Raw genomic sequence first — 115343 nt, forward strand, 5'->3', positions numbered from 1 at the left:
GTCCGCGACCAACAGATCGCTTTTGGTAAAAATCAGCAGCGCGTCCAGCCCCGATTTCTCGATATGGACGAGAAACTTGTCCAATAGCTGCAGATTGAGCGTTGGTTCGGCAACGGCAAAAACGAGCGCCGCCAGCCTCACATTGGCGATCGGCGGCCGGATCAGCTCGGAGAAGCGCGGCTTGATTTCCGTGACCGTGCCTTCTCCGTTTTCCGTCAGCTCGAATTGCACATCGTCGCCGACCAGCGGCGTGATGCCTTTCTTTTTAAACACCCCGCGGGCCCGGCATTGAACAAGCCCGCCGTCCTGCAGTCGCTGCCCTTCGGGCAGCACGTAATAATATCCGCTAAGCGCTTTAACGATGCTACCTTGAGGCATTAATTTGCGCCTCCGCCTGTCGTTTTACCCGGTCCGCCGCCGGGACCTGCCGGAGCGTTGCCGCCTGCGGGAATGGCCCCATCCGACTTGCCGCCCGGCTTAGGCGTCGGGCTCGCAGACGATTCATTCTCTACGGCCGTCTTGCCGTTCTTTTGATCCAGATAATCCTGATACGTCCGCGTAATCGAATTGACGAGCTGATCGCCTTCCTTGACGAGAATGACGGCTTTTTTGTCCGGCGCGACAATCACCTTGACGTCGACGGTTTCGTCCTTGCTCACCGTTTCCGACTTGTAATCGAAGTTATCGTATTGCGCGTCGCTGACCACGATTTTGAAATCCGACGCTTTGCCGTCCGCAGACGGATGAAGCGGCACGCTGACGATCAGCTCGCCCGCCTCTTCCGGCAAGCCGTCACTGATAATCAGGCTGACCTCTGCCCCCGGCGAAACCTCGTCATTGTATTCATAAGGGAATTGCTTGATGACCTTGCCTTTCGGCTGCTTGTAGCTCTTCTCACGGGTAATGCCGCTGGCCGGCAGCTTGAGGCTCAGCACGCCGAGCTTGGCTTTGGCTTCCGCTTCGGTCAGACCGACGAGGTCCGGCATTTTGAACGTCTCCCGCCCCTTGCTGACATTGAAGCTGATGCTGGCTGTCTCCAGCTCGAACTCTTCGCCTGCCTCCGGCTTTTGCTGCAAAATCGTATCCGGCGCCTCGTCGGTAAACATTTGCTTGATCGAAATTTGCTCATCCTTCAGACCCAACGCCTGAAGCTTGAGCTTGACGTCCTTGAGCGACATGCCGACGTAATCGTCCATTTTCAGCTTGGCCGGCCCTTTGCTGACATACAACGTCACCTTCGTGCCGACATTCAGCTTCATTGCGGTCGGGTCCTGACGAATGACCGTGTCTTTGTCCAGCTTGCTGTCCTCGGGCACAACCGTTGAATCCAGCTTGACCGCACGCAGCTTTTCCTGCGCCGCATCCAGCGGCATATTGACGACATTCGGCACGTCAACCGTTTCAATAATCAGCTTCTGCTTGACAAAGCCGACAGCATACCACATGCCGCCCAGCACGATCAGCAAAGCGACAATCCACACGGTCGGCTTGATCCAGCCATTTTTCTTAGGCGGCTCGCCGCGCCAGACCGGCTTTTCGTCCTCTTCGAACGATTCGCCGAGCTGATTCGGCCGAATTGCCGGCATGACCAGCGTCCGCTCATCGTCCATGCCGTCGGCGTCCCAGAACGTCACCTTCGCCTCGTTGCGGCGGCCCGGGGTCAGACAGGTATCCAAATCCTCCATCATCTGCTTGGCCGATTGGTAGCGCTCCTCGGGCTTTTTGCGCATCGCCTTCAAAATAATATTTTCCACGCTTTGCGGAATGAGCGGATTGACCTTGCGCGGCTCCTCAACATCCTCCTGCAGATGCTTGAGCGCAACGCTGATCGGGCTTTCGCCGAGAAACGGCAGCCGCGCGGTCAGCATCTGGTACATGACGATGCCCAGCGAATACAAATCGGATTTTTGGCCCGTATTCGTGCCTTTGGCATGCTCTGGCGAAAAATAATGCACCGAACCGACCACCGAGCCGGTTTGTGTAATCGTCGAAGACGTGGCAGCGCGGGCGATGCCGAAATCGGTCACCTTGACCCGGCCGTTTTTGCCGATCAGGATGTTGTGCGGCTTGATGTCGCGGTGAATGATTTCATTATGGTGCGCATGATCGAGCGCGTCGGCGATCTGGCTGGCGTAATGGACAGCCTCTTCCACCTGCAGCGGAGCCCGTTCCTTGATCAAATCGTTAAGCGTCGTGCCCTCCACATATTCCATGACAATGTAATGCACGTCGCCCTCTTGGCCGACATCGTAAATGCTGACGACGTTCGGGTGCGACAGCGAAGCGGCCGCTTGCGCCTCCCTGCGGAAACGCCGGATGAATTCTTCGTCGTGCACGTATTGCTGGCGCAGCACCTTGACCGCCACCTTGCGGTTGAGCAGCACATCGTGCCCTTTATAGACCAAGGCCATGCCGCCGCCGCCGATTCGCTCCAGGATTTCATACCTGCCGCCGAGTTTTCTGCCGATCAAAGCTCATCACCCCTTCCGTTGTCCGCATCCCGTTTGTGCGCAAATAAAATGACCGTGACATTGTCGTCGCCGCCCGCGTCCAGCGCGCTGTCAATCAGCGCCTGCGCCGCCTGCTCCATATCCGGATGGGCGCGAACAATCTCGCCGATCCGCTGCGCATCGACCAGCCCGCTCAAGCCGTCTGTACATAACAGAATCGTATCGCCCTTCTGCCAGGCGTATTCATGCAGATCGACCTCGACGCCCGGCTCGGTGCCTAGCGCCCGCGTCAGCACATTGCGCCGCGGGTGATGCTCCGCTTCCTCTGCGGTAATCTGGCCGTTTTTGACCAGCTCGTTGACGAGCGAATGGTCCTCGGTTAGCTGCAGCACGCCGCCGGCGTTAATTTTGTAAGCACGGCTGTCGCCGATATGGCCAATCATCAGCAGCTCACGGGACGCCAGCGCCACGACGACCGTCGTGCCCATGCCGTAGTAATTTTCGCGTTGCGATGCAAATTCGTAGATGTTTTCGTTCGCCCGTTCGATTGCAGCGCGCACGGCCTCCTTGCAATCGCTGACCGGCATGTTGCCATGAATCGACTGCAGCTCGGCCTGTATGGTTTCTACCGCCATCTGGCTGGCCAAATCGCCGGCTTGATGACCGCCCATGCCGTCCGCGACGATTGCCAGCCCCAAACCGTTTAGCTCCGGCTGCACCGCGGCGCGGTCTTCATTCACCAAGCGCACTTTGCCGATATCGGTACGGCTCACCATCTTCATCCGACTTCACCCCACTTGCTTACTTGCGATCCATATGCTTGGCCCTAAGCTGCCCGCAGGCGGCCGCGATATCGCTGCCCTGCTCGCGGCGAATGGTCGCGTTGATTTTGCCCTTTTCCAAAATGCGCTGAAACGTAAAAATATCGTCGCGCGGCGTCCGCTTGAAATCGCGCTCGGCCACGAAATTGACCGGAATGAGGTTCACGTGGCTCAGCGGCAGCTCGCGCAGCACCGCGGCCAGCTCCTCCGCATGCTCGGGCTGATCGTTGACCTCGCCCATAAGGGCGTATTCGAACGTGATCCGCCGGCCCGTTTTGGCCGTGTAGTATTTGCAGGCTTCGATCAGGTCGGCAAAAGGAAACCGGCGGTTGACCGGCATCAGCTTCGAGCGCAACGCGTCGTTCGGCGCATGAATCGAAATGGCCAGATTAACCTGCAAATTCTCATCGGCGAACTTGTAAATATTCGGCACAATTCCGCTCGTCGACACCGTAATATGACGCTGCCCGATGTTCAACCCCTTAGGATGAATCATCAGCCGCAGGAAATTCATCGTCGCCTCGTAATTCTCGAACGGCTCGCCGATGCCCATAATGACGATGGAGCTGATTCTCTCATTCGCCTGATCCAGCAAACGCTGCGCCCAGACCACCTGGGCGACGATTTCGCCGGCCCGCAGATCGCGCTTCAAACCGCCGAGCGTCGAGGCGCAAAACGTACAGCCGACGCGGCAGCCGACCTGTGTCGTCACGCAAATGCTGTTGCCGTAATTGTGCTTCATGACCACGGTTTCAATCGCGTTTTTATCGGCAAGCTCGAACAGGAACTTCACCGTACCGTCCTGCGATTCGTATTTGGCGATTTCCGTCAGGGTCACAAATTCAAACTGCGCCGTCAGCTTCTCGCGCAGCGCTTTCGGCAGGTTGGACATCTCCTCGAAGCTGGCCACGCGCTTGACGTACAGCCAGTCGAAAATTTGCCCGGCGCGGAAGCCCGCTTCGCCGTTCTCCTTGACCCATTCCTGCCATTGTTCCCAATTTAAATCATAAACAAAAGGTTTCATCGTTTATCCCAACCCGTACGTATGGATGTTTTTGCTAATCTGCCAATCTTGTCTATTTTAGCACAAACGGCGCGCGAACACACTTTCCGCGCAATAGGCGGAGCAGCGACGTTTACGCCCGCTTGCGCAATCTGGCGATAAAAAATCCGTCGGAGCCGAACTGCTGCGGCAAAATGCTGACCATGCCCGAAGCGGCCTGCTCGCCCAGAGCCGCGAACGCAGCGGCAGGCAGCGGCTCCAGCGCAAAATCGTCGTGCGCCTCAAGAAAACGCCGCACCTGCTCTTCGTTTTCGGCGCTTTCCAGCGTGCAGGTGCTGTAGACGAGCACGCCGCCCGGCGCCAGCAAGCTTTGCACGCTGCTGAGCAGCTCGCGCTGCAGCTCGGCGATGCCGGCAATGTCCGCTTCCTGCTTGGCCCATTTCAGGTCCGGCTTGCGGCGGATCACGCCAAAGCCGGAGCATGGAGAGTCGAGCAGGATGCGGTCAAACGAGCCGGGCTCGAAATGTCCGGCCAGCTTGACGGCGTCCAATGTCAGCGTGCGGATCGATTGCAGGCCCAGCCGCTGCGCCTGCTCCTCGATCAGCTGGCGCTTGTGCTCGTGCAGATCGCACGCCCAGATTTCACCGCGATTGGCCATCTTCTCGGCGATATGCGCCGTCTTGCCGCCGGGCGCGGCGCAGCAGTCGAGCACGCGCATGCCCGGCAAAGGCTCCAGCGCCTCGGCGACCAGCATCGAGCTTTCGTCCTGGATCGAATACAGGCCGGCGCGAAAGCGCGGGTCAAGCGCCATATTGCCCGCGCCCATCACGCGCACGCCGCTGGGCGCGAGCGCGGACGGCTCCGCGCGCACGCCGTCGGCGGCCAGCGCGTCAACCAATTGCGCGCGGCTGCCCCGCAAGACGTTCGCGCGCAAGCTGACCGGCGGCGGCTCATTGTTCGCCGCGCAGATCGCTTCGGCCGTGGCTGCGCCAAACTGCCGCACCCAGCGCTGCACGAGCCATTCGGGGTGGGACTCAGCCAGCGCGATGCGCGCCGTGTCCCCGAGCCCCGCCGGCAGCGTAAGCTCGGCTTTGCTGCGCACAACGCTGCGCAGCACGCCGTTGACCATCCCCGAAATACCGGCATGTCCGCGACGCTTGGCGATGTTCACCGCCTCGCTGACGGCCGCATGGTCGGGGATGCGCTGCAAATACACAAGCTGATACACGCTGAGCCGCAGCAGACAGCGGACCCAAGGCTCCAGCTTGTGCAGGCCCTTGGCGACGAAGCGCGTCAAATAATAATCGAGCGTGTTCTGACGCCCGATTGTGCCGTAGACGAGCTCCGTCGCCAGCGCCGCGTCGGCGCGCGGCAAAGCGGCCCGCTGCAGCGTCTGATGCAGCAGCAGGTTGCTGTACGCCGACTGCTCCTCGACGCGAACCAGCACGTCGAGCGCGGCCTCGCGCGCAGAACGCAAAGGAGCGCCGCTGTTCGTGGCGCTTGTGGTCCGTTTTTTTCGTTGTGCGCCCGGCGGCGTGGCCGTCCCGGGCTTCCCGCGTTGCGGGCGATTATCGGATTGTGCTGCCAATGCGAATACCTCGTCTTTATGTAGAATAAGCGCCGGACGCCCCGCTCGCCTCATCAGATCAGCGGGGCCGGCGCAAGGATGATCAGGAGCCAAGCACCGTGCCGGGAGCCAGCGTCTTGCCGCGCGCCAGCTCGGCGGCGTCCATCGCCTTTTTGCCGGCAGGCTGCACGCTGGTCAGCCAAAGCGTGCCGTCGCCGGTCATCACCTCAATACCCGAGGCGCCGCCCTGCAGCACCGTGCCCGGACGTTTGGCGTCCTCCTGCCGTGACGCCGCGACGCCGGAAGATGTCCCTTGCGGCTTGGCGCAGGCCCAAATTTTGAACACTTCGCCATTCCATAACGTATATGCGCCCGGAAACGGATTTAAACCGCGCACCTGATTAAAAATCGTCAGCGCCGGCGCCGACCAATCGATCAGCTCATCCTCGCGCTTGATATTTGGCGAATACACCGCTTCCGCTTCATTTTGCGGCACCGCCTCCAGCCGACCGGCCAGCAAATCCGGCAGCGTCCGCTTGAGCAGACCGGCCCCGGCCTCGCTCAGCTTGACGAACATCGAGCCCGTCGTATCGTCGTCGCCAATCGGCACCTCGACCCTGCTCAGCATATCACCCGTATCCAGCCCTTCAGCCATATACATGATCGTGACACCCGTTACCGCTTCACCGCGCATCACCGCATAATGAATCGGCGCACCGCCCCGGTATTTGGGCAGGAGCGAGGCGTGAATATTGATGCAGCCGAGCTTGGGCAGCTCCAGCACCGATTTGGGCAAAATTTGCCCGTATGCCGCCGTGACGATCAGGTCGGGCGCAAGCTGCCGCAGCGCTTCGACCGCATCGGGGTGGCGCAGCTTCTCCGGCTGCAGCACGGGAATGCCGTGCCGCTCCGCTTCCAGCTTGACTGGCGGCGGTGTCAGCACGCGCTTGCGTCCCTTGGGCCGGTCGGGCTGCGTGACGACAGCCGCAACGTCGTAGCCTTCGACGAGCAACGCCTGCAGCGACGGGACGGCAAACTCCGGCGTACCCATAAAAACAATCTTCACGCTTCTTCTTCCTCTTCCGCTTCCTGAACGTCGTATACGCGCAAAGCGAGATCGGTATACAGCACACCGTTCAAATGATCGATTTCGTGCATGATGCAGCGGGCCAGCAGCTCGGTCCCTTCCACGAAAACCTCATTGCCGTTGCGGTCCTGCCCCTTCGCCTTTACGTACATCGGACGCGTCACGTCGCCCTGCAGGCCGGGAATGCTCAGGCATCCTTCCGGGCCGGTCTGCTCGCCGTTTTTCTCGACAACCTCCGGATTGACCAGCTCGATCAGCCCCAGCTCGTTGCCGACGTCCATCACAATCACCCTTTTCAGAATACCAATCTGCGGAGCGGCCAGACCAACGCCGTTTGCGTCGTACATCGTCTCGGCCATATCGTCCAGCAGCTTGTGGAGATTGGAGTTAAACTTGGTGACCGTAATCGCTTCCTCCCGCAGCACCGGGTCCGGGTCCTTTACGATAATGCGAATTGCCATGCTCGTGCACCTGCCTCTTGGTTTGTATATAAAAATGAACCGTTACATCAAATATTGCGGATCAACGTCCACGCTGATTTGCAGCTTTTCTTTCGCCGATTGCTCCTCGAACAGCGTCATGGCCTGGGCCACAAGCTCGGGAGCCGGAACGTCCCCCCGATATTTTACCACGCATTGGAACCGATATCTATCCTTGATTCGCGACAAGGGCGATGCGACAGGCCCCAGAACCGTCAACCCCTCCGGCATGTCCGCCATCCGGTTGCCGGCTCCCGCTCCTGCCCGCTGGCCGCCGGCTCCCGCACCCGCTCCGTGTCCGGTAGCTCTCTGGCCGTCGGCTTCCGTCATCGCCCGCGCCAGCTCCCGCAGTCGCAGCGCAAACGCCTCGGCCAAGCGAATGAGCATCGGCACCTGCTCATGGGAAAACGTGATCAGAATGAGCCGCTGAAACGGCGGATAGCCTTGCTGCGCGCGAATGGCCAGCTCCTGCACGGCAAAATCGCCATAATCGTGGCGGCTGGCGCACAACACGCTGTAATGCTCCGGCGTATACGTCTGCACGAATACTTCACCCGGCTTGTCGTGGCGGCCTGCGCGCCCGGCGACCTGCGTCAATAGCTGGAACGTCCGCTCTGCGGAGCGGAAATCGGGCAGATTCAGCACCGTATCGGCAGCAATGACTCCAACCAGCGTCACATCGGGAAAATCGAGCCCCTTGGCGACCATTTGCGTGCCCAGCAGCACATCCGCCTGCTTGTTGGCAAACATCGTCAGCCACTTTTCGTGCGAGCCTTTTTCCGTCGTCGTATCCACGTCCATTCGAATGACGCGGATGCCGGGAAACAGCCGGCTCAGCTCCTCCTCGACCCGCTGCGTCCCTGTGCCGAAATGACGGATATGCTCCGAAGCGCAGCTCGGGCATTCGTGAACCTCACGCTCGGCATACCCGCAGTAATGACAGCGCAGCATCCGCGTGCTTTGATGATAGGTCAGCGAAATGTCGCAATGCGGGCACGTTGCTACGAAGCCGCAGGTTCGGCACATGACAAAGGTCGCATAGCCCCGGCGATTCAGCAGTAAAACGGTCTGTTCCTTCTTGTGTAACCGTTCTTCAATCGCTTTATACAGCGGGCGGCTGAACATCGAGCGGTTGCCGCCCTTCAGCTCTTCGCGCATGTCCACAATGCGGACCGGCGGCAAAGGCCGGCCGGCCACGCGCTCGCGCATCGTCAACAGCCGGTACGGGGCTTCGCCCGGCTCCGGCGCGGTTCGCGTCCGCTGCAAGCTTTCCAGCGACGGCGTCGCCGAGCCGAGCACAACGGCCGCTGCATGATGCCGGGCGCGGCGTACCGCAATTTCCCGCGCATGATATTTAGGGCTTTCCTCCTGCTTGTAGGAGGATTCATGCTCTTCATCGATAATGATCAGGCCGATCCGCGTAAAAGGCGCAAAAATCGCCGAGCGCGCGCCGATGACGACCTTGACCATCCGCCGCATAATCTTGCGCCACTCGTCGTAGCGCTCGCCCTGCGACAGCCGACTGTGCAGCACGGCCACTTGATCGCCGAAACGGCCTTTAAACCGCTCGACCATCTGCGGCGTCAGGGAAATTTCCGGCACAAGCACGATCGCTTCGCGCCCTTGATCAAGCGCCTGCTGAATCGATTGCAGGTACACCTCGGTTTTACCGCTGCCCGTGACGCCGTGGAGCAGGAACACCTCATGCCGCTGCTCGGCAACGGCGCTTTGAATCGCAGCGAACACGCCCGTTTGCTCGGGGGTCAGCGGCAGCGCCGAGGTGCGGGCGAATGAACGCCCGGCATACGGATCGCGCAGCACCTCGGTTTCGCGCACCGCCAGCGCTCCGCTGGCCGCCAGGCTTTTGACCGTGCTGGCTCCGACCAGCGCGCGCTCCATCAGCTCGGTCAGCCGCACGGGAGCGGGATTGGCCAGCAAATACGCTAGCACTTCCTTTTGCTTGTGCGAACGGCCGGGCAGCGTTGCCAACACCTGCTCCATTCGCACAGGGTCTGCGGGGAACACCGTCAGCACTTTTTTGGCGCTCATCCGATCCTTGACCACCTGTACCTCGGTCAGCATACCGCCGGCGATCAGCTCCTTGACCAGCGAGCCCTCCTGCGGAAAACGCTCCATCAGCGCTTCGAACGGCACCGCTTCCCGGCTGCGGACAAAATCGATAATCGCCCCCTGCTCGCCGAGAATCAGCTCCTCCTGCCCGCTGCTGTTGTCTTGCTCGCTCCCCAATCCGATCATCCGCTCGTATTTCGCTTTAAGCGCGCCTGGCAGCATCGCCTGCAAAGCGCTGATTTCATGGCACAAATACGTCCGGCTGATCCAGCGGGCCAGCTCCACCAGCTCGGGCGTCAGCGGAGGGACCGGGTCCAGCACGCTTTGAATCGGCTTCACGCGCGCGCCGTCCAGCTCGCTCGTTTCGCTAACGCCGACGACAAAGCCCTGAAGCGTCCGGGGACCGAACGGCACGCCAACCCGGCAGCCGACCTCGACCCAGCGGCGCAGCTGAAGCGGCACCTTGTAATCAAAGGGGCGATTCGTTTGCTTGGACGGAATATCTACGATGACTTTGGCAAACATTACAGCTCCCCTTCTGGCTCCGCAGCGGCACCGACGGCCGCCATGCGGCTTGCTGCCAGCTCCAGCAGCCGGCGTGCCACTTCCTTTTTGCTTTGGATTGGCAGCGCCTCGACCATGCCGCTGCGGTCAAATATGCGCACAATGTTCGTATCGACGCCAAACCCGGCTCCAGCCTGCGAAACGTCGTTGGCCACCAGCAAATCGCAATTTTTGCGCTGAAGCTTGTCCATTGCATGTTGGTCGACGTCGTTCGTTTCCGCAGCAAAGCCGATGACGAACTGTCCGGTCTTGCATTCTCCGATTTCCTGCAAAATATCGGGATTTTTGACCAGCTCCAGCGTCATGGTTTCGCTTTGCTTTTTGAGCTTGCGCTCTGCCGCTGTCGCCGGCCGGTAGTCGGCCACGGCCGCTGCCTTGACGACCAGGTCGCTGTGCGGCAGCCGCTCCAGCACGGCTTCGCGCATGTCGAGCGCCGATTGCACCGGCACCAGCCGCACCCCCGGCGGGCAGGGCAGCGCGGTCGGCGCGGAAACCAGCGTCACGGTCGCGCCCATCCGCGCCGCTTCCTCGGCGATGGCATAGCCCATTTTTCCCGAGGAATCGTTGCTAATGTAGCGAACCGGATCGATCCGCTCGACTGTGCCGCCGGCTGTCACCAGCACGTGGCGTCCGGCCAGACAGCCCGCACCGGCAAAAAAGCGCTCGATCACTGCAGCGATCTCCTCCGGCTCGGCCAAACGTCCCTTGCCGACATACCCGCAGGCCAGCTGCCCTTCCCCCGGCTCGATGAAGTGCACACCGCGCCCGGCCAGCGTCTGCATATTGAGCTGAACGGCCGGATGGGCGTACATATGCACGTTCATCGCCGGAGCGACCCAGACGGGAGCTTCCGTGGCCAGCAGCGTCGTGCTCAGCATATCATCGGCCAGCCCCAGCGCCAGCTTGGCGATCATGTTGGCGGTAGCCGGAGCTACAACGATCAGGTCAGCGCTGTCGGCCAAATCGATATGCGACACGACCGCTGCGTCTCTTTCATCAAACGTATCTACAAATACCGGATTCCGCGAAAGCGTCTGGAACGTCAGCGGTGCAACGAATTGGACCGCCGATTCGGTCATGATGACGCGTACGTCGGCTCCGGCCTGCGTCAGCTTGCTTGTCAGCGCCGCAGCCTTGTAAGCGGCAATGCCGCCGCACACGCCGAGCACAATCGTTTTCCCCTGCAGCTTCCCCATGTTCATCCTCCTTCAAGCGTCTGGCTCCCGGCTGCGGCCATGTACCTGCATACGGATTCGGCCGGAAAAAAATAACAACCGCTAAGGGTTGTCAGTAAGGTTTATTTCACGATTTCCTGATACTGAATTTTCTCGTAGGAGATGTAGTCTCCGTAAAGCTCTTCCAGCGCTACGCCTACGTATTTGTGCGCTTTCGGCGCGCGCAGGTCGGATTTGGCTCCGTCGCGCAGCAGTCGCGCTCTTTTGGCTGCAGCAACCACCAGCGAATATTTGCTGTCGACTTTGTCGAGCAGCTTGTCGATTGAAGGATACAGCATGTTTAGTTCACCCCATCTATCCATTGTGTGATTTTCGGAAATACGCGTTCGCGGCGGCAGTGCTCGGCCGTGAGAATCGCCTGGATCTTGGCGCACGCTGTCTCTACGCGGTCGTTGACAATCGCATAGTCGTAATGCTCCATCAGCTTGATTTCATCGACGGCCACCGACATCCGGCTGCGAATGATTTCATCGGTTTCGGTGCCGCGCGTCACAATCCGGTTTTGCAGCTCGTCAAGCGACGGCGGCAGCAGGAAGATAAATACGCCTTCGGCGAATGACTGCTTCACCTTGAGCGCGCCCTGCACCTCAATTTCCAGGATGACGTCATGACCGGCGCGAAGCGTTTCTTCAACGAACCGGCGCGGCGTGCCGTAAAAATTACCGACGTATTCGGCCCACTCCAGCATTTCATCGGCTTCGATCAACTGCTGGAATTGTTCCCGTGATTTGAAAAAATAATTCACGCCTTCCACTTCGCCCTGGCGCGGACTGCGCGTCGTGGCGGAAACCGAGTACACGATATCGGGCGACATCTTGCGCAGCGCCGCGCAAACCGTCCCTTTCCCCACGCCGGAGGGTCCGGATAGCACGATCAGAATGCCTCGTTCGCGTTCCAAAGTGTTCGTATTACTCGTCATGATCATCGTCCTTGTTGGAGAGTCGATGCGCTACCGTCTCTGGCTGTACAGCCGACAAAATCACGTGGTCGCTGTCAGTGATAATGACGGCCCGGGTTCTGCGGCCATACGTGGCATCGATCAGCATGTGCCGGTCGCGTGCTTCCTGAATGATCCGCTTGATCGGCGCCGATTCAGGGCTCACGATTGAAATAATGCGGTTCGCTGATACGATGTTGCCGAACCCGATATTGATTAATTTGATAGCCATTCAACTTCCTCCTCGTGAAAAGGGCGCGCCGTCTCACTCGATATTCTGAATTTGTTCTCGCATCTTTTCCAGCTCGGCCTTCAGCTCGATCACTCGCGCTGTCAGCTCTGCGTGGTTCGACTTCGAGCCAATCGTATTCGCTTCGCGGTTCATTTCCTGAATGAGAAAATCAAGCTTGCGCCCGACCGGCTCCTCATCTGCGAGCAAGCCCGCTAACTGCGCGAAGTGGCTGGACAGCCGGGTCAGCTCTTCGTCCACGTTGGAGCGGTCGGCGAGCAGCGCCACTTCGGCTGCGAGCCGCTGAGGGTCCAGCGCGCCCGGCTCGCGCAGCAGCGACTGCACGCGCGCTTCCAGCCGGGCCGCCAGCTCGGTTACGACCTGCGGCGCAAGCTCTGCCAGCTCTCCGTGCAAGCGTTCCAGCGCAGCCAGCCGCTGGCGCAAATCGCCGGCCAGGTATTCGCCCTCGCGCCGTCGCATGGCCGATAAGCCATCCAGCGCGCCGGCCAGACATGACCCGAGCTCTTGGGCCAGCATCTCCTCGTCGGCGTCGGTCCGCTCTTCGCTTTGCACGATGAGATTCGGCAGCGCAAGCAGGTCCTGCAAACTTGGCGTCTGTCCGAAGCCGTAGCGCTCCCTGAGCTGCCCGGCCGCTTGCATGTAGCCCTCGGCAAGCGCCCAGTCAACGCTGACGCTCTTTGATGAAAGGATGTCGCGCTCCACGGTCACGAACACGTCCACCCGGCCGCGCTTCACCGTCTTCAACACGGCTTTGCGCAAACCGTCCTCCAGTCCGGCCCATTCGCGGGGCATTCTGAAGCTCACTTCGCTGTAGCGGTGATTGACCGACTTGATGTCGATAAACACCTTGTATCCGGCGAAGGAACGGCTTGCCTGTCCGAAGCCCGTCATGCTGCATAGCATCCTGATCACATCCGTTAGTCTATTTTAATTCATTTTGAAAGTGGGGACAAGTGGAAATCGCGGCGATTCGACTTTTCCCATACGTAGTTCGTCAAGGTCACGCTCATTTCATAGAACAAAAACGGCGTCATCAGATAGATGCCGTTAAAGCGGCGCATGGCTGCGTCCAGCAGCTCTCTGGCGATCTCTACGCCCATTGCCCGTCCCGCTGCCCCTTCCAGACCGGACATGCGCGCGCGCACTTCGTCGGAAAGCTGAATGCCCGGAACCTCATTGTGCAAATATTCGGCGTTGCGGCCACTCGCCAGCGGCATGATACCGATAAAGATCGGCACGTTCAGATGCCGGGTCGCTTCATAGATATTCTCGATCAGCTCCGGATCGTATACCGGCTGGGTCATGATGTAATCGGCCCCGGCTTCGATCTTGCGCTCCAGCCGCTTGACCGCTTTGTCCAGATGCTTGACGTTCGGATTGAACGCCGCGCCGACGACGAAATTCGCCTTGCGCTTGAGCGGCTTGCCGGAAAAGGCGATGCCCTCGTTAAGCTGCTTGATCATGCGGATGATCTCAAACGAGGTCAAATCGTATACCGAGCTCGCTCCCGGCAGGTCGCCGAACTTGGCGGGATCCCCGGTAACGGCCAGCACATGGTCGATGCCCAGCGCGTGAAGGCCCATAAGATGCGACTGCGTGCCGATCATGTTGCGATCACGGCAAGCGATATGAATGAGCGGGCGCGCCCCGAGCCGGTCCTGCACGAGATGGCCGAGCGCCAGATTGCTCATGCGCGTGACGGCAAGCGAATTATCGGCCATCGTGATTGCGTCGACGTGAGCGTCCTGCAACGCCTTCGAGCCGAGCATAAACTTCTCGATGTCGAGGTCCCGTGGCGGGTCCAGCTCGACGATCACGGTCGGACGCCGGCGCACGAGCTCGACGAGCGACGGCGTCCCCGCCGGCGGCGCCGCGTCGGCCGGCGCCGGTTCAGGCGCCCGCACGACGACGGGCGCAGCGGCTGCGGAGGCTGGCGCAACGGCTTGCGGGGCATCGCTGGCTGCGATCCCCGCCCCGCCTGCGCCCGCGCCGGCCTCCGGCGGCACATAGCCGCTGAGCGCTCGCGCGACAGCGGCGATATGCTCCGGCGTCGTGCCGCAGCAGCCGCCGATCAGGCGCGCGCCGATACCGGCGAGGCGCAGCGCGCTCTCGGCGAAGTATTCGGGCGTCGCCGCAAAGGTGATCTTCCCGTCCACGTAGTCGGGAAGACCGGCGTTCGGGAACGCCGAGAACGGCACGCCTGGCAGCGACAGCTTCTCCATCGTGCGTAAAATGCCGTTCGGACCGACCCGGCAGTTGAAGCCGATGACGTCGGCGCCAAGCCCTTGCAGCCGCTCGAACGCTTCCTGGAGCGGCACGCCGTCCTGCGTGCTGCCCGTGCCCTCGGTGGCGAACTGGCAAATGACCGGCAGGTCGCTCAGCCCGCGAATAATTCCCAGCGCCAGCTGCAGCTCCTCCAGATCGTAGAACGTCTCCAGCAGCAAGCCGTCGACGGGCGAGTCCAGCAAAATGCCGATTTGCTCGCGCAGCGATTTCTCGACCTCGGACGTGCGCACGTTTTTGCGCTTGCCTGCGCGGATCGAGCCGATCGCGCCGACGACGTAGGCGTCGCCGCCCACCGCTTTGCGGGCCAGCTCCACACCGGCGCGATTAATCGCCTCGACGTCGTTTTCGAGCCCGAATTTCGACAGCTTTTCACGATTGGCCGAAAAGGTATTCGTTTCAATAAGACGAGCACCGGCCTCATAATAACGGCGGTGCACGTCGGCAACCTGATCAGGCTGCAGCAAATTCAATTCCTCATATGAAATGCCGACGGGAAATCCCATCTGATATAAATAAGTCCCCATAGCGCCGTCGCCGGTAAGCACCTGACGCTGCAACGCCTCACGAAGATCCGGTTTCATCGTATAACTCCCCACCTTGAAAATTAGTACATCTACTTTAACACAAATCGGGAGCTACCACTATCGTACATCTATCAAACTTACTTATAAATTACAGCGTTCCTTTGAATACTTCCGTCGCAGGACCTGTCATGTAGACATGATTGTCGGCTTCGTTCCATTCAATATGCAGATCGCCGCCCTTGAGCGATACGGTTGCGGTGCGGTCGGTGAAGCCGTTCAGCACGGAAGCGACAACGGTTGCACAAGCGCCTGTGCCGCAAGCGAGCGTCGGTCCTGCGCCGCGCTCCCAAACGCGCATATCGGCATAGTCGCGGCTTTTCACGGTCACGAATTCCACGTTGATTTTGCGCGGGAACAGCGGATGCACCTCCAGCTTCGGCCCCCATACATTCAAATCGAAATTCACAGCGTCGTCCACGTAAATTACGCAATGCGGGTTGCCCATCGACACAGCCGTGAACTGGAACTGGCGTCCGTCCACTTCCACCGGATGGTTCAAAACCGGATTTTGATCAATCGTCGTCGGCACCTGCAGCCCGTTCAGCACCGGCTGCCCCATATCGACGCGCACCTTGACGGCTTTGCCGTTGTCGGTCGTAATTTGCACCTTTTGCGCGCCGGCGCCGATCGTTTCAATCGTAATTTCCTCTTTGTCGGTCATGCCGTGGTCGTACACGTATTTGGCTACGCAGCGGATCGCGTTGCCGCATTGCTCGGCTTCCGAGCCGTCGGAATTGATAATGCGCATCATAAAATCGGCTTTCTCCGAAGGCAGAATGTAGACCAGTCCGTCCGCGCCGATGCCGAAATAGCGGTGACACAGCTTGATCGCCAGCTCGTCGACGCCGGCCGGCAGCTCCTTTTCCCCAGCAAATACGATAAAGTCATTGCCCAAACCATGCATTTTTGTAAAGTTCATATGCGATCAGATCTCCTATTTTTTATACTTTTAGCCCCTATCATAACGTAAAATACGCGGAATGCCTAGAGCAACTTCCCATGAAACCGCCGGAACACCGGGAAGCCGGGAGTCGGGACACGTGAATGGGAATCGGGATTCGGGATTCTGGATGCCGGGGGAACTGGCGGGCAAATGCCGAACGGCAAAAAAAAGACCGCCGCCGGAACGCTGAGCAAGCGTCCGCAAACGACAGTCTTCTATATGACGCTTCAGCGCATGCTTGGACGCGCCTTGTAGGAAGCCTGACGCTTTGTGCGTTTCGGCGACAGTACGCTGCCAAGCCCCATCAGGAACGTTGGAATGCCCGCCGCAATCAGCGCAAGCACCCATTCCTTCCAGCCGAGCGGCACCGTCTTGAAAATCGGCTGCAACGGCTCAATGTACATGACTGCCAGCATCAAGGCGAGCGACGAAAGCACAGCCAGTACAAGATAGCGGTTCTGCAGCGGATTGCGGTGAAAAATCGAACGCGAGCTGCGGCAGTCGAACACGTGGATCAGCTGTGCCATGACCAGCGTGGTGAAGGCGACGCTTTGCGCCTTGAGCAGTTGGCCGGCGTCGTCCGGCGCCACGCGCAGCACGAGCCAGAACGCGCCGAGCGTGCAGATGCCGATCAGAATGCCCCGGCTGATGATTTTCCAGCCCAGACGGCGGGCGAAAATATTTTCCTTCGCCGAGCGCGGCTTCATTTGCATCAGATCTTTTTCCGCCTGATCGACCCCCAACGCCATCGCCGGCAAGCCGTCGGTGACCAGATTGACCCACAGGATCTGAATCGGCACCAGCGGCAGCGGCAGACCGGCCATCATCGCGATGAACATCGTCATGATTTCGCCGACGTTGGAGGCGAGCAAATAACGGATGAATTTGCGGATATTTTCATAAATGCCCCGGCCCTCTTCAATAGCAGCCACAATGGTGGAAAAATTGTCGTCGCTGAGCACGAGCGCCGACGCCTCCTTGGACACGTCCGTGCCGGTAATGCCCATGGCGATGCCGATGTCGGACGCCTTGATCGCCGGCGCGTCGTTCACCCCGTCGCCGGTCATCGCCACGACATGCCCCCGGCGCTGCAGCGATTTGACGATGCGCAGCTTGTGCTCCGGCGACACGCGGGCATAGACGCTCGTTTCTTCCACTTTGGCGTCAAGCTCCTCGTCGGAAAGCAGCGCCAGCTGCTGGCCGCTCAAGCTGCCGCCGCCGGCCTGCAGCATGCCCAGCTGCCGCGCGATCGCTTCGGCCGTCGTCAGGTGGTCGCCGGTGATCATCACCGTCTTGATTCCGGCCTTGCGGCATTTGGAGATCGCTTCGCGAACCTCCTTGCGCGGCGGATCGATCATGCCGGTCAAGCCGACGAACACCAGGCTGTGCTCGGCCTCGTCATGCTCGCGGCAAGCCTCGCTTGGCTTGAGCTCGCGGTACGCCAGTCCGAGCACGCGCAGCGCCGAGCGGGCCATGCCCTCGTTGGCGGCCATCACCTTGGCTTTGAGCGTCGCTGTGAACGGAATCGGCTTGCCGTCCCACAGCACGTAGCTGCAATGCTCCAGCAGCACGTCGGGAGCTCCCTTGGCGCAGACGAGTCGCCCGCCTTCGTGCTCGACGATCACCGACATCCGCTTGCGCTCGGAATCGAACGGAAACTCGGCGATGCGCGCAAACGAACCGGCCAGCGCCTCCTGCGTCATACCGCCCTTGGCGCCAAGCACCACCAGCGCGCCTTCTGTCGGGTCGCCCTTGATCGACCAGACGGCTTGTGCCTCGTCCTTGCTTTTCTTGCGCTTGGTCTCCATTTTCTCTTCATGCAGCGAAGCGTTGTTGCACAGGACCGATACCTGCAGCAGCCTGCTGACTATCGGGTGGCGGCGCGGATCGGTCGGCCGCCCGTCGAGCAGCAGCTCGCCTTGCGGCGTATAGCCGTCGCCGGATACCTCCAGCAAGTCGCCGCCGGCCCAAATATGCGTGACGGTCATTTTATTTTGCGTCAGCGTACCCGTTTTGTCCGAGCAGATGACCGATGCGCAGCCGAGCGTCTCCACCGAAGGCAGCTTGCGCACAATCGCCTTGCGTTTGATCATACGCTGCACGCCGAGCGCCAGCGCAATCGTGACGATGGCCGGCAGCCCTTCGGGAATCGCGGCAACGGCCAGGCTGACACCGGCGAGGAACATCGCGTAAGGCGGCTGCCCGTGCATGATACCGGCGACAACGACGAGAATGGTCAACGCAATCGCTACGATAATCAATACCTTGCCAAGCTGCTCCAGCCGATGCTGCAACGGTGTCTCCATCGATTCCGTATTCTGAATCAGATCGGCGATTTTGCCCATTTCCGTACTCATGCCGGTGCGTACCACAACAGCTCTGGCCGTGCCGCGGGCGACCATCGTGCCCATAAAGCCAAGATTGCGCTGATCGCCAAGCGGCACCTCGCCGTAGGCGAGCCCTTCAATCAGCTTGCCGACTGGCACCGATTCGCCGGTAAGCGCCGACTCCTCGACATACAAGCCGTTCGTTTCCAGAAAACGCACGTCTGCCGGCACGCGGTCTCCGCTCTCCAGCAGCACGATATCGCCAGGCACCAGGTCTCTGGCCGGAATTTGATGTACCGCCCCTTCCCTTACCACCCGCGCATTAGGCGCAGACAGCTCCTTGAGCGCCCGCAGCGAACGCTCGGCGCGAAACTCCTGCACGAAGCCCAGAATGCCGTTCATCACGATGATCGCGATAATCGTAATCGCATCGAGATATTCGCCCAGCAAGCCGGAAATCAGAGTCGCCCCCAATAACACCAGCACCATGAAATCCTTGAATTGATTCAAAAGCAATGTGATTGGCGATATGCGCTCGCCTTCTGCCAGCTCGTTGCGGCCGGCTTCCTCCTGACGCTGCAGCGCCGCGTCCCAGGGCAAGCCTGTCTGCGCGCTCACCTGCTGAGCCTGCAGCGCTTCCTCCGCCGTCATCTGGTACCATTCTTTCTGACTCATCCGCCCTTCTCCCTCCCGCTTTCCACGCGAATCTTGCCCTGCACACTCATCGTAAATGTATTCAGACAAGCCGGAAAATATCCCTGTAATCGTTTCTCCCCGGCAAAGCCGCTTAATTTTTGCCGGAAAATATGGCATGATAGAGGATAGCACTTTTCTACGTGAAATGGAGTTGAAAGCTATGGCCTTGGACGGACTGGTCCTCCGCGCTATCGTGCACGAGCTGCAAAGCTGTGCCGGCGCGCGTATCAATAAAATTCATCAACCAAGCGAACACGATATTGTGATGCAATTACGGGCTCAGGGCCGCAATGTGCGGCTGCTGCTGTCGGCCAACCCGACATACCCGCGGATGCATATGACCGAACAGGCTTTTATGAACCCGATGGAAGCGCCGATGTTCTGCATGCTGCTGCGCAAGCATTGCGAGGGCGGCATCCTGGAAGCTGTCGAGCAGGTCGGCATGGAGCGGATCGTCCGCTTGTCCGTGCGGCAACGCGACGAGCTTGGCGACATCAGCGTCAAGACGCTGGTGATGGAAATCATGGGCCGGCACAGCAATATCATCCTGACTGACCCGGCTACCCAAACGATCATTGACGGCATTCATCACGTCACACCGGCAATCAGCTCGTACCGGATCGTCATGCCCGGCAGCGCCTACACAGCGCCGCCCGAGCAGCACAAGCTGGACCCGCTTGCCGTCAACGAAGCCGACTTCGCAGCAGCGCTGGCCGCACAAGCGGAGCAGCCGCTCAAATCGGCGCTGGTCGGCGCGTTCAGCGGGCTGAGCCCGCTGATTGCTTCGGAAATCGCCTTCCGCAGCGGCCTGCCGGCTGATGCGGAAGCGAAGACGCATGCCAACGCGGTATGGCCGGCGTTTGCCGGCTTGATGGACGACGCGCGCGCACACCGTTACACGCCGGTTATCGTTGAAGCCGACAGCAGCGGCAAAACGTCGTTTTCCGTGACCGCGCTTACCCATCTGGGCGGCACCTTGCGCAGCTTCGCTTCGCCTTCCGCTTGTCTTGAAGCGTTTTACGGCGATAAAGCCGAGCGGGATACCGTCAAGCAACGCGTCGCGGACTTGCTGCGTTTTTTGCAAAACGAAAAAAACAAAAATGAAAAAAAACTCAACAAGCTGCAGGAAACGCTTGACGAGTCCAAGGACGCCGACAAGGTGCGCATTCTGGGCGAGCTGCTGACCGCTTCGCTGCACACGGTGCAAAAAGGCGATAAAGAGCTGGAAACCGTCGATTATTACGACGAAAATTTGCCGCTGATCCGCATTCCGCTCGATCCGCTGCTTTCTCCGTCAGACAACGCGCAGCGGTATTTTAAAAAGTATACCAAAATGAAAAACAGCGCCGTCGTCGTTGAAGAGCAAATGACTCAAACGCATGCGGAAATCGCTTATTTAAGCACGCTTTTGCAGCAGCTAGGCTCCGCAACGCTCCTCGATATCGAAGAAATTCGCGACGAATTGATGGAACAGGGCTACATTCGCGACCGGCAAAAGAAGCAGCGCAAAAAGAAAAAGCTGACCAAGCCATCGCTTGCCTGCTATACGTCCAGTGAAGGCGTGCCGATCTACGTCGGCAAAAACAATACGCAAAATGAATATTTGACCAATCGACTGGCGGCTGCATCCGACACCTGGCTGCATACGAAGGATATTCCCGGCTCGCACGTGGTCATCCGCGGCGACAGCTTTTCCGAACAAACGCTGCTGGAGGCGGCACAGTTGGCCGCTTATTTCAGTCAGGCCAAGGAATCGAGCCAGGTTCCGGTCGACTACACGCTCATCCGTCATGTGCACAAGCCAAGCGGCGCTAAGCCGGGCTTCGTCATTTATGTCAATCAGAAAACGCTGTTCGTCACTCCCGAGGAGCAGCAGATCAAGCAGATGCCCGTGACGGTCAAATAAACCGCGATATCAGCCAGACGCTACCATCGCCCACGCAAACAAAGCGTCTTCAAGGCTGCTTTAATCAGCCAGAAGCCGCTTCATCTTGGCAATCGCCGCCTGCGCCGTGCCGCTTAGCAAATACACAAAACGCGTGCCGGGCATAATGCTGTCATCGACAATCGCGCTGCCGCCAATGAACACTTTGGTGTGCAGCCCGAGCTGCTCGATCCCCTTATCCAGCTCGCGGTAAAATCCCGCGGACTCTTCCAGCCCTTCCCTTGACGAGCTGCTGAAAGCAAACGCCAACGGGCGCTGCTGCTCCAGACATTCAAAAATCCCCTTCTCCGAAGGAGAAGTCCCCAAATATGCGATTTGAAAGCCCGCTTGCAGCGCAAAATAGCCGAGAAACAAAATGCCCAGCTCATGACGCTCGCCCGGCGAGCAGGCTGTAACCAACAGCGGACTGCCGCTTTGGGCCATATAGACGTTCTTCATCGACAACAGCCGTTCCCGCACAAAATGACTGCCGAAATGCTCCTGGTATTCGGAAATTTCGCCCCGCTCCCAGCGCTCGCCCAACTCGATCAGCGCAGGCTCCAGCACCTGCATCAGCACGAAATTGGTATGATGCAGCGCCAGCAGCTGATCCAGAAATTGCTGCGCGCCCGGCTGATCAAGCCGCAGGAAAAATTCAATCAACATATTGCTGTAGGCCTTCATCCCCGGCGGCTGCTTCGGCAGCGGCTGCCACTGCGCGGCCGGCTCGTCGGCGGGTACTTCGGTCCGCTTGTGCTCCTTCGCGGCAATACCGATCGGCACGCCTTCGTCTACCTTTGTTTTCAGCCAAATTAGCGTCTCGATATCCGGCTTCGTATAGCCGCGGTAACCGTTCGAGAAGCGGGTCGGCGTCACCGCCTCGTAACGTTCCTCCCACTTACGTATCAACTGTGTGCTCAACCCTGTGCGCTGAGCCACTTCCCTGATTGTATAAAGCCTTGTCATCTTTGTGAGACCCCCGAAGCACCATTCATGCTTCCATTATAAGCCATTCACAAAGCTTATACAACGAAACTCTCATGGAAAAACCTTACACAACCTATAGAAGCATGCCAATATCCGCGCCAATGGACAGCCCGGTTCACCTGCAAAGGCTTTATGCGAAGCCGCCCGCCCTGCCAAGCTTACGCACGTAAGCGGGCTGCAAGCGGGCTGCAAGCGGGCTGCAAGCGGGCTGCAAGCGGGCTGCAAGTACGCCAAAAAAGCGCCTGCCCCGCAAGGGTCAAGCGCTTTTTTGGCGTACTCGTGATGCTGTCGGCATTGAGAGCGGACTGCTACCGCTCCCATTTGCGAACGAGATCGGTCAAATAAGCTTTTACATGCTCCTGCAAATCCTCCCGCTCGAGCGCGATTTCGATGGTAGCTTCAATGTATCCGAATTTATCGCCAACATCGTAGCGTTTGGCTTTCATCAAATATGCAGCCATTTGCTGAATTTCGTTCAGCTTGCGCAACGCGTCGGTCAACTGAATCTCTCCGCCGCGTCCCGGCTCCTGCCGCTCCAAAATGCCGAAAATTTCCGGCATAATGATATAACGGCCGATGACGGCAAGGTTCGAAGGCGCTTGCGACCGTTCCGGCTTTTCCACCAGATCCTGAATCATCCGGTAGCCCTCGTGAGCTTCTGCCGGAGATACGATACCGTACTTGTCCACGTCTTCCCAATCGACTTCTTGCACGGCAATGACCGAGGTGTTCGTCTGTTCGTACAAATCGATCATCTGCTTGAGCCCGGGCGGCGTGGATTGCAGGATGTCGTCGCCGAGCAGAACGGCAAACGGCTCGTCCCCGATAAACTTGCGCGCGCACAATATCGCATGTCCGAGCCCCAGCGGCTGCTTCTGACGAATGTAGTGGACATCGGCCAGATTGGATACCGACTGCACAATGTTCAGCAGCTTGTGACTGCCTTTTTCCTCCAGCATCGTTTCCAGCTCCGCCGATTTGTCGAAATGGTCCTCAATCGCCCGCTTGTTGCGGCCGGTCACGATAATGATGTCTTCAATACCGGATTGAATCGCTTCTTCTACAATATATTGAATGGCAGGTTTATCGACAATTGGCAGCATTTCCTTTGGCTGCGCTTTCGTTGCAGGCAAAAACCGCGTGCCCAATCCGGCTGCGGGAATAATCGCTTTGCGAATTTTTTTCATATTATAAGTTCGACCCCTTCCTTTGTCGTAAAGACGCCAGCACGTCCAGCGTTACTTGACGGGAGCCAAGCGGAGCATGGAACACAACGCCCCCTCGCTCTCCATGAAAATCCGAGCCCGCCGTCGCCACCAAATTGTAGCGCTCGGCAAGCTGCGCATATTTCTGTTCATCCTCGGAAGTATGATCGGCATGAAAAACCTCGATGCCGTCGACGCCGCCCTCCAGAATCGACTCGACCAACGAATCGTCGTCGTACAATCCCGGATGGGCAAGCACCGCAACGCCGCCCGCTTCGCGAATCCAGGCAATCGCCGTTGCCGGGGCAATGCGCGGCGGATTGACGTATGCAGCCGCACCGCTGGCCAAATAGCGGTCGAACGCCTCCTGAATTGAAGCGACGTACCCCTTGCGCAGCAGCACAGCGGCAATATGCGGCCGGCCCACGGTATCGCCGCGGCGTTTGTCGCCTGCGGCTTCCTTGAGCACCTCGTTCATCGTCACGGCCACGCCCAGTTGCTGCAGACGGGCCAGAATCAGTTCATTGCGCTGATCGCGCGTTTCGCGCAGCGACGCCAGCCGGCTCAAAAATAGCGGCTGCTCGATATCGACATAATAACCCAGAACATGGATGTCCTGATTGTCGGCTACCGTACTGATTTCCACGCCCGGCACGACCTCGATGCCGAGCCGTGTTCCTTCAGCCAGCGCTTCGGCTACGCCTGATACCGTATCGTGATCGGTAATGGCTACAGCCCCAAGTCCAGCCTCCCAAGCAAGCCGAACGTTCGCGGCCGGCGGCATCGTTCCGTCAGAGGCCGTCGTGTGCGTGTGCAAATCCGCTGCGCTTCGTATGGACATCAACACATCCCCTTTCTCTCTCGTCTACCTACCGATGGTTCACGCACCTCAATCGATGCGCTCTCCTCGGTAAATTCTACAACCAACGGCTCAAGTCCTCCTCCCGCAAAAAAGTCATAAAGCTGACCGCGGAAATCGGCAGCAGCGTCGAATTCAAATAAATCGCGTAAAAGCTGCGCTCGAACCTGACGTTTTCCAACGTTTTTACCTTGAACAGCCCTAACGTCACCTCATGCTTGACCGATGACTGCGAAAGGATGGAAATGCCGAGCCCCGCTTCGACCGCGGATTTAATCGCTCCCGTACTGCCCAACTCCATGACGATCTTCATCCCGCTATAGTCAATCCCTTGGCGGGCCAGCTCCTCTTCCATCACCCGTCGCGTTCCGGAGCCCATCTCCCGCAGCACGAACGGGTATTCCAGCGCGTCTTCAAAGGTCACCGCCTCCAGCTCGGCGAGCGGGTGCCCGGCAGGCACGATCAGCTTGAGCTCATCGCTGAGAATCGGCTCGGTATGCATGTCCGGATGGCTGATCGGCGCCTCCACCAGTCCAAAATTGAGCTGATGGTGCAGCACCTCGTCCAAAATTTGCGTCGTATTCATCACCTTCATGGACACCGAAATCTTCGGATACGCCTTGCTAAAGGGACCGAGCAGACGCGGTAAAATATATTCGCCCATCGTCAGACTCGCGCCAAGCTGCAGCCGTCCTTCGATCATAGTCGTAAATTTGGACATCGCCACGTCGGTTTCGCGAATCAGCTCAATGCTGCGGCGGGCGAACGGCAGCAGCGCGCGGCCGGCCTCAGACAGCTCGATGCGCTTGGTGCTGCGGTGAAACAGCTTGACGCTCAAATAATCCTCTAACGCCTGCACCTGCATGGTCACGGCCGGTTGAGTCATATGCAAAGCCTGCGCGGCATGCGAGAAGCTGCCTTTTTCAGCGACTGTGAAGAAAATATGCAATTGATGAAAGTTCAGTGCCATTCAGTCATCGCCTCTCTTTGTTTCCATTATAGGAGAATCCGGCCGCAAAAAGAAAGAGCACGCAGGCCCGAACCTGCATGCTCTATACTGCGAAATCTTGAATTTACTTGCGTTTTCGGCTGTTTTTGATCAAAGTCATGCGCCGCGAGTGACGCAGCCACGAGTAATACGTTTTCAGATCGCGCAGCTCAATCGTCTCCGACATGCGACCGAGAAACGTCACGATGATCATTTTATGCAGCGGATTGCCGGCAATGTCGGTTTCGTGCTCCAAACGGGTAAATTCAGCAACGACGACCAGATCGTCGTCAACCAGATAGACGTCCTGTTCGTTTTTATAGTAGGGAGCGATTTTGCCGTTTTTCAGCTTGCTCCACAGAAAAGCGCAGATTTCTTCGAAACTGGCTTTCTGACCGGAAACGCGATCGGTCCAACGGAGACGCGCGTGATTGGTGATCACGATATCTGCGATTTTGTTCTCTCCCAGCTGCACAAAAAAAGGCTCGTAGGTGCTCCATCTTCCCATTACCTTGTCTTTCATGATCCACAACCCCTCTCCTTTTAAAATTGGGCCGGATTGCCTATTGCACACCGGTTAGTCAGCTTTATTTTACTCTGTTTATTCCTTGATCGCTATGGTCAAATTTATGAATTTATTAATCATTATTCACGAATTTCTGAAAATATGCACAGTTTCAAAAATTCGCGCAAAAGAAAAAGCTTCTATACGAAGCTTTTCGGAAGTCTGGCCTCATAGCGTGTAAAATCGCGTTTTGTCTGGTATATTACTACTGTACTCCGTCTTGATTTCGTTGCGGTACGAGCGCTCGATTTTTTTGACATAAGGCAGCCGTTGGATGCTTTTCATCGTTTCGTCCAGCTTGCTTGTGTGCACGTACAAAACGGCATAATTCATTTTTTTGGATATATAGTGAAGAGAACCATAGCGGTCCAAATTTTTGGCCGCTTTGGTGTCATTGACCCAGATGATCAATCCGCTGCGCTCGACAAACATGCTCTCAACCTCTTTCACAAAATGCATAATGGGGGAATTCGGATGCTCACACAACCACGCGAAATTGTGGTGCGCGTTTGCCGCGGGCCGCTGACCGAAAGCGTACATCGCGGCCATATGGCCGTAATCGGCGCCGACGGACGGCTGGTTGCCGAAGCCGGAGACGCGCGGCTCGTTACCTTCGCACGCTCGGCTGCCAAGCCGCTGCAGGCGCTGCCTGTGATTGAAGCCGGCGCAGCCGATGCGTACGGCTTCACGGCCGCCGAGCTGGCCTTGCTCTCGTCCTCGCACAGCGGCGAAGCCGAGCACGTCGAAGCGGCTGCCGCGCTGCTGGGTAAGCTCGGCCTGTCGGCTGCGCAGCTGCAGTGCGGCGTGCACGAGCCGTTCGACGCAGCGGCTGCACATCGACTGCGCGAGCTGGGCGAGCTGCCGACAAGCTTGCACAATAACTGCTCAGGCAAGCATGCCGGTATGCTCGCGCTCGCTCTGCAGCTTGGCGCGCCCACGGCAGGCTACATGGATGCCGCACATCCTGTGCAGCTGCTGATGCGCAGCGCCGTCGCGGCGATGTGCGGCTTGTCCGAAGCCGCGCTGCACATCGGCGTGGACGGCTGCGGCGTCCCGGTCTTCGGCATGGCGCTCGACCGGCTGGCTTACGCCTATGCCCGGCTCGGCACGCCCGAAGACCTGCCCGCCGAACGCGCCGCTGCCTGCGCCCGCGTCGTCGCCGCGCTGCGGACCCATCCGCGGCTGCTTGCCGGCAGCGGCCGCTTTGATACGCGGCTGATTGAAGCGACAAACGGCCGCCTGATCGGCAAGATGGGCGCTGAAGGCGTCTTTGCCGTTTGCATGCCCGGGCAAGGGCTCGGCATGGCGCTTAAAATCGCCGACGGCCAGCAGCGCGCTTTATACCCGGCCGTATCCGAAGCGCTGCGTCAGCTCGGCTGGCTGCAACCCGGCGAGCTGCTCAAGCTGGCGGAATTTCATGAGCCCGTGCAGCGCAACTGGCAAGGAACCAAGGTCGGCCGCATCCTCCCGGAGGTCCGGCTCTAGCCGCAGCCGCAGCTGCCGCCCGACCCGCAGCCCTTGCCGGTGTTGGGCAGCGGATTGTTGCTCGGCACCTTGATCGAATCGGAAACGGCATGAGCAATTGTAGCGGACACTGTATACAACAAGTCATCCAGCTTCCGCTCTGCCTCTTTAAAACGGCTCACCGCTTCGACCTGCTCCAGCCGATCCTGCGCTGCTTGTACCGCGTCCAGCGCCTCGTGGTAATTCGGATGATAATGACCGAACCGTTCGCATTCGGCAAAGCGCTCTTTGGCCTTGGCAAACTCCCGTTGCAGCAAGCTTACCTCTTCGCTGCTCTCGACAATCGCCTTCCAATATAAATAATCCGCCACTTCGGCAGAGGAATTAATCATATCTCCCATATCGTAGGCGTGCAGCAAGACCGCCGACATGTCCAACGTATCCATTTCCGCCATACTTACACTCATAAACGAACAACCCTCCTTCTCAATAGCCCGGATTCACGCACAACACGCGTCCAAACCGGATTATCCCTATCATATCACAGTTTGCGCCGACTTTCTTCTTTTTCTTCGCTTATGCAGCGTTTTCCAGCCCGTCGAGCACGGAGCTTTTCCCACCGCCCGCAGGGCGGGATGCGCTACTCCCCGCCGTCTCCTTCTCCATCGCCTTCGGCGTCATTCACCGCAGCCTGCGCAGGCGCCGTGCCTGCGGCTGCAGTGGCGGCTGCGGCTTCGCCAGCGTCCTCTCCCTTGGCGTCCTCCCCCTTGGCGTCCGCTTGTCCTTGCGCGGCCTGCATCTGCTTTATAAGCGACATCGTCAAGAGAATGGTCATCTGATCAAACTCAGCGCTATCGCCTTCCACATCGGCTTCAGCACCGTCCGCTTCCTCGTCGGTTCTTGCCGCCGCCGCAGGCACGGCTGCAGCCGTTGCGCCCGAGCTTGAGCCCGAACCGGAGCCTGGCCCCGCACCGGCTCCGGCCGCGGCTCCGGTGGCTGCGGCCGACGCGGCAACAGGCGCGTCCGCTTCGCTGGCAGCGATCTCTTGCTCAAGATCGTCTGTATCCGTTACCTTTTTCACATCGATGATCCGATACAACTGATTCCACAGCTTGGAGAAATACGGAATCAGCCCCATGTCCTCAGCTTTCTTGATCGCGCGTCCGTCTTCCTCTACCGGCTCCAGCGTCCGCAGTTCCAGAACGGCTTGCTTGTATTCATCGTGGCCTTTTTCATCGGCAACCGTTCGCGCCCCCATCGAGCTGGCCGCGTTCGTTACGTCGCCGCGTGACATCAAATCCTTGCGTTGCTTGCTTTGAGTCACCTTCTCAAATTCCGTTGTATATACCGTGGCTACTTCCGCCATCAGCAGCTTTAGCTTTGCGCCGTCTCCCTTGGCCAAGTCCTTGGCTAACGCCTCGGCATCCGCCCGACTCGGCAAATCATTCTTGCCCAGCGCAACGACCGCCGGAGTAGAAGCTGCCGAGAGCTTGGTTTTGTCGACCTTATCAAGCTTCAGCCGCTGACCTAGCGAAATAGCCAAATCGCCAGCGATATCAGCTTTATCATTGTCATTTAACACAAAAGCTTGCGGCCTGCTGATCGAATCCAGCCAATGGCCGTAAGTAGGTCCCTTCCCCCCGTCAAATCCACGCAGGAATACCGGCTTTGCGCCTTCAGCCGCCTTTTCGGCCACGGCCCATTGCTTGAACAATTCCTGCTCAGCCGGCGATAACTGCCCGTACATGGAATGAAAATCGGTTCTCGCCATCAACGGAAAAGCCGATTTGGGATACGACTTGCCGTCGAACAGCTGCCCCTGCCGGAAGTAAGTTGTTACCAGAGAAGCAAGGCCCTTGGCTTCGCCCGATAATTTGTCAACCTTCTTGAGCGTTTTGCCCACTTCCTCAGCTTCGAGGACGTTCAGCGCCAAGGTGTTGAGCGTGGTATTTTTCGACAAGGCGGCAATCAGTGCCGGGAGCTGATCGAGACCAACGCCGGCGGTTAACTGCGGCTGGAACGACATCAAGCGTGGTCGATCCTGCACCCTGCGCAGCATCGGCTTGAGCTTGGCGCCTGCTTCAAGTCGCTCGACCTTTACTTCTCCGTCCTTTACTTCGCTTTCAAACTTTTCGACGGCCTGCTCCAGCGGCGCATTTTGCGCGCCCGCCCTCGTCACGTGATTGACAGCCGCCATCATCCGCTGCGCCATTTCAATATCTTGCATAAAAGCGCTTTTTTCGCTTTTGGGCGGGGTCACGAATTCCAGCACGCTTGTGCTGATCTTTTTCGCAGCGCCTGCCTTCGCATCCGGCTCTTCATAATCCCCGAAATCCGTTTCCACCGAAAAAAATGGCTCGCCCGCTTCGGATTTGCCATCTGTACGGGATACATGGACCAGCTGAGTTTGATAATCATAATTGGCATTTCTGGCGTCGCGCACGGGCATATCCGTTTGCATTTCTACGCCTGCCATACGCCGGATGACGGAACTGCTTGCGCCCGCCGTCAGCATCGCCGCCACGGAACGATTGCCGACGGAACGCTGGAGCTGCATGATTTGTGAATAGGACAACGCAGATGAAGAGGTAAGCTCGGACTCGGATGACGGTATAGCCTCCGGAGCTGACGAGACCGTATGACGGTCCCCGGAAGCGGATTTGGATTGAAGCGGACGCTGGCGAGCCATGTGGATCACTCCTGACGGTCGTGTTTCTTTCTTAAATATCATTTCCACATTATGGGCAAAATTCCTTCATGCGGCCAGCTGTCGCACGTTCGCGCGCCGACTATCGCCAATTCCCCCGCTCCCCGCCGCGCAGCTCAGCCAACGGCCGCCAAAGCCCCGTCCAGCTTTCAGGCAAATCGCCTGCTTCATCCAGATAAACCGCTGTCAGCTGCCGACCGATTTGGGGCACCTCGCCTACGATGAGCACTTCGCGAATTTCTGCCGCCTTAACCGGAACCAGACTGTTGAGCTCATGCCGAAACCGGCGCAGCGGCAGGAACATGGCCGGGCTTTTGCGATATCCGCAGAGGTGGGGAAAACGCGGAGCGCTGCCCGAATCGTATTTGCTCAGCCTGACCGCATCGGGCTGCCGCGTCAGCAAGCTATAGGCGTCAAACTCCAGAACAGCGAACCGCTCGCCGGGCTCGCGTTTTTCGTAGGTGTTCAGCATGCTGCGGCAATCCCGGCGAGTCGGCCAAAAAAATACGTGCGCATCCAGTGTTGCCCGGAACTGCTCCTGTGTCGTGGCGGGATCGAGCATACCGTCCGGTATCCGCAGATGGGCATTCAATACAACCTCATAGCCGGAGGCGCGTACAGCCGCTGCGCGGGCGCGACGCTCTCCGATGCCGTCCGGGCACAGCCGGCTACTGCTGAGAAGCCGATCCAGTGCGGCTACAGCCGGCACATTCACCAGTCTTGTAAAATGATAAAGCGACTTGCGGGAACGGCCGCTAACCGCCCATACCGCTTCCTGCATAACGCCCTCCCCAGGTTATAGTTAACAAACGACAGCTTACCTGTTGGCGAGTGGCAAAACGCCGTGTTCTCCATCGCGCAAGTCCATATGCTTCGCAAGCGATCAGAAGACGTGGCATAAGCTGCGCCATATAAAAGCCGCAACAGGCTCCTGAAGCCATACGCCCTCAGACGAACGATTGGACGCCTGAATCGTTTCACCATCGAAGACGGAAACCCGATGAGCCGTAACGCCCCAGTGATCCTCTAGCTCCAGGGCGCAAGCAGCGGATGCCTGCCCGGCTCCATGCTTTCGTTAATCCCCGGCAGCACCAGCTGCAGCTCGGACCATTCCTCGCCGTTCAGCCTCACCTCGCCGTCGCAGGAGCCGCCCACAAGTAACCACCCCTCCCGGCTCTCTAGCAAAGCACGCGGCGTAATGAGCCGTTCTTCCCCCGCTCGGCGCACCTTGAGCCAGCTCTGCCATTCAATCGCCCGGCGAATCAGCTCCTTGCGGGTCGATCCGTGATAGCTGCGGGATTCCTTCAGCCAGCTCACCGGAATATCCGGCAGCTGCGGGTACAGATCGGCAGGCCCATCGAATTGTCCATCCACCTCGTAAAGCGCAGCGGCGTCTCGACCGTATACCCAGCCGTCCAGCAGCTCCGCTTCCATCGACTTCTCCTCGTCCATCGCTTGTGCCGATGGCGGCGGAGAGGCCGCTCCCGGCGTCCACCCCATCAACCGCAGCTGCTTGTGCAAAGCGGGCAACGCCGTTCGGCTGACGATAAAATGCCGCTCACCCACCGCTTCGTCCAAGTACGGCCGGCAGCGCTCGCTTGCCGCCAGCGCCGTGGCCATTTCCGGCGAATCGCAGACGAGCAGCGTCACTTCTTGGAACCGCACCTTGCCGTACTGCTCGCCCCATTCCCGCAACGCGCGTTCCACCGCTTCGGGCAGCGCTTGTCCTGCCCGATTCCAGCGCGCCAGCAAGGCCAGCGCGGCTTCCGCGCTGCCGCCGCGCTCGCAGGCGCGATGGAACGCCTCTTGCGTCAGCCGGTAGACACGCAGCTCGTCGGAATGCTGCAGCTCAGCCATAGCAGCAATTTGCCATTCAACGGACAGCGGCACGCCAGGCGGCAGAAGCAGTTCAAAATCCGGCTGCACATACAATCGGCAGGCCGCATCCGCAGGAATGTCCGCTGCGTCGGCAGCCGTTGCGGCGAAATCAAAAGCGCTGGAAAGCGGACTGTCAAGGTCTGACAGTGCGGGCTGGAGCGGCTTTGGAACCGCAGAGGACGGCTCCTGTCCGATCTTCCAGCGGTACCACAGTGCACCGGCGCTATCCTGCGCCAGCTCCAGCCAGCCGAGCGCGTGCAGCGGCGTCAGCCAGCGCTCGCGCACCCCGCGGACGAGCTCCGCTTCGTCCGCGCCAGGCTCGGCGGCGTAGGCCGCCAGCCAGCCGCCGAGCGCCGCGGCTGGCTGCCAGCCCGCGCCGCCGGCGCGCTCCAGCAGCGCGATCGCGTGCTGCTGCCAAACCGGCTGCGGCGCCTGCACCGCGCGCCACAGCCCATACAGGCGGCCCATTTGCTCCGCATAGGGCCGCGACAGCCATGCGCCCAGCGCCGCGGGGCGCAGTACGAGTCGGCCTGCCGCCCGGCCGAGCAGGCCCAGCCGCATCGCCGCGTCGAGCAGCACGGCGAGGCCAAGCCCGCACGCGTCGGAAAACGCGTGCGACAGTCCACAGCCGGCCAGCGGCTCGGCCGGCAGCGCGTGGCGCTCGGCGAGCCGGGCGAGCGCCTTTTTATGCGGCGCGCCCTTGGCCGTCAGCGGCACATCGAGCCGGTCGAATTCCGCCAGCAGGTGGAATAGCTGCTGGGCCATGCCGCGCGGATTCGCGCCGGCCGGCAGCTCCAGCAGCTCCAGCTCGGACTCCGGCACTACGTCCGGCACCGGCCCATGCTCTCGTCCTCGCTGCTCCTGCGCTCGCCCTAATCCCGGATCCGGCTCCCAGCCCCGCTCCTGACCTTGCCCTCGCTCTAATCCCGCCCCCGGCTCCCAGCCCCGCTCCTGCCCTTGCCCTCGCTCTAATCCCGGCCCTGGCTCCCGGCCCTGCCCTTGCCCTCGCTCTAATCCCAGACCCGGCTCTCGTCCAGGTTCCTGCCCTTGCCCTCGCTCTAATCCCAGCCCCTGCTTCCCTCTCTGCTCTCGCCTCCGACCTTCCCCTCGCTCCTGTTCCCACCATCGCTCCTGCTCCTGCTCCTGCCCTTGACCTAATTCCTGCCCTCGCCCTTCCCCCCAGCTTCCCGCAAGCGGCAACGAGGGCAGCAGCAGCGCCTGCCAGACGGCGAAGCCGTCCTCGGGCAGCGCGTACAGCCTTTCGCCCCATGTTTTGCGAAAGGCAACGATAACGCCACGGGCCCGCAGGCCGGCCAGCCCGACGCGCACAGCCGCTCCCGCCGTCGCGCCGTCAAGCTGCCGTTCCAGCGCAGCGGGCGCAAACGGTTCGCTGCCCATGCGGCGAACGATCAGCGCCAACGTGCAGCGCTCGGCCTGCGACAGCTGAGACAGCAACCGGGCCAGCTCAGCGGCTTCTGTCAGCGCCTCCTGCAGCGACAAGCCGCGACTTCGCGCCTCCTCCACCCAAGGCTGCTGCTCCAGAAGCTGCCGCACCGCCACGGGGGTTTTTGCCAAAACCTGCTCGTATCTCATACAAAGCCCCCTTCCGCCTCACCCGTTTGATGCGCGGAATCCCTCGCTGCCAAGCGCTCTGCCGCAGTCACCGTTCCTGCGGCCTTCACCAACGACCAGCCGCTCACAGGCTCACTTTGCGCCCAAAACGATTTGCGGACTGCAACCCCCGTACCCGACGATTCGTCACTGGCTGCATATGCTTCCCAGTCCTCGACGGCGTATCGATAGCCCTGCTCGACCAGAAACAACTGGCGCTTGAGCGCAAACTCCTGCTCCTTTGTGCCCTTGCTGATCAGCGAATAAAAAACCGCGCTATTGCCGCCACGCTTGGGCCGCAGCACCCGTCCGAGCCGCTGCGCCTCCTCCTGGCGCGAGCCGAAGCTGCCCGATACTTGAATCGCCACGGACGCGTCCGGCAGATCGACGGCAAAGTTGGCTACTTTGGAAACAATCAGCACGCGCAAGCGGCCCGCCTTAAAGTCGGCGTATAGCTGCTCGCGCCGTTCATGCGGCATCTCGCCGCTGATCAGCGGCGCCCCGGTCCGCTCAGCAATTCGCGTCAGCTGCTCAATATATTGGCCGATCACGAGCGTCGGCTCGCCCCGATGCTGCTGCAGCAGCGCATCGACTGCAGCCAGCTTGGCCGCATTCTCGCCAGCCAGACGGATTTGCCGCCGCGCCCCCGCTTCCCGGTAATCCGCCGCGCAGCCGTCCGCAAGCGGCACGCGAATTTCCCGGCACGCGACCGCAGCCAGCCAGCCCCGCGCCTCCAGCTCCTTCCAGCCCAGCTCAAAGCGCTTGGGACCGACCAGCGAAAAGACGTCGTCTTCCCGCCCGTCCTCGCGCACAAGCGTCGCCGTCAATCCCAGACGGCGCGCCGTCTGAAGCTCGGCGGTGGCCCGGAAGACCGGAGCCGGCAGCAGATGGACCTCGTCATAAATAATCAGCCCCCATTCCCGCTCGTGAAACAGCGCCATATGCCGGAACAGCTCCTGCTTGCCGGACCGATGCGTCAGCATCTGGTATGTGGCAATGGTGACCGGCCGCGTCTCCTTGCGAACGCCCGCATATTCGCCCACCTGCTCGTCCGTCAAAAAGGTTTTGTCGACAATTTCGCGCTTCCACTGCTTGACCGACGTGACATTTGTCGTGAGAATGAGCGTCGCGCTCTGAAATCGGCTCATCGCCGCAATGCCGACGACGGTTTTACCCGCCCCGCACGGCAGCACAAGCACGCCGCTGCCGCCGTCCGCGCCATCGCCGTTCACAAAGGCGTCCACGGCCTGACGTTGGTAATCGCGCAGCGCAAAGCCGTCTTCTTTGCGCAATTGAATATCCACAAATTCTCCCTGTGCATAACCTGCGCGATCGGCAACCGGATAGCCGAGCCGCACCAGCTCGCGCTTGAGCGGACCACGCGCACCGACTGCCACAGCAACGGCGCGTTCACCCCGCCAATCGGCCAAATAATCGCGCACCGACGGCGTAGCCGCCAGTTCCTTGAGCACAACCGTATCGTCGCTGACCAGCTGCAACTCGCCGCTGACCTTTTCCAGCCGCAGCAAGCCGTACCGCTTCATATATTTGCGCAAGCCGCTCTGCACCGCCGCCGGCACGCCAAATTGCGCCCGTTCCTGCAAAAAACGCGCGATTTCCTCCAGCGTCAGCCCCGCTGCAGCGGCATTCCACAACGACAGCGGCGTCATCCGGTACGTATGCAGCCCTTGCGGACTTTTCACCAGCTCGGCAAAGCGCGCCAGTCCCAAGCGCGTTTCCTCCACGCCTTCGCGATCGGCTTCCAGCAGGATTGAGAAATCGTTTTGCACAATAAGCGGACCGTTCGGATTCATCGGACATGCCTCCCCTTTTTTCCTAGTATGAAAAATTAAGGGTTGAATTAAACATCTTGAACATGCTAATCTCGTTGCTAGATTCGAAAGTGACCGGATCGAAAGGAGCCCCGCATATGAAAACCCATCACCGATCCCGAGCGGCCGGCAGCATCAGCGACCCCGCAATAATGAAACGTCTGCTCAGGATGCTGCCGGCCATGCTGACCCTGCTGACGGCTGCCGCTTTGCTGCTCGCACTCGCTGCTGCCTGCTCCGCACGGCCGGAGCCGTCCGCCGCACACGAAATGTTCCGCATCGAACGCGTTATTGACGGCGATACCGTGCAAATCCGGCTGGACGGCCGCAAGGAATCGGTCCGGCTGATCGGCATCGACACGCCCGAGACGAAAAAGCCGGATACGCCCGTGCGCTTCTACGGCCCTGAAGCCAGCGAATTTACTACGCAAAAATTGCAAGGCGCAACCGTCGGTCTGGAATGGGACATCGAGCGGCGTGATCGCTATGGGCGGCTGCTCGCCTATGTGTGGCTTGGAGACGAGCTGTTCAATCGGACGCTGGTCCAACGGGGCTACGCCCGCATCGCCACGTTTCCCCCGAACGTCAAATACGTGGATGCGCTGAAAAAAGATCAAGAAAAAGCCCGCAGCCAAGGGCTCGGACTTTGGCAAAGCTATGAGGATGCATTTCCCACAGAGGGGCGTCGTTAATTCGGGCTCCTCTAATTTTACGCTACGTATCCATGCGAACGGCCTTCATCTGGGCGATCAGACACAGCTCCGCCGCTTTGAAGGCGTGCTCCTGCGTCATCGCCAGCTCCGTGCGATGCAAGCAGTCGAGAATCAGCCTTCCGAAATACGGATAGCCGACCTGGCCGCTCAGGCTGAAATGCTTTTCGCCGCTGCCGTTGACCAGATACAGCTGATCTCCCTGCGGATCGCGGGCAATATCGATATATTTGCGCAGCTCCATGTATCCTTCCGTGCCCAGGATGATCGTCCGCCCGTCGCCCCACGTCCCGAGCCCGTCCGGAGTCAGCCAGTCCACGCGAAAATAGTTCGTCGCCCCGTTATCGCCAACGAGCGTCGCATCGCCGTAATCCTCCAGCTCGGGGAAAGCCTTGTTGGCATAATTCGCCACCTTGCTGCTGGTCACGACCGCGTCTTTGCACCCGGCAAAATACAGAAACTGCTCGATCTGATGGCTTCCGATATCGCACAAAATGCCCCCGTATAACGAGCGGTCAAAAAACCACGGCGGCCGCGATGCTGCATTCAAGCGATGCGGACCGAGGCCCAGCACCTGCACAACGCGCCCGATCGCGCCTTCTTCAATCAACTGCCCGGCAAACACCGCGCTCTCCACGTGCAGCCGCTCGCTGTAGTATACGGCATATTTAAGCCCGGTTTCCGCCGTTTTCGCTTTGGCCTGCGCCAACTGCTCCAGCGTCGTAAACGGCGTTTTATCGGTAAAATAATCTTTGCCGTGACTCATCGCTCTCAGCCCGAGCGCACAGCGCTCCGCCGGCACGGCTGCACCGGCAATCAAGCGGACTTCCCGGTCCTGCATAATCTCCTGCTCCGATCGGGCAATGCGCACCTCGGGATACACGGCGCAAAATGCGGCAACCTTGGCCGGATCGGAATCGTATACCCATTTGAGCGTAGCGCCCGCTTCCCGCAAGCCGTTGCACATGCCGTAAATATGACCGTGATCCAGCCCGATGGCGGCAAAAATAAATTCGCCAGGCGTTACGACCGGATTCGGTTTACCGGCAGGCGCATAATTCATTCCGTCATGTTTTTGCAAGCTGCTTCTCCCCTTCTCCCGGCAACCTAGCGGACCTCAAGCTTGGATTTCTGGATCCGCTCCTGCAGATGATGCTCGAACAGCTCCTCGTCGATTGGCAAGTCGACCCAGTTGTCCGTCCACGTCGACAGCAGCATGGCATTGGACAGCGTCAGACCGCGAATGCCTTCTTCGCCGGGCGCAATCAGCGGCGCGCCGTGCAGCACGGCGTCGACCCAATTTTGCATGATGCCCTTGTGTCCGCTTTCCTCGCCTTCGATGGGCACCTCGCATTTCCAGCATTCCGGCTGGCCGAACAAGCCGGTGTACGAGCGGTTGAATTCCGGCTCCGGGACGCGCAGCCGCCAGAACGACAGCTTGCCGTCTTCAACGACGATTTTGCCGCGGTCGCCAACCAGCTCCAGACGATTCGTACCCGGCGCTTCGCCCGTCGAAGTTACGAACAAGCCTGTCGCCCCGTTGCCATATTCCACGTAAGCGGTTACGTCATCTTCCACTTCGATTTGATGATATTTGCCAAAGTGGCAAAATGCCCGCACCTTGGTCGGCATCATCCCGATTGTCCACTGCCACAGATCAATTTGATGCGGAGCCTGATTGATCAGCACGCCTCCGCCCTCGCCGGCCCAAGTCGCCCGCCAGCCGCCGGAATTGTAATAGCTCTGCGCGCGATACCAATTGGTAATGATCCAGTTGGTTCGGCGAATGGCCCCGAGCTCTCCAGCCGCGACCAGATCCTTCACCTTGGCGTACAGCGGATTCGTCCGCTGGTTGTAGACCATGCTGAACACCGTGCCTGCTGCTTGCGCCGCTTCGTTCATCTGCCGCACCTGGCGCGTCGCCACGCCCGCCGGCTTCTCGCACAGCACATGCAGCCCTCTGGCAAACGCCATCTGGGCGGTTATCGGATGATCGTAATGCGGTGTCGCAATCACAACGCCGTCAACCAGTCCGGAGTCAAGCAGCGCTTGCGGTTCGGCAAATATCGCCACCTCGCTGCCCAACTGCTCCTTGGCCCAAGCGGCACGCTCAACGCGCGGGTCACAAACCGCCGTGAGCCGACCGCCGGCAACCTCGCCAGCCGCCAAGTAACGCGCATGTCCCGCCCCCATGTTACCTAATCCAATAATGCCTATTCTCATCGCCTTGTCCGTCATCGATTCAACCTCACCTTTCCTGCCGCCAGTTGTTATCAGGTTCACGATTTCAATGTAACACATGCGGTGCCTGCGATTCCTGTCGGCAATTGACCTCGTTGTTGCGTGAGTTGACCGATGATCGAGCAAACGTTTTGATTTCCTTATTTTTCCTTTATAGGAAAAGATGTTGTTTCAATCTTACTTTGGACGGGTATGTAAGCATATAAAGCCTCGACCACTATCCATGCTGAAAGGAGACCTATTGCATGACAACCCAATACGCCAAATTTGCCAAGATTCAGGTCAACTCCCCCGGACGGGGCATGCAGACGTCCCTGACGCTGCCTTCCTCTTATACGATTGGTTCTTCGGGCGGCTACATCCATTTTTATGTTGGCTTGGGCGATTACGAATGCGGGATTTCCACCGATTACGGTACGTCAGGCTGGCGCTGGTTCGCGAGCAGCGGCGCTGTTACCGGAACCGATGCCGGCGGCACGGTCGGCGAGTTCGCCCAACGCGACACGGTCAATATTAAGCTGACACTCGACGATACAGACAACAAAGCCAAATTTTATGTCAATGGCGCGCTCAAGCATACCTTTTCGCCGTCCTATACGTCCAGTACCGCTTTTGACAATTGCAGGCTGATTCTGGGAGCGTTGACGACCACATTTTCCACTGTTCCCGATCCGCTCCCGGCCTGGCAGGTGTTCCATGATCAAGTTACAGCCAGCGGTCTGATGTACAAAAACGCCAACCGGGCTTGGCTCAATATCAAAGCTGCAAATGCTACGCCAACCGTCTTTCATACCCCCGGCAGCAAAACGCCGAATCCGCAGAATTACAGCTTCGACTCGTCCCAGCTGTCCAGCTCGCGCGTATACGGCTCGATCCAATCGTATTAGCCTGACGAAAAAGCACCTGACTCTCAGCGTGAGAGCAGGTGCTTGCGCTTGCAGCTTACCTGGTTCCGACAGGCGTTTTGTCGACGGAAATGCGGCTCAAGGCTTGTCCGGCCTCGTCTTCAAAAATGTTGCGCACGGCAAGGTCACCGATGGCGACGACGCCGATCAGTTGGCCGTTTTCCACGACCGGCAAGCGTCGCACTTGCTCCTTAGCCATGATTTTGGCCGCTTCGTCAACCGTTGTGCTCGCTTCAATCGTTGCGATGCCTTCGGTCATTACTTCCTGCACCGCTGTCGAGCCGGATTTCTTCTCGGCATAGCCGCGAATGACAAGGTCGCGGTCAGTAACCACGCCGAGCAGCTTCTTATTTTCTACGACGGGAATAAAGCCGATATCGTGCTGCTTCATTTTTAATGCAATCTCAAATACGTTGTCTTGCAGCGTCACGCTCACGCAATCCTTAGCCATAATTTCTTTGACTGTCTTTGCCATGTTCGTTTTCCCCCTTCGCATGATCGCGCAGGCAAGTCCAAGCGCAAAACGTTTGATCAGCCTGCTGCATGCTTATCGTCTGTCGAAAGGGTAGAAATGATTCATGCCATATAATCCAATGCCATTGACAAAAGCAGCTGCCCGGCCTGCAGCATCGAGCGTTCGTCAAGGTCAAATTTCGGATGGTGATGCGGATGGACGATGCCGGCGTCAGCATTGCCTGCACCAACGAACATATAGCAGCCCGGACGGTGCTGCAAATAATAGGCAAAATCCTCACCCGCCATAATCAGCGGCGCGCGGTGCGTCCGTTCTTCACCGGCCAATTGCCCGCCGACCCGGATAAATCGCGCCGCCTCGGCTTCATCATTAACAACCGGCGGATAGCCTGGGCGGTAATCGACCTCTCCTTGCGCGCCAAACATCGCACACGTCGCTGCCGTGATGCTTTCGATGCGCTCGCGAATCATGTCCCGCAGCGTCGTCTCGTACGTACGAACGGTGCCGCGCAGCGTGCAGCTTTCCGCAAGCACGTTGAAGCTACTTCCGGCCTGAAAGGAACCAACGCTAACGACGCGCGGCTCGACCGGATCGGTCTGGCGGCTTACGATCGATTGCAAATTGACGACCAGATGCGAGCCGACCACGACGCTGTCAATCGCCTGATGCGGCAACCCGGCATGCCCGCCTTTGCCTTGCAGACGGATCGTGAATTCGTCCGGAGCCGCCATCATCGGGCCTTCGCGGCAGTAGATGTGGCCGACCGGGAACGGCGTCCACAAATGAACGCCATACACGGCGTCGACGCCGTCCAACGCACCGGCTGCGATCATCGCCGCGGCGCCGCCCGGCGTCGTTTCCTCGGCATGCTGGAACACAAACACCAGCGTTCCCGGCAGCCGGCCCTGCAGCAAGCTTGCCGTCTTGGCGACGCCAAGCAGCGTCGATGTGTGCGCATCATGTCCGCAGGCATGCATCACGCCGGGTACCGTGGAGGCGTATTCGCAATTTTTTTCGTCTTGAATCGGCAGCGCGTCCATATCGGCGCGAAGCGCTACGGTCGGCCCGGGCAGCGCGCCCCGCAGCGTTCCGACAACGCCTGTACCGCCTACGCCGGTGCGTACCTCCAGCCCCCAGTCCTGCAGCTGCCGGGCGACAAATTCCGCCGTCTTATGTTCCTGAAAGCTTAGCTCGGGATGCCGGTGCAAATACCGGCGCCAGCCGACCATTTCCTCGTACAGCCCGGCAAAGCCGCTCAGCCATTCGTTCATTCGGCAAGCCCCCTTTCGCCCGTCTAACGGTTTGTTCCTTATTTTATCAAATATCGGATTTCGTTTCACCTACAAAAAGCGCCATCAAATATTAGAAATTAAGCCTTGCAATCGACTTGCGCAAGCTGGGGAAACATACTATCATGAATAAAGAATGCATACGTACAATGATGGAGGCGTTAAAACGTGATTATTGAAGCAAACGGCTTGAAAGGCCTGACCAGCGATCTGGCCCACCTCGACGACGTAACGACGAAACTCGGTTTCGTGCGTTGGCAATGGGAATACTATCGCGCAACCTACGACCTGAAAATTGAAGATAAAAAGAGCGAATACTTTCTGCGCATCAACGCGCGCGCAACCGAAGGCAAGCTCGAATCCCCTTATGCCGTTCTGGCGCTGGAAGAAGCGTACATCGGCGAGGTTTCCTTCCCGCACGGTCTTGACTACAATACGCCGATTCCCGACGCTGTAATGAAAGTCGCTCAGCAGAAGATCAACGAGCTGCAGCACGCGCTGGCTGAATAAGCAGGGCCTGAGGATGACGCCGCCGCGCAGAGGAACGCCTGATTTTTTGCTGCTTTTTTTGACGTTTCTGCTCGTTTGCTTTGGACTTGCTATGGTATTCAGCTCCAGCTCGATGACGACGGCCTATACAAAGGGAGATCCCTGGTTTTTCACCAAAAGGCAGCTGATGGCGGTTGCACTCGGCACTGTCTTTATGCTGTTTTGCATGAACATCCATTTTACGAAACTCAAGAAGCTGGTGCTGCCAGCTTTTCTCGTTATTTTGGGCATGCTTGTGCTCGTGCCGTTTATCGGTACCGTAACGAAGGGCGCGCGCAGCTGGTTTTATTTCGGTTCGTTCGGCCTGCAGCCGACGGAGTTCGCCAAGCTGGCCATCATCTTGTATCTGGCCTCGCTGATCAGTAACAAGGACGAGAAATTCCGCGATTTCAAAAAAGGGCTGCTGCCCGCTTTGCTTGTCGTCGGCTTCGTCTGCTTCCTGATCATGCTCCAGCCGGATCTGGGCTCCTGTATGATCGTGATGGCCTGCGCTGCGATCGTCATTCTCGTCGGCGGCGCCAATCTCAAGCATTTGTTTTATCTGGGCACCGGCTTTTCCGCCATTGGCGCAATGGGTGTCATCTTGTATTTGCTGCGCGGCTCCTCGGGCCAACAAAACTACCGGGTGGAGCGGCTGACCTCATTTATGGACCCGTGGGCGCATCAGCTTGACGAGGGGTATCAGATTGTGCAATCGCTGTTCGCGTTTGGTCACGGAGGTTTGACGGGCGCCGGCTTTGGACAAGGCATCCAGAAGCTTCATTATTTGCCGGAAGCGCATAACGACTTTATTTTTTCCATCATCGGCGAAGAGCTGGGCTTTATCGGCGGCGCGTTGTTTTTGCTGATTTACCTGCTGTTCATTTGGCGCGGTATTCTCGTTGCCGTCCGCTGCCCGGACAGCTTTGGCATGCTGACCGGCGTCGGCATTATGGGCATGCTGGGCGCGCAAGCCATCATTAACATCGGCGGTGTCACCAGCACCATTCCGCTGACCGGCGTTACCCTGCCGCTCATCAGCTACGGCGGCTCCTCGATGATGGCTTCGTTAATCAGCATGGGCATTTTACTCAGCATTTCCCGCGAGCAAAACCGGCTATCGCCTTCGGCAGCATCAAAAAGAACCTGATCCCGGCAAAGGGACAGGTTCTTCGTTTGTTTACGTAGTTATTTTACGCGGTGCGCTTCTTCAATTTCCTCTTCCTTAAAAGCCACGCCTTCCACCTTGACATTGACTTCCACTACGTTCAGGCCGGTCATATTCTCGACCGCTTCTCTGACATTTTCCTGCAATTCGCGACAAACGTCCTGAATGCGGGAACCGTAGTTGACAATGACGCGCAGATCAATCGCCGCTTCCACTTGTCCGACCTCGACGGAAACGCCTTTTTGCACGTTTTTGCCGCTCAGTCGTTTCGCGAGTCCTTCCGAAATTCCCCCGGACATGCCGGCAATGCCTGGAGTTTCCAAAGCGGCGAGTCCGGCAATGGTCGCTACTACGTCATCGGATATGCGAATTAAGCCGGTTTGAAGTTCTTCGGACATACGGATCAACTCCCTGTTCTATAATAAGTCTATTGTAATAAGAACGCTTCCCGAAAGCAAGAAGCGCGGCCGATTCGGCAAAATCCGATTTACTTTACCCGCAAAAATGGGTATAGTAAAAAAAGCTTTATTACATAGAAATATCCAAAATCAGGGGACTCGGAGGGTTACGCGTTGAAAGGGAAATTGTTTAACATTGGATTGATTGGTACGTTTGTACTGAGCGCGGCCGCACATTATCTGCACATGGATTCGACGCTGCAATTTGTGATTTCTGCAATCACCATCATTTTTGTCGCCGGCTTTCTAGGCAAAGCGACAGAAAGCGTCGCCCACTACGCGGGCGAACGGATGGGCGGCTTCCTGAATGCGACATTCGGCAACGCCGCCGAGCTGATCATCGCGATCTTCCTCGTCAAAGACGGCTTGTTTGAAGTGGTCAAGGCAAGTCTGACCGGCTCGATTATCGGCAATCTGCTGCTCGTGCTCGGCTTGAGCGTTCTGGCAGGCGGCTTGAAATTCAAGGAGCAGAAATTCAACATCAAGCTGGCTTCGCACAATGCCTCGCTCATGCTGCTTGGCGTCATTGCGCTGTTCATTCCGGCCGTCTTCGCCGGCAGCCTGACCAAGCACGAGACAACAGGCATGAGTCTTGTCGTGGCGGGCGTACTGATTGTCGCTTACGCACTGTGGCTCGTATTCTCAATGGTGACGCATAAAAACGAACTGTCCGAAGAATCGATTGAGCACGGCGAAGCGACCTGGTCAAAAGGCAAATCGATTCTGTACCTCGTCATCGCCACCGTCATGGTTGCCTTCACCAGCGAATGGCTTGTCGGCACACTGGAAGAAGTATCGCATAAATTCGGATTGTCCGACCTGTTCGTCGGTGCGTTTCTGGTTGCGATCATCGGCAACGCTGCCGAGCACAGCGCAGCCGTAATGATGGCGCTCAAAAACAAAATGGGCGCTGCTGTAGAAATCGCAGTCGGCAGCTCGCTGCAAATTGCCTTGTTCGTTGCTCCGGTTCTGATTGTGATCAGCTTCCTGATGGGCAACACAATGAACATTGTGTTCACGACCTATGAGCTGGCCGCTATTGCCGTCGCCGTCCTCATCACCAAATCGATCTCCCAGGACGGCTCGACCAACTGGTACGAAGGCGTGCTGCTGCTTGCTGTATACGGTATTCTTGGCGTTGTTTTCTTTCTCGTCTAAGGTTCGCTCTGCCGCTATATAACCACAAAAAAAGTGACCCGACTGAGGGTCACTTTTTGCTGTTGAGCGCTTCATAAAGCTGAGCCAAATTCCGCTCCAGCTTGCTTAAAATTTGCTTTCCGGCCGTTTCCGTAATCAAGCCGGCGCGAATCGCAAAATCGATTTCTCTGGAAAGTCCGTACATTTGCGTGTCCAGCACTTCTTCATAGAGCGGACATTGACGGGTCGTCAGGTTCTCCATCTGAACCTCGATCAGCTTTTCGATTTTATTGGCATCTTCTTGCAGAAGGGTGAGCGCTTTATGATTCAAGTTCAACAATAGATCAGATGAAGACATTATGGCTTCCTCCCTGTACGGCTAGTCATCCGTCCTTATATGATCTATATTAAGCGAAATCGAGCCAATATACAAGAGAAGGTATCCCGGCTCAACGGCCGAAATACCTTCTCATTGGTGAACTACGCTTCCGTGATCGAAAGACCGTGTTTCTCGAATACTTCCTTCATAGCCGCCTTGGCTTCGTCTTCATCGGGGCCGTGAACGTGCAGGGCGTATTGGCCGTTGTTCAGCAATGTCGTGAACAGACCGAGAATGCTTTTGACATCGATATACTTATTATCATACTGCAGTACGATGGAAGAGCGGAATTTGTTAGCGGTTTGCGAGATCTCAACGATGGCTGCATTATTCGACATAGGGCATTCCTCCAATTTCTCATTTGACTTTCTCTATGATAACGTGTAAAGCGCTGCGAACGCAACAACTTTTTCCAAGTCGCGCGGAAAACGGGCATAACGCCCTAGGCCCGGGTACAAGCCGTTTTTTACGCTTTGCTCGACAGCTTCGTCTTCATCCAGCTCCCCAGCATGATCAGCCCGACAAACACCAGCAGCAAGAGCAGCAGGCGATTCTTGTAATGGCGAATATGCAGCAAATCGTGAGCGATCACCGATTCGAGAAAAATCATCGGCAACTTGCCGAGCAGCGTCGCCGCAATAAATGTGCCGGTTGAAATTCGCGTCAGCCCCGCTCCCAAATTGATGACGGACGAAGGAAAAATCGGAATGAGCCTGCCAATGAATACATAAAAAAATCCCTGACGCTCCATTCGCTCGCTGAACTGCTGAATCGCCGCAAAGCGGTGCAGCCGCTTCGCCACCCAATCGTGGGCAAAATAGCGGGAGATCAAAAAGCAAGCGACCGCTCCAAGACAAGACATCGTGTAATTAACGACAAATCCCGTTTTGATGCCAAAAATGGCGACATTCGCGCTGGCAACAACGACAAACGGAATAAAGGGAAATACGGTTTGCAAAAAGACGAGCGCCATGCCCATCAGCTTGCCGTAAATTCCCATCGCCTTCAAATGTGCGCTAAGCTGATACATGTGGCTATGTGTCAGTTTCACTCCGGTTTTCGTATGAAACAACAAGTAGGCCAGCGCCCCCAAGAGCACGAGCGGCAGCAGCAGCTTGATGATATGTTTTCTTTTAAACAAGGGCAAAATCGGACCATCCTTCCTGTTGTCCCTATTGTATCACGGGTTGGTCTATTCAGGAAGTGCTGCCTGTTGCGGCTGTGTCCGCTGCGTTGTCCGCTCGCCGGAACTGATAGGCCGCCACGCTCGTCTCCCGATGCTCGGCACCGCTCAGCCGATAGCTGATCGCCGTTGTGACCTCCAGCCGGCCGGGCAAGCCGCCGCCGGGACTAATCCACAAGCGATAGGTCGCCTTGGCGTCGAGCGCAGCGAGCATCTCCTCGAGCTGCGCGGCCGAGCGCTGGGCCAGAGCCGCCAGCGCGACCGCTTCCGCCGGGCCGGCCGCGGCTTGACGGCGGCCAAGCGCGGCGGCCAGCGCCTGCCCCTGCTCGCGGTATTGCAGCGCCAGCCGGCGGCGTAGCTCCTCCGGAGCCGCCTCCGCCTCCAGCACGCGCTGCCCGCCCTTCGCGAGCTCGGGGCTCCAGCGCACGGCGGCGGGCGGCTGCGCCGTCAGCGCCTCCAGCTGGCGCAGCGGATCGCGCAGCGCCAGCGCAGCGGCTTCCGGCGGCGGCGGCGACGCGTCCCCGACGCCGCCGGAAGCCGCCCCCGCGCCGCCCGTTTCCGCACGGGCGGCGGAGGGGTCCACGGCCGCGGCAACGCCGACGCGGCCGCTGCTTGCGGCCGTCGCTTGCGACGACGGCCGGAGCGTCACCGCCGCGCCTGCGCGCGCGGCGCCGGCAAAGGCGAACGGCGGCAGCGACAGGCCGCCGTCCGCCTGCACTTCGACGCTGCCCTGGAACGCGAGGCTTGGCTCCTGAGCCAAAGCCGTCAGCGCTGCTTGCAGCGTCTCCTGCTCCCGGCCAACGCCTGCGCAGCCGGCCGGGCCTATTGCCGCCAGCGCGCACAGCGCGGCCAGCGTCCATTTCGATCGTCGGTTCAGTGTCATCCCCGCCCTTCTCCAGCTTCGGTCTTGCTCCCAGTGTGTCCCCCCGCTCCGGCAAATATGTACGGCCGCGCCGCCAGAAGCCGACTTGCACTTGCCGCACAGCATTGCCGTCGTCAGCGCATAGCAAAAACGCCTGCCCACAGGCAAGCGTTCTCGCTCGGACTACCCGACCTTGATCTGGTTGCGTCCGCTATTTTTGGCTTCGTAAAGCGCCATATCCGCTTTGTAAAACAGCGATTCGACGCTGATTTTATCCTCTTCCCAGTTCCAGTCCGACACGCCGCAGGACACGGTTACCTGCGGGTTCGTCTCCTGCATCACCCGCAGCCGGATACGCTCGGCGATCCGCACCGTTTGCTCCTTGGCCACCTGCGGCAAATACACGGCCAGCTCCTCGCCGCCCCAGCGCGCCGCAATATCGGTATCGCGAATGCTCGACTTGATGATGCCGCTGACCTGAATCAAAATTTTGTCGCCGACCTGATGGCCGTACGTATCGTTGACGCGCTTGAAATAGTCGATATCGACCACGATCAGCGAGCCGCAGAAGTCTTTCTTTTGCATCAGATTCGCCTGCTCGTCGAGATAATGGCGCACATAAAGCCCGGTCAGGTTATCGGTAATGACCATCCGCCGAACCTCCGCATGCAGCGAAGCGTTCGTCATCGCCAGCCCGATATGGCCGGACAACACCTGCAGCAGCTTGTAGTTCTCGTAGGAGAAAAAGTTCGGCTTGCTGTGCACGACGAGAATGACGCCTTCCACCTCGCCGTTGACGAGAATCGGGGAGCCGATCAGGGAACGCGACTGCGTAACCTCCATCAGCTTCGATTTGATCTTCGTATTCATCGAATAATCGGAAATAATGACCGGTTCCTTGGTGGCGTATACAACACCGGAAAATCCTTCATCCAGCGTAAAATTCTCCTGAAACATGCTCGGCAAATTGCTCGCCTGCACGATCAGCTTTTCCCGCTGCTTGTCGGTTTGCAAAATACAACTGAAGTCCGCTCCAAAAATATTCAGCAGCTCGCTCGACGCAAACTCAAAAATTTCGTTCAGCCGCAAGCTTTGATTCAGACGTTTCGTAATTTCATTGATCAAGCGCAGCTCGTTGATCAGGAAATTGGACTGCTCATACAGCTTTGCATTCTCAAAGGCCGAACCGGCCGTATCCGCCAGCACCGAAATGAACTGCAGGTCGGAAGAGGACATCGGCGTCTGCTCCGCGTGCAGATGAAGCACGCCGTATACGCCCTGCTTGCCCGACAGCGGCACCGCAATATTGCCCGTGCTCGTGCCGTCTCCGTCCGACGTGGACTCGAACACGAGCTGACCTTCCATGAAAGCCCGCGTGCAAATATCGTCCTCCAGCGCCAAAAAGTTCAGCGGCTTCACCGGCAGGCTCGTGCTGTGACTGTCCTGCGAGAGCAGCAGATCGACCTGGATGGCCGGGTAGACGTTGTGCAAGTTGTCCAGCACCTCGGTCAGCACCGCATCAACGTCGATCTTGGCATGCAGCTTCTTCGACGCCTCGAACAGCACGTCGCGCTTGAGCGCTTCCCGCTCATGCAGCTGGTTTTGCAGCGTCAGCTGCTCGGCACGCCGGCGCTCCGCGACAAGCGGCAAGCAGCTTTGCCAGAGCAAAGCCGCTGTGTAAAGCGCTTGCGTAAGCGAATCAAAAGCGGCTGGCGCACAGCAAACAAGACCGAGCGCGCCGACAACGTCGCCCTGAGCGTTCTTCACCGGAACGGCCACGGAAGAAGCGCCTGCCCCGGCCAAAGCCGGCTCGCCGGACGCCTGCGCAAGCGTCCCCGCGGCGAGACAGCGCTCCAGCGGATTGGCCCCTGCGGAAGCGGCGCTCCATGACGCAGACGGCGCCAGCAGCGCCTTCAGCTTGGCGGCAGCCTCGTCGTCCGCGCAGGCTCCCAAGACCTTCCCTTCCCGGTCCGTCAGCACAAAAGCTGTCTTGGGCGGAAGCATCGCAGCGCCGAATTGCTTCGTCCAGAGCGCAAAAGCTTCAGGCAACATCCATCTATTCGAATCATGCAGAACAACCTCGGCCGGCACAACAAGACCTTGTCGAAGATAAGCTTCGAAATGCTTGCCCTGCGCCTTGCTATCCTGAAGATCGGAACCTCGAAGATGATCGCTCATGGGGCTTCTCCTTTAACGACAGACTAAATTCCCGTTACCTACAACATATACACTGTTTATCATACTATTTTTCTGTGAGTATTGCACTAGTTTTTCACAGGAAAACGAAACAACGTCGCTTGACAGAAGGAAATCTTTTTAATAAAATTAATAGTCGAGTACTACCATGATTCGGTGAATGTCCTTTGTGATCACCCTCACTGATTTTGCTGCTGGCAGGACTGCGGCTGAACTTTTCTCGCCAGGGAATCCGTTGATGATTCGCAAGCAAAATCGGGCACATAACTTCACCCCGCATCCTAGAGCTCCACTAACTACTATATGTGAAAAAGAAGGAGTTTTTCCTAACATGGCACGCTATACAGGTCCTAAATTTAAATTGAGCCGTCGTCTGGGCATTTCCCTGAGCGGCAGCGGCAAAGAATTGAAACGTCCTTTCCCTCCAGGCCAGCACGGCCCGAACCAACGCAAAAAGCTGAGCGGCTACGGCGTACAGCTTCAAGAAAAACAAAAGCTGCGTCACATGTACGGCTTGAACGAAAAGCAATTCCGCAATCTGTTTGACAAAGCGTCCAAACAGCAAGGTATTGCCGGCGAGAACTTCATGTTCCTGCTGGAAAGCCGTCTGGACAACCTGATCTACCGTCTGGGTCTGTCCAACTCCCGTGCAGGCGCGCGTCAACTCGTCGCTCACGGTCACGTAACTGTTAACGGCAAAAAAGTGGACATTCCTTCCTACCTTGTATCGACAGGCGACGTTCTTGGTCTTCGCGAAAGAAGCCGCAACCTGTCCGCGGTAAAAGAAGCACTGGCTAACCGCAACTACCTGCCTGCTTACCTCGAATTCAGCGAGCAAGCTATGGAAGGTAAATATGTTCGTCTGCCAGAGCGCGGCGAGCTGGCTCAAGAAATCGACGAAAAACAAATCGTCGAGTTTTACAGCCGTTAATCGATTTTTGCAGCGATCAAAGCTGCTTCCGCTATTGGGCGGGAGCGGCTTTTTTTCATGCCCGTGCCCCTTTCGCAAAAAGCTGGCCGCATGCAAAAAGCGCAGCCTCTCCGCCTGAGAGAAACTGCGCCTTTTTTCATTAACATATTTGACCGACTACGCGAAGCGGACGAGGTAGTAATTTTTTTTACCGCGGCGAATGATCAGGTACGAGCCGCCAAGCGTGCCGAGCTCATTGGCTTTCGCTTCGAGCTGGGTCGTGCGGACGCCGTTGACGGAAACCGCGCCGCTTTCAATGTCGGTTCTCGCCTGGCGCTTGGAAGGCGCGGCCTTGACCGCCACCAGCAGATCGATCAGCGGCAGATCGGCTTGCTCCAGCACCGTCGACGGCGCATCCTTGAACGCTTCTTCGATTTCCTGCTGCGTCAGCTCGGCAATGTTGCCGCTAAACAGCGCCTGCGTAATGTTGAGCGCGCTCTGCAGCGCAGCTTCGCCGTGCACCAGTCGCGTAACCTCGCGGGCCAGCAGCTTTTGCGCCTCGCGTTTTTCCGGCTGCTCCTTCACTTCCAGCTCCAGACGTTCGATTTCCTCGCGGCTGACGAAGGTGAAGTATTTCAGGAAGCGGATGACGTCATTGTCGTCGGTGTTGACCCAGAACTGGTAGAATTGGTACGGCGAGGTTTTGGCTGCGTCGAGCCAGATCGCCCCGCCTTCGGTTTTGCCGAACTTCTGGCCGTCGCTTTTGGTAACGAGCGGCAGCGTCATGCCGTAAGCGCGGTTGTCTGTCGTTTTGCCGATCAGCTCCAGCCCGGCCGTAATGTTGCCCCACTGGTCGCTCCCGCCGATTTGCAGCGAGCAGTTTTTCGTCTGATTCAGCTTGAGGAAATCATACGATTGCAAAATCATGTAGCTGAACTCGGTGAACGAGATGCCCTTCGAAATGCGCGAATCGACCGAATCCTTGGCCAGCATGTAGTTCACCGTGAAATTTTTACCGATATCGCGCAAAAACTCGATCACGTTCAGCGGTCCGAGCCAATCGTAGTTGTTGACCAGCTCCGCCGGATTCTCCACAATTTCGCTAAAATCAAGGAAGCGCGAAAGTTGCGACTTAATGCTTTGCGACCATGTATCGACGACGTCGGCCGAATTGAGCGTGCGCTCGGATGCTTTGCCGCTCGGATCGCCAATCAGACCCGTACCGCCGCCAACCAGCGCCAGCGGAAGGTGTCCGGCCTGCTGGAACCGGCGCAGCGTCAGAATCGGCAGCAGGCTGCCGATATGCAGGCTGTCCGCTGTAGGGTCAAAGCCGCAGTACAGCACGACGCGCTCGGAAGCCAGCTTTTTCTCCAGCCCTTCCCTGTCTGTAATTTGATGAAGCAAACCACGAAATTCCAAATCCTCCAAAATGTTCATGCCAACACGTCCTTTCTGAAAATAAAAAAAAGCCTTCTCTTCCACAAAGGGACGAGAAGACTTGGCTCGCGGTACCACCCTCATTAAAACGGCCGCATCCGAAACACGCAGACGCCGCTTTCACTTCATTTCCGATAACGGCGGACTCCCCGGCGCAGGCTACTGGCAGACTGGCTGCATGTTCCCCTGCACGGCTCCGGAACGTAATTCACCTGAATGCACGTACCGGTTCGCACCCTCCACCGGCTCTCTGTGAGCGTCTGCAAGCAAGCTACTGCTGATCCTTCAAAGCGTTTATTGTTCCTTTTATATCATACCGTCTGCGGCTTGTCAAACCTTTCCCGTCGGTTGGTGTCGACAGATTACCGGATGCAGTCTAATTATGGTATAATACAAGGGTTCATGTAAGGAGGCTAATCGAACTTATGCGCAAATTTTTTGCCAAATGGAACAAGCCCTGGGTGCGCACCACGCTGAAGATCAGCTGGTTCACGCTCAAATGGACGGTCATTTCCATATTTCTGGCCGGACTTCTCGGCGGCTCGGCCGCTTTCGGCTACGTCAGCGCGCTGGTCAAAAACGATCCGGTCCGCAGCGAAGCCCAGATTCGCGAGCAAATTCAGCAAAATGCAGTGACCGGCTTCGCCTATTTCAACGACGATTCCGTGATCGGCCAGCTGCGAACCGAAGAGGACCGCAGGCTTGTCGCTCTCGCCGACATTCCGCAGGTCGTGCTGGACGCCGTGCTGTCGATTGAGGACAAGGATTTCTACAACCATCGCGGCGTGGATGTGCGCGGCTTATACCGGGCCGTCACGCAGAAGCTTTTAAATGAAGACGTACAAACCGGAGGCAGCACGATTACGCAGCAGCTGGCGCGCCGGGTATTCCTGACGCTGGATCGCGACGACGGCCGCAAGGCAAGAGAAATCCTGCTTGCGCTGCGCATGGAGCGGCTGATGTCCAAGGATGAAATTTTACTCGCTTATCTGAATAAAATTCCTTACGGCAACGGCTATACCGGCTATAATTTGTACGGGATCAAGGCAGCTGCCAAGGGGCTGTTCAACATTAACGATTTGAAGGAGCTGAACATCGCGCAAGCAGCCTATCTGGCCGGCCTGCCGCAGCTGCCTTCGCAATATTCGGCGTTCACCAGCAAGCCGGAATTCGACGAGGACAACTTCAAGCGGGCGATTACGCGCCAGCAGCTGGTGCTCAAGCGCATGCTGGAGGAGGACAAAATCACGCAGCAGCAATACGCCGACGCGCTCAATTTCGATATCCGGGCATCGATGCCGGCACCATCGCAGAAGGCGTATACGACGTATCCGTACTTGATGATCGAAGCGGAGAAGCAGGCTGCGGAAATTTTGCTCAAGCAGCAAAATCCCGACATCGATCCCAAAACCAACGCAGCGGCTTACAACGAAGCGCTCAAAAACGCGCAAGCCCAACTGCTGCGCGGCGGTTACCAGGTCTACACGACCATTGACAAATCGATCTACGGCTCGATGCAGGGAATTGCAACTAATGCCAAAAATTTCCTTCCCGACGATCCCAAAAAAGGCACCGAGCAGGTCGGCGCCATCATGATCGACAGCACCGGAGCGATCCTCGGCATGATCGAAGGCCGCGACTTTTTCAAGGAGCAGCTGAATCACGCTACGCAGGCGTACCGCCAGCCGGGCTCGACGATGAAGCCGATTGCCGCTTACATTCCGGCGCTGGAGAAAGGCGCGATTCAGCCGGCCAGCGTGATTGACGACGTGCCGATTATTTTGAAGGACGGCGTCAAAGGCTTCCATATTCCCGAGAACTGGGACCACAAGTTCCACGGCCTGATCACGGCGCGAACGGCGCTGAACCTGTCGTACAACATTCCGGCCATCAAGCTGTTTCTCGATAAGGTCGGCATTGAGGAAGCGTGGAATTTTGCCCGCGAGCTCGGCATCACCTCGTTGCAGAAGGAAGACAATTATGCCCAGACCGGCGTCATCGGCGGCTTGAGCAAGGGCGTCTCCGTCAAGGAGCTGACTGCCGCTTACGCTTCGATCCCGAACAAGGGCGTTTTCAACGAATCGTTTATGATCCGCAAGATCACGGATGCAAACGGCAAGATCGTATACGAGCATGAACAACAGCCCAAGGCAGTCTTTTCGGAGCAAACCTCGTATCTCATTACTGATATGATGAAAACCGTTATCAGCCAAGGTACGGCGACCGATTTGATGAAGAAATACAAAAGCTACGGCAAAATCGAAATTTCCGGCAAAACGGGTTCGACGCAAGACGATGCCGACGCCTGGTTCATGGGCTTCACCCCGGACATTACGGTTGGGGTCTGGATCGGCTATGACCAGCCGGTCAACAAGCTGACGTCCAAAACCGGACAAACCAATCATGCCAAGGACATTTGGGCGCTGATCATGAACAGCACGATTGAAAGCAAGCCGGAGCTGTTCCCGAACAAGAAATTCGCCAAGCCGGACGGCATCGTCTCCGCCACCGTTTCCAACTTGTCGGGCAAGCTGCCCAATGAGCTGACGAGCGCTTCCGGCCACTCGGTAACCGACATCTTCAACAGAAAATATGTGCCGACACAAGAAGACGACGTCATGGTAAACATGAAGATCGTATCGTACAACGGCTTGAACTACATCGCGCAGGACGCGACGCCGGCCGATTTTGTCGAGGAGAAAACGGTCATCAAGCGCGAGAAATCGCTGAACACACTGATGAAAGAGCTGGAGGACGCGCTCAGCAAGCTGCCGGCCGCGAATCGCAAGCCGTTGGACAGCTACAAGCCGCTCGATTTCGCCAACGACGCTCCTTCCGAGACGGACCCGCGGACCGACGACGGTCTGGCACCAGCAGCGCCAACCACGGTTGTGGCTACGAAATCGGGCGACACCGCCGTCATCACGTTTCAGGCAAGTCCGAATCCGGACATTGTCGGTTACCGGATATACCGCTCGGAGAACCACGGACCGTTCCAACTGCTCGGCGGACGGGTCGTGCTGGCGGGAGCGGAAACGAAATTCACCGATCAGGTGCCTGCTTCGAGCCTGGAAGGCTACTACATTACGGCCGTTGACGTCGCCGGCAAGGAATCGCCGCCAAGCCGCGGCTCCTATACAGACGGCAGCTCCCTGGACACGTTGTTCGTACCGCCTTCCGACGGCAGTCAGGTGCCGGGCGGACCGAATGCCGGCGGCCTGACTCCCGAGCCTGGAGGAAACGGAGGCAATGGCGGCAGCAGCGCAACGCCGGGTGACGAGCCGGTCTCCAAGCAGCCTCCCTCCGCTCCTTCCGGTCTGAAAGCAAAAGCAGACGGCGCCAGTCTGGTGCTGAGCTGGAGCGCCAATCCGGCCAAGGACAAGGTGACCGGCTATCAGGTCTACTACAGCGACAAGGAAAAAGGACCGTTCCACAAGCTCGCTACCGTTCAAGGCGCAGCAGAATTCCATTACTACGCCGCTGCTTACACCGGCTATTACCGGGTTACAGCCATGAACGATATCGGTGAATCGAAGCCTTCGCCTACGCTGATTTATAAGTAAAAACAAAAAGCTCGCTTTTTCGGCAACTATGCCGGAAGCGAGCTTTTTGATTGCTTCTTCGCGCGATGAAACGGCTTGCGGTTAGACTGCCGCCGCTGCCGGGAAGGCGCTCGCTTAGGGGCACGTTGCTGGAGCGGGACGCTACGGCGTTGCGCAAGCAACGCTGCGGCTGCGGGCCGGTGACGGGCAGCAACGCTTGGATGCGTGTTCTGTCCGCACGACGCTGTCATACGTGCAAGCTACGCTGCTATCGTCTGTGGGTCGGCAACGCTGGGGCGGGCCTGAGAGACGCGGCTGCAAGCGATCCGCAGGTATAAGGCGCACCCTGGGCGCGCACGCAGCAAAGCCCGACTGGCGCAGCTTGTTTCGCCGCTTACCTGCCGGGCTTTTTTGGAACAGCGCTTTATGTCATTTTCGACTAATCCTCAATCGTCGACAAATCGCCGGTCGGGAGGTTCAGCTCCCAGGCCTTGAGCACGCGACGCATAATTTTGCCGCTGCGTGTTTTTGGCAGCTTATCCTTGAATTCGATTTCACGAGGCGAAGCGTGCGCCGACAAGCCTTCTTTGACGAACTTGGCGATATCGGCCTTCAGCTCGTCGGAAGGAGCGAAGCCTTCGCGCAGCGAGATGAACGCTTTGATGATTTCCCCGCGCATCGGATCAGGCTTGCCAATAACGCCCGCTTCGGCAACAGCCGGGTGCTCGACCAGCTTGCTTTCGACCTCGAACGGTCCTACCCGCTCGCCCGCTGTGTTGATCACGTCGTCGACGCGGCCTTGGAACCAGAAATAGCCGTCTTCATCGCGATACGCGGAGTCGCCCGAAATGTACCAGCCAGGAATGCGGAAATATTCCTCGAATTTGGCCGGATTGTTCCAGATTTTGCGCATCATGGACGGCCAAGGCGTTTTGATCGCCAGATTGCCCATGCGCAGCGGCGGCAGCTCGTTGCCGGCATCGTCGAGAATGGCCGCTTCTACGCCGGGAATCGGCCGGCCCATCGAACCGGGCTTGATCGTCATCGCCGGATAGTTACAGATCAGGTGCCCGCCTGTTTCCGTCATCCACCACGTATCGTGAATACGCTGGCCGTACACCTTCATCCCCCAGCGGACTACTTCAGGGTTCAACGGCTCACCAACGCTCAGCACATGACGCAGCGAGCTGAGATCGAACTGCTTCACCGTATCGTCGCCTGCTCCCATTAGCATGCGGAATGCCGTTGGCGCGCTGTACCACACGGTCACTTTGTATTTGGCGATCGTTTGATACCAGTCCTGCGGACTGAAGCGTCCTCCGCGAATGACGTTGGTAGCGCCGTTCAGCCAAGGAGCAAAAATGCCATAAGACGTACCCGTTACCCAGCCGGGATCGGCCGTACACCAGTAGACATCGTTTTCCTGCAAATCAAGCACAATGCGGCCGGTATAGGCATGCTGGAGCATCGCATTATGCACATGGAATACACCTTTAGGCTTGCCCGTCGAGCCCGACGTATAGTGAATGATCAAGCCGTCCTCGCGATCGACCCACTCCAGCTCAAGGTCCTCGGACGCCGTTTCCATTTCTTTATAAAAATCAACCTGGCCCTCGGCAAGCGTAATGTCTTCACCGACGAGAATCACGTGCTTCAGATGCGGCAAATCGCCAACGGGGACGCGCGGCAGCAGCGCAGGCGTCGTTACAATCGCTACCGCTTCGCTATCAGACAGACGGTCGCGGACAGCGGTTTCCATAAACGCCTCAAACAGCGGCCCGACAACCCCGCCGACCTTGATGATGCCAAGCAGCGCATAATACAGCTCCGGCGTGCGCGGCATGAAAATGAACACCCGCTCGCCTTTGCCGATGCCCAGCTTGCGCAGCACGTTGCCGAAGCGGTTCGAGCGCTCCTTCATTTTCTGAAAGCTGATCGCTTCATCACGCGAAGCGTCGCTGTAATATAAAGCAATTTTGTCTTTTCTGGAGGATTCGGCATGCCGGTCAATTGCTTCATAAGCCATGTTTACTTTTCCGGTTGTGTGCCATGAAAAGCTTTGCTCCACCTCGGTCCAGTCAAATCCGGCGCGGGTTGCTTCGTAGCTGGTCATATTCGGATTCGGAGATACCGGTTCGATCAGTTCTTCATTCGTGTGATCCATTACGTAAAGCCCTCCTCACAATTAAAAACGCTTCCAAACAACGTGATTATTATAGCACAATGACCAAATTTCGCCTATGCCCGACAGGTCTTTTCTTTATGCATCAAATTTGCTATAAGTGAAGTAGGAAGAAAAGGAGAGCTGGCGCCCATGCAGCATATCAAACGCTATCAAAAGCTTTGCCTGCACCCGTCTGCAGAACATCCCGAGCTTGTCGTGGAAGGTCCTGTAGAGCCCGCACAGCTGCGCGACCTGCGCTTGCACTCGCAGCTCGACGCCTTCCGCCGCCCCGCGGAGCAACACGAAGCTTTGGTGGAAATCGCCGGACTGCCGGAGGGCCGCATCGTGCTCGCACGCGAAGGCGATGTGATCGTCGGCTACGTGACCTTCCACTACCCGGACGACATCGAGCGCTGGTCCGAGGGCCACATGCCCGACTTGATCGAGCTGGGGGCGATTGAAGTCGCCGACGATTACCGCGGGCTCGGAGTGGCCAAACGGCTTGTGCAATTGGCTTTTGCCGACGGACAGCTGGAGAACGTCATTTGCTTTACAACGGAATATTATTGGCACTGGGATTTGGAAAAAAGCGGATTGAACGTCTGGGAATACCGGCAAATGATGGAGAAGCTGATGAAAAGCGTCGACATGATCTGGTTTGCTACCGACGATCCGGAAATTTGCTCCCATCCGGCCAACTGTCTGATGGTCCGTATCGGCAAGGATGTACCGCTATCCTCGGTCGAGCAATTTGACCGCGTGCGGTTCCGGCAGCGGTTTATGTACTGAGGCCGGATGCCACTCCGATACGCGGCGTGGTTCGCGCCGGCGGCTTCGGTTGCCGCTGCTTTCGTGCGTGGTTGCTGCGCGTGGCGCGTAGTGCGTGGCATCCCTTGCGAGGGTGACAAGCCGGTGCAGCGACCGACCGCGGACCGGCGCTCTTGCAGATCGCCTCGCACGGGTGAATCATTACGCGGACCGTGGAAAAGGGCGAAGCGCTCGAGCTTTGCTGCTTGCTGCGGCCCAAGCAAGTTTCGAAAGAAAGGAACGTCCCCTTATGACGCACGACGTCCGTATGCCCGCTTTTATTTACGACGAGCGGGAAATCGCTTACAAATTTAATGATACGCACCCGTTTAATCAGCAGCGGCTGGCGCTGACCGTCGACTTGCTGCGCAAGGCTGGCGCGCTGCCGCCAGCCGCGCTCCGGGCGCCGCGGCCGGCTACTGACGCGGAGCTGCTGCGCGTGCATACGCCGGCGTATGTCGAGGCCGTGAAGACGCTAAGCGCTTCCGCGCCGGACCCCGAGTCGGTACGGACGGCCGGACGCTTTGGGCTGGATACGGACGATACGCCGTTTTTCCCCGGGATGCACGACATCACGGCGACGGTAGTCGGCGGCTCGATTGAAGCGGCCGAGCTGGTCATGTCGGGCGTCGCGCCGCACGCGCTGCATCTGGGCGGCGGGCTGCATCACGCCATGCCTGGCAAGGGCGCCGGCTTTTGCGTTTATAACGACGCGTCGGCTGCCATCGCTCATATTCAGGCCGCATACGGCGCCAAGGTGCTGTACGTCGATACAGACGTGCATCACGGCGACGGCGTGCAATGGAGCTTTTACAGCGACCCGCGCGTCTGTACGCTGTCGATTCACGAGACGGGTAAATATTTATTCCCCGGTACGGGCGGCGTCCATGAGCGCGGCGACGGGGAAGCGTTCGGCACGTCGCTGAACGTGCCTGTTGAGCCGTACACCGAAGACGAATCGTGGCTGGAATGCTTTGGCGAGGTACTAAGCGCCGCCATCGCCCGCTTCCAGCCGGACGTCATCGTCTCCCAGCATGGCTGCGACGCCCATGCTTACGATCCGCTCGCCCACGTGCATTGCTCGATGCGCGTGTATCAGGCTATGCCGGAGCTGATCCATCAGCTGGCGCACCAATGGTGCGGCGGACGCTGGATCGCGCTCGGCGGCGGCGGGTACGACATCTGGCGAGTCGTACCGCGCGCTTGGAGCCTGCTCTGGCTCGTGATGAGCCAGCAGGCTCCCGCCCTGCAGCTGGGCGCAGAGCCCCAGCTGGAGCTGCCCCAGGCGTGGCTCGACGCCTGGCAAGGGTCGAGCCCCGTCCCGCTGCCGCGGACGTGGCTCGACGATGTGCGCGGCTGGGCACCGATGCCGCGGCGACAAGCGATTGCCGAGAAAAATCGGCAATCGAAGGAGCTGGCGCTCCTCTACCTGCGGTAGCGCCCGCCCCCAACAATAAAGCCCAAGCGCGCCGCTCCTCCGCTCGCAAGCGGAAGGCATTGGCGCCTTGGGCTTTTATACTTACAAATGCCGGATCATATCTTCGACGATCCGGTACGAATGCGTCGAGGCCTGCACCGTAAACTCGGCAAAATTCACATGCGCTGAGCCATCGGCCTTATCGGACATCGAACGAATGACCACGTAAGGCACGCCGTTCATCGCGCATACCTGTGCGACAGCCGCGCCTTCCATTTCCGTACACGTGCCCCCCAGCTCCTCGTGAAGCTGGCGGACGAGCTCGCGGCTGGCTACGAACTGGTCGCCGGACAATACGCGGCCAACCTTGACCTTGCCAGGGAACAGCTTTTCGCCCGAAGCGGCGGCCAACTCGCGCAAGCGCTCGTCAGCAGCAAACACCGACAGCTCCGCAAACGGAATGACACCGCGCGGGAAGCCCAGCGCCGTCACGTCCATATCGTGCTGCATACATTCGGCCGAGACGACCAGGTCGCCGATATTCAGCTCCGGGTCCAGCGCGCCCGCTACCCCGGTGAAAATAATCGCTTCCGCGGCAAAGCGGTCAATCAGCAGCTGCGTCGTTACTGCTGCGTTCACTTTGCCGACGCCGGATTTGCAGACCACGACGCGCTGTCCGTAAAACATCCCCGTACGGAACGTAATGCCCGCTTTTACCGTCTCCTCGACCTGCTCCATATGGGCCAGCAGCAGTTCAATCTCTTCATTCATTGCGCCAATCAGCGCAATCGTCGAATACGTTGTCATCAGCTATCCTCTTTCTTTCGCTTCAAATAGAAAGATGGCTCAGGATTGAGCCACCGAATGGCGATAAATAATTTCATGCGGCAGTGTCACCTGCGTGTAATCCATCGCTTCCTTATTCATCAGTTTGGTCAAGAGACGCATCGAAACCGCACCGATATCGTACATCGGCTGCGCAACCGTCGTCAGCGTCGGACGAACCATCGAAGCCATGCGAATGTTATCTACACTGATCACAGCGACATCCTCCGGCACCTTGAAGCCGGAATCCTGGATCGTGTGAATCGCGCCAATCGCCATTTCGTCATTCGCCGAAAAAATAGCCGTCGGCCGTGGGTCAAGCTCCAGAAAATATTTCGTCGATTCAATGCCGGACTCATAACGGTAATTCCCGATACGCACATATTCGTCGCGCACAGGGATGCCTGCCGCTTCCAACGCCTTGCGATAACCCTGATAGCGGGCAAAGCCGTTAGCCGGATCCTGCAGCGTGCCCGAAATCATCGCGATGTGACGATGCCCGCCGGCAATCAGCACATTCACCGCATCAAACGCCGCTTTCTCATGATCGATATCGACCGAAGGCATGGCTTGATGCTCGTCCTTCGTGCCGCACAGCACAACCGGAACCGACGACGTGCGGAACGCCTGAATGTGGTCTTCGGTCACAACGCCGCCCATGAACAAAAGCCCGTCTACCTGCTTCTCCAGCAGCGTATTGATGACGCGGATTTCCTTCTCTTTCTTCTTGTCGGCATTACATAAGATGATGTTGTAGTGATACATGTTGGCAATATCTTCGATACCGCGAGCGACTTCCGCAAAAATCGAGTTGGAAATATCGGGAATAACAACGCCGACCGTCGTGGTTTTCTTGCTCGCGAGACCTCTGGCCACCGCATTGGGACGGTAGCCTAGCCGTTCGATGGCTTCAAACACCTTCTTGCGGGTTTGCGGCTTCACGTTCGGATTGTTGTTAACGACCCTGGAAACGGTCGCCATCGATACGCCTGCTTCTCGGGCTACATCATAAATGGTTACGGTCACGGCTGCTCTCTCCATCTTTAAAAGTATTCTACGATCCTATCATATTAACGTTATGATACGACAAAATGTTCCATCTTGCAATCGCATTCCCTCTCTACATGCTATTGTACCCTACCTTGCTAATCGTTTTCAATACGACATCTTTTCGCGCAAACAGCCAATCTCTGAGGAGGTTGGCTGTTTGCGTCTTGCTTATGTCGTGATCGTATTTTGCGTGATTTGCGAAAGCCTTTTGCGCGTGTCTTCCATCCATGCCGCATCGCCCAGCGATTGGGCCAGCAGCAGGATGTCGAGCAGCTCGTTGATCCGCTCCTGAACAATCTGTTCCATCGAATCGTTCATATGCTCTTTCTCGGTGACCTTGAGCAGCAAATAAGCGATTTCCGACAGCTCGTGGAAATACAGCTGCTGCTTGCCGGGTTTGCTGCCGAGCTTGCCAATCAGTCCGGTCAGCTCCGGCTTGACATGCGGCACCACCTCGCTGCGGCCGCAGCCTTCGCAGGAATAAATAGGCACATTTTCGATATCGACTTTATTTTGATAGATCACGGTTCGCAGACGAAGGTTCATCGTGCGTCCGCACTTGCAATACTTTTGCATCCGATACACTCCTTCATGGCAGAAACCCTGTGCACTTTTCGGTTCTTGACTAAAGATATTCGATCTTTCGCCGCGAACTCCTGCCAATCTGGAGGATGTAGTTTTTTCCACTTTTAGCCGATAAATCCGGTTAACGCATCAACAAACGCCTTCGAAAAAGCCGGCAAATCCGGCGGTCTGCGGCCGGAGATGATGTTGCGGTCGACCACAACCTCCTGATCCACCCATACAGCCCCCGCATTCTCCAAATCATCGCGGATGCCCGGCGTCGACGTCATCGTGTAGCCGCTGACGATTTTGGCCGAAATCAGCACCCAGCCTGCATGACAGATCTGCGCAATCGGCTTTGCCGCAGCGTGAAACTCCTGTGTCAGCCGCAGCACGTCCGCATAACGGCGCAGCTTGTCGGGCGCCCAGCCGCCCGGCACGTATAGCCCGATGTAATCCTCGGAGCGCACATCGCCAAACGCATAATCGGTTGTCAGCGGCACGCCGTATTTACCGTGGTAGACGGTCGCTGCTTTCGGGCCGACGATATGTACGGTTGCTCCCGCTTCCCGCAGCCGCAGCACCGGATACCACATCTCCAAATCCTCAAATTCCTCGTCGACGAACGCGAGTACTTGCTTACCTGCCAATTCCATTCGTATTCCCTCCCGCTACTGCTTCCGCCTGTTCGATTTGATCAAGCAGGGCATTGATTTCCGCGCTAGTCTTGCATGTCAGAATATGTTCCAGCAGCGCGCGGCACTGACCGGAATCGCTTCGCAGCAGCCGATGCTTGACGTGAAGCAGCGACTGAACCGAAATACTCAGTTCTTCAATACCCAAGCCCAGCCAGATCGGCAACGCCCGGATATCGCCGGCCAGCTCGCCGCAGACGCTGACCGGAATGCCGACGCGCCTTGCTGCATCAATAATCGTCTTGAGCAGCCGGATGACGGCCGGATGGAACGGATCGTACATATGGGCAATCGTTTCGTTCATCCGGTCAACAGCGAGCACGTATTGCACCAGATCGTTGGTGCCGATGCTCAGAAAATCGACCTCGCTGGCCAGCATATCGGCAATCACCGCTGCAGCCGGCACCTCGATGGTAATCCCGACCTCAATATTGGCCTTGTAAGGCAATCCGGCAGCCGCCAGCTCGCGCTTGGCCTCTTCCAGCAGCTCATTGGCTCTGCGCACTTCGCCTACTGTCGTAATCATCGGGTACATCAGCTTGACGTTTCCGTGCACGGCAGCCCGCAAAATGGCCTTGAGCTGTGTCTTGAACAGGTCCTTGCGGTCCAAGGAAATACGGATCGCCCGGTAACCGAGAAACGGATTGTCCTCTTTGGGGAACGGCAAATAATCGAGCTTCTTGTCCCCACCGATATCCAGCGTGCGAATGATCAGCGGCTTGCCGCCAAGACGCGCCGCGGCGTGCTGATACACCGCAAATTGCTCCTCCTCGCTGGGCAGCGAATCCCGGTCCATGTACAAATATTCGGTGCGGAACAAGCCGACGCCAACTGCGCCGCTTTTGAGCACCTGATCCAATTCCTTGATCGAGTTCATGTTGGCATGCAGCTTGATAACTGTACGGTCGACGGTTGCTGAAGGCACATCGGCAATCTCCTGCAAGCTGTCGGTAAATTCCTGCCAGTTGCGCTTGCGCGCCAGATAACGCTCGATCGTGCTTTCGTCCGGATTGATGTATAAAGTGCCTTCCTGACCGTCAATGATCAGGAAATCCCCGTTCTGAATCGGACGCAGCAGCTTACCTTCCAGCCCGACGATGTACGGCGTCGACATCGCTCTGGCCATAATCGCCACGTGGGAGTGCGTACCGCCAAGCATCGTCACCAGACCCAGCAATCGGCCCGGATCCAGATGCGCCAGCTGCGACGGCGTCAGCTCCTTGGCAACCAGAATATACGGATGATCCTGCGGCGGCGGCGCCGTCTCTTCGATGTCGCCAAGCAAATGCTTGAGCAGCCGGTTGCCGACATCCTTGATATCAAGCGCCCGCTCCTTCATATATTCGTCATCGATGACGTCAAACATCCCGACAAACTTATCGATGACTTCCTTGACCGCAACCTCGGCGGCTTTGTATTGCCGTTCGATGATCTCCTGAATTTCATTCATGAAAATCGGGTCTTCCAGAATCGCCAAATGCGCATCGAAAATGTAGGCTTGATCCTGACCAACAACCTCTTTGATCTCCTGCTTGATCAGCTCCAGCTCATCCTTGGACGAACGGATGCCGTCATAAAGCCGCTCATATTCATAGGCCAGATCCGAAACCTCGACCATTTTCTCGGGGAAATCCCATTCCCAGGCCGGAACGACATACGCTTTGCCCATGGCGATTCCCGCCGATGCCCCAATCCCTCTGATCATCCGTTCGACCCTCCCGCTGTTGTGGCAGACTTTAAGACGACGGACATCACGGAAGCCTGGCCTTTTTTGACTGTTTTAAACGGTGCAAAGCTCCATGATTTGATCACGCCCGGATTGGTTATGATCATCGGTGTCGCCAGAGACGTTGCCAATTTTTTCACCTTCTGCAAATTGAACTTGACGAGCATTTGGCCGGGTTCGACCCAATCTCCTTCCTTGACGACCGCGTTAAAGCATTTGCCCGGCAGGCTGGCCGTATCGATGCCGATGTGCAGCAGCACCTCAAGCCCCTCCTCCGTTTCGATGCCCAGCGCGTGCATGGACGGATACACATGAACGATTTTGCCGGCAACCGGCGAGACAAGCTCTCCTTTGTCCGGATAAAACGCAACGCCGTTGCCGACCAGCTTGGAGGCAAAAATCTGATCGGGCACCTCTTCAATCGGCACCATCCGGCCTTGCATCGGCGAATGAAACAACACGATCTGAATATCCTTGCGCAGCAGCTTGACGATTTCTTCGCGGATCAGCTCGGAGAACGTGCCGAATACCACTTGAACGTTGCCGCCGCCCAAATGGATCACCCCCGCCGCTCCGAGGTGACGCAGTGCGGTAATATCCATCATTTTGTCGTTGACGAGCGTCAGGCGCAGCCGCGTAATGCACGCTTCGATTTTTTTGATGTTGTCCTTGCCGCCTAACGCCTGCAAAATCAGCGGAGAACGGTACGGAATGTCGCCTGCCCACTCCTCCAGCGAGGAGCCTTCCTCGCGGCCCGGCGTCGGGATGCGGAAACGGCGGATCGCCCAACGGAACATAAAATAATAAAGCAAACCGTAGACAAGGCCAAGCGGCAGCAGCAGCCAGCCGTTATGCGCCAGATGCTCATTGATCACAAAATCGATGGCCCCGGCTGAATACGAAAAGCCGTGATGAATGTTCAGCTCATACGAAATCCACATCGCTGCGCCGGACAAAACCGCATGCACAACGAACAAATACGGAGCAACAAACAGGAAAGCGAATTCAATCGGCTCGGTCACGCCGGTCAAAAAGGACGCAAGCGCTGCAGTAAGAAACGTCGCTTTAATATGCGGCTTCAAATCCTCGCGCGCCTCGTGGATGATGGCAAACGCAATCGCCGGAAGCGCAAACATCATAATCGGGTACAATCCGGCCATATAAATACCCGCCGAAGGATCGCCGGCAAAAAAGCGGGGCAAATCCCCGTATACCCGATCGCCTGCGTCGGTTTGATAGGAGCCGAGCTGGAACCAGAAAAAATTGTTCAGAATATGATGCAGCCCCGACGGAACGAGCAGCCGGTGCACGATGCCGTACAAAAACGCGCCAAAGCCGCCCATGCCAAGCAGCCAGTTGGAAAGCTTGTTCATGCCCGTCTCCAAATACGGGCCGACGGCAATCATTACATAGGAAAGCAAAAACGTCGCCAGCCCCATACAGATCGGCACAATACGCGGTCCGCCGAAAAACTGGATGTACTCCGGCAGCTTCAAATTTTTGAAACGGTGATAAATAATCGCTGCCAGCAGTCCGATCAGAATGCCGCCGGAAACGCCAAGCTGAAAATTCATGCCCAGCTCCTGCTCGACAAGCCGCGTAAACATGAAATAACCGAGCAGCGCCGACAGTCCTGCTGTTCCTGCGCTTTCGGTCAGCCCCAAAGCAACTCCGACTGCAAAAATAAGCGGAATATAATGAAAGATCGTTTGTCCGGCAAGCAGCAGCATCTCGCCGAATTTGGGGGCATGCATCGCCTCCCAGGGCAAGTCGCCCAAGCGAAGCAGCACGGCCGCCACCGGAAGCACAATGGTCGGCAGCATCAAGGAGCGTCCGAGCTGCTGTAAATTTCCCATCCAGTTCAAATCGAATGCGCCCCCCTCTCTATTCAAATCCTAAAGCTTGTCGACGTTTTTGTCAAAACAAAATAAGCAGGCCCGGATGGGCCTGCCGTGTGGCTGTTCCGCAATTTGCAGCCGATGGCCAGCAAGCGCCGGCAGCGGATTAGTATGCGGAGTTATAGCCGAATTGTTGACCTACATTGTTGATGCCTGTGCTGTAGGAAGGCACGCTTTGCGTGTTGTAGCCGGCTTGGAAGCCGCCGATTTGCTGTTGAGCCGGCGTCATCGAGTCGGAACGCAGGTAGTTGTCATGGCCGAGCTGATTGCCGCGGTAGTTCGCTGTGTGATAAGCGTCCGGGGAAATGGCTTGACCGTATTGCTGGTTGGCCGTTACCGATTTACCGGCAAATTGATTCATGCCGAATTGTTGTTGCTGTTGTTGCTGCTGGTTGCGGAAGCCAAACTGCGACTGGTTGATGCCGAATTGGCTTGCCGTGTTGTTGATGCCTGTGTTCATGCCGTAAGTGGAGAAGCCGGTTTGGAAGCCGCCCACTTGTTGCTGCGCCGGCGTCATCGAGTCGGAACGCAGGTAGTTGTCATGGCCCAGTTGGTTGCCACGGTAGTTCGCTGTGTGGTAAGCATCCGGGGAAATGGCTTGTCCATACGGCTGATTAGCAGTTACCGCGCTTTGGCCGTAGAAGGATTGCACATAACCTACCGGCTGGTATGGTTTTTGAAAACCTTGGTACTGGGAAACGCCTTGGGAAGCTGTACCGTAGGAAGAAGAACCGAAGTTGTTGCTGAAGTTGTTGTACATGCTTGTAAATCCTCCTTTAATATCATCGGTATGGGAGCCCGCTTAGGGGCCTTTTCTATTCTCTGTCGCAGCGCCCGATTTTATGAATCGCGGTTTTTGGGTATTTTTCCCTCATCTTCAAAAACGCCTGCAATCAAAAAACCGCAGGCGATTTCACCTGCGGTTTCCCGTTCACTGCTTAGGCCCTCGGACGCAAGACAGCGTCCTCCACTTTGATGCAACGATCCATAATAACGTCAAGTCCCGCTTCCGCGGCGATGCGTCCGGCCTCTTCATTCACAATACCAAGCTGCAGCCAAAAAACCTTGGCTCCGATGCGCACGGCTTCTTCGGCAATCGGTACCACCTGCTCCGCACGACGGAAAACGTTAACGATATCGACCGGCTCCGGCACGTCCGTCAGCGACGGATAACACGTTTCACCCAGAATTCGCTCTGCGTTCGGATTAACCGGGATGATCCGATAACCGCGCTGCTGCAGCGCTTCAGCAACCATGTAGGACGTTCGATCCGGATTATCGGACAAGCCGACAACGGCGATATTGCCTGCTCCGGCCAAAATGTCCTTGATGCGATCCCGCCCGGGATTTTCAAATGCCATTTGCTCCGCCTCCTTGAACTGGCTGCCGTTTATTCGGCATAGGTGAGTCCTTGTTTGCCCATCGCTGTCCAGGTATCGACAAATTGGGCTTTATCGATGGCAACGCTTTTCTTCCCGCTCAGCGGGTCGTTCACATAGACATGATTCTCATCAAAGCCCACCATTAATACGGCATGCTCGGAATAGGTCGTTTCGATCGGGCCGATCGGCGTGTCCCAAATCACCCATTTGTATGGCAAATTGTAATCGATTGTCGTCCAGACAACAACGGGAATGCCTGCAGCCACCTGCTTTTCGTAAGCGTCAAACGGCTTGTTGGTCAAATCGACTGCGGTTTTGACGTATTGCGAAAGCAGCGGCAGCAAGCCGGCATGATAAATCCCGAAGCCGCGTCCCTTGCGGGTCACATCGCCGACAAAGCCGGTATTCGGGTTGCCCCAATACGCGACTGAGCCGTCGCTGTTCAGCCTGACAGGCGTCTGGTCCCGCGGCATTTCCGCGACCAGCTCCATCTTGCTTTTGTTGACACCGTAAAATTGCAGCAGCATGGTCAGACTCGTAATTTCACAGCCTGCAGGCAGCTCGGGCAGCTGCCGGACCAGCGGCGCATCGAGCATGGCCGATTGCGGTTGCGGCGGTTCGGGGCTCGACTTCGGCTCCGGGTCGACTGTTTCGGCGGGAGCCGCGACCAGCGGCTGCGCTTGTCCGCGGGAAAGCCAATCCTCTTCCTTACCTGTTACTTTCGCATATAGCAGCACTGAAAAAACACCACTGGCAAACAGCAGCCCGGCAATGAGAAAAAATGCGAAGGTTACTTTCAGTCCTTGCCATAAAATCGTCATGCGGATTCACCCGTTCGCTGTATAGAAGTAGCTTAATCTTCGACAAATTCCACCTGGGCACCAATGGAACGCAAATGATCAAAATACTGCGGATACGATTTAGCGACATGATGCGCATCGTCGATGATCAGCCCTTTGTTCGAGCGCAAGCCAACCACGGTCAACGCCATAATAACGCGATGGTCGAAATGCGCATTGATGGTGACGCCGCCTTCGACGCCTTGCGGCTTGCCGTGCACGATGATTTCGCTTTGCCGCTCTTCGACGTCGGCGCCGGCTTTGCGCAGCTCGTTCAAATAATCGGTGATGCGGTCACATTCCTTGTAGCGCAGGTTCTCCACATTGTAAAAACGTGATGTTCCTTCTGCAAATACAGCGGCCGCAACCATCGCCAGCACGGCGTCGGTGAAATGATCGCCGTCAAACTCGCCGGCCTTGAGCTGCTGGTTGCCCTTGACGTGAACGACGCCGTTCTCGTGCGTCAGGTTGATGCCCATTGCGCGCAATACATCCACGCACGCCTTTTCGCCCTGCTTGCTGTTCTCAGCCAAGCGCAAAACGCGCACATCGGAGTTCGTGACCGCTGCCGCAGCCAGAATCGCCGCGGAACCCGGATAGTCCCCCTGAATCACATATTCCTTGGCTTCATATTTCTGTCTGCCCGGAATCCGGTAATGCATCAGATCTTCGCTTGCTTCAAAACGGATGCCGGCCTGCTCCATGACTTCCAGCGTCTGGCCGACAATAATCTTCGATTTGAGGTCATGGAGCACCTCGATTTCGCTGTCTTCTTCCAGCAACGGAGTCATAAACAGCAGGGAGCTCAAAAATTGCGAGCTGACATTGCCGGACACGGTCAATTTGCCGCCGCGCGGATGTCCCCCTTTAATAGTTATCGGCAGACGGCCGTTATTATGTTGCACCTCAACGCCCATTTGCTGCAGGGTTTCGATCAAATCATCATGCGGACGTTTGCCCAGCGATTCCGGGTACGTATTGACGAACGTCAGATCAGGGCAAAAAGCAGCAATCGACATCAAAAAACGCAGCACCGCTCCGGCGTTGCCGACATTCAGCTCCGATACGTGCTTGGGACGGCTGCCAAAGCCGGTAATGACGATTTTCTCGTCGTCTTCTTCAATAACGGCGCCCAGATCGCGCACGCAGCGGCGCATCGCGTCGCTGTCCTCGCTGTGAGCGGGATAATAAATCGTGCTTGTACCTTCCGCCAACGCGCCGATGAGCAAATAACGGGTCGTGTAGTTTTTAGAGGATAATGCGTTAATTTCGCCTTGCAGGCTGGCGGTTGGTTTTACAATCGCTTTCATGAGTGTCCAATCTCTCCCTACTATCAAATATCCTATCGTTCAGTGTATCACATGTGACACCGGATGGGAACAATTCAAGCAGCAACGCCGCTTGCGCCGGACGCACCGGCAAACAGGTCCCTTTGCGGCCCACTATTCGGCACGGGCGTTTGACACTGCTTCCCCGCTTTCGCTATGATAGAGTGGCATTGGGACTTGCTCCCGCTATTCCTTAACGTAACGGAGGTTTTCCGGTGGAAACCATTTTACCTGCTGAAGTAAAAGAACGGCTGGACCGCGGCGAGTCGCTGACGATTGTCGACGTCCGCGAGGACGAAGAGGTCGCAGCCGGCATGATTGCCGGCGCCCGCCATATCCCGCTCGGCCAGCTGCCGGAGCGCCACAGCGAAATTCCCCGCACCGGGGAAGTCATTCTTGTCTGCCGCAGCGGCGCACGCAGCGGCCGCGCGCTCGGCTACCTGGAGTCGCTTGGCTACGAGGGACTCAAAAACATGACCGGCGGCATGCTGGAATGGGAGAACTAGGTTCTCCCTTTTTTTGTCGGCTGGAAGCTGCTGGTGCTTCACCCGATTTTAAAGCTTGTACTGCAGACGTTCGAGAATTTGCCCGATCACCTGCTCGACGCTGAGCGCGCTTGTATCGATGCTCAAATGGGCGAAATCGTAAGCATGCTTGCGCTGCTCCATCAGCGTCCGCACCCGCTCGCCGACGTCGCCCTGAAGAAGCGGCCGGCTTCGGTCGCTGCTCACGCGCTTGATCACCTCGCCCGCTTCGGCCTTTAAGGCCACGACCAGGCCCCCCTCCAGCATCCGGAGGCGGTTGCGCTCAGCCAACACGATGCCGCCGCCTGTCGCCACCACCTGCCGGCCCTCGGCCAGCACGTCCTCCAGCACGCGGCTCTCCAGCTCGCGAAACTCGGCTTCTCCACGCTGGCGAAACAGCTCGGAGATCGTCGTCCCCTGCTCCTGTTCCACGCGCGCGTCGGTGTCGGTGAACGTCCAGCCAAGTCTGTCCGCCAGCTTGCGGCCGACCGTGGATTTGCCCGAACCCATAAAACCGATCAATACGATGTTGTCCATTTTCTCTTCCTTCTCCCCCTGCTCTGCCTTTTCCGCAAACGGTCTCTCCATCATACCATAGCCAACAAAGTCATGAATACGCGCCGTCAAAAAAACATATAGTATTGTGAATAAATTCCAGCACGAACAGTTATCATGAAATTAAAAACCAAAAGCCGACAAGGAGAGATGTTGCTTTGAACCGAGCCGCCGCTTATCCCGATCCGACCAGAGGCAAGCTGGACCAGCTGCTGCACCCGGGTTACCCGCTCTGCAAGGAAGATGTCGTATGGATTTTGGAATTTATTAAGAAAAAGGTGGCTGAGGAGGACCCGCAGATGCAGGTCACGTCTCAACCACACTTGATAAAAAACTTCTTGTATTTTGCCGAAGTCGCCATGATGCTGATCCACCGCCGCAACGGCTTCGATCAGGAAGCCGACCGGCTGAAGAAATGGCTGCGCGAGGCGGCTTACGGACGGCAGGATTCCCCTGCCGGTTAACCTTATTCGCCGCTGCCGATCCAGTTGTAGTGGAACGAGCCTTCTTTGTCCACGCGCTGGAACGTATGCGCACCGAAGTAGTCGCGCTGCGCCTGCAGCAGATTGGCCGGCAGTCTTTCCGTGCGGTAGCTGTCATAGTAAGCCAGCGCGGAAGCAAACGCCGGTACCGGGATGCCGCGCGTGACGGCTTGAGCGATGACTTCACGCCAAGCGGACTGGTAATTGCCGACGATATCCTGGAAGTAGGCGTCGAGCAGCAGATTTTTCAGCTCCGGATTGCGGTCGTAAGCGTCTTTGATGTTTTGCAGGAAGCGGGCGCGAATGATGCAGCCGCCGCGGAAAATCATCGCGATGTTGCCGTATTGCAGATCCCAGCCGTACTCCTCGGAAGCCGCGCGCATTTGTGCGAAGCCTTGCGCGTAGGAGCAAATTTTGCTGGCATACAGCGCTTTGCGAACCGCTTCGATGAACGCCTTGCGGTCGCCTTCGAAAGTCGGAGCCGTAGGCCCGCTGAGCACCTTGCTTGCTGCCACGCGCTCTTCCTTCATCGCCGAGATGAAGCGCGAGAAGACGGATTCGGTGATGATCGAGAGCGGCACGCCCAGATCCAGCGCGCTTTGGCTGGTCCATTTGCCCGTGCCTTTTTGACCGGCGGAGTCGAGAATCACGTCGACCATCGGCTTGCCGGTTTCTTCGTCATATTTGGTGAAAATGTCGCGGGTAATTTCGATCAGGTAGCTGTCCAGCTCCCCGTTGTTCCATTCGGTGAAAATTTCGTGCAGCTCCTCGGTGCTGACGCCCAGCACGTCCTTGAGCAGCTGGTAAGCTTCGCAGATCAGCTGCATATCGCCGTATTCGATGCCGTTATGGACCATTTTGACATAGTGGCCCGCGCCGTCCGGTCCGATGTAGGTACAGCAAGGGTCGCCGCCTACTTTGGCCGAAATCGCCGTCAGAATCGGCTCGACCAGCTCATAAGCGTCCTTCTGGCCGCCCGGCATGATCGAAGGGCCCTTGAGCGCGCCTTCTTCGCCGCCGGATACGCCTGTACCGACAAAGCGGATGCCGTGAGCTTCCAGCTCCTTGTTGCGGCGCTGCGTATCAGGGAAATACGAGTTGCCGCCGTCGATCAGGATGTCGCCAGGCGACAGGAGCGGCAGCAGCTGGTTGATCGTATCGTCCGTCGGCTTGCCCGCCTTGACCATGATCAGGATTTTGCGCGGTACTTCGAGCGATTCCACGAATTCTTCCACGCTGTATGTACCGACAAGCTGCTTGCCCGGAGCTTCTGCCAGAAGCTCCTTTGTTTTTTCCGCCGAGCGGTTGAATACGGATACGGTAAAGCCTCTGCTTTCGATGTTCAGCGCGAGGTTTTTCCCCATGACCGCCAGACCGACGACGCCGATTTGTTGTTTTGCCATTGCTCTCTCTACATCCTTCCGATTATAAGTATTCTGCCTATAGCATCCCATTGTTCCGCGAAAATGTCAAAGCGCCGGCCTTCGGCCGCATCGCGGGCCGCTGACCGCCCGACGCTCCTTCACGCCGCTGACCGGCTGCCGCAGGGGCGCCGGGTTGCAATCAATTCATCGCTGGTGCGGCGCATTAGCTGCTCGCATGGCGGTGGGACAACGCCTGGAAAGCGGAAATTGCATCGAACTGATCTTTTAATTGATGATATACGCTCTCATAAATAGATGTCAATTGCTTATATGTGCGATGATCGTTTTCATTGGGCTCGTGGACGGCTTCCAGCTGAACCCAGTCGGCGGTTTGCCGCAGATCAGCGATTTCGCCCATTGCCAAGAGGCCAAGCATCGCTGCGCCCAGCGCCGAGCTTTCGATGGCGTCCGGCACGCCGAGCCGCGCGCCCAGCACGTCGGCGAGCATTTGCCGCCAGAAAACGGAGCGGGCGAAGCCGCCGGAGGCGCGGATTTCCGCAGCCGGTCCGGCCAGCTCCTGCAGCGCCGCGGCCACGGAATGAATGCGCAGCATGACGCCTTCGAGCACGGCGCGGATCATATGCTTTTTATCGTGATACAGCGACAGGCCGAAAAAGACGCCGCGCGCGTTCGCGTTCCAGTAAGGCGCCCGCTCGCCGCTGAGCAGCGGCAGAAACAGCAGGCCCTCCGAGCCGGCCGGCACCTCGGCCGCCAGCTCGGTCAAATAATCGTACGGGTCCATGCCGCGGCGCCGCCCCTCCTCCGCCTCCAGCGTCGCCAGCCGGTCGCGCACCCAACGCAGCATGATGCCGCCGTTATTGATCGGGCCGCCGATCACCCACTGGTTCTCCAGCAGCGCGTAGCAGAACAGCCGGCCTTGGGGATCGATTGCCGGGCGCGGCGCGATGCCGCGCACGGCGCCGCTTGTGCCGATCGTCACAGCAATCACACCCGGCTGCGTGGCCCCGACGCCGAGATTGGCGAGCGCACCGTCGGATGCGCCTACGACAAACGGCGTGTTCGGATCAAGCCCCATCGCCTCGGCGTATTCGCTTTTCATGCCCTCCAGCCTGTACACCGCCGGCACCGGCTCGGAAAGCTGCCCGCGCGTCACGCCAGCCAGCTGGAGCGCCTCCTCGTCCCAATCGAGCCGCTCCAGCCGGAATAAGCCCGTAGCGCTTGCCAGCGGGTAGTCGACGACGTAGCGGCCGAACAGCTTGGCGAAGACGAACTCCTTGATCCCGATCCATTTAAAAGCACGCTGCAAAAGCTCCGGCTGCTGCTCGCGAAACCACATCAGCTTGGTCAGCGGCGACATCGGATGGATCGGTGTTCCGGTGCGTCCGTAAATCGCCGTCCCCACACCGCTCGCCTTCAGCTCGTCGGCCACGCGGGCGCTGCGGTTGTCGGCCCATGTGATGCATGGCGTCAGCGGCGTCGTGTCTGCGCTTACGGCAAGCAGCGAATGCATCGCCGAGCTGAACGACGCGCACACAATGTCGCCGGGCCGCGCGTCCAGCTTGCGCATCACGATGCCGACGCCTTGCAGCACGGCGCGGAATATATCGAGCGGGTCCTGCTCGGCGCGGTCGGCCGCAGGCGTGTATAGCGGGTATTCGACCGCATGCGAAGCCATCACCCGGCCTTCGCGGCTGACAAGCAGCGTCTTCGTGCTCGTGGTGCCGATATCAACGGCAAGTATGTACGGCTTGGCCGCTGCTGGTATGCTCATAGTTTGGTTTCTCCTCCGCATTGGTTTGAAAGCCCTCGAGGCGTCGTCGCCGACGCAGCAAGCGGGCTGCTTGATGCCAAGCAGCGTCAGTCCGGGCGCCCCGCTCAAGCAGCTCGTCCGCCCGGGCTTCGACAAAGCTGGCCGGGCTCGACCGAGCCGCTTGGCTGTGCGGGCGGCGCGCCGGGTGCGCCCAGCCCGACCGCTGCTACTGCTCCCGGGCCGGAGCCGCCGCCGACTCGCGGACGACCAGCTCCGTGCGCAGCAGCACGCGCCCGCTGGCCGGCTGCTTGCGCTCGATCCCTTGCAGCAGCCGCTGCGCGCCTTCCCGGCTGATCCGCTCGATCGGCCGGCGCACCGTCGTCAACGCGGGCGACGTAAACGCCGCGAAGACGGTGTCGTCAAAGCCGACGACCGAGACGTCGCGCGGCACCGCCAGCCCGGCTTCTGCGGCGGCTTTGATCGCGCCGAGCGCCATCTCGTCGTTGCAGCAAAATACCGCCGTCGGCCGCGCCGCCAGGCTGATGAACTGCTGCATCGCCCGGTGGCCGCTCGCAAGATCGTATTGGCCCGGATAGCGGTGCGCTTCATCAAGCGCCAGTCCGTGCCGGGCCAGAGCCCGCGCAAAGCCGGCCCGGCGGTGCTCCGCCGACTGAAAGCCGGCCCGGCCCTCGACGAGCGCGATGCGCCGGTGTCCTTGTCCGATCAGATAGGACACGGCCTGATACGCGCCTTCCTCTTCATCGGACAGCACGTTCAGCGCGTCCGCTGTCGTGACGGAGCGGTTCAACACCGCGATCGGAATGCCTTGGGCGACGGCGTGCTCAATGAACGGCTGGTCCTCGGCGCTCTGGCTGACGACGATCAAGCCGTCGAAGCTTTTGCGGGCAATCGCATGAAAGCTCGTATAATCGTCGATGCCTTTAACGATCAGCTGGTAACGGTCGCCGATCACGCCGTTGACACCGCGGATCGCTTCATAAAAGAAGCCGGCCGACGTTCCCTTGCTCAGTGTCGTGAAAAAAAGCCCCAAATTATACGAGCGATCCAAAACGAGTCCCTTCGCGCTAAAGTTCGGCGAATACTGAAGCTGCTCGGCCAGCTGCCGGATGCGCGCCTTCGTCTCGCCGCTGATCAGCGGACTGTCGTTCAGCGCCCGCGAAACGGTCGTGTGCGACACGCCTGCGAGCTTGGCGATATCTTTGATCGTCACACTCATGGTTACACCTCACAAACAGTGTATCACATTCATGCACACGTTAACAATGCTCTGTTTGCGCAAAAAAAGAGGAGCTCTGCGAAACTTGGGTCGTCCGCTTGCTCCTCGAATGAGCTTATGCCTATAGTCGTAAATCACTCACATCTCCAGCAGCAGCATTTCCTGGCGCAGCTCGGCAAGCTTGAGCTTGCTGTCGGCTGCCGCTTGCGCGTCGCCTGCTTCCAGTGCGTCATGCAGCGTGGCCAGCTCGTAATCCAGCTCCAGCCGCAGCACCGGGATGCGTTCGTCCGGCCGCTTGGAGCGCAGCGCCTGCATCACCTCTTCGACGGTGACGACGGGCTCTTTTTGATACAACACCTTATGCTCGATGCCGGAAATTTCCACCATACGGATGATTTCGCCGAACATGATATTTTCAATCAGAATTTGCCGGTCCTTGAACCGTTTGACGACGGCATGACCGCGCGTATCGCCGATCATCTTCTCCATCATCTCGGCCAGCTTCTCGTCCTTGAAGGAGTAGTTGCCGACAATTTTATACTTTTCGCCGATGCGCTCAAATTTCAGCTTGACCAGCTTCCGCCCGGTCCGGATAGAAATAATGAATTGCTGCTCGCTTTCGTTCCAATACAAGGAATAGCCTTCCTGAATCAGCGCTTTGATAAAATTCCGGATTAGCCGACGATCAAATCGTAACTCTAGGTTGCAATACTCAACTTCATGACTTTTACTCACGGCAATCCCCTCCATATCGAATCATCGCTATTTTACAAAATATTCAGACAACTTTTCCTTATATCCTTATCTTATTATGAATTCTATGTTTTAGCAACTTGGATTATTGACAAATTTTTAAGTGAAAACATACAAAAAAGCCCTCGCAGGAGGGCCGGTTCGGGTATTGCAGATAAGCAAAACCTTCGTTATCCTGTTTGTAAAGCCTATACGCACAGCAATGGCGACATATCGGGTCAAGCCTGCGCGTTCATCCGGTCCGGCACGCCGATCGTCCAGCTCCCTTCCGGCAGCAGCTGTGCGGCCAGTTGGGCCATCTCCTCTACCGGGGACCAGTAGTAGCGTTCCATGACGGCGCGGTTATTGCCCGGAACAAACGCATATTCGATGGCAAAGCCGTCTGCCGCCGGCGCGGTTTCCAGCGTAATCAGCCGTTTGACGATTGCCGGTGGCACCAGCTTCGGCTGGGGCGGCGCTTCATCGCCAGCAAGCAGCAACACGACGGTCTTCGCCACCCGTCCCGCTTCGCGCAGCAGTTGGGCGGCCAGCGCCGGGTGCAGCAGCCGGATGAAATCGGTGATGACAGCCGTATCGAAATACCCGTCGGTAAAAAACGTCCGGCAGCCCAGCGAATAGCTGACGCTGACGTCCGGCAGCTCGCTGCGCAGCCGCCCGAGACTTGTCTCGTTGTACGCGAGCAGATGGGTCGCGCCAAAGCTGCGGGCACAGTCCGGATCGTCCATGCCGATCAACAGCGTGCGCGCGCCTTCCGCCCTAAGCGCAGTACCGTCTGCGAGCCGCTGCTTGTAAGCAGCGCCGAACCATTGCCCGGTCTGCAAGCTTTGCAGCTTGAGCATCATCGCGTCGAAAAAAAGCCCCGGATACATCAGCATCAGCTCAGTCGGCACGATACCATACAGCTTGTGCAAAAGCTCCGCGTTGTTCGCATGCGACACGGAATGCTTTTTGGTATGGGATTTGGGATGAGGCAGATGGAGCGCGCAGGCTTCCCGTTCAAAATGAAACACGGCTTGGGCTTCAAAAAGCCGCAGCGCAAACTCGACGTCCTCGCAGCCCCAGCCGAGGAAGCGCTCCTCGAAGCCGCCCGCCTGGCGCACCAGCTCGGCCGGGACGGACATTGCGCACGTCATGCCGTAAGCCCACGGCAGCGCGAGACGGCTCAAATCGTCGGCGTTAGCGCGCGCGACGCCCTCCCGCTCGTCTCCCCAGCCCGGAACGGCGCTCAAGCGTTCGACGACTTGCGGCAGGTTGTCCGGCGTCAGGCTTTCGGCGGCAAGCGGCGACATGTCGTCGCGTTGCGGGTCGATCTCCAGCCCCGCGATCCGGTGGTACAGCACGCGCGACGACATCTGGATAAACCGCGCTGCGACGATATTCGTAAACTCCTTGCCGACCAATACGCCGGCATCGAGAAACACAATGACATCGCCGCTCGCTTGCCGGATGCCGAGATTGCGGGTACGCGAACGGCAGGAGCGCTCGTCCCTGGCCCGGTACACATAGACAAAATGAGTGAAGCGGCCGGCGTAATCATTGACAATGTCATGCGTGCCGTCGCTGGAGCCGTCGTCGATCACCACGACCTCCATGTCCACGCCCGCCTCCAGACGCTGATCTGCCAAATAATCCAGCCCTGTCTTGAGCAATTCCTTGAAATTGTAGGTCGGGATGATATAGGAAACCTTGACGCTGTCCATCATTGATCTCTCCTTTTCCATGCTCGATTCGGCTTGACCGCTCGGCCGGTAGCAGCGCGAGCCCAATGGTTTATTTTTAAACTTAGCAGTCCGCCGTTATAATGGAAATGAACAAACTTCCTGCTCATTGAACAATCAAGCTGATAATTTATCCAGATAGGGATTGTGATCACCATGACCATAGACGCCGCTTGTATTCACAGCCTGGGTTACTCGGAACATCGGCAAGCTTTTTCCATTTCGTGCATTTCGTCGCTGCAGCATTTTTTGTTCCGGTTGCAGGTCAAGGGAAGGTCGCGCGCCTGGGTGCAGGGCTCGATGCGGACCATTGAACCGGGCGACCTGCTTATCTACCGCCCCGGAGATACGTATGCGCTGCAGATCGACGATCCGGTCGACGATGACGACACGCCAAGCGCGGATTATTATGTAATCGGCAACGCGCCGTGGCTGGAGGTCTGGTTCGCCCAGTTGACGCCGCCGCCGCTGATGCACGTGGACGAGCCGCATGACATTATCCACACCTGGCGGCAAATGGTCGTCGAGAAGCATCGGCGCGACTCGCTGACCGACGAAATTCTGAACTGTTACTTTCGGCTGTTCATTTTGTCGCTGAGCCGGATGCTCCAATACAAGCTGCAACCCCGGCGCCTGAGCGCCAGCGCGGCCCACCGGATGAAGCTGTTCATCGAGCAAAACGCCACTGCGCCGCTGACGCTAAAGCGCATTGCCGATTATGCGGGACTGAGCGTTTCGCGGGCTTCTCATCTGTTCAAGGAAACCTTTCACCGATCGCCGATCGATTATTTGATCGAGCTGCGGCTGCAAACCGCCTGCGAGCATCTGCGCATCGGACAACTGCCCTTGCGCCAAGCCGCCGAATTCGCCGGCTTTAATCATTACACGTATTTCCACCGCCTGTTCTGCAAACGTCTGGGCATGACGCCAAGCGAGTACCGCCTGCGGACGCAAGGAGCCGTTTGGCCGGTCGAAGAAAGCGAAACGGAGCAAGACCGCTAACTGCGCGCACGGGAAAAAGCACCCCGGCAGGAATCGGGCGCTTGACGAAGGCTTGATTGTTGTATTTAAAATACAAAACATGTTTCAATGATAAAAAAAAATCGCCTTCCTCTCCTGCCGATGAGGCTCGGCGAGCGGAAGACGATGAGACAAGCCGACCGTAACTCGGCCGGTGTTGCGCCGTGCATGTACGGGAGCAGCTGATCGGGCTTTTTATTCGAGATGCCAATAACCGACACCCTGCCCTACTTGCCGGCCTCCAAATCCTCTCGGACCGAGGTAGCTACCAAATAATCGCCGTTCTCGACGAATTTGGTCAGCCGCATCGTAGTCCGGTAGTAGTGATTGTTCTCAGTCAGCACATAGCTGTACGTGTTTTCCTCCGGCAGCTTGTCGATGATAACAGGCGTGATGTAGTAATACTTGTCGCCGATCTGATAGGAGCGTGTCGTCTCGACATAGGAGCGGATGGCCGCGAGCTTGGCGCTGTCGGTTTCACCCGTCACGATGATCATGTCGCTGCTGCTGGTGGCGTACGAAATTGCCGGTGTTTCCTTCCAGCGCAGCCGCAGCTCGTTTTCACTGACGTACAGCTCGCCGGTGAATTTTTCACGTACTTTTTGCAGGCCGCTGGTGTCAATGCCCATGCGGTTGACGTCCTTGACCCGATAATACGTTTTGTCGGACATGTTCATCAGCACCGGATACACGCCGCCCAAATATTGCATATTGTACGCATATGGATAAGTCAGCGTAAATTCCGGATAGTTCTCCGAGACATTACCGTCCGTCTGGTCGGGAGTGACTTTGCTGGTAATGTAAATCGTCTGCGTCGCGCCCTGCCAGTTGACGGTAGCCCCCAAATAACCGGCCAGCTCCTTGAGCGGCAAATAGCTCGAATCGTTATACACTAGCGTCGGATGCTCCAGCGCAACCGGCTCGCCGTTGACGACAATCTTGAAATCGCTGCGCAGGTAGGCGTCGACCCGCTGGACGACATCTTGGGCGTAAACGCCCGCCGTGAAGCAGGTGCCCATCAGCGTACCAAGCAGTGCGACCTTTTTCCATTTTCGTGTGATCATGAGCTTGCGGTCCTCCTCCTTGCGGATTGCTAATCGGTCCATATTCGGTACTATTCGCCAAAATACGCGCCGTTTCCTGCTTGCTTGCGCATAAATGCAGCCGCAAGGCGCAATTGCAGCCTGCTGCAAATTCCGTTAGAATGTGGGATAGATCAGAGATCGATCAGGGCTTGACCGCAAGGAGAGGATGAATGACGATGAGTTTTGAGGGATTTACCCCATATGATTTCGACACGTTTACGATAGAGGGGCTGGACGGCCGGATGGCCGCGATCAAGGAGCGCATTCAGCCGAAATTTCGCGAGTTGGGCGCACGGCTTTGCGCGGAGCTGTCGCTGCTGTGCGGCAATGAAATGTTCCTGCATATCGCGCAGCATGCGCGCCGCAAGGTGAATGCGCCGGTCGATACGTGGCTGGCGATCTGTCCGAACAAGCGCGGGTACAAAATGGTGCCGCATTTTCAGGTCGGGCTGTTCGACGACCGCCTGTTCATCTGGCTGGCGCTCATCTATGAGCTGCCCAACAAACGGGCGATTGCCGAACGGATGCTTGCGCAGTTGGACGAGCTGGCAGCGGCTGTGCCGGACGATTTCCACATTTCCTTTGATCATATGAAAAAAAACGCGTTGTCCGTGTCTGCGCTCGGCCGCGAAGGCTGGCAAACGGCGCTGGGCAAATTCCGCGACGTGAAAAGCGTCGAGCTGCTGCTTGGCCGCGTATTGGCTGCGGACGAGCCCGTGCTCGGCCAGCCCGAGCAGTTGGAAACGCTGATCCGCGATACGTTTGCGCGCCTATTGCCGTTCTATAGAACGGCGACTCAGGGCGATTTAAGCTAAATTTTAGGTTAACCTAAGGTTCCTTTAAAGTAGGATTAACGGTTTCGGCGCACACTAGTGGATGTAATTCCCACCCACCAGTGAAAGGAGAAACATTGCATGAATCCTAGCTATGCTAAGAAACTGATCGTCAGCTCCATTGCCCTGTCGCTCGTTCTCGGCGGCGGTACGTTGTATACGGCGCGAGCGACGGCGCACGCGCAGGCGGAAGCCTCCGGCCAGCAGACGACTGGCGCTGTGCAGACGAAAGCCGACGAGAAGGCGCACAAAGGCCACGGCAAGCGCTGGCCGATTATCGACGAAGCCGCATCCGTCATCGGGGTCGATAAGACCGCGCTGGAGGCTTCGCTGAAATCCGGCAAAAGCATCGTCGAGGCCGCAGCCGAGAAGGGCGTCAGCGAAGCCGATCTGACGGCCAAGCTGACCGCCTTTCGCAGCGGCAAAATCGACGAGGCCGTCAAAGCCGGCAAGCTGACGGCCGACAAGGCCGCGGAGATGAAGCAGCGTCTCGGCGAGCATCTGAAATTCGTGCTCAACGACAAGCAGCTGCTGGACAAAATCGAGCGCCGCGGCCACGGTCGTCATCAAGGGCTGCGGCCGGATAGCGGCAAGCTCGCCAAAGCGCTCGGCATCAGCAAAGACGAGCTGCACAAGAGCCTCCGCTCCGGCCAGTCCTTGGCCGATATCGCCGCAGCCAAGGGCATGTCGCGCGAGCAGCTCGTTGCTACAATCAAGGAGCAGCTGACGCCGTCGATTGAGAAAATGATCGACCGGAAAAAACCTGCCGACAAATCGGCGAAATAACCATTCCCTTTGAAGCCAACTTCCTTTCACAAAAGCCATCCGGTGCGGATGGCTTTTGTGTGTTGGGCGGACGGGCAGGTTGGTCAGGTTGCGGTGGGCGTTCATCGTCATCGTGTTCCGCCCGAATTCACCCCTCCGAAAAAATGAGTGATTACTCACTTTACAAGCCGCAAAAATTGGCTTACAATAACTTTATTCCATATGTGAGTGATTACTCACTTCATTACAAAAGGGAGTGTTTCTATGACGCAAACGGCTTCCATCGACATCCGCAATGTCAGCAAGCAATTCGGCGCCAAGGTCGTGCTGCGCGACATCACGCTGCAGGTTGAACCAGCGCAAATCTATGGGCTGCTTGGCCCCTCGGGCTCGGGTAAAACGACGCTGGTGCGGATGATCGCCGGCATCGACGAGCCGACCGCGGGCACCGTGCACGTGCTCGGCCAGCGCATGCCGCAATTGGCGATGCTGATGCAAATCGGCTATATGGCCCAATCCGACGCCCTGTACGGCGAGCTGACTGCCCAGGAAAATCTGGAATTTTTCGCGTCGCTATACGGCTTGAGCGGCAGCCGGCGCAAGCGGCGCATCGAAGAAGTGATGTCGCTGGTCAATCTGACCGACCACTTGAAAAAGCCCGCAGCCAGCTACTCCGGCGGGATGAAGCGCCGCCTGTCGCTGGCGATTGCCCTGCTCCACGAGCCGGGCGTGCTGATTCTCGACGAGCCGACAGTGGGCATCGATCCGGTGCTGCGCAAAGCGATCTGGGCCGAGCTGGGGCAGCTGTGCGCGCGCGGTACGACGATTCTCGTGACGACGCACGTCATGGACGAAGCCGACAAATGCCATCGGCTCGGCATGATTCGCGACGGCCGGCTGACAGCCACCGGCACGCCGGAGGAGCTCAAGCAAGCGACGGGAAGCACGACGATTGAGGAAGCCTTTTTATATTACGGAGGTGTCGGCCAATGAGAATTCGTGCAGTCGTTATTCGCATTTTGCGTCAGTTTTTCCACGACAAACGGACGCTGGCGATGATGCTCGTCGCGCCGATGCTTATTTTGTACATGATGTCGCTCGTATTTAACGGCGATACGTATGCGCCCAAGCTTGGCGCTGTCGACGTGCCCGCCCCGCTTGTGCAGAAGCTGGAGCAGCAGGGCGCCGATGTCACGTCCTATAGTGCAGCGCAAGTCGATGAAGCGATGAAGCAGCTCGCCGACGTGAAGCTGGACGCGGTGATTCGCCTCGATGCAGGCGCGCCGCAGGTGGAACTGGAGGGCAGCGATCCGGGCAAAAGCAAAGCGGTGCTGTTCCTGCTGCAAAAAGCGCTGCAAAGCGCTGCTCCAGCGGCAACAAACGCCGCCGGCGTCCAGCCGGCGATCAGCTACCTGCACGGCTCCGAGGATATGGCCGCGTTCGATAATTTTGGCCCGGTGCTGATTGACTTTTCGTTTTCTTTTTCGTCTTCCTGCTCTCGGGCGTCTCCTTTTTGCGCGAACGCACCGGCGGCACGCTGGAGCGTCTGCTGGCTACCCCGCTGCGGCGCTGGGAAATCGTGGTCGGCTACATTCTCGGCTTCGGCATTTTCACGCTGCTGCAAGCGGCGCTGATCGCGTGGTTTGCTACCGGGGCGCTGGGGCTGATGCTGGTCGGTTCCTTTTGGTACGTGCTGCTGATTACGATTTTGCTGGCCTTGACCGCCCTTTCGCTCGGCACGCTGATCTCGGCGTTCGCCAACAATGAGTTCCAGATGATTCAGTTCATTCCGCTGATCATTGTGCCGCAAATTTTTTTCTCCGGTCTGTTTAATATGGATACGATGTCGGTCTACCTCCGCTGGCTCGGCGTGATCATGCCGCTTTCTTACGGCGCCGATGCGCTGCGCAGCATCATGATTCGCGGTGCGGGCTGGGACCGCATTTGGCTGGACGTCGTTGTGCTCGCCGGCTTCACGCTGGTGTTCATGCTGCTGAACGTAGTGGCGCTGCGCAAGCATCGTAAGATATAATGGGGGCAATGCCGAGTAAGAGGTGAACAAACCATGAGCGACTTGGAGCCTTGGCTGCAGGAAATGCTGCGTCTTCAGGAAGAAGAAGAAAAAATGACCGACAAACAAATGAAAATCGTGCAAGCTGCGGTTGAGGTATTTGCTGAAAAAGGCTTCGCCGGTTCTTCGACCAGCGAAATCGCCCAAAAGGCCGGCGTCGCCGAAGGAACGATTTTCCGCCACTACAAAACAAAAAAGGAACTGCTGCTCTCCATTGTCGCGCCCATCATGACCCGGCTCGTCGCCCCGTTTGCGATTCGCGACTTCACGAAGGTGCTGGACGCCGACTATACGAAGTTTGAGGATTTTTTGCGGGCTGTGCTGCGCAATCGGCTCGAATTTACCCGCAAGCAGTTTCCCGTGCTGAAAATATTGCTGCATGAAATCGCTTTTCATGACGAGCTTAAAGATCAGTTCAAAGATTTGGTCGCCAAGCAGGTGTACAGCCGCGCCGAGCGCGCCGTCCGGCATTTTCAGGCGCAGGGCCAGTTGATCGAGCTGCCCGCCCCGACCACGATCCGGCTGATCGTCTCTACGTTTATCGGCTTTGTGCTCGTGCGCTTCCTCTTCTCTCCCGAGATCGATATGGACGAGGAGCTGGAAATGGAGCATACGATCCGTTTCGTGCTATACGGGCTGACGCCGCGCAAGCCATAGCGGGCATTTGGGGAATACGGGAAATAGTCAAAAAAAGGGGTTGGCTCTCCATCGTCTAGCGACGGCGGGCCAACCCCTTGTCTATGCGCCGAGCAACTGGTCCGGCGATCCGTGCGTCGTTGGCGAACCGAATCTTGGCGGTTACGCAAACGGGATTGCTTCGTCAGGCGCTTGGCGTCGCTGCATCCGCACGGTCCAGTGACGTAAAGCGCGCCAGCAAGCCTGTCGCAGCCAGACACAATACGCCCCCAATGACAAACGGCAGCGCATGGCTCAGATTGAACACGGCCCCGCCCAGCAGCGGTCCCGTAATCCGGCCGAGGCTGTCCATCGACGAGCTGAGCCCGGTCGCGACGCCTTGGCCGACCTTGGTTCGCTGCGTGATCAGCGACGTGACGCATGGCCGAATGAGCGCGTTGCCCGCTCCGAATACCGACAGGTACAGCGCTGCACTCAGCGTGCTCGACGAGTTCAGCAGCAGGAAAAATCCGGCTGCCGACAGCACCAGACCGACCGCAATAACGCGCTGCTCGGACCCCTGCTTGACCAGATGGCGCACGACGCCTCCCTGAATGAGCGCACCCACGATGCCGCTGGCCAGGAACATCATGCCGATGTCAAACGGCGTCGCGCCGATTTTGTCCATTTCAAAATATTGCAGCGTTGCTTCCAGCCCCGCCAGGGTAAACGTCACGAAAAAGGAAAGCATATACAAGTACTTCAGCGGCCCGGCAAAAGCCGTCCAGCGCGAAGCTGCGCGCTCGGACCCGACCGTCCGCTTGTCCGCAGGCAGCGATTCCTTGAGCACCGCGAAAGCAAACAGAAAACTGGCCGCCGATAAGCCCGCCGCTACGAAAAACGGCAGCTGCGTTCCCCATTTGCTTAATATCCCTCCAAGCGCCGGTCCGAAAATAAAGCCGAGGCCAATCGCCATCCCGACCATGCCCATGCCCTTCGTCCGGTTCTCCGCCGTCGTAATGTCGGCTACATAGGCCACGGCGCAAGCGGTCGCTGCGCCCGAGAACAAGCCCCCAAGAATACGGGATACGTACATGATCCACAAATGATCGCCGGCAAAGCCGAAAATCAGAAAGCTGGCGCAAAAGCCCAGCAGCCCGACCATGATGATCGGACGACGGCCAATCCGGTCCGACAACGCTCCCCAGAGCGGCGACATCAGAAAGGAAGCAGCGGAATATACCGACAGCAGGAGCGCATTGTGGAACTTGGCTCCGACGCCGTTGATCACTTCGGGCAGGATCGGAATGATAATGCCGAAGCCGATAAAAATCGTCATAAGAAGCAGCATAATGACGCCAATTTGTTTATTCATGTTGCCAGGTTTCTCCATCAAACACTTTTCCCGTAATCGTACCATACCCGCGCGCGATATGGAAATGACTCCGTCGAGTCAGGTCGTTGCAAAAAATTCACTTGCATGTAGGTCGCATTTTGTTATACTCATTACGAAATCCATCCCCATACAGAAAGGAAGTTGATATTCAGGTGGATCATACCAGCACTCCCCTGTTCTCCGCCTTGCTCCGCCATGCCGAGCAAAACCCGATTCAATTCCATATTCCCGGACATAAAAAAGGGGTCGGGATGGACCCGGAATTTCGCGCTTTTATCGGCGACAATGCCTTGTCCATCGACCTTATTAATATAGCACCGCTTGACGACCTGCATCAGCCGACCGGCGTGATCGAAGAAGCGCAAAAGCTGGCTGCCGACGCCTTTGGCGCCGACCATACGTATTTTTCCGTACAAGGCACCAGCGGCGCCATCATGACGATGATCATGACAGTCTGCTCCGAAGGCGACAAAATCATCGTGCCGCGCAACGTGCATAAATCGGTTATGGCCGCGATCATTTTTGTCGGTGCCAAGCCGGTATTCATCTCGCCGGCCCGCGACAAGAATCTCGGTATCGACCACGGCATTACGACCCGTTCCGTGCGACGCGCGTTGGAGAAGCATCCTGACGCCAAAGCCGTGCTCGTTATCAATCCGACGTATTACGGCGTTTGTACGAATCTGAAGGAAATCGTCGAGCTGGTGCACAGCTACAACATGCCGGTGCTGGTCGATGAAGCGCATGGCGTGCTCGTTCATTTCCACGACCGCCTGCCGGTGTCGGCAATGCAAGCCGGCGCCGATATGGCGGCCACCAGCGTGCACAAGCTTGGCGGCTCGATGACGCAAAGCTCGGTGCTGAACGTGCAGGGCAACCGCATCAACCCCAAGCGCATTCAGACGATTATGAGCATGCTGACGACGACGTCAACGTCTTACATTTTGCTGGCCTCGCTCGATACGGCACGCCGTCAGCTGGCGCTGCAGGGACAAGCTATGGCCGAGCGGACGCTGGCGCTCGCTGACTACGGCCGCGGCCACATCAATGAAATTCCCGGCCTGTATTGCTTCGGCGAGGAGATTCTCGGCGAAGAAGCCACCTTTAACTACGATCCGACCAAGCTGTGCATTCACGTCCGCAAGCTTGGCTTGACCGGCTTCGAGGTGGAGAATTGGCTTCGCGAGCAATACAACATCGAAGTTGAGCTGAGCGACATGTACAACATCCTTTGCTTTGTCACGCCGGGAGATACGCAGGACAACGTTGATATTCTATTGACGGCGCTGCGCAGACTGTCTGAGGAAAATTATAACGTGAACACCGTAAACGACGTGGTGATCAAGGTACCGGCGATTCCGCAGCTAACGCTGTCGCCGCGCGACGCTTTTTATGGAGAAACTGAAGTGCTGCCGTTTCGCGAAGCGGCCGACCGGATTATCGCCGAGTTCATCTACGTGTACCCGCCGGGCATTCCGATTCTGCTTCCGGGCGAGGTCATTACGCAGGAGCTGATCGATTACATCGTCGAGCACGTCGAAGTCGGTCTCCCCGTCAAAGGTCCGGAAGACCGCAGCGTTCAGAATGTCAAGGTGATTGTAGAGACGCAAGCGATTTTCTAATGGCTGCTCTGGCCGTCGTTTGAGCCGATGGGGGCAAATATTGTAAAATCGTCAGACCAATGCTATGATGATGGTGATGTGCAGGTTGGAGGTGCTTAGAAGAACATGGCTCAAAACGCTTATATCAAATTCGTCACAGGCTCCGCCGTCTCTTCCTTGAGCTTGAACGAAGTGAAAGAGAAATTGCAGCATTACCGCGAGCAGCTCGCGCTGACCGCCAAGCAGCTTGGCTGGGAATACGATGAAGCCGGGTTCCCGTACACGATTGAGACGAAGCCGGAAGGCGAAAACTCGTGGTTTTATTTGAAAGGCACGAACCCGCTGTACAAATATATCGTCGTTGGCGTCGGCCGCGAAGACGGTCAGGACGAGCCTCGTCACTACGTGCAGGTGGTTTTGCCGGATGACGCTACGCACGGCGATAAAGCCAAGGGCAACGAGTTCTGTAAATACCTCGGCCGCCAGCTGAAAGCGGAAACCCATCTGTTTAACGGCAGAATCATGTATTTTAACCCGCGTAAATGATCAAATATGAAGAGCCGCCCGTTGCAGCGCTGTCTGCCGGTCCGGCTCTTTTTTCGTAATGCTCCCAGGTTGTTCGCTCAAACAAAAAGCCGCCTCCGGCGCTTGCGGGCCTCGGGCGACTCTGTGGGTTATGTAAGCTTATTCTTCATCCTGCGCGATGATTTCGTTGTAAATGGCAACAACGCGCTCCCATTCGGCTTCATCTTCAATGTTCACCAAAAAGGCTTCGTCGTTCTCTTCTTCAATTCGGAAAATGACGCCGTCCGCTTCCGGATCGTTGCGGTCGAGCAGCACGGCATAAGCTTGATCCTGCGATTCAAACGTATACACCATCACCATCTCATGCTCTTCGCCGTTCTCGTCCGTTACGATAAAAATATCTTCTCCATGCTCATGATCGTGGTCATGGTCGCAGTCAGGTCCGTGCACATGCTCGTGCTTATGATCGCTCACTGGCAGTACCTCTTTTCATCGGATAGTATAGATCTACTTTCGTATCGTATCACTTTCCCCGAACGAGGTCAAACCATGCGCAACCGACTATTTGGACAAGATCAGCTTCTGCGAAACGACCGAATAATTCGAATTTTCGTCGAGCTTCATTTCGAACTTGACCACGTAGTTGCCGTATTCGTCAAACGAAACGTCCTTGAACGGCACCGGCAGCCAGAAGGTGTCCTTCTGCCCGTTCATCGCCTTGACGACGGGAGTCACGACCTGCACGCCGCTTGGCGATTCGATCGATACGCGCACGGACGAAACGCTGGTGCGGAGGTTGTCAACCTGGGTAAAGACGACAAAGCTGATCGTCTCGCCCTGATTCACTACGCCAAACGGCGTCTTGAGCGAATAATCCTTACCGATATCCTGCGCAACAAGCATATGTACATTCGGCTTATACAAGGATACGGTTTTGTTGCTGTTGTCCCATTTCACGAGACCTTGCAGAGAATTGGCGAGCGAACGGAGCGGCAGCATCGTCTTGCCGTTAACGATCAGCGCAGGAACATCGGATGACGAGAAATCCTCCAGCCTGTCGTTGACATACACCCGGGCGATGCTGTAGCCGTCATAGTCCCCCCATATCGAAGAAGCCACCACCGTAGCTGTACTGAGAACAAAAAACAACAGCATCAACGTAAATACACGCTGAACCTTCATACCCTTATAACCTCCAGCTCTTGTAGGTAATCTATGTGTCTGCATGTATATACTCCGCCCGGCAAAAAGAGTTGCGCTTATTTTATAAAATCGGCTGCAGCGTCCGCAAAAAAACGCAGCACCTGCTCCGTGTACGCCTCCGGCTGTTGCGCATACGAGCCGACATGTCCGCCTGTTGGCGTCGTCCACAGCCGAAAGCGGTCGGGATGCGCGGCCTGCAGCTCACGGCTGTTCGCTGCGGGAATCGCTTGATCGGCTTCGCTGTGGATGAACAGCGCCGGACGCGGGTACAGACGTTCGACGGCGGCCAGCGCATCCACCTCGTCCGGGCGCACCCCGGTCAGAAGCGGCAGAATCGCCATGATCAGCGGCGTAAAGGGATAGCGGGGCAGCTTCGACCACACGGACAAATTGCGCCGCAAATACGGCTTCAGCCGGCTGAACGCGCTGTCCGCGACAACGGCGAGCACCCTGGGATCCCGGGCAGCAGCGAGCAGCGAAGCCGTCCCGCCCATCGAAAAGCCCAGCAGGCCAATCGGCTCGGCATAGCGCTGGGCCGCCCAATCGACGGCGCCGAGCACGTCGAATTGCTCGAGCTGGCCGACGGTCGTCAGCCGCCCCTCCGATTCGCCGGAATTGCGGAAATCGAACATCAGCACGCGGCAGCCGGCTTCGACCAGCGACTTGGCCAGCGCCAGCGCCGGCAAGCCGCGCTCCAGCCGATTGCCGGCATAGCCATGCGCGAACACAATCGTCAGCCGCGCTGCGCCGGTCGGCGGGAGCAGCCAGCCGCTGAGCTGAACGCCGCCTTCCCGGCTCGGAAACCGCATCGGCTCGCAAACGAGACCGAATTGCTCGGGCGATTGCGTCAGCGCCCGTCGAGCTGGATGCGTCAGCTTCCATCCGATCAGCACAGCCACACCGGCAGCGGCAGCGCACAAAACAGCCGCGCTCCCTAGAGCAACGATCCAGAATTCGCCCAATATACCCACTCCTTGACAAAACGTAATAAAGACAGTATTCAATTTGCATGCAGTCTGGTAGACTGGGAGCATAAACTTTGCACACGTGAGGAGATTTTACGCACACTATGGCCGCCCAAAGCAAGTTCGACAACGAAATTGACCGGCTGAAAAAGAAGCTGGAATCCGTCGCTGCCAAGCATAAATACAACTTCCGCCACCCGCAGGTGCTGGCCGTCAGCCAAAAGCTGGACGGGCTGATCGTACAGCAGATGAAAAATAACGCCGGCTGACCGGCTAAGTCTCATCCGCCCCGCTTTGCTCCAGCAGCCTGCGGTAGCGAACGTACATCGCCACGCGCCAAGGGACAATCATGCCGAAGGCGAGAATGAAAAACAGCGCGCCGGTTTGAAAAATCGATACATAGGCCTCCACGTATTCATGCAGCAGCAGCCTTACAGCGAGCAGCAGCAGCAAAATGCCCATAAACGCCTTCGAGCGCTCCATATATACAGCTCCGCCGCGCGCCGTAAGCCGCGAAGTACGGATAAGCGGATAAGCGAAAAAAACAACCCCGATAGCAAATGCGCATAGCGCCCACAGCCAAGGAATTCGCGTCGAAGGCGCCGCGAACATGAAGAAGCCTGTGCTCATGCCCAGCGGGGGCATCCAGATTTTCATCGCGTTCACCGGCCTCGCTGCCGCGCGAAACCGCAGCAGCATCACCATCAGTGCCATGCCGAGCGAACCGATCAGCGATACGGCCTGCAGGTGGGAATTCAACGCACCAAACACAAAAACCCCTCCTTTTCCTTGCCTCCTCTCGATTATAGCATCGGCGCTCCGCACGCAAAAGTGATTTCACATAATGGTTGAAATTGAATCTGTTCCCGTGCTACATTAGAAAAAGATGAGTTTTGTCGAAGTGGGGGCAGCTACATGAGTTTTCAGATTCAAATGATCGGAACCGGCAGCGCATTTGCCAAAACATACTATAATACGAATGCACTCATCACTTGCCAGAACCGCAAACTGCTCATAGATTGCGGCTTCACAGCGCCGCTTTCGCTGCACGAACTGGGCGTTACTCCGGATCAGTTGGACGGAATCCTGATTACGCATATTCATGCGGATCATGTAGGCGGACTTGAAGAAATCGCCTTTCGCCTTCTCTACCAATACAACAGGAAGCGCACGAAGCTGTTTCTGACCGCCGAGCTCGCCGAGCAGCTTTGGGAGCACACACTCAAAGGCGGCATGTACAACGACGATGAGAACTTTGTGGAGCTGAACGATTACTTCGAGGTCGTGCTGCTTGAAGACAACGTGCAAAGCGAGCTGTTCGAAGGCTTGACCGTCGAACTGCTGCCGACGCTGCACATTCGCCGCAAGCTCAGTTACTCGCTTTTTATCAATTCCAGCTTCTTCTACTCCGCCGATATCCAGTTCAATGCCGAATTGATTGTCGATGAAGTTGTCGGCAGACGAAATTGCCAGACCATCTTCCACGACTGCCAGCTTAGCGGCCGGGGTATTGTTCATGCAACGCTGGAGCAGCTTCTGACGCTGCCGGAGCCCGTCCAATCCCGGATGTACTTGATGCACTATGACGATCAGATGCCGGCATACATAGGCCAAACGGGACAAATGCGGTTCATTCGCCAACACGAGGCTTTGACGGTGACCGAATGAATAAGCGCTTTCGCTCGCGGGCAAGCTAAGCGCGGGAGGCGATACACATGAACAACAACAATTGGAGCAACAACACGGTCAATCCGGCCGTCCAGGAGCAGGTCGTAGCCGTGCGCAAAAACGGCGACGGCGATATCGTACAACTGCAGCTTTCTTCGGGCCGCGTGGTCGATTACAAGGAAGCGCAGCAAATGGCCAAAAACGGACAAATTGCCCACGTCAACGTGTTCAAGGGCCGTGACGGCGACGAGCATCTCCGCTCGGACGCGGACGGCGATCCGTCCAACAACCTCGATAACCTGCCCGTATTTTAAATGAACACATGAACGGCATACCCGCCGCGGCTTCCCCTCAACGAAGCCGCGGCGGGTATTTTGTGTGGCCTGACGGAAATTTTTTCCTGAGCGCTGCGCTTTTGTGCAGGGGATTCACGCGCGCGCAGAGAATTGAATGCAGTAATATGCAAAAGCTTGGAAGCAGGGGAGGAAATGTGCTGTTTAATCGAATGCTTTGGACGTATGGCGGCTTGTATACCCTGTATGTGCTCATCGTCAAAACAACGGCTCACCCGGTCATCTTCTGTCTCAGCTTTCTTGTGTATGCCGTCAGTCTTTCCGCCCGTCTGCCGCGCGCCGCGACCCCTTGGGTTCAACTGGCGCTGCTGATTGTCATGCAGACTGCTGGACATTATTATAACAGCGCATTGCCGCTGTATTTGCTTACGCTGGCCAAGTATGTTTACGTCGAAGAAAGCCGAGCGCGCATCTGGCAAATGTCGATCGTGTATGCGCTCGCCGGTCTGGCGGTTTCGATTGCGCCGATCGCTCACAAATATTCGCTGCTCGCGCTCTTGTTTTTCATTGTCGGCATCGCTTTCCACTTCGTAATCGCCGCTTATTTGGGGCGGCTTAGTCACATCACGGCCAAACGCACGGACCGGCTGCAGCAGGAAAGCAACCGGCTGTCGACACAGGACGCGTTGACTGGCTTATGCAACTATGACGAATGCCACAAGCGTCTTGAGCAGTTGATCGCCCAGCAGCGCCCGTTCACGCTGATCCTGATCGACTGCAACGAGTGGAAAGCCATCGCCTCGTCGCGCGGCTTTCAGGCGGGGAGTGCCCCGCTCAAGCAAGCGGCGGAGCTGCTGAACATTCTGTTCTCCGAAGCGTTGTTTCTCTCGCGATATGGCGGCGATGAATTTGCCGTCGTTCTGCCGCTGATCGACCGGGAAACGGCCATTTCCGCGGTCCGGCCGCGGCTGGATTCCGAATTCCCCCGTCTGACAGGCATCCAGATCACTTACGCTTTCGCCATGTACCCGTACGACAGCACGAACAAAAACGATCTGGCGCTGCTCGCCGAGCATCATCTTTTTTTACGCAAAAGAGAGCTGTGGCTCAAACGCGAGGAGCAATTGCTGCAATCGGAGAAGCTCCGCGTCGTCGGCGAGCTGGCCTCGGGCATGGCGCACGAAATCCGCAACCCGCTAACCACGATCAAGGGCTTCATGCAGATCGCCCGTGCCAACGGCTACAACATTGAACACTGGTACGGTCTGATTATGAGCGAAATCGATCGGATGAGCGAGCTGACCGGGGAATTCCTGCAATTTTCCAAGCCGCAATCGGCCCGCTACCAGGTGTTGCCGCTGCAAGCGTGCATTCTCAAGGCCGTATCGCTGACGGAATCGGAAGCGGTCCGGCTGGGACACCTCGTTGGCAGCGAGCTGCCCGAGGAGCCGCTGTACGTGCTGATGGACCCCGATAAAATCGTTCAACTGTTGCTGAATCTGATCAAAAACGCCTGTGAAGCAATTGCCCACAACGGTCAGATCGATATCCGGCTTCACCGACGCGATCACTTGGCCGAGCTGATCGTGCAAGACAATGGCTCGGGGATGTCCAGCGACATGCTGGAGCAAATCTTCAATCCCTTCTATACGACCAAAGAAACCGGTACCGGGCTGGGGCTGGCCATTTGCCACAAAATCGTGCAGGACCATCACGGCAGCATGGAGGTCGAGAGCGCGGTCAACAACGGTACCCGCTTCATCCTTACCTTCCCGCTCTCCCCCGCTCCGGCGCTGGAACACGAGCAGGCCGCTTACGGGTAAGCGGCCCGGCTGGTTTCAGCTATCGGCGTTCCAGCGCATAGCTCGCCGCGCCAACTGCGGCACCGAGCAGCGCACCGCCCAGCACCTCGCGCGGCAAATGCCCGAGCTGCTCTTTCAGCTCCTTGCGCCGTCTGGCGTGATAGGCGCCCGGATGTTGCTCCGCCAGCCGCTCGACCTGCTCGTCGAGGTCGTTGACCTCGACGGCGATTTCGCCGGCGGCGCGGCGAATGCCCATCGCATCGTACATCACGATGCCGCCAAACAAGGCGCTGACGGCAAAATCCAGCGCCGACACGCCGCGCTTGCAGGCGATGTACGCTGCCAGCGCGCTGACGCCGGCGGAATGGGAGCTGGGCATTCCGCCGCTTTCCGTGAGCTGGGACCAGTCCCAGCGGCCTGTTCGCATCCACGTCCAGGGAAGCTTCAAAGCCTGGGCCGTGCCTAGGGCCAGTAATGCTGTTGTTAACGCGCGATTCATGTGATCACCTCACGGTTAGGTTCCATCGCAGCTTTAGATTCTATACGTTTGAATATGTTAAAATGAGAAGGTAAGCAGCTAGCAAAGGAGCTTTTCCCACATGAATATTGCCTTTTTCCTTTTACCGAAATCCGAGGTTATCACGACGACCCTCCATGCCACCCTGCGCCAAACGCTGGAGCGCATGGAGTACCACCGTTACACAGCCGTGCCGATTCTCACCGACGACGGACGCTATGTCGGCACCGTGACTGAAGGCGACTTGCTGTGGTTTCTCAAAAACGCCAGCGGCGTTGATTTCGACAACGCGCACCGGCATTTGCTGGAGGAGGTTCCGCTCCGGATGAGCAATCAGCCCGTCCACATTCACGCGGATATGGAGGATTTGATTGAACTGGCCAAGGTGCAGAATTTCGTGCCGATCGTCGACGATTCCGACAAATTCATCGGCATTGTGCGCCGCAGCGACATCATCGAATATTGCGCTCGCCACATGTTCAAATCCGCTTCCGCTGCGGGAGAGCCGTAAGCCACAGGCTACGCAGGTAGCCGGCGATTTGCACAGCGCCCCATGCCGCGGCCAGCATCATGAACGGCAGCATCGCGTAAGCGTAGCGATTGACCGGAATGAACAGCATATGCACGGCAAGAAATACGGCAAAGCCGCCCAACAGATAGCGCACGGACAGGCTGCGCCAGGCATAAGCCAGCATGGTCGCCCAGCCGAGGCCCAACGTGTATGTGTTCAGCTTGCCAAGCAGGCTGAAATACCACCCGGGCACTGCCAGCGGATACGGTCCCACCCACATTGTTTTAAAAAAGACGGCCAGTTTCCCGACGGTCATCCAGCGCAGCCACAAGAGCGGTTCAGTCACGAAGCCCTCGCGGATGCGCCGGAGCCCTTCGGCGAACTGGTCTTTGTTTTCCATGCCCGTCCAGTCGATGGTGCCTCGGAAATACGGATCGGTTCCACCGAGGAACGGATTACCGGCTTCGCCTTTGGCGATAAAGATGAAGCTGTGGAACGTGTGCCAGTTGCGCAGCCACCACGGCAGCATGACAACGCCGAAGGCAGCGGCGGCCAGCAAAGCAGTGCGCGGCTCTGCCCGTCGGTTTGTCCACCACAGCAGCACATACGGCACAATCGCCATCGGCAGCGTATTCGGCCGGATCAGCACGCACAGGCCCAGCAGCAGCCCCATCCACCAATGGTCGCGTTTGCGGTTGTCCTGCAGCACGCGGATCTGCATGTAGACCAGCCCCATAAACGCCGTCAAAAACGGCACCTCGGTCAAAATCAGCGAGCACGACCAAATGTAAGAAGGCTGTACAGCCGCCAGCCCGGCAGCGATCAGCCCGGTCAGCGGGTTGAACAGCCGGCGACCGATCAGAAACAGCAGCGCGATCGCCCCAAGCGCGATCAGGCAGTTGAGTACGCGCACCGCCATCAGCGCCGGCTCCAGCGGGTCGTGGTCAAACAACGCCAGCACACCCGCCAATAGCAGTGGCCAGCCCGGCGTAACCAGCGTATTCGGCTCGGTGCTGCGATAAGCGTAGATGCCTTTGTCGAGCAGTTGTACAGCGGTTTTCGTATACTCCAGCTGATCCCATTCCAACGGCGCATAATGCGCGGTCAGCACATAGTGCAGCCGCAGGTACAGCGAAACCGCCAAAATCAGCAGCAAGGCGGTTGCAGTCGTTTTTTTCATCCCACCCTCATCTCTCCTTCTCTGTATCTTTCGCCAGCCCCCGCGTTCGTCCTGTTTATTTGGCCAGCAGCAGCGCCCCGCCGGCCAGCAGCAGAAGTCCCATCCACTGTGAAGCCGAAAGCGATTCCTTGAACAGCAGCAGCCCCGACAAGGCGCCGATGACATACGCCATCGATTGCATCGGATAGACGCGGCTCAAATCATAGCGGCTCAGCGCGTAAAACCACAGCAGCGTCGCAAGTCCGTAGAGCAAACAACCCATCAGCAAATACGGCTGCAGCAGCACTGCGCCCAAGCCGTCCCAGCCGGTCAGGGGCGTACGACTCAGCGACAGCTTCCACAATATTTGTCCGCCCACCAGCAGCAGCACATTCACGGCCACGATCAAAAGCGGAGTCAGCGTCATGGATCGCCCGCCTCCTGTATGCGGCGCGTCTCCAGCAGCGCGACCTCTTGCACCAGCCGCGTCAGCCGACGCTGCAGCTTGGAGATGACAATGGTCAGATGCAAAATAAACAGCAGCGAAAACAGCAAGCCGACAGCAAACAGCAGCGATGGGGCGTAATACACGCGAACTGCGAGGGAAAGCCGCAGCAGCAGCTGCGGAAACAAACTGAACGCCGTCATCAGCACGCCCAGCGTCAGCCAAAGCAGCGCATATTGCTCCTGCAGCTTTTGCCGCCGGATCAATTCAATGGAAATGAACACAAAAACCAGACTAAACACAGCCGACGCCAGATAAATGCTCATCAGACGGCGCTCCCGTCGCGAAAGCGGGTGATGCAGACCGCCAGCGTGACTTTCAGCATGTAATAAAGCGACTTGAGCGGCGTGATCGACGAACGTCCGGCCTGACGGCCGCGCATGACGACAGACGCTTCGCAGAGCCGGAAGCCGCAGCGCTCCAGCAGCATAATCGCTTCCACCTCGGGGTAATCCTCCGGATAGGTGCGTGCAAACAGCTCGATGATCGGGCGATTGACGGCGCGAAAGCCCGACGTCGGGTCCGTGAAGCGCTTGCCCGTCATCCAGCGAATCATCCAAGTGAAAAACCAGATGCCCAGCCGCCGGTTCCACGGCGAACGGTAGCTCGTGTGCTGTAAAAAGCGCGAGCCGATGCAGCAATCGGCGCGGTTCTCGCGCAGCGGCTGCAAGACCGGCTCCAGCTCGCGCGGATCGTGCTGGCCGTCCGCGTCAATCTGCACAGCCAGCTCATAGCCGTTGCGCGCTGCGTACAGATAGCCCGCCTGCATAGCGCCGCCGATGCCGAGATTGACCGGCAGGTCAATGACGGCGTCGGGTCGCGCAGCGCGCGCTACCGCAGCCGTGGCGTCTGTCGAGCCGTCGTTGACAACAACGATGTCCGCTGCGGGCAGCGCCGCCCGCACGTCGGCAATGACGCTGGCGATGCAGCCCGCTTCATTATAAGCAGGAATGATGACTAACAATTTCATGCGCAGCTTTCCATCCTTCCGAACTTTGATTTATTTTCCAGCTTGCCCTTGAACGACGGCAAATAAACGCTGCCGCTGCCATTTGGACGGATAACGGGCGTCTTGCCGGGATAAGCTAACAGGGAAGCGCTGGAAGCGGAAGGAAGGATGGCTATGGACTGGACCGAGCAAAGCAAGGAATGGCTGCTGGACAAACTGGCTCCGAACGGGGACCTGGAGCTGCGGACATTGGGCCGGGGCGGCGGTCTGCAGATCGAATTGCTATTTATCCGCAGCATTTGCGATGCCGAGTTCATCCGCAAGCAGCTGATCGAGCCGTATTTTCAAATGAAGACCGATCAGGAATATGAAGATTACCTGCTGGCGTTTCCCGGCGCTTATTCCGCTAAAAACAACGTCGATACGCTAATGAAGCTGACCTCGGGCTACGCAGTCATTACACTGGGAGACCATATGCTGGTATTCAACGCCATCCAGGTCAAAGCCTCCGCCTTGTCCGAAGCGAGCGTCGAATCGACGCTACTCGGCCCGCAAACGGCATTCAGTGAGCATATCGATACCAATCTGAATATCGTGCGCTTACGCTACCGCCAGTCCAGTCTGAAAACGGAAAATTTCGATATCGGTCGGCTGACGCAAACCCGGGTTTGTCTGCTTTACGACGACAAGCTTGTCGATCAGGGCGCCCTGCTTCGCGTCCGGCAATGTCTGGATCAGATCGACGTGGATACCCTGCAGTCGGCAGGCGAGCTCCATCGGCTGATGACCAAAAATTCGTATACGCTTTTTCCCGTTTACCTGTCTACCGAACGGCCGGACCGTACGATTATCAATATCTCGCAAGGCAAAATCGTGCTAATGGTCGAAGGCACGCCGTTCGTCCTGCTGCTGCCGGCGGTTTTTTTCGAATTTTATTCCGCGATGGACGATCTGTATCAGCTTCCGGTCGTCAGATATTTCTTGAAGCTGCTGCGTTATATCGCTTTGTTCACCAGCATCTTGCTCCCTGGCGCTTATGTGGCGCTCACCGCCTACAACCCGGAAATTTTCCGCGTACAGCTAGCCATGTCGATTGCCGGCAGCCGCGCCTCCGTTCCTTATCCAGCCTATGTGGAAGTCATCTTCATGCTTGTGATGATGGAGCTGCTGCTGGAAGCGAGTATTCGTTTGCCCAAATCGGTCGGCTCTACGGCCACGACCGTAGGCGGCTTGATTCTCGGACAAGCGGCGACACAAGCCGGACTGATCAGTACCATCATGATCATCATTGTGTCGACCGTGGCAATTTGCAACTTCGTTGTGCCGATCAATACGATGAGCTTTGCGATGCGCGTCGTCAAATACCCGCTCGTGCTATTGGCCAGCCTTTTCGGCGTTGTCGGCCTTGTCATCGGGTTCGTCGGACTGATCGGCTATCTGGCAAGCTTGCGCAGCTTCGGCAAGCCGTATTTGCGCATTTTCTGGAAAAATTGAAGGCAGCGGCCGGCAGACGTCACAACCGCGAGGGGGCAGACCCGATTGATCCGCTATTTTTACTATTTGATTTTACTGAATATGCTGGCCAATATTGTGCTGTTCGTGCCCGGCATCTTCATTTCCCGCCGCTTTGAAGGCAGCATCTTGTCCGTCGCGATTGCCGTACCGATCGGCTATGCGCTGATTCAGGTGTTCATGCGGGCGCTGAGCGCCTTCCCCGGTCAGGGCTTCCCGGAAATTTTGCGCGACACGCTGCCAAACTGGCTGGGCAAGCCGATTCTCGTGCTGTTCATTGGCATGTGGTTCAGTGCAGGCTCGCTGACGCTCGTCACCTTTACCAGCATGATCACCACCTTCATCAATCCGGATATCCCCAGCTGGTTGACGCTCTTTTCACTGCTGTGTATTGTCGCCCTGATCGCCAGGCTCAGCTCGGACTCCGTGCTGTATACGATGGAAATTTTGCTGGTGCTCAGCACGCCGATGATTATGTGGATTTTGTACAAAAGTCTGCTCAATCCGTCCTTCCGTTATGACGCTGTGTTTGAGATTGTCTCCCACTTCCGACACTGGCCGACACTGGATACGCTATCTGCAGGGACGTATATCTTCACGGGTTATGTGAATATGATCATTTTCAACCGCTTGTTCGGCCCCTTGACCAAGCTGCGTTTCCTGTGGGCCGTTCCGATCGTTGGCTGCGGCGTGCTGCTGACCAGCTTTTTGATTCCCATTGGCATGCAGGGCACGATCGCCGTAGGCGACTATACGTTCATCTGGAGCTCGACAACCGACTCCATGCGCATTGAGTTCGGGATTGTCGAACGGGTGATGTTCATTTTTATCCTGCTATATTCCTGCATCAGTGTGGCCGGTACGTTCATTCATTGGCATGTCGGTCTGGAAATGACCAAGGGGCTGCTGCCCGGGCTGAGTAAAAGCCGCTACTTCACCTGGATCGCTGTCGGATTCTTTAGTGCCGTTACGCTGATCTTCAACTGGTATATGGACCATCACATTCTCGACATGGTCGGCAGAATGTGGATCGAGCTGCGTTTTATTAGCGAAATGGCCTTGGTCGCGCTCATATTTTTGCTGGCAAGGAGGAAGCGACGTTTATGCTGAAACGTTATCTGCTGCTTCTGCTTATTGTGCTTGTGGCCGGCGCGACCAGCGGCTGCGGGTTCAAGGATATCGACCGGCGCTTTTTCGTCGTCGGCATCGGCCTTGACGGGATGGAGCAGGGGGACAAGCGGTTTCGCCTTACGCTCAAGCTAGCGGTACCGAGCAGTCAGAGCGAAAGCGGCGCCGACAAATCGCAGGTCATAACCCAGGACGCGGATTCGGTCACCGAAGCCGTGCGTCTGATCAAGTCGCGCGTCGATAAAGAGCTGGATTTCGGTTATGCCAAAGTGATCGTGCTCGGCAAAAACATCATCAAGCATGACCTGCGCGACACGATGGATTGGCTGATCCGCCGCCGGGACATTCAGATGATTGCCTGGATGGCTGTCGGCGACCCGTCAGCTGAAGCCGTACTGAAGCTGAATACACGCTCGGAACGGTTGGCAGGCAATGCGCTGATGCTCAGCTTCGGGCGTACCGGGGTCGAGTCGGGCTACATCGTCTCGCAGTATTTGTTCGACTTCTACCGGAAAATGCGCGAGCTTGGCCTTGATCCGGTGCTGCCGATTGTACAGGCCACCAAGTCCGGTTATTCAATCAACACCGCGGTTGTTTTTAATTACCACAACGCCCAAATGTATTTGACGAAAGACGAAACCCGCATCTTTAACGTGACTTTCGGCAGTGTCAGTAAAGTGGAGGTCGAAGCCCCGATGGGCGATGAGCATATTTACGCTTCGATCGATAAAGTCAAAACCAGCTTTAAAGTGCATACACCTTCCGGAGAAAAGCCCTATGCACGGCTCACGATCCATACCGACGGTTTGCTGGAGGAATCTACTGTGCCAACCTCGCCTCTGAAGCTGGGCGAATACGAGCAGGTCATCCGGCAAACGGGCGAGAAACGCATCATTGAGCTGCTGCAAAAATTTCAAAAGGCGGGTCTCGATCCGCTTGGTTTCGGGCTGGATTACCGCTCACACCACTTTCAAAGTCTGGAAGAGGAGTGGAACAACTGGCAGCGGATTTACCCGCAGCTGGAATTCCGGATTAATTACGACATTAAGCTGAAAAGTACAGGCGTCGTGCGTTAACTTATGCACGCATGGCCTTTGCCTAAACGTCAGGCCCGTATCGGTCAAATCTGCTCCTGTGCGGGCTGCAGCTGCCTCGGCCACCGGGCGCAAACAAGGCCAATCGGACTTAATCTCCGATTGGCCTTATTGATGATTTGCTGTTTTGCTCCGCGGACGCTCAATCCCTGCCTCTTGCCGTATGCGTCGCTCGACAGCGCCTTATTGCAATTGGCCGGAGCCTGCGCCCTTGGCCAATACAAACTCACTCGCCCAGTCCACCATGCCGTTCATAAGCGTAAGTACGAGATTGACGGCGTCTTTGTCTGTCATGGTACCGTCGCTTTGGCTGCTGACATATTGCGAGGTCTTCTGTTCCAGCTTTTCCACCATCGCTTTAATTTTTAACAGCTCATTGGCGAGATCGGCGACTTGACCGTTTTGTCCATTGTCGCTGCCAGAGCCAGCATTCTGGCTCTGATTCTGGCCTTGGCCCTGACTTTGCTGTTGCTGCCCCTGCTGCTTCTGGCCGCCGGAATCGGAGGCCTGCTGCTGTCCGCCCTTGCCGGCTTGGCTTGGGCTGCCGCCCGAGCCGCTCCCGGAGCTTCCGTTGGCTCCGCTGTCCGACGACATCTGATCAGCACCGCTTTGCTCGCTCTGGCCGCTGCCGAGCAGCATTTTTTTGAGCTGCTCCAGCTCAATCAGCATCATGTCGTTTTGCTTGGTCAGCTCGTCCATTTGCAGCTTTAAATCCGTCGTTTTGATCATCATCCCACCGCCCTATTTGACTACGCCGCATGCAATCCGTTTACCCGAATTGCCTGCAGGATCGGTCTTTAAATCATCCGGCTGCTCATGAATGACCAAAGACGTGCCTCCGCCGGTGTAGAGCGAATTCGGCTTGCCCTTGTCAAGAACGACCGCTTTCGTAATAAAATCCGCTTGAGCCGCGCCCTGCTCGTTCACGACCAGATTCGGCAGGTCGCCGGCATGCGCTCCCTTGGGATTCTCGAACCCGTGCTGCTTGTGGCCCGGATTGAAGTGGCTGCCGGCTGAAGTGAAATCGGGGCCTTCGCAAAGCGGCTTCTCGTGAATATGGAATCCGTGCAGGCCCGGCTTCAGTCCGGCCACCTGAATACGAATGCGGACACCGCCTTCGGCCCACGGCGACAGCTTGGCCGTGCCGAGCATCTGCCCGGCGCCGCCCGCGATCGGCACCGTCACCTCTGCGGGCGGCGCTGCCGCTTCCATGTTCGCTACAGGCTCGGCGGCTTGACAGCCGGCGAGTACGAGCAGCGTTACGCTTGCAGCCATCAATGACTTGATAACGTTCATGAATCTTGTTGCCTCCTCATCTGTTAAGCTTGCCCAATCTACCTTTAGCATGCGCAACCGACCGTGACGGTAAACATGCACCCGCCAACAATTTTCCCAAAACAAAACGCCTGCCACCGTCGGGTAGCAAGCGCCTTGATTATCAGGGCAAAGCCCTATAAAATCGTCATCAGCCGGGCAATGATCTGGCAATTGTCCAGCTTTCTTTTATAAAAATGAAATTCAACCTTCGCTTTGTCCAAAGCCGTTTCCAGCTTCAGCACTTCCTGCTGCAGCTCCTCCGTATGCGGCCACAGCTCCGCTTGGCGCTGCTGCTCATTTTTGCCGGTAATCCGCCCTTCGTTCATGATCTCGCATTCCCTGCCCGCAAGCCGATGTTTGGCCCAAGCCAAATCCGCCACAGCATCCGAATAAGCGCTTTCCGCTTGTTTGACCAACTCAGGCAGCAGCTGCAACTCCAGGATCACTTCCGACCGATTCATGCGACTCCTCCTATGCCAGCATTCCAGCGGGCACGCTCCGCTTTGCTTCATATATATGCAGATCAGCAGCAAACATGCGGGAGGCGGCGCAGCCAAGCTTGACACGGAATCGTTCCTCTTGTGATCAGAAAATCGGAATTCTGAATTTGTCCCCCTGGGTGGAATATACGATCGCTTCGGCGCTGAACAAATCGATTTTTTCCAGCGACTCCTTGATTTTGCCGACAGTCAGCTTATTGTGCGTCAGTGCTTTCAGCAAGGTTGGAATCAACTTGTGGTCGGTGCCGATGAGTGTGACGGGAATTTTTTTGTGATTATACTGAATGAAGGTGCTGTTCAACGCGATCCTCTCCCTTGAATAAAATGGATGATATTTCTATTTTATAGGCAGAGTTGTTAAAAATGTACCCCTTTTTTAAAAAAAATTTACAAAAACGCTTTCATTTGACCGCTTTGTGACAACTCTTTGACGAAGGTGCGTTCGCGCGGCGCCGCGCTGTCGAATCGCCCCGAAGCCCGGCTGACATCCTCCCGCCTACCAGGAATAAGTGGTGGATGGCATAAACAACCACCCTATCAAACAAAGCGGCCTTCTGAAAAGCAAGCTGAATCGCGTCATTCGGGAAATCGAACGATTCATGTGCATCAAGACGCTCCCTCCTTTAATCGTCGGTTGGCTGTGCCGGCCCGGCTAGGTCCAGTTGATAAAAAGCCAGATCCAGCCACTGGCCGAATTTGAAGCCGGCTCTGCGTATCGTGCCTGATGGCGTAAAGCCAAGCTTGCGATGCAGGGCGATACTGGCTGCGTTAGTTGCGTCAATCCCGGCGATCAGCGTCGCATAACCGCTCTCCTCGGCCAAGCGAATCAGCTCCTGCAGCAGCGCCTTCCCTACTCCGCGACCGCGAAAATCGCGATGCACATACACCGAATGCTCAATCGTATATTTGTACGCCGGCCACGGGCGAAAAGGCCCATACGCGGCAAAGCCCGCGATTCGTCCTTCCACTTCAGCCACCAGCACCGGATAACCCGTCTCGCGCTTATCGCGAAACCACTGCAACCGCGCTTCCGGCGTTTGCGCTTCATAGTGGTAGACAGCGGTCGTCTGGAGAATAGCTTCATTATAAATATCGAGTATGGCCCTCAAATCGGCTTCTTCCGCCCTTCTTAGCATTGGCGCTCCCTCCTTGAATAAAACAAAAACCCCTGATACACAAGGTATCAAGGGCTTCTTAACGGTATGACCTGTAGTGGGCTCGAACCACTGACCCCCACCCTGTCAAGATGGTGCTCTCCCAGCTGAGCTAACAAGTCATGTTGTTATGGCCAAGCTCTCGCTTAGCTACTTTTAGAATTATAATGCAGACCCGGCAAAAAGTAAAGACTAACTTTAATCGAAAACACGTGCAGGTTTTTATTAATATTCCTTTACAGGAATATTCCTTTTGAGGTATACTCAAGTTGTAAGAAAGACAGTTCATGAAACGAGGTGATCGGGATGACTCGATCCGAGGCCGGCGCCTCCGTCTCCGCGCCATACTCGTTCCGCCTGAAAACAGGAGGCGACTATGAACATTCAAACGTTCAGCGCTTTATCAGAGCCTAATCGCCAGCGTATCATCGACCTGCTGCTCGACGGCGCGCTGACGGTCGGGGAAATTGCCGAACGGCTCGACCTGCGGCAGCCTCAAGCCTCCAAGCATCTTAAAGTCCTACTCGAAGCCGGCTTGGTTGAAGTGCAAGCTATCGCCAACCGGCGCAATTACAAGCTTCGACTGGAGCCCTTCCAGGAGCTGGATGACTGGCTGGCCACGTACCGCGGCATTTGGGACGAGCGTTTCGACACCCTGCAGACCTATGTGAAGAAGTGGCAAGAGAAAACGAATCACCCCCATTCACCTGAATCTTGAGGAGGAATTACGTATGTCTACAATGAAAATTCGCACTGAAGGTCCTGTTCTGCTTCTGGAGCGCGTGATGGACGCGCCGCCCGAGCTCGTATTTCAAATGTTCAAGGATGCCGAGCATCTGAAGATGTGGTGGGGACCGCGCGGCTGGGAGCTGTCGTTCTGCACGGTCGATTTCCGGCCCGGCGGTGTGTGGCACTACTGCATGACTTGTATGGATAAAAATCAGGGCGATTTTTTCGGTATGGAGTCCTGGGGCAAAGCCGTCTACGGCGACATAAACGAGCCTAAGCAGTTTAATTACATCGATTATTTCTCTGACGCTGAAGGCAATATCTCGCCCGATCTTCCCCCTTCGAAAATCACAATGATTTTCGAGGAATTCGAAGGCAAAACCCGGCTGCACAGCCGCTCCGAATTCAATTCCGCCGAAGATTTGCAAAAAGTAATCGAAATGGGCATGGAGCAAGGCATTACCGAAACATGGGATCGCCTCTCCGAGTATCTGGCTTCGCAGCAATAAGCTTGACCGAACCAGCCGCTTGCATCTGCCGGGCGGTTGGTTTTCCGTTTTACGCGAAATCAACCGTTGTCCCATGCAAGCCCGTCCCTTTGCGCATACACTGTCAGCAATCGAAACGGGAGGTGAAATGAATATGGGCATCCAATTTTTGGATCAACGTATTTCGATTCATCGCAGCGACAGCGACGGCACTACCGTTTTATCGGCCACTCCGTTATTCATTGGTGATCTCGGCTTGCAGGTGCTGGCCGCCATTCCGGCCGGTAACACCTCCAATGTCAGAGTGGCTCTGGACGGTACGGTCGGAATTGGCACGGATACCGGCATTCAGGCGACCATCAGACTTACGGTGGAACGCAACAGCAACGGGACGGCTGGCACAGGCGTTGTGATTTTGACCGAGTCTTTCCCCACTGCAGGCATGACCGTAATTCCTCCCATCAGCGTGACCGCAGCCGATTTTCCTCCCGCCGCAGCCGTGCTAGCCGGACAAATTCGCTATACGCTGTTCATTGCCGTCCACGTTGCCGAAGGCACCATTACGTTGACTGGTCCCGTCGTATTTAACGGCTCCGCTTCCGCAGGTACGACCACAGGGTAACCTCTCCCTTCGCTGGATCGACGCGTCGCCCCTTCCGCACCTCTAACCGCTTGGACAGCGCAGCTCCCTAAGGTCAAGCTCCAACGGCTCCGGCCTCCCAACGGGCAACTAGCGCTTGAATAAGCGGACGCAAGCAAACGAAAAGCACAAGCCGAGGTTGCGTCCGTTCCCTCCAGCCTGCGCTTTTTGTTTGGCTTTCTCCGGTTAACCGCCCGACGTCTTGGTCACGGGCGTGACCACTGCCCCGACCTGTGTTGGTTTGCGACGAACGAGCCCAAAATACGCGACAAGCGCCGAGAAGCTGGTCAGAAACAAAATCAAGCCCATCGGTACGGCCGAATCGCCGGCAATGCCGACCAGCGGAGATACGATCGAACCGAGAATAAACGGAATGACGCCCAGCAGAGCCGCTGCGCTGCCAGCAATATGACTTTGTGATTCCATTGCCAGCGTAAAGGACGAGGTTCCGGTAATGCCAATCGAAGCAACGAACAGGAACAGCAGAATCACCAGCCCGGGCAGCGGCCCGGTAAACAGCGACCACACGAAAGCCCCCAAGCTGGAAAAGCCGGCAAGGAACAAACCGATCAGCAGGAAGCGTCGCTCGCCGACAACATGCACATAACGTCCGACAATCTGGGAGCCGAGAATCAAGCTGATGCCATTCGTGCCGAACAAAATCGAGAACATCTGCGGAGAAACGCCGTAAATATTTTGATAAATAAATGGGGTTCCCGCTACATACGCGAATACCCCGCCGATCATCAAGCCCTGCGCCAGCGCATAGCCGGTAAATTGGCGGTCTGCAAGCAGGGAGCCGAAGTTGCGCAGCATCTGGCCGAGATTGCTCGACGTACGGCGCTCGGGCGGAAGCGATTCATTCAACCCCCATGTGGCCAGCACCGTTAGCACGAGGCCAATCGTTCCGAGCGCGATAAAGACGCCCACCCAAGTCGTAAACGAAATAATGCCGCCTCCCATCACCGGAGCAACGAGCGGCGCCGCGTTATTAACCAGCATCAGCAGCGAAAAAAAACGGGTCAGCTCGTGCCCGTCGAACAAATCGCGCACGATGGCCCGCGAAATGACGATGCCCGAAGCAGCCGCAAAGCCTTGAATAAAACGTGCAGCGATAAAAAAGCCGATGTTCGGAGCTAGCGCGCAAGCGAAAGACGCGAGCAGATAGACGAGCATCGAGGCAATAATCGGCTTGCGTCTGCCCAGTACGTCGCTGAGCGCGCCCATGATGATTTGACCGAAAGCCAGACCGAGCAGACAAGCCGTCAAGCTGAGCTGCACCAGCGACGCTTTCGTGCCGAACGCAGTGGTGATTTGCGGAAATGACGGCAGGTACATATCGACCGTCAGCGGTCCAAGCGCTGAGAATGCGCCGAGGAGCAGCGCGAAACGGACATGTTGCTTGGTGGTGCGCATGATGGAATTCTCCTGTCCCTGAATGTACTGTGGGCAACGCCCATTTTTGAACCATTCGGTTCATAATTATGCAATACTATACCCCACAACTGCAGAACCTGTCAATACAGTCGGGGGCTTACCGGGCAGGAACGTCCAAAAACCTGCAATCCGCACACAGGTGAATTGCAGGCAGACGCATATTTATGAGATTTGAAGATGAGCTTGCGCACAATCCAAACAATCGAGCCAGCTATTCGCAGACTTGCAGCACCCGCAGGGTCAGGCCGATCACTTCTTCCAGCTCGTCGCGACTGGCCCCATTTGCTGCTTGAATCGACATGCCGGACACGATCGTGTGGATATAGCGGGCCAGCGCCGCAGGACTGACACCCTCCGGCAAATCTCCGGCGCGCTGGGCCTGCTCCAGCCGCAGCTGCAGCGCCTTCTCGGCATCCAGCCGCCGAGCTACCAGCTCCCGGCGAATCGGCTCCGCTTCGTCGCCGCAGGCCATCGCACCGCGAATCGTCAAGCAGCCGGGGGGATGCACCGGGTCGGTCAACGCATCAGCCGTCGCACGCACATATTTGGCGATGGCCGCTTTCACGGTCGGCTCGTCCAGGCAAGCCGCGGTATCTTTGGGCGGTCCCTGATTGATATACAAATCCAGCACCATTTGAAACAATTGCTCCTTGCTGCCAAAGGTCGCATAAAAGCTGGAGCGGTTAATGCCCATCGCTTCGGTCAAATCCGTCAGCGACGTGCCTTCGTAACCCTTTCGCCAGAACAGCTCCAATGCGCGCTCCAGCGCGCAGTCGATGGCAAAGGCGCGCGGGCGTCCTGCCGCCATAGCACTACCGCCTTTCGTTGTATCGGTTTCTGTGCCTTTTATGATACAGCAAATGACAGATGAAGTACATGCAGCGGCTGCGGCAAATCGCGCTCGTCCCACTTGCGGCTTGTCTTTGTGGCGTCCCTGCAAGCTACGCTTTCCTTATATTGCGGCACCGGGGATATCCCGAGCAACCATAGAACGGCCCCTTGGGCCCCTTTCGCAGCACCATACTTTTGCCGCAGCGCTCGCACAGCTTGGCTTCAGCCGGATGTTCGGCAATCACCTGTCTGGCCGACGGCACACTGCCGGGATTCATCTGCACAATCATCTCAACCAGGTCGTTGCGGCTGAACAGCTTGATCTCGTTCGAGCTTGCGAGCTGCTTGGCTTGCTCCGTATAGGCGCTGTTGGTGATGACCCAAGCTTCGGAAGCCTGATAATGCGCTTTCGCTGCCGCAACCTCCTGAACAGCCTTTAAGCCTACGTTGCCTGAATACCGCTTGGCTTGAATCGCCACCTTGCGGCCTTCCTTTTCAATCACCAGATCGGCCCCAAAATCGCCGCTTGCTTGCGTGACCTGAACCTTGTAGCCGCGCGCTTTAAACAACTGTCCCAAATATTGCTCAAATTGAAAGCCATCCATCCGATCGATATCGGCAATGCCCGATTTCCTCAGCTTTTCATCGGCAGCCATCTTCCTCGCCAGCAAGATCGCAAACCAAGCCCCTATACACACAAGCAATACGACAATAGAAGCGATAAAGCTCTTACTTATAAAAAATGTTCCGAAAAACGCGGCAAGCAATCCCAGCTGCATCAGCACATCTAGCGGATCTTGCTTCTTCTTCCGTCTGGCCAAGCCCCATTCCCCTCCTCAAGTCACACCCGTTCAGCATGCCCGTCATAGGTACAATGTACCATGTAGATCACAAAAATTCTACAATATTTTACTATTTTATATAAAAATTTTAAATCTTCCATGAAAAAACCCCCATCCGAGTAGAAGTAGGATGGGAGCCTATCATTACGCTGTTGTCGATGACCAGCAAGCAATTTTCATCATGTAGCCGGCTGCCACCACTAAACGGCAACGTCCCGTTTCGTAAATACCAGCCAAGAAATCAGGTTGAACAACAGGAAGTAAACGGACAGCACTGCGATGGAGAAGGTCAGCGTCATCCCTTCCTGATAAGGCCGACCATTCAAATATTGCGACAAATCGATACTGGAGAACAACAGGTATTTGCTCCACGCATAGGGCTGCAGCAGCTGCATCAGCAAGGTGCCCGCAAACAACACAAAGATGGAGAAGCCAATCGCCAGCGCACTGCTGCGGAAGGCGGTGGAGATCATAAACGCCAGCGTAACGAACATAATTGTTGATACGCCGTTCAGCAAATACGTCTGCCACAGATTGGCAAACATGTTTTTTTCGACGATTTGTCCGTTTTCCGTGAGCTGGACAAGCGGCAGATTGAAATCCGCGAACCTGTACAGCAGTCCGTTAAATAAAGTCGAGACCACAAACAAAATGACGACCAGCAGCAGTCCAAACAAAATCATCGACATATATTTGGACAGCAAAATTTGCAGCCGGCTGGCCGGTCGAATAAGCAGCAGCTTGATCGTGCCCCCGGCAAATTCGCCCGCAAGGCTGTCGCCGGCAATGATGACGGTCAGCAAGGTGATCAGTATGATCAGCTCGGCCGAATTGTTAGTGCCGTCCCACATCGTCGCGTCCTCGGGATGGATGTTGTGCTCCAGTTGATAATCGATCACCTTGATCCGTTCTTCAAAATGCTTGCGGTTTTCCGGGTTAAGCTTGGGCTCTGCCAGCATTTTTACGAAATCCGCCTTTTGCTCGGAGATTTCTTGCTGCCACGAGCCTTCGGTAGCAGCGTCTTTTTGGTCGTAATACCATTCCATAAAGCTGGAGAACAGGACAACGAAGATCAAAATGCCAATCAACAGCCATGTCCGCGGCCGTCTGTATACCTTCATATTCTCGTTACGGATCAGGTTAAACAACTGTCACACCCCCTGTCATTTCAAGGAACCGGTCCTCCAGCGACTGCCGCTGCGCCTGTACGCCATACACGCGAATATCCTGACGCATCAAATGAAGCAGCAGATCGGGAATACGCTCCCGTTCCGTCTTGACTTCCAGCCCTTCGGGCCTAAGGCAAACGCCGCTGATCCCGTCCATCTCGCGAATCGCCGCCAGCGCCCGCTCCGCCGGGTGAGCTTCGATCAAATACGTCTGGCCTTGTTCGCCCGTGCCGATGAAATCGGCAATCGTCTTGACGTCGACCAGCTTGCCTTTTTGCAAAATGGCGACGCGGTCGCACATCAGCTCCATCTCGGACAGCAGATGGCTGGAGACGATCACGGTGATGCCCTCCGTCCGCGTCAATTGGCGCAAATAATCGCGCAGCTCGCGAATCCCGGCAGGATCAAGCCCGTTCGTCGGTTCGTCCAGAATCAGCAGCGACGGCCGGTGCAGCAGCGCCTGCGCGACGCCAAGCCGTTGGCGCATGCCAAGCGAATACTTTTTCACCTTGTCGTGAATCCGCTCTTCTAACCGAACCAGCTTGATGACTTCGTCGATGCGTTCCTGCGTAACTCCCGGCACCATGCGCGCAAAATGAATCAGATTGTGATACCCGCTCAAATATTTGTACATTTCGGGGTTTTCCACAATGGCTCCGACATGGCGGATCGCCTGGTGGAACTGCGATTGAATATGGTGGCCGTTGATGATGATTTCTCCGCTGGAAATCGACATCAGCCCAACCATCATGCGAATCGTCGTCGTTTTCCCCGCCCCGTTCGGGCCCAGAAAACCGAAAATTTCACCCCGCGGAACGTCAAAGGTCAGTTGATCGATAATCGTCGTCTTCCCGATGCGCTTGGTCACGCCGCGCAGTTGGACGATAGGTTCGTTGCTCATGGAAACGCCTCCTTAGCTCGCTGTTTACTTCAGATAAACGTGGATGTCGCCGGAACGGGCTTTGGCGCTCAGCTTCCACGTACCGGCACCGATGACGCCGTCCATCCGATACGCGTAGTCGCCGTCCTTCATCACTTGAACGTCCGAAGGCAGCATCGTTTGGATACGGCCTCCATCCACCGCCGCCTCCAATGTATAACCTTCGCCTGCCGACAGCAGCAGCGTCACGTCCCCCCTGTCCGCTGTCACCTGCGTATGGCCGTGAATCCGTTCCGTTTGCAAATAAGCATCTTGCCCGTTGAGCAGCACGTCGCCCGTGACGTCTTGCAGTTGAATCGGTCCGGATTCCGCTGTACCTGTCACATTCCCGGTCAGCTTGGCCACGATGTTGCGCCCGATGCGGCTAGTCAGCACGAGATTGCCCTTCACATCCTCGATATTGACGGTGCCGTTCCGGTTGTCCAGCTCGATATCGCCCGTAATCGCCGACAAATACGCGCTGCCGTTCGCCAATTTCACCTTCAGCTTGCCGGTCACGCCGATCAGCGCCAGCGACCCGACATCCGAAATCGCTTCAACATCGCCGCGAATATCGCGGATTTGCACCGTATCGCCGGTACTCGTCAAGACCAGGTTGACGGCATCCGGCAGCTCAAGCCGGTAATCAACGGCGATTATATCCGGGTTGATCGTCTTACCGTCTGACCGCGCCGTCAGGTCGATCCGGCCGCCAGCCACCGCTTCGTCCACCTTGACGGCATCCAGCCGCCGGCTCGCCGTCTCCCGGTCAGGCCCGGAAGCTTTGACACTGTAATGCAGCCGAATCGACGCATCCACTGAACGCTGCACGGCGATTGTGCCGCGTAATCCTGTCAACGCTACCTCTTTGATTTGCTCATTCGGACGAATCTCCAGCTCACGCTCCGCGCTAGCGGTCGTACCTGTTTGCTCTTCCCGGTACGCGTCGGCCCGCTGCTCGTTCACGAATCGGTCTCCGAAATGTTCAAGCATCTGCTCCTTGCCGACCCTAATGTCGACGATCAGGCCGAGGAACAAAAGGACGACGACGGGAAGGAGCACGATTTTTTTTATCCGAAACGACATCCTACACCTCGACCTCCTTCTCGAAGATTCGCCCGTTCACCAGCAGCAAAGCGACGCACAGCACCAGCAGCACGATAAACGGACCGGAGTGCAAATACACAACCTCGTCCTGCCCGCTGCCGAACACAATATCCGGCGTCCACTGCAGCAAATTCGCCAGCAGCGGGGTAACGCGAATGACGAGCCATAACGTGCCAAAGCAGGCGCATACCATCACCGGCCATTTGAATTTGCTGACCAGTTGCCCGCAAAGAAACGTAAATTGCATGATCAGCATCATAAACACAACCACCAGCACATACATCCACAAAATGTTGACACCGACATTGAGCAGCGTCGTCCAGCCCAGCCCCTCACCATCGCCATTAGCCGCCAGCTTCAGCCAATTACTCTGCATCAACAGCAGCACAAGGCACAGCGAAGTCCACGCAATCGCCGCCAGCAGCATAGCAAGCGATGCGGTCAGCTTGGCCGCGAGCACCTTCCAGCCGCGCACGGGCAAGGACAGCAGCAAATAGACCGAATTCGTTCTCCATTCGAAATAAAGCTGATAAAACGCGCTCCCGATCGCGATCAACGATACGATCAAATAGGGCAGCAGAACCGACACAACCATCACCGTATCTTCGTCCATCGAGCTTTGTTTGTATCCCACCACCATGTGCAGCAGCATAACCGCCAGCGCATAAATACCGTACACGGGAAGTACGCTCTTTATTTCCTTGCGAAACAAATTGCGGAACGCCATTTACCCATACACCTTCTCCCAAATGCGCTCCAACGAACCGCCATAGGCCGAACGCAAATTTTCGCTCGTATCGTAAAGCTTGATCTTTCCTTGATGCAAAAAAACCGCTTCCTCGAACATCGGCTCCGACTCGTTTAAGGAGTGGGTCGAAATGACAATCGTCTGCTCGCCCGCAGCAAATTCATTAATAATCGATCGAATGATTTTGATCCGCGAAGTCGGATCGATGCCGGAAAACGGCTCATCAAGCAAAACGAGCGGCGCTTTGCGGGCGAAAGCCGTAATCAGCTTCAGTCTGGCGCGCAGCCCCTTGGACAGATGCCGAACCTTTTGGCTGCCGTCAAGCTCCATTGCAGCCAGCATTTCGGCGGCTTTCTCCTCCTGCCAGTCCGCATAAAAGCCGGACATAAATCGCAGCGTCTCCTTAACGGTCATCCAGCCGTAAAGATGATCGATCTCCGGCAAATAGGCCACGTGCTGCTTGTTGCGCACACCCGGCTCTACACCGTTAACGCGAATGCTGCCCGCAGTCGGATTGATCAGTCCGGCCAGCATCTTGAGCAGGGTGGATTTGCCGCTGCCGTTGGGGCCGAGCAGCCCGACAATAGCGCCCTTTCTTATTTGCAGATCGATGCCGCTCAACGCATGTTTCAATAAATACCGCTTATGAACTCCTTGGAGCTCGATCATGTACGGATGATCTTCGATCGACATCGTCTACCCCTCCTTGTGTTCCTTACTTAACTGGTCGCGCAGCATCCGCTCCATCTCGCCGGGCTCCATGCCGAGCCCGCGAAGCTCCTCAATACATTGCTGCACCGCCGCTTGCGCCATTTCCGTGCGGATGCGCAGCAGCATCCCCGGTTCGTTTTTGATAAAAGTCCCTTGTCCGCGCAAAGTTTCCGTCAGCCCCTCCCGCTCCATCTCCTGATAAGCCCGCTGCACCGTATTGGGATTCACCTGCGATATCGACGCCTGCTCCTTGTGGGACGGTATTTTATCTCCTGGCGAAAGCTCACCCCGGGCCAAAGCCTTCTTGACCTCATCCACCATTTGCAAATAAATCGGCTTTGAACTGTTAAAATTCAGCTGCACCCGCTGACCTCCTCACTCACGGTAAACCAGTACACTATTGAACTAGTGTACTATTACATTATTTTAGATATTGCGTTTGTTGTCAATGGATTTTTGAGTTGTTGTGGAAAAAACAAAAAAAGACTGTCCAGAAAATCAGTAAAACGGATTCGTCTGGACAATCCTTAAAACAATGCTCTAACACCGCACTTCTCCTCGCGACTATTTCCGCAAAAAGACTGCTCGTTCCGCTTGCTAGTGCTTGAAGCCTAATTGGGCTATTGCTGTCAGGTTTCAAGTCTAGTATATTTGAAGTTATATGTATCTTACATTCATCGTTGGAGCCATGAACGGAGGAGCGATTATCTTGGCCACCTTGTTTTTTTTCCTGACCGCTGCAAGCATAGTGCTGCTGCTCGTCGGTTTAATCAAGCCCGGAGCTGTCCTTTACGGAAAAGCTGTTGTAAAAAAATCGCGCAAGCGGGTCCTGCTGTACTACGGACTTTCTATGGTCGCGTTCTTTGTAGCGTTTGTTATCGCCTTGCCGGAATCTAGCGTCCCGCAGCAAAGCAGCCGCCCTGCGGCGCAACGCGAAGCCGACGCCTCCCTGCCTGCAGCAGCCACCGCGCAACCGAAGCAGCACACCGTCGAATCTTCGGCCCCGCAACCGACGAACGAGCCGGTCAAGCCCCGGACGGACCAAGAAGCCGATGCAAGCGCGGCGACGTCCGCTCCTACATCAACGCCCAAGCCGCAGCCTCAGGCCGGGCCCACTGAAGTCCCCCCGTCTCTGACAACGGACCCGGCTGACGCTCAAGCTTCGTTCTGGAAACGGGCTGCCGGTTCCGTTAGCCGGATGTTCCGCTCGGCTGCCGCTTATGTGCAAAGCGACGATCCTTTCCATGCAGAGAAACAACAGTTCTCTGAAGACGAGCTCCACGCTTTGCTGCAGCGGGAGCAGGTGTATCTTACTCTTGAAGACAAATGGTTTGGCCCGGACGCCTTCAAACGTCTTCCCGACGCCTTCGACGCGGTCATGTCCGGCGACCTCTACTTGTACGCAGGGGACATGAAGGGCGACCGACCGCAAGGGAAAGGTATTCTTTTTACCGAAACCGATTCTTCGATCACGTATGGCAAAGTGTTTACGCTTGCCTATGTCGGATATTTTGATCAAGGCGTTTTTAGTGGCTACGGCATGAAGTACGAGAAAGCGTCCAACTTTTATAACGATGAATATACGTCCCGATACACGCGTGGCTCCACCAACGGCCTTTCTCTCGATCAGCTTGGCATCGGGTATCCTGAATACGAAGGTTATTTTACAAAGGGCAAGCCGCAAGGACACGGCAAG

112 protein-coding genes, 1 tRNA gene, 1 pseudogene and 1 other annotated feature (2 of these 115 only partly in view) are annotated in these 115343 nt (G+C 57.3%); of the genes and pseudogenes, 33 read left to right on the forward strand and 81 right to left on the reverse strand.

The features are described from left to right. From rsgA to B5M42_RS03515, 16 genes are all read right to left on the reverse strand, one after another. Nucleotides 1–378, reverse strand: the 5' portion of a protein-coding gene (gene rsgA / locus B5M42_RS03440; RefSeq protein ID WP_134754865.1) for a ribosome small subunit-dependent GTPase A. The gene continues 555 nt to the left of window position 1, outside the view; 378 of the gene's 933 nt are visible here — the first part of the coding sequence; it begins with the start codon at nt 376–378; its stop codon lies beyond the left edge, outside the window. Further along, nucleotides 378–2471, reverse strand: a complete 2094-nt coding sequence (pknB, locus tag B5M42_RS03445) for a Stk1 family PASTA domain-containing Ser/Thr kinase (RefSeq protein WP_134754863.1) — start codon at nt 2469–2471, stop codon at nt 378–380. The genes rsgA and pknB overlap by 1 nt, the downstream gene beginning before the upstream one ends. Then, nucleotides 2468–3232, reverse strand: coding sequence for a Stp1/IreP family PP2C-type Ser/Thr phosphatase (locus B5M42_RS03450; protein WP_134754861.1), 765 nt, complete (start codon nt 3230–3232; stop codon nt 2468–2470). The genes pknB and B5M42_RS03450 overlap by 4 nt, the downstream gene beginning before the upstream one ends. A gap of 19 nt (nt 3233–3251) precedes the next feature. Further along, on the reverse strand, nt 3252–4295 hold the full coding sequence (rlmN, locus tag B5M42_RS03455) for a 23S rRNA (adenine(2503)-C(2))-methyltransferase RlmN (protein ID WP_134754859.1): 1044 nt from the start codon (nt 4293–4295) through the stop codon (nt 3252–3254). A 112-nt stretch (nt 4296–4407) separates the two neighbouring features. Further along, nucleotides 4408–5862, reverse strand: a complete 1455-nt coding sequence (gene rsmB, locus B5M42_RS03460) for a 16S rRNA (cytosine(967)-C(5))-methyltransferase RsmB (protein ID WP_407946104.1) — start codon at nt 5860–5862, stop codon at nt 4408–4410. An 82-nt stretch (nt 5863–5944) separates the two neighbouring features. Then, nucleotides 5945–6907, reverse strand: a complete 963-nt coding sequence (gene fmt, locus B5M42_RS03465; RefSeq protein ID WP_230632598.1) for a methionyl-tRNA formyltransferase — start codon at nt 6905–6907, stop codon at nt 5945–5947. Further along, the gene (gene def / locus B5M42_RS03470) at nt 6904–7389 is read right to left on the reverse strand and encodes a peptide deformylase (RefSeq protein WP_134754855.1); all 486 of its coding nucleotides are present in this window, start codon (nt 7387–7389) and stop codon (nt 6904–6906) included. The genes fmt and def overlap by 4 nt, the downstream gene beginning before the upstream one ends. A 42-nt stretch (nt 7390–7431) precedes the next feature. Next, on the reverse strand, nt 7432–10002 hold the full coding sequence (priA, locus tag B5M42_RS03475; protein ID WP_134754853.1) for a primosomal protein N': 2571 nt from the start codon (nt 10000–10002) through the stop codon (nt 7432–7434). Beyond that, complete coding sequence (gene coaBC, locus B5M42_RS03480) at nt 10002–11243, reverse strand: bifunctional phosphopantothenoylcysteine decarboxylase/phosphopantothenate--cysteine ligase CoaBC (RefSeq protein WP_407946105.1); 1242 nt, start codon at nt 11241–11243, stop codon at nt 10002–10004. Before coaBC ends, priA begins: the two co-directional genes overlap by 1 nt. Nucleotides 11244–11338: 95 nt before the next feature. Further along, a complete protein-coding gene (gene rpoZ, locus B5M42_RS03485) occupies nt 11339–11554 on the reverse strand; it encodes a DNA-directed RNA polymerase subunit omega (protein ID WP_134754849.1) in 216 nt (71 codons plus the stop codon). A gap of 2 nt (nt 11555–11556) precedes the next feature. Further along, a complete protein-coding gene (gmk, locus tag B5M42_RS03490) occupies nt 11557–12195 on the reverse strand; it encodes a guanylate kinase (RefSeq protein WP_134754847.1) in 639 nt (212 codons plus the stop codon). Beyond that, on the reverse strand, nt 12185–12445 hold the full coding sequence (gene remA, locus B5M42_RS03495; protein ID WP_009672664.1) for an extracellular matrix/biofilm regulator RemA: 261 nt from the start codon (nt 12443–12445) through the stop codon (nt 12185–12187). Before remA ends, gmk begins: the two co-directional genes overlap by 11 nt. A 33-nt stretch (nt 12446–12478) precedes the next feature. Continuing rightward, nucleotides 12479–13366: a YicC/YloC family endoribonuclease gene (locus B5M42_RS03500; protein ID WP_134754845.1), complete on the reverse strand. Its 888-nt coding sequence runs from the start codon at nt 13364–13366 to the stop codon at nt 12479–12481. Between the two features lie 29 nt (nt 13367–13395). Then, a complete protein-coding gene (locus B5M42_RS03505; RefSeq protein WP_230632600.1) occupies nt 13396–15330 on the reverse strand; it encodes a bifunctional homocysteine S-methyltransferase/methylenetetrahydrofolate reductase in 1935 nt (644 codons plus the stop codon). 91 nt (nt 15331–15421) lie between these two features. Then, nucleotides 15422–16252 (reverse strand): diaminopimelate epimerase, encoded by an 831-nt coding sequence (gene dapF / locus B5M42_RS03510; protein WP_134756245.1) that lies wholly within the window; start codon nt 16250–16252, stop codon nt 15422–15424. A 251-nt stretch (nt 16253–16503) separates the two neighbouring features. Beyond that, on the reverse strand, nt 16504–19278 hold the full coding sequence (locus B5M42_RS03515; protein ID WP_134756247.1) for a calcium-translocating P-type ATPase, SERCA-type: 2775 nt from the start codon (nt 19276–19278) through the stop codon (nt 16504–16506). 181 nt (nt 19279–19459) lie between these two features. On the opposite strand from B5M42_RS03515, the gene B5M42_RS03520 reads away from it, so the two are divergent. Further along, complete coding sequence (locus B5M42_RS03520) at nt 19460–21205, forward strand: Rqc2 family fibronectin-binding protein (protein WP_134756249.1); 1746 nt, start codon at nt 19460–19462, stop codon at nt 21203–21205. Between the two features lie 60 nt (nt 21206–21265). Here the strand turns inward: B5M42_RS03520 and B5M42_RS03525 are convergent, their stop codons facing one another. From B5M42_RS03525 to B5M42_RS03550, 6 genes are all read right to left on the reverse strand, one after another. After that, complete coding sequence (locus B5M42_RS03525) at nt 21266–22132, reverse strand: MerR family transcriptional regulator (RefSeq protein ID WP_230632602.1); 867 nt, start codon at nt 22130–22132, stop codon at nt 21266–21268. Nucleotides 22133–22518: 386 nt separating this feature from the next. Further along, the gene (gene galU / locus B5M42_RS03530; protein ID WP_134756253.1) at nt 22519–23397 is read right to left on the reverse strand and encodes a UTP--glucose-1-phosphate uridylyltransferase GalU; all 879 of its coding nucleotides are present in this window, start codon (nt 23395–23397) and stop codon (nt 22519–22521) included. 1 nt (nt 23398) lies between these two features. Then, nucleotides 23399–24256 (reverse strand): PHP domain-containing protein, encoded by an 858-nt coding sequence (locus B5M42_RS03535; protein ID WP_209280775.1) that lies wholly within the window; start codon nt 24254–24256, stop codon nt 23399–23401. A gap of 76 nt (nt 24257–24332) precedes the next feature. After that, nucleotides 24333–25244 (reverse strand): selenium metabolism-associated LysR family transcriptional regulator, encoded by a 912-nt coding sequence (locus B5M42_RS03540; protein WP_134756255.1) that lies wholly within the window; start codon nt 25242–25244, stop codon nt 24333–24335. Nucleotides 25245–25347: 103 nt separating this feature from the next. Further along, nucleotides 25348–25785 (reverse strand): hypothetical protein, encoded by a 438-nt coding sequence (locus B5M42_RS03545; protein WP_134756257.1) that lies wholly within the window; start codon nt 25783–25785, stop codon nt 25348–25350. Nucleotides 25786–25995: 210 nt separating this feature from the next. After that, a complete protein-coding gene (locus B5M42_RS03550) occupies nt 25996–26259 on the reverse strand; it encodes a YlbG family protein (protein WP_134756258.1) in 264 nt (87 codons plus the stop codon). 42 nt (nt 26260–26301) lie between these two features. On the opposite strand from B5M42_RS03550, the gene B5M42_RS03555 reads away from it, so the two are divergent. Next, entirely contained in the window at nt 26302–27312 is a 1011-nt protein-coding gene (locus tag B5M42_RS03555) for an asparaginase (RefSeq protein WP_134756260.1), read from the forward strand. On the opposite strand, the gene B5M42_RS03560 is transcribed toward B5M42_RS03555, so the two are convergent. The 5 genes from B5M42_RS03560 to B5M42_RS03580 form a co-directional block, all read right to left on the reverse strand. Next, nucleotides 27309–27758, reverse strand: coding sequence for a YlbF family regulator (locus B5M42_RS03560; RefSeq protein WP_134756262.1), 450 nt, complete (start codon nt 27756–27758; stop codon nt 27309–27311). The genes B5M42_RS03555 and B5M42_RS03560 overlap by 4 nt on opposite strands. Nucleotides 27759–27931: 173 nt before the next feature. Then, entirely contained in the window at nt 27932–29980 is a 2049-nt protein-coding gene (locus tag B5M42_RS03565) for a hypothetical protein (RefSeq protein ID WP_134756264.1), read from the reverse strand. A 100-nt stretch (nt 29981–30080) separates the two neighbouring features. Next, nucleotides 30081–30779: a DUF7002 family protein gene (locus tag B5M42_RS03570; RefSeq protein WP_134756266.1), complete on the reverse strand. Its 699-nt coding sequence runs from the start codon at nt 30777–30779 to the stop codon at nt 30081–30083. Between the two features lie 245 nt (nt 30780–31024). After that, nucleotides 31025–33469, reverse strand: a complete 2445-nt coding sequence (locus tag B5M42_RS03575; protein WP_134756268.1) for a helicase-associated domain-containing protein — start codon at nt 33467–33469, stop codon at nt 31025–31027. Continuing rightward, entirely contained in the window at nt 33466–35301 is a 1836-nt protein-coding gene (locus B5M42_RS03580) for a DNA repair helicase XPB (RefSeq protein ID WP_134756270.1), read from the reverse strand. The genes B5M42_RS03575 and B5M42_RS03580 overlap by 4 nt, the downstream gene beginning before the upstream one ends. Nucleotides 35302–35417: 116 nt before the next feature. Here B5M42_RS03580 and B5M42_RS03585 point away from each other — a divergent pair, with 116 nt between their 5' ends. Then, the gene (locus B5M42_RS03585; protein ID WP_167690196.1) at nt 35418–36011 is read left to right on the forward strand and encodes a thermonuclease family protein; all 594 of its coding nucleotides are present in this window, start codon (nt 35418–35420) and stop codon (nt 36009–36011) included. A gap of 22 nt (nt 36012–36033) precedes the next feature. Here the strand turns inward: B5M42_RS03585 and B5M42_RS03590 are convergent, their stop codons facing one another. Next, nucleotides 36034–37110 carry a Gfo/Idh/MocA family protein gene (locus B5M42_RS03590; protein WP_134756274.1) on the reverse strand — a complete coding sequence of 359 codons (1077 nt, stop codon included), beginning with the start codon at nt 37108–37110 and terminating at the stop codon, nt 36034–36036. A gap of 26 nt (nt 37111–37136) precedes the next feature. Next, on the reverse strand, nt 37137–38267 hold the full coding sequence (locus B5M42_RS03595; protein ID WP_134756317.1) for a Gfo/Idh/MocA family protein: 1131 nt from the start codon (nt 38265–38267) through the stop codon (nt 37137–37139). Between the two features lie 248 nt (nt 38268–38515). Between B5M42_RS03595 and B5M42_RS03600 the strand changes: the two genes are divergently transcribed. Next, nucleotides 38516–39157, forward strand: a complete 642-nt coding sequence (locus B5M42_RS03600; protein WP_134756276.1) for a hypothetical protein — start codon at nt 38516–38518, stop codon at nt 39155–39157. A gap of 55 nt (nt 39158–39212) precedes the next feature. On the opposite strand, the gene B5M42_RS03605 is transcribed toward B5M42_RS03600, so the two are convergent. Further along, nucleotides 39213–39650, reverse strand: a complete 438-nt coding sequence (locus B5M42_RS03605; RefSeq protein ID WP_134756278.1) for a CBS domain-containing protein — start codon at nt 39648–39650, stop codon at nt 39213–39215. A 101-nt stretch (nt 39651–39751) separates the two neighbouring features. Further along, nucleotides 39752–40921, reverse strand: a complete 1170-nt coding sequence (locus tag B5M42_RS03610) for an amidohydrolase (RefSeq protein ID WP_134756280.1) — start codon at nt 40919–40921, stop codon at nt 39752–39754. Nucleotides 40922–41107: 186 nt separating this feature from the next. On the opposite strand from B5M42_RS03610, the gene B5M42_RS03615 reads away from it, so the two are divergent. Continuing rightward, a complete protein-coding gene (locus tag B5M42_RS03615; RefSeq protein WP_134756282.1) occupies nt 41108–41449 on the forward strand; it encodes a YugN family protein in 342 nt (113 codons plus the stop codon). Between the two features lie 13 nt (nt 41450–41462). Next, the gene (gene ftsW / locus B5M42_RS03620) at nt 41463–42617 is read left to right on the forward strand and encodes a putative lipid II flippase FtsW (RefSeq protein WP_134756284.1); all 1155 of its coding nucleotides are present in this window, start codon (nt 41463–41465) and stop codon (nt 42615–42617) included. 38 nt (nt 42618–42655) lie between these two features. On the opposite strand, the gene B5M42_RS03625 is transcribed toward ftsW, so the two are convergent. Further along, nucleotides 42656–43033: an Asp23/Gls24 family envelope stress response protein gene (locus tag B5M42_RS03625; protein WP_134756287.1), complete on the reverse strand. Its 378-nt coding sequence runs from the start codon at nt 43031–43033 to the stop codon at nt 42656–42658. A gap of 174 nt (nt 43034–43207) precedes the next feature. Between B5M42_RS03625 and cax the strand changes: the two genes are divergently transcribed. Further along, entirely contained in the window at nt 43208–44251 is a 1044-nt protein-coding gene (cax, locus tag B5M42_RS03630) for a calcium/proton exchanger (protein ID WP_134756289.1), read from the forward strand. A 49-nt stretch (nt 44252–44300) separates the two neighbouring features. On the opposite strand, the gene B5M42_RS03635 is transcribed toward cax, so the two are convergent. From B5M42_RS03635 to B5M42_RS03655, 5 genes are all read right to left on the reverse strand, one after another. Continuing rightward, complete coding sequence (locus tag B5M42_RS03635; RefSeq protein ID WP_134756291.1) at nt 44301–44588, reverse strand: YlaN family protein; 288 nt, start codon at nt 44586–44588, stop codon at nt 44301–44303. A 122-nt stretch (nt 44589–44710) separates the two neighbouring features. After that, a complete protein-coding gene (locus B5M42_RS03640) occupies nt 44711–44947 on the reverse strand; it encodes an HPr family phosphocarrier protein (protein ID WP_134756293.1) in 237 nt (78 codons plus the stop codon). A gap of 128 nt (nt 44948–45075) precedes the next feature. After that, a complete protein-coding gene (locus tag B5M42_RS03645) occupies nt 45076–45750 on the reverse strand; it encodes a TVP38/TMEM64 family protein (RefSeq protein WP_230632604.1) in 675 nt (224 codons plus the stop codon). A 55-nt stretch (nt 45751–45805) separates the two neighbouring features. Beyond that, nucleotides 45806–46675 (reverse strand): hypothetical protein, encoded by an 870-nt coding sequence (locus B5M42_RS03650; protein WP_134756295.1) that lies wholly within the window; start codon nt 46673–46675, stop codon nt 45806–45808. Nucleotides 46676–46837: 162 nt separating this feature from the next. Continuing rightward, nucleotides 46838–48832, reverse strand: coding sequence for a sensor domain-containing diguanylate cyclase (locus B5M42_RS03655; RefSeq protein WP_134756297.1), 1995 nt, complete (start codon nt 48830–48832; stop codon nt 46838–46840). Nucleotides 48833–49181: 349 nt separating this feature from the next. Between B5M42_RS03655 and rpsD the strand changes: the two genes are divergently transcribed. After that, entirely contained in the window at nt 49182–49781 is a 600-nt protein-coding gene (rpsD, locus tag B5M42_RS03660) for a 30S ribosomal protein S4 (RefSeq protein ID WP_134756319.1), read from the forward strand. A gap of 156 nt (nt 49782–49937) precedes the next feature. On the opposite strand, the gene tyrS is transcribed toward rpsD, so the two are convergent. Next, complete coding sequence (tyrS, locus tag B5M42_RS03665) at nt 49938–51197, reverse strand: tyrosine--tRNA ligase (protein ID WP_134756299.1); 1260 nt, start codon at nt 51195–51197, stop codon at nt 49938–49940. A 44-nt stretch (nt 51198–51241) separates the two neighbouring features. Then, nucleotides 51242–51495, reverse strand: a binding site (T-box leader). A gap of 127 nt (nt 51496–51622) precedes the next feature. Between tyrS and B5M42_RS03670 the strand changes: the two genes are divergently transcribed. Continuing rightward, nucleotides 51623–54760: a transglycosylase domain-containing protein gene (locus B5M42_RS03670; protein WP_134756300.1), complete on the forward strand. Its 3138-nt coding sequence runs from the start codon at nt 51623–51625 to the stop codon at nt 54758–54760. 418 nt (nt 54761–55178) lie between these two features. On the opposite strand, the gene acsA is transcribed toward B5M42_RS03670, so the two are convergent. Next, entirely contained in the window at nt 55179–56903 is a 1725-nt protein-coding gene (gene acsA, locus B5M42_RS03675) for an acetate--CoA ligase (RefSeq protein WP_134756301.1), read from the reverse strand. 150 nt (nt 56904–57053) lie between these two features. Here acsA and B5M42_RS03680 point away from each other — a divergent pair, with 150 nt between their 5' ends. Continuing rightward, the gene (locus B5M42_RS03680; protein ID WP_134756302.1) at nt 57054–57692 is read left to right on the forward strand and encodes a GNAT family N-acetyltransferase; all 639 of its coding nucleotides are present in this window, start codon (nt 57054–57056) and stop codon (nt 57690–57692) included. Nucleotides 57693–57960: 268 nt separating this feature from the next. Beyond that, nucleotides 57961–59148, forward strand: coding sequence for an acetoin utilization protein AcuC (locus B5M42_RS03685; protein ID WP_230632606.1), 1188 nt, complete (start codon nt 57961–57963; stop codon nt 59146–59148). A gap of 81 nt (nt 59149–59229) precedes the next feature. Here B5M42_RS03685 and B5M42_RS03690 read toward each other — a convergent pair whose 3' ends face one another. The 10 genes from B5M42_RS03690 to aroA all read right to left on the reverse strand — a co-directional run bounded on the left by B5M42_RS03690 (nt 59230) and on the right by aroA (nt 69416). After that, on the reverse strand, nt 59230–59934 hold the full coding sequence (locus B5M42_RS03690) for a 5'-methylthioadenosine/adenosylhomocysteine nucleosidase (RefSeq protein WP_134756303.1): 705 nt from the start codon (nt 59932–59934) through the stop codon (nt 59230–59232). Between the two features lie 39 nt (nt 59935–59973). Further along, a complete protein-coding gene (gene ccpA / locus B5M42_RS03695; protein ID WP_230632608.1) occupies nt 59974–60978 on the reverse strand; it encodes a catabolite control protein A in 1005 nt (334 codons plus the stop codon). A 192-nt stretch (nt 60979–61170) separates the two neighbouring features. Further along, a complete protein-coding gene (locus B5M42_RS03700; protein WP_134756305.1) occupies nt 61171–61578 on the reverse strand; it encodes a hypothetical protein in 408 nt (135 codons plus the stop codon). A gap of 113 nt (nt 61579–61691) precedes the next feature. Beyond that, a complete protein-coding gene (locus B5M42_RS03705; protein WP_134756306.1) occupies nt 61692–62222 on the reverse strand; it encodes a type 1 glutamine amidotransferase domain-containing protein in 531 nt (176 codons plus the stop codon). Further along, nucleotides 62206–63966, reverse strand: coding sequence for a phosphoenolpyruvate--protein phosphotransferase (gene ptsP / locus B5M42_RS03710; RefSeq protein ID WP_134756307.1), 1761 nt, complete (start codon nt 63964–63966; stop codon nt 62206–62208). The genes B5M42_RS03705 and ptsP overlap by 17 nt, the downstream gene beginning before the upstream one ends. Then, a complete protein-coding gene (locus tag B5M42_RS03715) occupies nt 63963–65852 on the reverse strand; it encodes a glucose PTS transporter subunit IIA (RefSeq protein ID WP_134756308.1) in 1890 nt (629 codons plus the stop codon). Before B5M42_RS03715 ends, ptsP begins: the two co-directional genes overlap by 4 nt. 139 nt (nt 65853–65991) lie before the next feature. After that, on the reverse strand, nt 65992–66645 hold the full coding sequence (locus B5M42_RS03720; RefSeq protein ID WP_209280776.1) for a hypothetical protein: 654 nt from the start codon (nt 66643–66645) through the stop codon (nt 65992–65994). A gap of 178 nt (nt 66646–66823) precedes the next feature. Next, nucleotides 66824–67246 carry a CoA-binding protein gene (locus B5M42_RS03725; RefSeq protein ID WP_134756309.1) on the reverse strand — a complete coding sequence of 141 codons (423 nt, stop codon included), beginning with the start codon at nt 67244–67246 and terminating at the stop codon, nt 66824–66826. 29 nt (nt 67247–67275) lie between these two features. Further along, nucleotides 67276–68088 carry a C39 family peptidase gene (locus tag B5M42_RS03730; RefSeq protein WP_134756310.1) on the reverse strand — a complete coding sequence of 271 codons (813 nt, stop codon included), beginning with the start codon at nt 68086–68088 and terminating at the stop codon, nt 67276–67278. Between the two features lie 32 nt (nt 68089–68120). After that, complete coding sequence (gene aroA / locus B5M42_RS03735; RefSeq protein ID WP_134756311.1) at nt 68121–69416, reverse strand: 3-phosphoshikimate 1-carboxyvinyltransferase; 1296 nt, start codon at nt 69414–69416, stop codon at nt 68121–68123. 233 nt (nt 69417–69649) lie between these two features. Here aroA and B5M42_RS03740 point away from each other — a divergent pair, with 233 nt between their 5' ends. Continuing rightward, entirely contained in the window at nt 69650–69940 is a 291-nt protein-coding gene (locus B5M42_RS03740) for a rhodanese-like domain-containing protein (RefSeq protein WP_134756312.1), read from the forward strand. Between the two features lie 48 nt (nt 69941–69988). On the opposite strand, the gene B5M42_RS03745 is transcribed toward B5M42_RS03740, so the two are convergent. Then, nucleotides 69989–70495 carry a shikimate kinase gene (locus tag B5M42_RS03745; RefSeq protein ID WP_134756313.1) on the reverse strand — a complete coding sequence of 169 codons (507 nt, stop codon included), beginning with the start codon at nt 70493–70495 and terminating at the stop codon, nt 69989–69991. Between the two features lie 176 nt (nt 70496–70671). Between B5M42_RS03745 and B5M42_RS03750 the strand changes: the two genes are divergently transcribed. After that, nucleotides 70672–70977, forward strand: a complete 306-nt coding sequence (locus B5M42_RS03750) for a hypothetical protein (protein WP_134756314.1) — start codon at nt 70672–70674, stop codon at nt 70975–70977. Between the two features lie 2 nt (nt 70978–70979). Here the strand turns inward: B5M42_RS03750 and gndA are convergent, their stop codons facing one another. The 5 genes from gndA to B5M42_RS03775 all read right to left on the reverse strand — a co-directional run bounded on the left by gndA (nt 70980) and on the right by B5M42_RS03775 (nt 77823). Further along, complete coding sequence (gene gndA, locus B5M42_RS03755) at nt 70980–72398, reverse strand: NADP-dependent phosphogluconate dehydrogenase (RefSeq protein ID WP_134756315.1); 1419 nt, start codon at nt 72396–72398, stop codon at nt 70980–70982. Nucleotides 72399–72582: 184 nt separating this feature from the next. Further along, nucleotides 72583–74151, reverse strand: a complete 1569-nt coding sequence (locus B5M42_RS03760) for a gluconokinase (RefSeq protein ID WP_230632610.1) — start codon at nt 74149–74151, stop codon at nt 72583–72585. A gap of 205 nt (nt 74152–74356) precedes the next feature. Continuing rightward, nucleotides 74357–75367: a LacI family DNA-binding transcriptional regulator gene (locus tag B5M42_RS03765; RefSeq protein ID WP_134756513.1), complete on the reverse strand. Its 1011-nt coding sequence runs from the start codon at nt 75365–75367 to the stop codon at nt 74357–74359. Between the two features lie 138 nt (nt 75368–75505). Beyond that, nucleotides 75506–76102 carry a hypothetical protein gene (locus B5M42_RS03770; protein WP_134756511.1) on the reverse strand — a complete coding sequence of 199 codons (597 nt, stop codon included), beginning with the start codon at nt 76100–76102 and terminating at the stop codon, nt 75506–75508. Nucleotides 76103–76338: 236 nt separating this feature from the next. After that, nucleotides 76339–77823, reverse strand: coding sequence for a glycosyltransferase family 2 protein (locus tag B5M42_RS03775; protein WP_167690232.1), 1485 nt, complete (start codon nt 77821–77823; stop codon nt 76339–76341). Between the two features lie 171 nt (nt 77824–77994). Here B5M42_RS03775 and B5M42_RS03780 point away from each other — a divergent pair, with 171 nt between their 5' ends. Next, complete coding sequence (locus B5M42_RS03780) at nt 77995–78840, forward strand: helix-turn-helix transcriptional regulator (protein WP_134756507.1); 846 nt, start codon at nt 77995–77997, stop codon at nt 78838–78840. Between the two features lie 245 nt (nt 78841–79085). On the opposite strand, the gene B5M42_RS03785 is transcribed toward B5M42_RS03780, so the two are convergent. Then, a complete protein-coding gene (locus B5M42_RS03785; RefSeq protein WP_167690228.1) occupies nt 79086–79922 on the reverse strand; it encodes a stalk domain-containing protein in 837 nt (278 codons plus the stop codon). 191 nt (nt 79923–80113) lie between these two features. Here B5M42_RS03785 and B5M42_RS03790 point away from each other — a divergent pair, with 191 nt between their 5' ends. From B5M42_RS03790 to B5M42_RS03810, 5 genes and pseudogenes are all read left to right on the forward strand, one after another. After that, nucleotides 80114–80758, forward strand: coding sequence for a DUF1054 domain-containing protein (locus B5M42_RS03790; protein ID WP_329959240.1), 645 nt, complete (start codon nt 80114–80116; stop codon nt 80756–80758). 99 nt (nt 80759–80857) lie between these two features. Then, nucleotides 80858–81562 (forward strand): hypothetical protein, encoded by a 705-nt coding sequence (locus tag B5M42_RS03795; protein WP_134756503.1) that lies wholly within the window; start codon nt 80858–80860, stop codon nt 81560–81562. Between the two features lie 243 nt (nt 81563–81805). After that, complete coding sequence (locus B5M42_RS03800; RefSeq protein WP_134756501.1) at nt 81806–82534, forward strand: ABC transporter ATP-binding protein; 729 nt, start codon at nt 81806–81808, stop codon at nt 82532–82534. Next, nucleotides 82531–83573, forward strand: a pseudogene (locus B5M42_RS03805) (ABC transporter permease). The gene B5M42_RS03800 and the pseudogene B5M42_RS03805 overlap by 4 nt, the downstream one beginning before the upstream one ends. Before the next feature lie 33 nt (nt 83574–83606). Then, the gene (locus B5M42_RS03810; RefSeq protein ID WP_134756499.1) at nt 83607–84269 is read left to right on the forward strand and encodes a TetR/AcrR family transcriptional regulator; all 663 of its coding nucleotides are present in this window, start codon (nt 83607–83609) and stop codon (nt 84267–84269) included. Nucleotides 84270–84432: 163 nt separating this feature from the next. On the opposite strand, the gene B5M42_RS03815 is transcribed toward B5M42_RS03810, so the two are convergent. After that, nucleotides 84433–85620: an MFS transporter gene (locus tag B5M42_RS03815; protein WP_329959241.1), complete on the reverse strand. Its 1188-nt coding sequence runs from the start codon at nt 85618–85620 to the stop codon at nt 84433–84435. 155 nt (nt 85621–85775) lie between these two features. Between B5M42_RS03815 and B5M42_RS03820 the strand changes: the two genes are divergently transcribed. Together B5M42_RS03820 and B5M42_RS03825 are read left to right on the forward strand one after the other, a co-directional pair. Next, nucleotides 85776–87245, forward strand: coding sequence for an aminotransferase class I/II-fold pyridoxal phosphate-dependent enzyme (locus B5M42_RS03820; protein WP_209280781.1), 1470 nt, complete (start codon nt 85776–85778; stop codon nt 87243–87245). Nucleotides 87246–87350: 105 nt separating this feature from the next. Further along, complete coding sequence (locus B5M42_RS03825) at nt 87351–87770, forward strand: DUF1885 family protein (RefSeq protein WP_134756495.1); 420 nt, start codon at nt 87351–87353, stop codon at nt 87768–87770. A gap of 138 nt (nt 87771–87908) precedes the next feature. Here B5M42_RS03825 and B5M42_RS03830 read toward each other — a convergent pair whose 3' ends face one another. The 3 genes from B5M42_RS03830 to B5M42_RS03840 form a co-directional block, all read right to left on the reverse strand. Further along, nucleotides 87909–88223, reverse strand: a complete 315-nt coding sequence (locus tag B5M42_RS03830) for a DUF1292 domain-containing protein (protein ID WP_134756493.1) — start codon at nt 88221–88223, stop codon at nt 87909–87911. 87 nt (nt 88224–88310) lie between these two features. Next, on the reverse strand, nt 88311–88931 hold the full coding sequence (locus B5M42_RS03835) for a stalk domain-containing protein (protein WP_134756491.1): 621 nt from the start codon (nt 88929–88931) through the stop codon (nt 88311–88313). A gap of 77 nt (nt 88932–89008) precedes the next feature. After that, a complete protein-coding gene (locus B5M42_RS03840) occupies nt 89009–89914 on the reverse strand; it encodes an alpha/beta hydrolase (protein ID WP_167690226.1) in 906 nt (301 codons plus the stop codon). 107 nt (nt 89915–90021) lie between these two features. Between B5M42_RS03840 and B5M42_RS03845 the strand changes: the two genes are divergently transcribed. Continuing rightward, a complete protein-coding gene (locus B5M42_RS03845) occupies nt 90022–90186 on the forward strand; it encodes an aspartyl-phosphate phosphatase Spo0E family protein (protein ID WP_134756487.1) in 165 nt (54 codons plus the stop codon). Between the two features lie 4 nt (nt 90187–90190). On the opposite strand, the gene B5M42_RS03850 is transcribed toward B5M42_RS03845, so the two are convergent. After that, nucleotides 90191–90688: a CcdC family protein gene (locus B5M42_RS03850; protein ID WP_230632612.1), complete on the reverse strand. Its 498-nt coding sequence runs from the start codon at nt 90686–90688 to the stop codon at nt 90191–90193. Nucleotides 90689–90832: 144 nt separating this feature from the next. On the opposite strand from B5M42_RS03850, the gene B5M42_RS03855 reads away from it, so the two are divergent. The 3 genes from B5M42_RS03855 to B5M42_RS03865 all read left to right on the forward strand — a co-directional run bounded on the left by B5M42_RS03855 (nt 90833) and on the right by B5M42_RS03865 (nt 93701). Further along, nucleotides 90833–91585, forward strand: a complete 753-nt coding sequence (locus B5M42_RS03855; protein ID WP_134756485.1) for an MBL fold metallo-hydrolase — start codon at nt 90833–90835, stop codon at nt 91583–91585. A 47-nt stretch (nt 91586–91632) separates the two neighbouring features. After that, nucleotides 91633–91899, forward strand: coding sequence for a DUF3892 domain-containing protein (locus B5M42_RS03860; protein ID WP_134756483.1), 267 nt, complete (start codon nt 91633–91635; stop codon nt 91897–91899). 176 nt (nt 91900–92075) lie between these two features. Continuing rightward, nucleotides 92076–93701 (forward strand): ATP-binding protein, encoded by a 1626-nt coding sequence (locus tag B5M42_RS03865; RefSeq protein WP_167690224.1) that lies wholly within the window; start codon nt 92076–92078, stop codon nt 93699–93701. Between the two features lie 19 nt (nt 93702–93720). Here the strand turns inward: B5M42_RS03865 and B5M42_RS03870 are convergent, their stop codons facing one another. Next, nucleotides 93721–94179, reverse strand: coding sequence for a divergent PAP2 family protein (locus B5M42_RS03870; RefSeq protein ID WP_134756479.1), 459 nt, complete (start codon nt 94177–94179; stop codon nt 93721–93723). A 100-nt stretch (nt 94180–94279) separates the two neighbouring features. On the opposite strand from B5M42_RS03870, the gene B5M42_RS03875 reads away from it, so the two are divergent. Then, on the forward strand, nt 94280–94708 hold the full coding sequence (locus B5M42_RS03875) for a CBS domain-containing protein (RefSeq protein ID WP_134756477.1): 429 nt from the start codon (nt 94280–94282) through the stop codon (nt 94706–94708). Here the strand turns inward: B5M42_RS03875 and B5M42_RS03880 are convergent. Genes B5M42_RS03880 through B5M42_RS03895 form a run of 4 tightly spaced genes read right to left on the reverse strand, consistent with a single transcriptional unit; the run spans nt 94677 to nt 97342 of the window. Beyond that, nucleotides 94677–95888 carry an ArnT family glycosyltransferase gene (locus B5M42_RS03880; protein WP_167690215.1) on the reverse strand — a complete coding sequence of 404 codons (1212 nt, stop codon included), beginning with the start codon at nt 95886–95888 and terminating at the stop codon, nt 94677–94679. The two genes, B5M42_RS03875 and B5M42_RS03880, sit on opposite strands and share 32 nt — an antisense overlap. A gap of 55 nt (nt 95889–95943) precedes the next feature. Further along, the gene (locus B5M42_RS03885; RefSeq protein WP_134756473.1) at nt 95944–96294 is read right to left on the reverse strand and encodes an EamA family transporter; all 351 of its coding nucleotides are present in this window, start codon (nt 96292–96294) and stop codon (nt 95944–95946) included. Next, the gene (locus B5M42_RS03890) at nt 96291–96638 is read right to left on the reverse strand and encodes a DUF2304 domain-containing protein (RefSeq protein ID WP_134756471.1); all 348 of its coding nucleotides are present in this window, start codon (nt 96636–96638) and stop codon (nt 96291–96293) included. The genes B5M42_RS03885 and B5M42_RS03890 overlap by 4 nt, the downstream gene beginning before the upstream one ends. After that, a complete protein-coding gene (locus B5M42_RS03895) occupies nt 96638–97342 on the reverse strand; it encodes a glycosyltransferase family 2 protein (RefSeq protein ID WP_134756469.1) in 705 nt (234 codons plus the stop codon). The genes B5M42_RS03890 and B5M42_RS03895 overlap by 1 nt, the downstream gene beginning before the upstream one ends. A 153-nt stretch (nt 97343–97495) precedes the next feature. Here B5M42_RS03895 and B5M42_RS03900 point away from each other — a divergent pair, with 153 nt between their 5' ends. Genes B5M42_RS03900 through B5M42_RS03910 form a run of 3 tightly spaced genes read left to right on the forward strand, consistent with a single transcriptional unit; the run spans nt 97496 to nt 101037 of the window. Continuing rightward, nucleotides 97496–98815: a spore germination protein gene (locus B5M42_RS03900; protein ID WP_167690213.1), complete on the forward strand. Its 1320-nt coding sequence runs from the start codon at nt 97496–97498 to the stop codon at nt 98813–98815. A 45-nt stretch (nt 98816–98860) separates the two neighbouring features. Then, nucleotides 98861–99943, forward strand: a complete 1083-nt coding sequence (locus tag B5M42_RS03905) for a GerAB/ArcD/ProY family transporter (protein WP_134756465.1) — start codon at nt 98861–98863, stop codon at nt 99941–99943. After that, on the forward strand, nt 99937–101037 hold the full coding sequence (locus tag B5M42_RS03910) for a Ger(x)C family spore germination protein (protein WP_134756463.1): 1101 nt from the start codon (nt 99937–99939) through the stop codon (nt 101035–101037). The genes B5M42_RS03905 and B5M42_RS03910 overlap by 7 nt, the downstream gene beginning before the upstream one ends. A gap of 201 nt (nt 101038–101238) precedes the next feature. Here B5M42_RS03910 and B5M42_RS03915 read toward each other — a convergent pair whose 3' ends face one another. The 6 genes from B5M42_RS03915 to B5M42_RS03940 all read right to left on the reverse strand — a co-directional run bounded on the left by B5M42_RS03915 (nt 101239) and on the right by B5M42_RS03940 (nt 104148). Beyond that, nucleotides 101239–101787, reverse strand: coding sequence for a hypothetical protein (locus tag B5M42_RS03915; protein ID WP_230632614.1), 549 nt, complete (start codon nt 101785–101787; stop codon nt 101239–101241). Nucleotides 101788–101796: 9 nt separating this feature from the next. Continuing rightward, the gene (locus B5M42_RS03920) at nt 101797–102351 is read right to left on the reverse strand and encodes a superoxide dismutase family protein (protein ID WP_134756461.1); all 555 of its coding nucleotides are present in this window, start codon (nt 102349–102351) and stop codon (nt 101797–101799) included. A 155-nt stretch (nt 102352–102506) separates the two neighbouring features. Continuing rightward, entirely contained in the window at nt 102507–102833 is a 327-nt protein-coding gene (locus tag B5M42_RS03925) for a hypothetical protein (protein ID WP_134756459.1), read from the reverse strand. 124 nt (nt 102834–102957) lie between these two features. After that, nucleotides 102958–103173, reverse strand: coding sequence for a hypothetical protein (locus tag B5M42_RS03930; protein ID WP_134756457.1), 216 nt, complete (start codon nt 103171–103173; stop codon nt 102958–102960). A gap of 322 nt (nt 103174–103495) precedes the next feature. Next, nucleotides 103496–104008, reverse strand: coding sequence for a GNAT family N-acetyltransferase (locus tag B5M42_RS03935; protein ID WP_134756455.1), 513 nt, complete (start codon nt 104006–104008; stop codon nt 103496–103498). 67 nt (nt 104009–104075) lie between these two features. After that, nucleotides 104076–104148 (reverse strand) — tRNA-Val (locus B5M42_RS03940). A gap of 254 nt (nt 104149–104402) precedes the next feature. Here B5M42_RS03940 and B5M42_RS03945 point away from each other — a divergent pair. The 3 genes from B5M42_RS03945 to B5M42_RS03955 all read left to right on the forward strand — a co-directional run bounded on the left by B5M42_RS03945 (nt 104403) and on the right by B5M42_RS03955 (nt 105865). Then, nucleotides 104403–104744, forward strand: coding sequence for an ArsR/SmtB family transcription factor (locus tag B5M42_RS03945; protein WP_134756453.1), 342 nt, complete (start codon nt 104403–104405; stop codon nt 104742–104744). A 13-nt stretch (nt 104745–104757) separates the two neighbouring features. Beyond that, nucleotides 104758–105264, forward strand: a complete 507-nt coding sequence (locus B5M42_RS03950; RefSeq protein ID WP_134756451.1) for an SRPBCC family protein — start codon at nt 104758–104760, stop codon at nt 105262–105264. Between the two features lie 133 nt (nt 105265–105397). After that, complete coding sequence (locus B5M42_RS03955) at nt 105398–105865, forward strand: hypothetical protein (RefSeq protein WP_134756449.1); 468 nt, start codon at nt 105398–105400, stop codon at nt 105863–105865. A 204-nt stretch (nt 105866–106069) separates the two neighbouring features. Here B5M42_RS03955 and B5M42_RS03960 read toward each other — a convergent pair whose 3' ends face one another. From B5M42_RS03960 to B5M42_RS04000, 9 genes are all read right to left on the reverse strand, one after another. Further along, complete coding sequence (locus B5M42_RS03960) at nt 106070–107299, reverse strand: multidrug effflux MFS transporter (RefSeq protein WP_134756447.1); 1230 nt, start codon at nt 107297–107299, stop codon at nt 106070–106072. Between the two features lie 232 nt (nt 107300–107531). Next, complete coding sequence (locus tag B5M42_RS03965; RefSeq protein ID WP_134756445.1) at nt 107532–108128, reverse strand: TetR/AcrR family transcriptional regulator; 597 nt, start codon at nt 108126–108128, stop codon at nt 107532–107534. 133 nt (nt 108129–108261) lie between these two features. Beyond that, nucleotides 108262–108972: a restriction endonuclease gene (locus tag B5M42_RS03970; protein ID WP_134756443.1), complete on the reverse strand. Its 711-nt coding sequence runs from the start codon at nt 108970–108972 to the stop codon at nt 108262–108264. A gap of 221 nt (nt 108973–109193) precedes the next feature. Further along, the gene (locus tag B5M42_RS03975; RefSeq protein ID WP_134756441.1) at nt 109194–110141 is read right to left on the reverse strand and encodes an ABC transporter permease; all 948 of its coding nucleotides are present in this window, start codon (nt 110139–110141) and stop codon (nt 109194–109196) included. Continuing rightward, entirely contained in the window at nt 110134–111063 is a 930-nt protein-coding gene (locus tag B5M42_RS03980) for an ABC transporter ATP-binding protein (RefSeq protein WP_134756439.1), read from the reverse strand. Before B5M42_RS03980 ends, B5M42_RS03975 begins: the two co-directional genes overlap by 8 nt. Nucleotides 111064–111087: 24 nt before the next feature. Further along, nucleotides 111088–112167 (reverse strand): DUF4097 family beta strand repeat-containing protein, encoded by a 1080-nt coding sequence (locus B5M42_RS03985; protein ID WP_134756437.1) that lies wholly within the window; start codon nt 112165–112167, stop codon nt 111088–111090. Nucleotide 112168: 1 nt separating this feature from the next. Next, nucleotides 112169–112915: an ABC transporter permease subunit gene (locus tag B5M42_RS03990; protein WP_134756435.1), complete on the reverse strand. Its 747-nt coding sequence runs from the start codon at nt 112913–112915 to the stop codon at nt 112169–112171. Further along, entirely contained in the window at nt 112916–113629 is a 714-nt protein-coding gene (locus tag B5M42_RS03995; RefSeq protein ID WP_134756433.1) for an ABC transporter ATP-binding protein, read from the reverse strand. It lies immediately after the preceding gene. 3 nt (nt 113630–113632) lie between these two features. Beyond that, nucleotides 113633–114010: a GntR family transcriptional regulator gene (locus B5M42_RS04000; RefSeq protein WP_134756431.1), complete on the reverse strand. Its 378-nt coding sequence runs from the start codon at nt 114008–114010 to the stop codon at nt 113633–113635. Between the two features lie 346 nt (nt 114011–114356). On the opposite strand from B5M42_RS04000, the gene B5M42_RS04005 reads away from it, so the two are divergent. Beyond that, nucleotides 114357–115343 carry the 5' portion of a hypothetical protein gene (locus tag B5M42_RS04005; protein WP_209280780.1) on the forward strand. It continues 270 nt past the right edge of the window, so 987 of the gene's 1257 nt are visible here — the first part of the coding sequence; the start codon lies at nt 114357–114359; the stop codon falls past the right edge of the window.

Origin of the sequence: Paenibacillus athensensis, assembly GCF_004514475.2 — a bacterium.
GTDB lineage: Bacteria > Bacillota > Bacilli > Paenibacillales > NBRC-103111 > Paenibacillus_AL > Paenibacillus_AL athensensis.

Bases quoted from the DNA above. Each gene is read 5' to 3' on its own strand.
- aroA (WP_134756311.1), bottom strand. From the start codon at position 69,416: ATGAAAGCGATTGTAAAACCAACCGCCAGCCTGCAAGGCGAAATTAAC.
- acsA (WP_134756301.1), bottom strand. From the start codon at position 56,903: ATGGATCACACGAATGAAGAACTGATCGAACCGGTATCTCCGAATCCG.
- B5M42_RS03800 (WP_134756501.1), top strand. From the start codon at position 81,806: ATGACGCAAACGGCTTCCATCGACATCCGCAATGTCAGCAAGCAATTC.
- galU (WP_134756253.1), bottom strand. From the start codon at position 23,397: ATGAAAAAAATTCGCAAAGCGATTATTCCCGCAGCCGGATTGGGCACG.
- B5M42_RS03520 (WP_134756249.1), top strand. From the start codon at position 19,460: ATGGCCTTGGACGGACTGGTCCTCCGCGCTATCGTGCACGAGCTGCAA.
- B5M42_RS03545 (WP_134756257.1), bottom strand. From the start codon at position 25,785: ATGAAAGACAAGGTAATGGGAAGATGGAGCACCTACGAGCCTTTTTTT.
- B5M42_RS03780 (WP_134756507.1), top strand. From the start codon at position 77,995: ATGACCATAGACGCCGCTTGTATTCACAGCCTGGGTTACTCGGAACAT.
- B5M42_RS03895 (WP_134756469.1), bottom strand. From the start codon at position 97,342: ATGAAATTGTTAGTCATCATTCCTGCTTATAATGAAGCGGGCTGCATC.
- B5M42_RS03870 (WP_134756479.1), bottom strand. From the start codon at position 94,179: ATGAATCGCGCGTTAACAACAGCATTACTGGCCCTAGGCACGGCCCAG.
- B5M42_RS03725 (WP_134756309.1), bottom strand. From the start codon at position 67,246: ATGGCATTTGAAAATCCCGGGCGGGATCGCATCAAGGACATTTTGGCC.
- B5M42_RS03635 (WP_134756291.1), bottom strand. From the start codon at position 44,588: ATGTCTTCATCTGATCTATTGTTGAACTTGAATCATAAAGCGCTCACC.
- B5M42_RS03730 (WP_134756310.1), bottom strand. From the start codon at position 68,088: ATGACGATTTTATGGCAAGGACTGAAAGTAACCTTCGCATTTTTTCTC.
- B5M42_RS03900 (WP_167690213.1), top strand. From the start codon at position 97,496: ATGGACTGGACCGAGCAAAGCAAGGAATGGCTGCTGGACAAACTGGCT.
- B5M42_RS03670 (WP_134756300.1), top strand. From the start codon at position 51,623: ATGCGCAAATTTTTTGCCAAATGGAACAAGCCCTGGGTGCGCACCACG.
- B5M42_RS03540 (WP_134756255.1), bottom strand. From the start codon at position 25,244: ATGGCACTGAACTTTCATCAATTGCATATTTTCTTCACAGTCGCTGAA.
- B5M42_RS03855 (WP_134756485.1), top strand. From the start codon at position 90,833: ATGAGTTTTCAGATTCAAATGATCGGAACCGGCAGCGCATTTGCCAAA.
- B5M42_RS03555 (WP_134756260.1), top strand. From the start codon at position 26,302: ATGCTCACACAACCACGCGAAATTGTGGTGCGCGTTTGCCGCGGGCCG.
- B5M42_RS03685 (WP_230632606.1), top strand. From the start codon at position 57,961: ATGACGCACGACGTCCGTATGCCCGCTTTTATTTACGACGAGCGGGAA.
- B5M42_RS03765 (WP_134756513.1), bottom strand. From the start codon at position 75,367: ATGAGTGTGACGATCAAAGATATCGCCAAGCTCGCAGGCGTGTCGCAC.
- B5M42_RS03845 (WP_134756487.1), top strand. From the start codon at position 90,022: ATGGCCGCCCAAAGCAAGTTCGACAACGAAATTGACCGGCTGAAAAAG.
- B5M42_RS03945 (WP_134756453.1), top strand. From the start codon at position 104,403: ATGAACATTCAAACGTTCAGCGCTTTATCAGAGCCTAATCGCCAGCGT.
- B5M42_RS03810 (WP_134756499.1), top strand. From the start codon at position 83,607: ATGAGCGACTTGGAGCCTTGGCTGCAGGAAATGCTGCGTCTTCAGGAA.
- B5M42_RS03580 (WP_134756270.1), bottom strand. From the start codon at position 35,301: ATGAATCCGAACGGTCCGCTTATTGTGCAAAACGATTTCTCAATCCTG.
- B5M42_RS03500 (WP_134754845.1), bottom strand. From the start codon at position 13,366: ATGCTATGCAGCATGACGGGCTTCGGACAGGCAAGCCGTTCCTTCGCC.
- B5M42_RS03610 (WP_134756280.1), bottom strand. From the start codon at position 40,921: ATGAACGAATGGCTGAGCGGCTTTGCCGGGCTGTACGAGGAAATGGTC.
- gndA (WP_134756315.1), bottom strand. From the start codon at position 72,398: ATGGCAAAACAACAAATCGGCGTCGTCGGTCTGGCGGTCATGGGGAAA.
- B5M42_RS03990 (WP_134756435.1), bottom strand. From the start codon at position 112,915: ATGGCGTTCCGCAATTTGTTTCGCAAGGAAATAAAGAGCGTACTTCCC.
- B5M42_RS03585 (WP_167690196.1), top strand. From the start codon at position 35,418: ATGAAAACCCATCACCGATCCCGAGCGGCCGGCAGCATCAGCGACCCC.
- B5M42_RS03700 (WP_134756305.1), bottom strand. From the start codon at position 61,578: ATGCAAAAGTATTGCAAGTGCGGACGCACGATGAACCTTCGTCTGCGA.
- B5M42_RS03920 (WP_134756461.1), bottom strand. From the start codon at position 102,351: ATGAACGTTATCAAGTCATTGATGGCTGCAAGCGTAACGCTGCTCGTA.
- B5M42_RS03450 (WP_134754861.1), bottom strand. From the start codon at position 3,232: ATGAAGATGGTGAGCCGTACCGATATCGGCAAAGTGCGCTTGGTGAAT.
- ftsW (WP_134756284.1), top strand. From the start codon at position 41,463: ATGACGCCGCCGCGCAGAGGAACGCCTGATTTTTTGCTGCTTTTTTTG.
- B5M42_RS03600 (WP_134756276.1), top strand. From the start codon at position 38,516: ATGACAACCCAATACGCCAAATTTGCCAAGATTCAGGTCAACTCCCCC.
- B5M42_RS03825 (WP_134756495.1), top strand. From the start codon at position 87,351: ATGGCTCAAAACGCTTATATCAAATTCGTCACAGGCTCCGCCGTCTCT.
- priA (WP_134754853.1), bottom strand. From the start codon at position 10,002: ATGTTTGCCAAAGTCATCGTAGATATTCCGTCCAAGCAAACGAATCGC.
- B5M42_RS03505 (WP_230632600.1), bottom strand. From the start codon at position 15,330: ATGAAACCGGATCTTCGTGAGGCGTTGCAGCGTCAGGTGCTTACCGGC.
- B5M42_RS03875 (WP_134756477.1), top strand. From the start codon at position 94,280: ATGAATATTGCCTTTTTCCTTTTACCGAAATCCGAGGTTATCACGACG.
- B5M42_RS03625 (WP_134756287.1), bottom strand. From the start codon at position 43,033: ATGTCCGAAGAACTTCAAACCGGCTTAATTCGCATATCCGATGACGTA.
- B5M42_RS03655 (WP_134756297.1), bottom strand. From the start codon at position 48,832: ATGAGCGATCATCTTCGAGGTTCCGATCTTCAGGATAGCAAGGCGCAG.
- remA (WP_009672664.1), bottom strand. From the start codon at position 12,445: ATGGCTATCAAATTAATCAATATCGGGTTCGGCAACATCGTATCAGCG.
- B5M42_RS03760 (WP_230632610.1), bottom strand. From the start codon at position 74,151: ATGAGCATACCAGCAGCGGCCAAGCCGTACATACTTGCCGTTGATATC.
- B5M42_RS03560 (WP_134756262.1), bottom strand. From the start codon at position 27,758: ATGAGTGTAAGTATGGCGGAAATGGATACGTTGGACATGTCGGCGGTC.
- B5M42_RS03885 (WP_134756473.1), bottom strand. From the start codon at position 96,294: ATGACGCTGACTCCGCTTTTGATCGTGGCCGTGAATGTGCTGCTGCTG.
- gmk (WP_134754847.1), bottom strand. From the start codon at position 12,195: ATGACGAGTAATACGAACACTTTGGAACGCGAACGAGGCATTCTGATC.
- B5M42_RS03890 (WP_134756471.1), bottom strand. From the start codon at position 96,638: ATGAGCATTTATCTGGCGTCGGCTGTGTTTAGTCTGGTTTTTGTGTTC.
- dapF (WP_134756245.1), bottom strand. From the start codon at position 16,252: ATGAACTTTACAAAAATGCATGGTTTGGGCAATGACTTTATCGTATTT.
- B5M42_RS03795 (WP_134756503.1), top strand. From the start codon at position 80,858: ATGAATCCTAGCTATGCTAAGAAACTGATCGTCAGCTCCATTGCCCTG.
- B5M42_RS03910 (WP_134756463.1), top strand. From the start codon at position 99,937: ATGCTGAAACGTTATCTGCTGCTTCTGCTTATTGTGCTTGTGGCCGGC.
- B5M42_RS03745 (WP_134756313.1), bottom strand. From the start codon at position 70,495: ATGGACAACATCGTATTGATCGGTTTTATGGGTTCGGGCAAATCCACG.
- B5M42_RS03835 (WP_134756491.1), bottom strand. From the start codon at position 88,931: ATGAAGGTTCAGCGTGTATTTACGTTGATGCTGTTGTTTTTTGTTCTC.
- B5M42_RS03955 (WP_134756449.1), top strand. From the start codon at position 105,398: ATGGGCATCCAATTTTTGGATCAACGTATTTCGATTCATCGCAGCGAC.
- B5M42_RS03550 (WP_134756258.1), bottom strand. From the start codon at position 26,259: ATGTTTGTCGAGCGCAGCGGATTGATCATCTGGGTCAATGACACCAAA.
- B5M42_RS03565 (WP_134756264.1), bottom strand. From the start codon at position 29,980: ATGGCTCGCCAGCGTCCGCTTCAATCCAAATCCGCTTCCGGGGACCGT.
- B5M42_RS03985 (WP_134756437.1), bottom strand. From the start codon at position 112,167: ATGTCGTTTCGGATAAAAAAAATCGTGCTCCTTCCCGTCGTCGTCCTT.
- B5M42_RS03720 (WP_209280776.1), bottom strand. From the start codon at position 66,645: ATGTACAACAACTTCAGCAACAACTTCGGTTCTTCTTCCTACGGTACA.
- coaBC (WP_407946105.1), bottom strand. From the start codon at position 11,243: ATGAACATGGGGAAGCTGCAGGGGAAAACGATTGTGCTCGGCGTGTGC.
- B5M42_RS03960 (WP_134756447.1), bottom strand. From the start codon at position 107,299: ATGCGCACCACCAAGCAACATGTCCGTTTCGCGCTGCTCCTCGGCGCA.
- B5M42_RS03965 (WP_134756445.1), bottom strand. From the start codon at position 108,128: ATGGCGGCAGGACGCCCGCGCGCCTTTGCCATCGACTGCGCGCTGGAG.
- rlmN (WP_134754859.1), bottom strand. From the start codon at position 4,295: ATGAAACCTTTTGTTTATGATTTAAATTGGGAACAATGGCAGGAATGG.
- B5M42_RS03815 (WP_329959241.1), bottom strand. From the start codon at position 85,620: ATGGAGAAACCTGGCAACATGAATAAACAAATTGGCGTCATTATGCTG.
- B5M42_RS03595 (WP_134756317.1), bottom strand. From the start codon at position 38,267: ATGACGGACAAGGCGATGAGAATAGGCATTATTGGATTAGGTAACATG.
- B5M42_RS03785 (WP_167690228.1), bottom strand. From the start codon at position 79,922: ATGATCACACGAAAATGGAAAAAGGTCGCACTGCTTGGTACGCTGATG.
- rpoZ (WP_134754849.1), bottom strand. From the start codon at position 11,554: ATGCTGTATCCTTCAATCGACAAGCTGCTCGACAAAGTCGACAGCAAA.
- B5M42_RS03980 (WP_134756439.1), bottom strand. From the start codon at position 111,063: ATGAGCAACGAACCTATCGTCCAACTGCGCGGCGTGACCAAGCGCATC.
- def (WP_134754855.1), bottom strand. From the start codon at position 7,389: ATGGCAATTCGCATTATCGTAAAGGACCCGGACCCGGTGCTGCGGGAG.
- B5M42_RS03680 (WP_134756302.1), top strand. From the start codon at position 57,054: ATGCAGCATATCAAACGCTATCAAAAGCTTTGCCTGCACCCGTCTGCA.
- B5M42_RS03915 (WP_230632614.1), bottom strand. From the start codon at position 101,787: ATGATGATCAAAACGACGGATTTAAAGCTGCAAATGGACGAGCTGACC.
- B5M42_RS03640 (WP_134756293.1), bottom strand. From the start codon at position 44,947: ATGTCGAATAATGCAGCCATCGTTGAGATCTCGCAAACCGCTAACAAA.
- B5M42_RS03880 (WP_167690215.1), bottom strand. From the start codon at position 95,888: ATGAAAAAAACGACTGCAACCGCCTTGCTGCTGATTTTGGCGGTTTCG.
- B5M42_RS03790 (WP_329959240.1), top strand. From the start codon at position 80,114: ATGACGATGAGTTTTGAGGGATTTACCCCATATGATTTCGACACGTTT.
- B5M42_RS03535 (WP_209280775.1), bottom strand. From the start codon at position 24,256: ATGTCCATACGAAGCGCAGCGGATTTGCACACGCACACGACGGCCTCT.
- B5M42_RS03705 (WP_134756306.1), bottom strand. From the start codon at position 62,222: ATGGAATTGGCAGGTAAGCAAGTACTCGCGTTCGTCGACGAGGAATTT.
- B5M42_RS03775 (WP_167690232.1), bottom strand. From the start codon at position 77,823: ATGATGGACAGCGTCAAGGTTTCCTATATCATCCCGACCTACAATTTC.
- B5M42_RS03925 (WP_134756459.1), bottom strand. From the start codon at position 102,833: ATGAATCGGTCGGAAGTGATCCTGGAGTTGCAGCTGCTGCCTGAGTTG.
- tyrS (WP_134756299.1), bottom strand. From the start codon at position 51,197: ATGAACATTTTGGAGGATTTGGAATTTCGTGGTTTGCTTCATCAAATT.
- B5M42_RS03515 (WP_134756247.1), bottom strand. From the start codon at position 19,278: ATGAGTCAGAAAGAATGGTACCAGATGACGGCGGAGGAAGCGCTGCAG.
- B5M42_RS03860 (WP_134756483.1), top strand. From the start codon at position 91,633: ATGAACAACAACAATTGGAGCAACAACACGGTCAATCCGGCCGTCCAG.
- B5M42_RS03650 (WP_134756295.1), bottom strand. From the start codon at position 46,675: ATGACACTGAACCGACGATCGAAATGGACGCTGGCCGCGCTGTGCGCG.
- B5M42_RS03995 (WP_134756433.1), bottom strand. From the start codon at position 113,629: ATGTCGATCGAAGATCATCCGTACATGATCGAGCTCCAAGGAGTTCAT.
- B5M42_RS03605 (WP_134756278.1), bottom strand. From the start codon at position 39,650: ATGGCAAAGACAGTCAAAGAAATTATGGCTAAGGATTGCGTGAGCGTG.
- B5M42_RS03935 (WP_134756455.1), bottom strand. From the start codon at position 104,008: ATGCTAAGAAGGGCGGAAGAAGCCGATTTGAGGGCCATACTCGATATT.
- B5M42_RS03690 (WP_134756303.1), bottom strand. From the start codon at position 59,934: ATGACAACGTATTCGACGATTGCGCTGATTGGCGCAATGAATGAAGAG.
- ptsP (WP_134756307.1), bottom strand. From the start codon at position 63,966: ATGATCAGAGGGATTGGGGCATCGGCGGGAATCGCCATGGGCAAAGCG.
- B5M42_RS03950 (WP_134756451.1), top strand. From the start codon at position 104,758: ATGTCTACAATGAAAATTCGCACTGAAGGTCCTGTTCTGCTTCTGGAG.
- B5M42_RS03570 (WP_134756266.1), bottom strand. From the start codon at position 30,779: ATGCAGGAAGCGGTATGGGCGGTTAGCGGCCGTTCCCGCAAGTCGCTT.
- B5M42_RS03575 (WP_134756268.1), bottom strand. From the start codon at position 33,469: ATGAGATACGAGCAGGTTTTGGCAAAAACCCCCGTGGCGGTGCGGCAG.
- rpsD (WP_134756319.1), top strand. From the start codon at position 49,182: ATGGCACGCTATACAGGTCCTAAATTTAAATTGAGCCGTCGTCTGGGC.